Genomic DNA, 90930 nt, shown 5'->3' on the forward strand with positions numbered 1-90930 from the left:
CCTCATTTTGTGTTTGCGCTTATGATCATCTCAATTATCGGACTGATCGCTTTTCTGGGCTATTCCCAGTTTGGGAACGAGCCACAGCCACAGCAAGCTGTCCAGCCTATAGATTCGATCCCGCCGGCAGTTGATACCACAGCACAGGAAAGACGAAGATGGGCGAACCAACGCAAGCTAGCTGAAGCAGCAGCAGCAAAGCGGATGGTGGATAGTGCAATCAACGCGGAGATCAAAAAAGCTAGAGATAAAGCTGCCGATAGCACAGAAGACCTTAACCCTGATACTTCAGTTAGTCCTGTACAGTTTTAATTTTAAAAAACAATTGCCCTTAACCGCCGCATAGGCACCCTAACTTATGGAAACAAAATCAAATTTCTGGAAGCGTATCGGTATTCAGGATTGGTTTCTGACCGATGAAAACAAGAGCAGTGACCAAAAAGCATTGCAACTCACTCCGGAAACCATTTACAGCTTTATCGTAGATAAATTTAAGGAGTCTATCAGGGAATTATCTTTTGCCGATCGTATTGTTTTTTATCATGAATTTATCATCACCTTCAACGCAGAAGATTACCGTGAATTTATAGATAATAAGCAGGGAATTTTGGGCTTAATTGTACAGGAAACAGTCAAAAAATTCTATGCGATTTTAAGAGAACACCGGCAAGCCGGGAAAAATGTTGAGCCATCTGGCTCAAAATGGGTATTCCGGTTGGTATCACATCCGGATTACGCAAGGGGCGATAAGGGTTTTATCGGAAAATTGCTGCCAGACAACAATCAGAAATCGGAAAATCTACGGGTAACCTTCATTCCCCGCCAAACTGGTATTGCGCAGACATTCGATATCAACAATGATATTTTAAAGGGTTTTACTTATTACAGCGAAGGCTATATGGAAATCCCATACGATGCGCAATTGGAATATGTTGAGGGCAATACTACACAGTACAAGGACCAGGCCCTTATCGGCCGGCTGGAAGCCATCGTACCCGACAAGCAGTTTTCGGGCAAAAAAATCGAGTTCCTGATTAAAACAGAAGATACTATCGTTTCGGGGAATGATGACGGACGCGAAGATTCCAATATTTTCAAGATCGCATCAGAATGGGTCAATTCACCACACCTACACATTCGCTACAACAAAACAGACGGTAATTTCTATTTGGCTTCTTTCGGCGAACTTACTACTTTGAACGAGGTTTTGATACCACGCAGCGAGATCAATTCACCACAATGGGTTTCTTTGCCGCTAAACTCCCGGATGTTACTCAATGGTATAATCGGTATAAACTTATTTAAATCCTAACCAATGTCGCAACTGCTATCCATTTTATTGTTATCGCTGGTCGTTGCGCTGATGATCGTTCATTTTAAAGACATTAAAAACTCCCGTAATAAAAATGGATAAACACTTTTTTGGCCTTACAGACACCGGCAAATCCAGAGACAACAACGAGGATAGCTTTATTGTTAAGCCCCTTACCAACGATCAGTTGATTTTGGCGGCTGTAATAGATGGTGTTGGTGGCTATCAGGGCGGCGAGGTAGCAGCAGGTATTGCAACCGAGCAGATTTCGATGCAATTCACAGATCGTCCAGCCGATCCAATCTCGCAGATGATCATGGCATTCAGGAATACAAATGAAATGATCATTGCCAAAAAGCAAACAGAAACAGACCTTTCTGAAATGGCCTGCGTAGCCACTATGGTAATTGCGGATATTGAGCATAATCAATTTTATTATGCTCATGTTGGCGATACCAGATTATACCTGCTACGGGACGGATCGCTGATCAAAATCTCTAAAGACCATTCATTTGTGGGTTTTCTGGAAGATTCGGGGAGGCTGGACGAGACCGCGGCCATGCAGCATCCCAAACGCAATGAAATTAATAAGGCGATTGGCTTCAGTGATCAGATTGCTACAGATGAGAGCTATATTGAAACCGGTCAATCTCCTTTCCTGCCGGGCGACCTGCTCTTATTATGCAGTGATGGGTTAACCGATATGGTAAACAGGCAGGATATTACCACCCTGCTTCTCCAGGGGGATACACTTGCTAAAAAAGCAGGCAATCTCATCGCGCTTGCCAATGAAAACGGCGGCCGTGACAACATCACCGTTGTGCTGCTGCAGAACAACAAAAAGCCTCAACAAGTATCGCCTGCCAGACCAGACTATACACAACAGGTCCATGCTGCGGTAGGGACAGAAATTAATGAGGGCATACGGTTGCCTGATAATCCAGCACCGTCAACTCATGCAGGGCCCAAAAGAAATTATTGGTTCACCGCACTGGTTATTTTATGCCTCCTCCTCCTTGGTACTACCGTATTTTTGTACATGCAGAACCAGCACACGATAGATAAGGTATCTACCCTTAGTCCATTACCGAAACAAAAGGTGAGAAACAGCCAGGAACAGTTATTACAAGATGCATTTGACCATGCCCTTGGGGACACGCTTGTGCTATCCGACTCGATTTTTAAAAGTCCAGTACTGATCAGCGATACTTTACGCCTGCGGAAAGACACGCTGTATGTTATTGCAAAGGGTATTGTGCTTCAAGCGGATAGCGGATATAAAGGTGCAGCCATAACGCTGCTCCCTCCATCCAGGCTATTGAAGGTGGACAGCCTGCAGTTTAAAGGCTTCGCTACTGCTATCGCCATTTCAGACCAGGCACTGTTACTCAAAAATGTCACTTTCACCAATTGTTTAATCCCTGTACAGAATAACATGCATTTCCCTGAACGTAAACCGATAAATGCAGAACTGATGAAGGCTGGTCCACTAAAAAAAGGTAACACCCCTAAAACCGCAGATTCGAAAAATGGAGCAAAATAAAGGAGTAGTCAAAGTGAGCCGGACTCAGGAACGGATCTTCATATTAGCAACCGCAACGGTTCTCGTACTCTTCTTCTACCAGTTATACGCGATCATTCAACCCAGATTTGCAGAAGTTGCACCACGCTTAAAAGCCGGTACGATGGTTAACCTGAATGCTGAAAAACCTGCCGAACATATCCGTAACCTACTTAAAAAAGGTTACTATTTTGAAGATCAGCGGGACATTGACCTGATAGAAAAAACCATTGCATCTGCAACGCCTAATGTCCAGGAACTCGATAATATCGGCGAAGTGAACAAACGCAGGTACTTTTTGCCTGCAGACGAGGCCTATGCAAGAGGGGGTAAATCATTTAAAGCAAGGGTGCTGGCATCCCGTGCACTGCTCGGTTATACGGGTGATGATTCGCTTAAATTCGATCAGGAGCAACGTAAACCCCGCACGTACCCCTCCAAGGTAAACCTCGCCATAGGTGAGCATGATATCAGTGGGAAAATTATAGAAAATAAAAAAGCTGTGCCAGGTGTTTTGGTCCGTTTGGAAATGATCTTGCCACAGGACAGTATTTACAACGATGAGCCGACAGAAACCATCAAAAATATAACTGAAAAAGCAAATGGCATCACAAAGGTTTATACTTTGGGTACTGCCAATAAACGAAAATTAATACAGCTTACCGCCTATGCCCGTACTGGTGCTACCGGGGAATTTACTTTTGCCAACTTGCCCGGCAACCAGGCATTTAAGATCTTGCCTTTAAAACCAGGTTTTCAGTTTGGCGCCTCAAAGGGCGTACAAAATCTTGATGAAAATACCACCTTTACATTTGAACAGCGTCCACATACGATAAAGCTTTTCTCTACCAGGGACTTTAATATCCTCAAAAAGGAAAAATCACTGATCATCAGAACACCCGAAGAATTCAACAAGTGGTTTATAATCATCTGCGGAAGCCTGATTGGTGGCTTCTTACTTCTCCACCTTATCCTGTCATGGAAATTCAGCACTGCCGATCAGGTCATATTGCCCGTAGTGATGATGCTCACAGGCATATCATTCCTGATGCTGCTGAGTTTGCAGGATCCGCTGCGCGACCGTTTTTTAGCTAAAGATTCCCTTCTATACCTGTTAATGGGTTTCGGAGGCATCTTATTGATGCTGTGCATTAAATTGCGCCGTTTTAATACTGATACCTGGGTTTATCGCCTGCTTTTATTTAAGAACATCCGATCAGCTGCAAACGGATGGCCCTGGGCATTGGCCGCCATTGGATTGCTGGCACTCACTATCTTATTCGGAACCGGACCAGAAGGAAGTGGTGTAAAGGTAAACCTGTTCGGGTTTCAGCCCAGTGAAGTGGTAAAGTACCTGATCATTTTTTTTCTTGCCGGATTTTTTGCCGTAAACGAGAAACTGATCAGTGAATATATGAGCTGGAAAAAACGATGGTCATTTTTCTCCTTCGCCTTATTGGCGATACTGTTAACCCTCATGTTATTTCTGATATTGGGAGACCTTGGTCCGGCAATGGTGGTTTGTTTCACCTTTATTATACTATTTTCATTCTCCAGGGGCGATTTTATGTTCATGGCAGGCGCTATCGTGTTATACGTATTGGCCTCATGGATTTTTGAAAACATATGGATATCCACCGCGATCACTTTGCTTTTGGTCGGTACGCTGATGTTTTTCGGGCGCAGGCAGCTCAGTGAGTCCGCCATCATGGTGCTGGTGATCATGTCGGCTTTTTTAACGATTGATCAGATTCCCTACCTGGACCGTGTTTTTCCTGGGCCGGTACAGCGCCTGGGAGATCGTAAAGCAATCTGGCAGGATGCCTGGAACAATGAGGTTTATGGCGGCGACCAGGTGGCCAACGGTTTGTGGGCCATGTCTACAGGCGGCACAACCGGCCAGGGCGTGGGGCAGGGCTTTGCCAAAACCATTCCTGAAGCACATACCGATATGATCTTACCTTCGATAGGTGAAGAGTTTGGATTAACGGGCATATTGTGCATCTTCCTGTTGTTCCTGTTGTACTTGCATCGCTCCATTATTATTGGCCGGCGAACGGGATCACCATTTCTCTTTTATCTAAGTGCAGGGGTCGGCGTATCCACCTTTGTACAGTTCCTGCTCATAGCGGGTGGTTCTACCGGAGCGCTACCGCTATCAGGGGTATCCCTGCCCTTTCAAAGTTACGGGGGATCATCACTTGTACTCAATTTTTTAGCCGCCGGATTTTTGATGTCGGTATCTGCTGTCAGGGGCAGCGAAGTACAGATGCAGTACATCGCCAGGGCGCAGGACGAAAACCTTGTGCCGGCCTTGATTGCAGCTTGTTTGGGCATCCTGCTCTTGGGCGCTAATGTAGCAGGCTATGTGCTGAACAACCGGAAATGGGTAGTACAGCCGGCCCTTGTGGCAGACCGTAGCGGCGCTAGAATGTTCAGTTACAATCCCCGTATCGCAATATTGATGAGCCGTTTAAAAGCCGGAACCATACACGACCGCAAGGGCATTTTAATGGCAACCAGTAACGTTGACAGTGTGAGGGCGCAACACTTCAAACTTATTGGTGCAGGTATTCCGAATTACAATCTCGATTCTGCAGTGCATCAGCGTTTAGACCGGTATTATCCTTTCGAAGAACAATTGTTTTTTTGGACAGGCGATGCAAATTCAGGTATATTTAACGGAAGTATTAATGGCTATTTTGCCGATTATGAACACGCGGCTGAACTCCGCGGCTTTAAACTGCCTGTAAAGAGCTTTACCGTCCTTGCAAATAGGTACAGTGAAAACCGTTTCCTGGTGCGGGGAGTTAAGGAAATGACGGTTGTGAAAAAAGATTACGCCGCACTTTCTCCGTTACTCCTTGCCGGAATCAGTAGCAAAGAAGTTGAAGATTTTAAAAATAAAAACCGCGATGTACAGTTAACAATGGATGCCGGCCTGCAGACCAAGATACAAAAGTCAATTGCCCGCGACACTTCATTATCGGATAACCGGGTTTCTGTAGTGATCATGGAAGCAAGTTCTGGTGATGTCCTTACTTCAGCCGTATATCCGCTGCCACCCATACATGATTGGGAACGGTTAACCATGACCAATGCAGAACAGAACCAGCTTTCGGGGTGGACAACGACCGCTGACCTTGGCTTTACCAATTTCACACAGCCAGGCTCAACCGCTAAGCTGATTACCGCCATGGCATCCTTTAATAAACTGGGCGTGGCCGCTGCCGAAAAAAAATACCAGGTGGCCTCCTGGGAGCGTATCCGTACAAAAGGTATTGAGCCGGATGAAACGGGATGGATTGATCTGGAACGGGCGGTGGTGAAATCCAACAACGTCTATTTCATCAAACTTGCAAACCAGGAGCAGCTGCAGGAAAACATGGGCGAGCTGTACTTAAAAACAGGCATGTTCCTGCATGGGGCCGGAGGATATTATTACAATAAGCCCAGCGAAAACGCAGCACAGGAAGAAAAATGGAAACAGCTTTGGCGCAGGACCGAATTCAACACTAAACCAAAGTATGATCCCAACAATATCCGAAAGACCAGGGCAAAGGGAATTTCCGGGATGTCTTGGGGGCAGGGCGCACTTATTGCAACCCCAGCGGCAGTAGCTAGAATGGCTGCGGGTATTGCAAATAATGGAAACATGGTTGCAAACAGGTTTGTACTTAAAGTAAGCGATCAGCCACAGGCGATAAAAACTGGTACGAAATTGGTAAACAATCCGGCATACGCCAGGCTGATGCAGGAGTATATGATCAAACAGAGCAGTCCAAAAGTGCAAACGCTAGGACTGGCCGTTGCTGGTAAAACCGGTACGCCGGAGCGGATCTGGAAGAAACAGCAGATTAATGATGGCTGGTACGTATTTTTTGCACCTACTGCAACTGGCAAGGGCCATATTGTAGTCTGCATACGCATTGAGGCCACCAAAGGATCATCGGACGCTGTACGATTGGCTGGCAGGCATGTAATCCCGTTTTTGAAAGAAGGTGGCTATATTAAAAGCATTGTGCCTTCGGCCAAAACTGATGACAATGAAACTGTACCGGAATTTAATTGAAGACATGAAACATTTTAACTCAAACCATCAATCAATCAACCAATCGATAGCTTGTGTAGGTTCATCATAATTGGGAGCGGAGCAGATGTTTAATTCGATATTTTAAATAACACAGTAGCAAGCACTAACAAACATACAGATGAAAATGATATTCGACCTCTTCAAAAGCGCAAGTGGGGAACATCCCGACGATGTGAAGGGAATCAGGCACGCATTACTACAGTTTGTAAAACAGGAGTTACAAAAAGCGGAGGGCGGAGAAGGCGCAAATATCAAAGGTTTGGGCATTTTTATCCATTGCAGCCCTGCAGCGCGCCATGTGTATGAAGCTGCTGTATTCACTGAGGATCCCGACCAATTAAAAAACGAGATACAACGCATCAGTGATGACTATTCGCTGGATCTGCCCTCCGGCTGGTCACTCACAGTTGCTTTCGATGAAGCCTTTCCGGACGACGCGGTAGAAATGAAGCAGCTGCCAGTAGCACTGTTGGTTAAAACCAAAACCCATTTTGTTAAGCAGGAGTCTAAAGCCTACCTGAAAGCGCTTAGCGGCACGACTTTACAGCCAAGCTATGAAATAACTTCCACGGGAGGGAAATACAATATCGGCAGAGATGAAAAGGCACAATCTGACGAAGGTTATTTCCGTACCAACCACATTGCATTTCCATCGGAAAGTGATGATGAACGAAATAAGTACATCAGCAGGCAGCACGCGCATATTGAATGGGACACCAACACAGCCAAATTTTTAATCTTCGCAGATGAAGGTGGGATACCGCCCCGCAATAAGGTTAAATTGCGTTCAGCGCTAACCGAAAAAACAGTAAAACTCCATGCTACGCAGATCGGCCAGGAATTAGCCGAGGGAGATCAGATTATCTTAGGAGAATCGGTCGTATTGGAATTTAGTTTTAAGCCGCAGCATCATGAGTAAAATTTTTACAATTGCAGAAGGGCTACAAAACCTTGGGGCTTTAAAAACCGGTGGGCAGGGATCTGTTTACAAGGGGATGCGCATGGGACCGGTTTATTCTGCTATTAAGCTTATCCCCACACCAATTTATGTGGAAGATGAAAGCGATAAAAACTACCGGAATTTCCTCAATGAAGTGAATAAGCTACAGCAGGTAAATATTCATCCCAGCCCGAATGTGGTGAAGATACTTAGTTCGGGGATCACCGATAGCGGTTCCTTTCCTTATATAGAAATGGAATACATCGAAGGCCCCGAACTTAGCGAACTGCTATTGCCTCCGCATCAAAAAGTTTTCACCGTTAAAGAACTATTGAAAGTAGCTGAACAATTGGCTGCGGCACTTGCACATTGTCATCAGTTTGGAGTCAAACATGGTGATGTTAAAAGCAATAATGTGAAGTACAATACGCAGACTGCCAATTATGTGCTATTGGATTTTGGCCTGGCCATTATGAGTGAAGAGCAGCGCAGGACAAGCATTCGCCATGCCGGGGCAGTAGAGTTTATGGCTCCGGAACAGCATGAGGGAAAAATGCTGTTACAGACAGATGTTTATAGTTACGGTATTATTCTGTATGAACTCCTGGCCGGGCAGGTTCCTTTTCCACTCGAAGGAGGGGGCGATACCGCCCGCAACACGGTCGTGATCGCACATCTTGAAAAGGAAATCCCCGATGCCATGTTACTGCGTAAAAGCAATCTGGAAAATATGTTTCAGGATGATATTCTGCATGCAGAAATGCAGGTACCCCACTGGTTAATCGAGCTGATCGGGCGATGCCTGCAAAAAAATCCAGATGACCGGTATGCCAATGGAATGGAACTGCAGAAGGCAGTTACTGCCGGGCTATTATCGGCACCACAAGATACCAGGGACGCGAAAACCACCATACCCAACGAAGTCTTGCATTATGCCGCCTTATATGGTGAGGCACAGCAAAAGAACGAAAAGCTTGAAAAAGAGCTCGCAACACTAAAACCGCTCGCCCTGAAGGCTGGAATAAAATACAATGGCTCGACCGGTGAATATCACCAGGAAAATTACATCCATGCGCCAAGAAAGGCTTTTTTAGGCTACGCTGCCGCCTGCACCTTAGTTGTTGTCTTTGTAGTTTATAGCTTAACTAAGACAGAAAACAATGATATTACAGCCTTACCGGCAACCTCATACCGGTCACCATTTGAAATTGCAAATGAACAGTACAGACAATCGCTGCAAACAGCGAAGGAAGACAGCATTCGGAAAGCAAAAATGCAATGGGCCCAGCAAGTAAAAGCAACCGAAAAAGCAAGGAAACAGAACGGTAAAAAGAAGAAGAAATTTCTGGGTATATTCTGAGAAAAACAGTTACATCAATCCTCCAAAAGTTAAATACTTAGTAGGCCTTTTTGTTTTAAGGAAGGATTAACATAAAGTTATATTTTATGAATCTAAGCCCTGGCATCCTCCTAAATTGCTGATATAGCATAGTAATAGATTCTAACTATTCCATTATAGAATTAAATGATTGTGATTAGTTCTTTCAATTCTCTAAATTTATAGTAATCTGGTTAAGTTTTAATAGCGGATCAGTTTTCACTAACAAAAGACAATATATATGGAAAAAGAATCGAACGATATTAGCAAGTGCCCGTTTCATAATGGCAGCATGAAAAGTAATGTAGGTGGTGGCGGTACCCGAAATGGCGACTGGTGGCCAAAGCAGTTAAAACTGAGTATTTTGCGTCAACATTCTAATTTATCCAACCCAATGGATGGAGAATTTAGTTATGCCGAAGCTTTTAAAAGTTTAGATCTAGCCGCATTAAAGGCAGACCTTCATGCACTGATGACCGATTCGCAAGATTGGTGGCCGGCAGATTTTGGTCACTATGGAGGTTTATTTATCCGCATGGCATGGCACAGTGCAGGGACCTACAGAGTAGGCGATGGCCGTGGTGGTGCAGGTGCCGGATTACAACGTTTTGCACCGCTGAACAGTTGGCCGGATAATGTGAGCCTTGATAAAGCCCGCAGATTACTTTGGCCCATTAAACAAAAATACGGGCGCAAAATTTCTTGGGCAGATTTAATGATCTTAACAGGAAATATCGCACTAGAATCGATGGGCTTCAAAACTTTTGGTTTTGCCGGCGGGCGTGAGGATGTTTGGGAAGCAGATGAATCGGTATATTGGGGTTCAGAAACAACCTGGCTGGGTGGCGATCTCCGTTATGCACACGGTTCTGATGGTGCACATAAGGCGCATGGCGTAGTGGTTACGGATGACGATGCCGATGGAGATGTTCACTCACGTAACTTAGAAAAACCACTTGCTGCAGTGCAAATGGGATTAATATATGTAAACCCTGAAGGCCCGGATGGAAACCCAGACCCAATCCTTGCTGCGAAAGATATCCGCGATACTTTTGGCCGCATGGCAATGGATGATGAAGAAACAGTAGCATTAATTGCTGGTGGGCACACCTTTGGTAAAACGCATGGTGCTGCTTCAGCAGATCACGTGGGCAAAGAACCTGAAGCCGCCGGTATCGAAAGCCAGGGTTTAGGATGGAACAATAGTTATGCTTCTGGAAAGGGTGCTGATACCATTACGAGTGGGTTGGAAGTAACCTGGACCACAACACCAACGCAGTGGAGCAATAATTTTTTCGAAAACCTGTTTGGATTTGAATGGGAATTATCAAAAAGCCCTGCCGGTGCACATCAATGGAAAGCTATAAATGCGGAGGCTATTATTCCTGACGCATTTGACGGATCGAAAAAACATCTGCCAACCATGCTTACCACCGATCTTTCTTTAAGATTCGATCCGGCTTATGAAAAAATATCGAGACGTTTCTTAGAAAATCCAGATCAGTTTGCTGATGCATTTGCCAGGGCATGGTTTAAATTAACCCATCGTGATATGGGACCTTTGGCACGTTACCTGGGGCCAGATGTACCGCAGGAAGAATTGCTTTGGCAAGATCCAATACCTGCGCTTAACCATGCATTGATCAACGAGAGCGATATCGCAACATTAAAAGCAAAAGTATTGGCTTCAGGACTGAGTGTGGCCGAATTGGTCTCTACTGCATGGGCTTCGGCTTCTACTTTCCGCGGTTCTGATAAACGTGGTGGTGCCAATGGCGCGCGGATCCGTTTGGCTCCTCAAAAAGATTGGGCAGTTAACAATCCTCCACAATTACAAAAAGTATTGGGCGTATTATCGGATATTCAAAGTGAATTTAATGCAGCACAAATTGATGGTAAAAAAGTTTCCTTAGCCGATTTAATTGTATTGGCAGGTAATGCTGCAGTTGAAAAAGCTGGCGCTGCTGCCGGACATTCTGTTACAGTTCCTTTTGCACCTGGACGGATGGATGCTTCGCAAGAACAAACCGACATAGAATCTTTTGGTTATTTAGAGCCCGCTGCTGATGGTTTCCGTAATTACCGTAATTCAAAATCTCCTGTTCCTACGGAAGAATTCCTGATCGATAAAGCCCAGTTGCTTACTTTAACTGCACCTGAACTGACGGTGTTGGTGGGTGGCTTACGTGCCCTGGATACAAATTTTGATGGTTCGAAAAATGGTGTCTTAACCGGAAAACCCGGTCAGTTAACTAACGACTTTTTTGTAAACCTATTGGATATGGAAACTGCATGGAAAGCTGTGGGAGAAGATAAAGAACTCTATATCGGAAGCAGCCGTTCAACTGGTCAGCCAAAATGGACCGCAACCCGTGCTGATCTTGTATTTGGTTCTAATGCCGAACTTAGGGCAATTGCAGAAGTATACGCAAGCACAGATGCACAAGATAAATTTGTGAAAGACTTTGTGGCCACCTGGAATAAAGTAATGAATTTAGATCGTTTTGATTTAAATTAATTAGAAATACAGCGTAACATTTAAAGGCACCGAAATTTTCGGTGCCTTTTTTGTATTATCGTTTTTTCTCATGTTCTGATGCGGATCTCACTTTGCAGTTTGTAAAGGGTAATTCAGCATAAGACACGTCCATCTTTCAGCAAATGGTTTGTTTTTAGTATTGGAAACCTTTGAAACGTAGTTTGAGCAGCGTCTATTTTCTCCTATAACCTAATAAATAAAAAATATTTTAATATTTTTTATTTATTAAAAACAATTCTCAAACTTATTTGTCTTTTAGTTTCATTAGTTTGTTTGGTTTAGTTTTATTGGTGGATGCTAATAAGACAAAATAATTGGCCTCATAGAAATATGGGGCTTTCTCATTTTAACAGATTTACCCAGCAATTAAAATAGGCGAGCTGATTAATGCGCGCTGTGATAACACTGGGTACCCTTCGTTTGAAAAAAAACTCATTTTTTTTATTCAATTCTTAAAAATACACTTAAGTAGGTGAGGCATAATGAATTTAGACTGAGCCATTTTTTGATTTACCTGGAATATTTACTCAAAAAAATCAATGCCTGTAAAAGTAATCATACTGTAATCGAATTTATACGATAGCGTATTTCTAATGATCGAAATAATATTCTTGATTTTGTGATAAAATATTTAATATTGAATTGATAAATCGATTTATCAATAACCGAATATGATGATGAGCTTAGGAATATTTGCTGCATGTGGTGCAGTATATGTCTGTGTAGTTTATTTGTGTGTAGTTTTTAAAAAGTTTGAAAATACGATCTCCCATCACACAATTGCTTTTAACTCAAAGCCTTCTGATTAAAAATGATATTTGCCATCAGTTATTTTTATTGAATAATTGATAAAACGTTTTAGCTGCTAGCAGTTGAATTATATATTATTAACTAACCATTTACTAAACCTAAACCAATGAAAATCAATCTACTAAAGATTTCAGGGCTTTCTGTGCTTTTTTTGCTCAATAGTCCTGTTTTTTCGATGAATCCGGTTGCTGAAAAATCCGATGGATTTTCTGAGCTAAGAATGCCTTTAGTGCATATCCAAAACCGAAAAGTAATTACAGGAACTGTATTAGACGAAAAAAACATACCTATTCCTGGAGTGGGCATCAAAAATATTTCTTCAGGTAAAACTGCTGTAACCGATGAAGCTGGTAAATTCAGCATTGAGGCCAACCCGAACGATGTGATCCGTTTTTCTTATGTAGGCTATCAAAATAAAGATGTTACAGTGGGCAATGAAGCCAACATAAGCGTTAAAATGATGCCTGCCGAAGCCAATAAGTTAGATGAAGTAGTGGTAATTGGTTATGGATCGGTAAAAAAAACAGACCTCACGGGTTCTGTTGGTGTGGTCAAAGCAAGCGAACTTCAGGAACGTCCGTCTTCATCCCTAAACCAGGCACTAGCTGGCCGTATTTCTGGTGTACAGGTAAATACCAACTCGGGTAGGCCCGGCGGACAGACTAATATCAAAATCCGCGGATTTAGTTCAATCAACACGAGTAACAATCCACTTTATGTGGTAGATGGCGTGGCTTTGCCAGTGGGCTCGCAAACACAGAACAGTAATGCTATCGATTATATTAACCCAAGCGATATCGCTTCTGTAGAGGTGTTAAAGGATGCGTCTTCAACGGCTATATATGGTGCGAGGGGTGCAAATGGGGTAATTTTAATCACGACCAAAAAAGGAACAGCAGATGCCCAGCGCATTACCTATGATGCAGATTTTGGTGTAAATACATTGGCGGCACATCATGTTAAAATGCTCGATGCTTTCGAGTACGTTAAAGTGCAGGATCTGGCTTACGAGAATATTAAAGTTTACGATCCGGTAGGTTGGGCAGCAGGAAGTTACGCATCCACACCCGTTCCTAAAGCCGCCAGAATTGCTTTACCTCAATTTTTCGATAGCAGTGGAAATCCATTATATAATACCGATTGGTTAAAAGAATCTACACAGAACAAACTTTCGCAAAATCATCAGCTGGGTTTTACAGGTGGGAATGAAAATAGTACCTACGGTGTTTTTGCAGGCTATCGCGATGACCAGGGACTTTTACTAAACTCTTATTTAAAACGTTATTCGGGCAGGTTTAATTTCGATAGTAAAATTAAACCATGGTTAAAGGTAGGCGGTAATTTGAGCTACAATAACCAGAATGAAAACATTGTTGATCAGGGAACAGGCGGCTTAAATTCAGTCCGTATGATTACAGAAGCATTCCCTTTTCTACCAATTAAACTGGCAGATGGCAAGTGGGGCGATAATAAACTGATTCCATGGGCAGAAGGAGGTTCCAATCCGGTGCACATCTTAACCGATCAAAAATATGGAATGGTTACCCAAACTGCTTTGGGGAGTATTTACTCTACCATTAGCTTTAGCAAAGATTTAGAGTTCCGTACCCAGTTAGGGGCCAATATTGTGAGCCGTAACATTAACGAGTACAATGCCAAACAATTATACGGTATCTCTGACGGACAGAATGGAACGGCGAATGTTACCGACGATCGGGAAACCTTCTGGTCATTGGAAAACTATTTAACCTATAACAAACGTTTTGCCGAATCGCATGCCATTAATGCGTTATTGGGTATCTCGTGGCAGGCCACCAACTTCTTTAGCAACACCAGCCATGCCGAGAATTTTGTAACCGATTTCTACGGAAACAACAATATGGGCTCTGGAAGTAAGTCGATAACGGTGGGCTCTAGTAGGAACAGATCGGCTTTTAACTCTTATTTTGGAAGGTTAAACTATGCCTTTAAAGATAAATACCTGGTTACTTTTACAGGTAGGGTAGATGGGTCATCCAAATTCGGAGAGAACCATAAATTCGCCTTTTTCCCTTCGGCAGCATTGGCCTGGAAAGCCTCAGATGAAGATTTCCTTAAAGGAAACAAAACCATCTCTAACTTAAAACTAAGAACCAGTTATGGTTTAAGTGGTAACTCAGAGCTTCCTGCGTACCAATCGCTCGCCACATTAGTGAATAACTCAGCCATTATTAACGATAGTAGGGTAACAGGCATTGGTATCGGTAGGTTGGCAAATCCAGATCTGGTTTGGGAAAAAACAGCTCAGGTTGATGCGGGTTTAGAATTAGGCTTGTTTAATAACCGCATTAATTTAGAAGCCGATCTTTATTACAGAAAAACAACCGATATGTTATTGGATGCACCGGTTCCGCGTACCACAGGGTACTCGGTGATCAGAAAAAATATCGGCTCTATGCAGAACAAAGGTTTAGATTTGGGTATCAATACGGTAAACGTACAAACTGACGATTTTACCTGGAAAACCAGTTTTAACATTTCCCTTAACCGTAATAAAGTACTTTCTTTGGCCACTCCTGATGATATTTTTGGTGTGGGTAACCCAAATTTCACCAATCAAACTGGTATTATCAGGGTAGGTGAGCCCGTGGGTTCATTTTGGGGGCTTGTTCGTTTAGGGACCTGGAGCGAGGCCGAAAGGGCAGAAGCCGCTAAATATGTAAGTTACCGTGGTGGTAAAACTTTGCTTCCGGGCGACATTAAATATTTAGATGTAAACGGCGATCATGCCATTACAGATGCCGACCGTCAGATTATTGGTAACGGAACACCAAAAGGCTGGGGATCGTTCGGTAACTCATTCCGCTATAAAAACCTAGAGCTGATTGTAGAGCTTCAATATTCTTATGGTAATGATGTGTTGAATATGACCCACCACTCGGGTGAGGACAGACAGGTACAGGCCAACAGTTTTTCCAGTGTATTAAATGCCTGGACTCCTCAGAACCAGAATACACCGATTGCCGCCATCAGGGATCAGTCTGCCGGATATGTAACCAACGTAGATACCCACTGGTTAGAAGACGGTTCTTTCATCCGCGGGAAAAATCTTTTACTCGGTTATACATTTGATAAAACACTAGTCGAAAAATTACGCTTAAGTAAACTCCGCGTTTATGCATCTGTTCAGAATTTCTTCCTGGCCACCAAGTATACCGGTAACGACCCTGAGGTAACCACTTATGGAAATGCATTTGCACAAGGTCAAACATTTTTCGATTATCCAAAGCCAACTACTTTCATGGTAGGCTTAAACATTGGATTATAAACATTAACTAAAGAAAGGATATCAAAATGAAAATAAATATAAAAAATATCGCTGCTTTGTTGTTGCTAAGCGGTGCTATAATCGGGAACTCTGGATGTAAGAAGTTTTTAGATGAAACAGATCCCACCAATCTTTCGCCCAATAGTTTTTATACTTTACCCGAGCATGCAGAGGCGGGTATTGCTGCTGTTTATGCAGAGATCCGGTTTATTGGAAACGGTGCTGGTATTTATTCCAACAACTGGCAGATGCTGGATGCACCAACGGGAATACAATCTACCGAAACCGCGCAAAACTCCGACCTGAATAATTTGTATTCATTAATTTATGATGGAACAAACTTGCATGTTAACCAAACCTGGAACGGCTTTTACAAAGTGATTGCACAAACCAACCTGGTATTGGATAAAGTTCCGGGCATTAATCCGATGGATAATGCGCAGAAAAAAAGAATTTTAGGAGAGGCATCTTTCATCAGGGCCTGGGCCTATTTTTACCTGGTACGTTTATGGGGTGATGTACCTTTGATTACAAAACCGATTACCAGTCCTAACGATCCTAATTTTTCTCCTTCCCGTACACCACAAGAACAGGTATACAAGCAGATTGTTGATGATCTGGTTGCTGCAGAAGCAGCAGGTTTGCCTTTTATGGATGCAAGCGGGCGTATTTCTACAGCGGCAATTAAAACGGAACTGGCAAAAGTATATTTAACCATGGCCGGGCAACCCCTTAACAAGGGAGCAGCTTATTATAAATTAGCTGCAGATAAAGCCAAAGAGGTAATCGATTATTCAACCGGGAATCCTGCATCACTTGGATTATTTCCAAGTTATGGAGCCCTGCACGATGCGAAGAATGACAATAAAGTGGAGCATTTATTCGGAATCCAGTACAATGATGCTGCCGGATCTGGTAATCCTTTACAGTCTTCATATCTACCTTTACACCAGCCTTTGGTTTCTAAAATTGATGGGATTGGAACTGCTATCCCAACAGCAAGTTTTTATGGTTCGTATGAAGCAGGAGATTTAAGGGCTAAAAACAGAGAAGGTTATTTCTTTACCGATTATTATACCGATGGCTTTAAAATGCCGCTGATTAACCGTGGTAAACCTTATGTTTTTAAACACTTCGATCTGATTGCAAATGGAACACTAGGTGTAGAAGGTACCAGCAGGAGTGATCTGAATATTCCACAGATCCGTTATGCCGAAACGCTATTAATTTATGCAGAAGCACAGAACAGGGCAGATGGTAGCCCGAATGTTGCTGCATATACTGCGGTAAATGCTGTAAGGAAAAGGGCTCAACTGGCTGATCTTGCAGGCTTGAGCCAAACGCAGTTTGAAGAAGCGGTTTGGAGAGAGCGCTGGCATGAACTGTGTTACGAAGGTATTACCTGGTTTGATATGGTTCGCTTGCGTAAAGTGTACAATGAAACCACTAATGGTTTTGATAATTTTGTTGGTCACATTAACAAAAGTGTAAACCAACCTTTGCAAACCAAACATTTATTGTTTCCGATTCCGACTTCGGAAATCAAAAATAACCCCAATCTGACTCCAAATCCAGGTTATTAAACTGAAAATTTCAATAAGAAAATGGTGCCGAAAATTTTTCAGGCACCATTTTTTGTTTAGTGGGGTTTAATGACGATTCTACGCAATATATTGATTCGTTAAATCTCATGTCATTCGTGTTGATTTTTATACAATAAATAATCTCTCAGGATAATAAACGCATATGTATTTCGCGTTTGCTGCGCCTCCGTGGCTAACTACTAAAATGCAAGCAAATAAGTGCATGTTTAGCTGTTCCATCTCTGGTAATAGAAAACATAAAGTATAAAACCCCGAAATTAATTACATCGTTGTAAATCCAATCTGAGGCACATTTTTAGCTTATTTGAATTATAGCCCTTTACATCTGGCGCTACAGATTTTTATATTAGATAAATAAGTCTAACCAAATTATCCATGTTTAAGAATCAACCAAGGCCAACATTCGCTGGGACTATTCATTTTTTTTCAGGCTAATATTCCATTCTATTTCAGCAGCCGTTTTGCCATCTAACTAAGTTCTGAACTTTTTACAGCTAAGCATTTGGCGGTTCTGACTTCGACAAAGATCATTTAACAGATAATCATTAACTAAACTATAATTATGAGTAAAATTTACAACCAAAAAGTAGTATTGCTATACCTCAGGCGCATCTGTGCAGGTAAGGCAAAAAAAGTTGCGTTTTTGCTTCTGGTGCTGCTGGGCAGTATCAGTGCTTTTGCCCAAACTGTTATTGTGGGTACTATTAAAGATAACAAAGGCATAACGCTTCCAGGGGTAAGTGTAAGGCTAAAAAATACATCAGTTGGCACCTTAACCGATGCTTCGGGTAAGTATAGCATAAAGGTTCCTGATGGCAATCAAACCCTGGTATTCACATTTATTGGCTTTACTACACAAGAAGTTACCATAAACGGTAGAAGCACTATTAATATTACGATGGACGATGGTGTGCAAGGCCTTAACGATGTAGTGGTGATCGGATATGGTACTGCACAGAAAAAAGATGTTACCGGTGCCGTTTCGAGTATTAAAGCCACGCAGCTGGAAAATGAAAATCCAAATAGTGTTACCGATATTCTTCGTGGTAATATCCCGGGCTTAAGTGTTGGTTTTAATAACAGCGCTAAAGGTGGAGGAGATCTGCTTGTGCGTGGTAAGACAACGCTTACGGGTACTACAACGCCCCTGATTGTGTTAGATGGTGTTATTTTTATCGGCCAGCTGTCTGATATTAACCCCAACGATATCGAATCGGTTGATGTACTTAAGGATGCAAGTTCGCTTGCGGTTTATGGTGCTAAAGCAGCAACGGGGGTTGTAGCCATTACCACTAAAAAAGGAAAAAGCGGCGCGCCAACCATTACCGTAAATACAAACTTCGGGATGGCTACCCTGGCCGAGGATCAACCTGTGTATGATGGTCCGGGTTTTTTAAACTGGCGTGCTGATGTACAGCGTAGTGGCGGGGTAAACCCACCGTATATCTACAATGACCCCAATAACCTGCCAGAGGGCGTAACACTTACCCAATGGTTAAATGGACAAACCACCACCAATCCAACTGATCTTTGGTTAAGCCGTCTTGGTCTTTTGGCCAACGAGAAGGCCAACTACCTTGCCGGAAAAACAACCGATTGGTACGATATGCTTTTTGTAACGGGCCAACGCCAGGATCATACCTTAAGCCTCAGTGGGAAAAAAGAAGAAGTTTCTTATTACATGTCGCTTGGTTATCTTAAAAACGAAAGTATTATTGCTGGTGGTGGCTTCAGCACTTTCCGTACCCGGTTAAACCTGGAAGGTAAAGCGGCTAAGTTTTTAACCCTGGGTATGAACCTACAATTTGCCGACCGTGATGAGGGCGCTATTGAAGCACAGTTTTCGCAACTGCCGGATTTATCTCCTTACGGCGATTTTTACAATGCAGATGGCTCTTTGAGGAGAATCCCTACCGATGATAACGGCCTTAATGCCCGTAATCCTTTTCTTGACCGAACTTATAATTCGAGGTTGCAAAAACAGAGTACTTTGTTTGGTAGCCTTTATGCCAAGGTACAATTGCCTTTTGGTATTACTTATCAAGCTAATTTTAGTCCGGGTTTAGATCAATACCGCACCTTTAACCACCAATCTTCTAAAAATCCAAATGTAACCATACCTGGCGGTTCAGCATCAAGGGCGCAGGAAACCAGATACAACTGGCAGCTGGATAATCTCTTAAAATGGAACAGGACCATTGCAACAGATCATAACATTGATGTAACGCTTTTGGTTAATGCCGAAAAATATTCTACATGGTATACCATTGCCAGTAATGAGGGGTTTGCGCCTACAGATGTTTTGGGTTATCATAACATTCAAAGTGGTAACAAACCAACCGTAAGCAGCGATGATAAGGTGTACACGGGCGATGCTTTGATGGCCAGGGTAAATTATTCGTACAAAGGCAGGTATGCTTTAACAGGCTCTGTGCGTAGAGATGGGTACTCTGCTTTTGGAGCTTCTAAAAAACGTGCTAATTTCCCTGCTGCTGCAGTGGCCTGGACAGTAAGTGAAGAAAGCTTTTTGAAACCGGTTAAATGGATCGACTTTTTAAAACTGCGTTTATCTTACGGTATCAATGGAAACAGAGAAATCAGGGATGCCAACAACGTGATTGATCCTTATGTAGCTATCCAGACTTTAACCGGGGGCAAGTATCAATCGGTTAACGGCAGTGGTACACCAGGAGAGGTGAATACGGTTGTAAACAGCTCGCGTTTGGGTAATCCAAACCTGGAGTGGGAGAAAACAAAGTCGTTAAATCTTGGTTTGGATTTTGGATTTTTGAACAATAGAATCAACGGATCTATTGAACTTTATGACAAGAAAACATCAGATCTCTTAATTGGTCAGACTTTACCGAATGTTTCGGGTTATGTAAATGTTATTGCCAATTTGGGCCGGGTAAATAACAGAGGATTTGAGTTTAGCATCACCAGTAAAAACTTTACAGGCGGAAATATCACCTGGAGCACTTCTGCAAACCTTTCACTTAACCGCAATAAAATTGTTGGCTTGGCCACACCTAATGATGATCCGGGTAACGGATGGTTTATCGGTAAAGATATCGATGTAATCTGGGAGTATAAAATTTTAGGGGTATGGCAGGAAAATGAAGTGGCAGAAGCTAATAAGTTTAACAAGGGTATTAAGCCGGGCGACTTTAAATTACTGGATGTAGACGGAAATTATGTGTACAACGACCTGGATAAACAGTTTATAGGCTACAGAAGCCCAAGGTTCAATTGGTCGTTCCGCAACGATTTTAACATCTATAAAAATTTCGATTTTTCTTTTCAACTTATATCTAGCTGGGGGCAGCTTAGGGCGGATAACCAGACTAAAAATCAGCCTGGCAGTGTAGGTTTTGGCCGATCGAGCTCATATGCTGTACCTTATTGGACTCCCGGTAACCCCATTAATGATTATGCCCGCCTAAATTCGGGTTTAAGTGGTGTAAGTTTTAATTCGTATCGTAAAAGCTCGTTTATCCGGTTAAATACCATTGCGCTTGCCTATAGCCTGCCCAAAGATTTTCTGGGTAAACTGAGGGTGCAGGGTGCAAAAATATATGCCAATGTAAGTAATGCTGGTGTATATGCGCCAAACTGGAACCAATGGGACCCGCAAACTGCAGATAATAATGGAAATCCGGTTCCAACACCAAGAGTTTACACTTTCGGACTGAATGTTACCCTTTAAAAAATGACAAAGATGAATATCACATATAAAAAAATAATTCCGTTTGTGGCCCTGGCCGTTCTACTATCAGCAAATGGATGTAAAAAATCAAATCTCGATTCAGAGTTATTATCACAATTGGAGCCTCAAACCGCTTTAACCAGTGTAGCCGCGATGAAAGCAGCTATTGCAGCGATTGGAGCCAACGTGAGAAGAGAATTTACCGGCGATATGGCGCCCATTGTTACCGAATCCATATTCTCTGAAGTAGCTGTAGACGGAACAACCGATAAAACCACGCAGGCCCAGGATATGGATACCCGGGTAACGCCCGATGCCAATCTGGACAATCCTGATTTCAACAGGATCGGGTTTTACTGGACAGAAGGTTTTAGAGGAGTACGTATGGCCAATACCGTGATTACCTACATCGATAATGTAACTTTTAAAGATGAGGCCGAAAGAAATGCTATTCTTAGCGCGGCCTATTTTTACCGTGCTTATTATTATTACCGTTTGGTACATCAATTTGGCGATGTACCGTTGAATTTAAAAGATATCACATCTCCCAAACTAGATTACTTTTCGACCAGGCGCGACGTGATATTGAAAAAAATGCAGGAAGATCTTTTATTTGCCGAAAAATGGTTAAAGGATAATGTAGATCGTGGGGACGTAACCAAGGGCGCCTGTAGCCACCTGCTTACCAAAGTTAATCTGGCTTTGGGCGATTTTGATGCAGCCATTACCTCAGCTAATAATGTAATCAACAGTGGAACATATAGCTTAATGCGGACCCGCTTCGGAAGTACTGCCGGTGATGCAAGCAAAAATGTGGTTTGGGATTTGCACCGGATGGATAATAAAGCTATTGCGGCTAACCGGGAGGCACTTTTTTTAACCATTGACAGAGAAACACTTGCCGGGGCTACCGATTTGGGCTCACAAGTAATGCGTAACTGTGTACCTGCCTGGCATTTCGCCAATTTGAAAACACCATCTGGTGCCACCCAGGCCATTGTAGATGGGGTAAATGTAGAAATACCTTTAACATTAATGTATGGCCGGGGAATTGGGCGTTACCGTGGTACCGCATATAGCACCAAAAATATCTGGACAGACAATACCGATTACCGCCATGCACCGGGTATGTGGATGAACATGACTGACCTGGTATATAATAACCCTGCCATTAAAACGGGAAGTAACGTTGCCGAAAGAGCGCTGTATGGTAAACCGCTGGTAGATGTGACCCCTGCGAATGTAAACAACATGTTTTTGAATAAAGGTTTAGATACCATCCGCCATTTTTTTGGTTGGCCACATTATAAAACTTTTATCAATTCTACCAATGCACTTGCGGCTGATAAATATTGGACACCGCCAAGAGGAACCAATACCGACTGGTATATCTTCCGTTTGGCCGAAACCTATCTATTACGGGCGGAAGCCTATTATTGGAAAGGGAATTTAGCCCTGGCGATGGCCGATTTAAACCAGGTGCGTTCTAGGGCCAATGCAGCACTGTTAACTGATGCCTCAGCAGTTACTATTGGAACGATATTAGACGAAAGAGCGAGAGAACTCTTTTACGAAGAACCGCGTAAAACAGAGCTTACCCGTATTGCCTATATCTTTGCAACAACAGGTAAGCCTGCCTATAATGGAAAAAGCTATAATCTTGCCACCTTTTCTGATAATAATTTCTTTTACGACAGGATTATAGAAAAGAACGATTTTTACCGGAACAAGGTACCAACAGTATTAGGGGTCAACTTCAGGATTTCCCCATACCATGTGCTTTGGCCTGTTCCGGCAGCAGCGCAGCGCTTTAATACAGAGGGCCGTATCAATCAAAATAAAGGCTATACGGGTTACGAAAACAATGTTCCGGCATTGGATAAAATCCCTTAGTACATTAATGTTTAGTGGGTTAGGGGCAGTTTATGTATTAAACACTAACCCCTAACCTTTACTAAAACGCTCACCACATTGTAACGCTTAACCTCCTTTACCTATGGAAAATAAACCTGTTACATTAAAATTAATTGCAAAAGAGTTAAAGCTTTCTATTTCTACCGTTTCCAAATCGTTAAAAGATTATCCACGGATTAAAGAAAGTACAAAGTTGCGGGTAAAGGAGCTCGCCGCCAGGTTAAATTTTACACCCGATATTTCTGCGTTAAGGCTTAGAGACCGTAAATCAAGGATTATCGGTATTATACTGCCCAATCTTTCCGACCATTTTTTTACACGCAGTATTTATGGCATGGAACAGTTGGCTACCATGAACGGTTATAATATTATTATCAGTCAATCGCATGATAATTTTGAAATGGAGGTAACTGCTGCGGCTACGCTTTTAGGCTCGAGAGTAGATGGATTAATTGTAGCCATCTCCAAACATACTTCCGATTTCGCCCATCTCGATCAATTCGAAAAAATAGGAATACCGGTAGTTTATTATACCCGTAATCCAAGCTTTAACCTTAACTGCCATAAAGTATTGGGTAACACGCATCAGGGCTGCTATATGGCCACTGAATACCTGATTAACCGCGGACATAAAAGAGTAGCTTATCTTGGCGGGCCAAAAATGGTCAATTTTAGTCACGATCGCTTCTCCGGATACATTAATGCACTTAAGGATAACAATATTTCTTTTAATGCTAATCATGTAGCTTATACCGATTTTGATGATGAAAATACCCGTGTAGCCATTAAAAACCTATTTAGCGATCCTGAAAACGGACCTACTGCTTTAGTGGCATTTAAAGAGAAGTTATTATTTGATACGATTAAATTTTTGCGTTCAGTTGAACATCCTTATGCTAAAAAACTCGAATGTATAGGCTTCGGTAACGATCCTATTATTACCTATCTCAGTACCCCACCAATTGCCTCTATCGAAGAAAACCCCGAGGCCTTAGGCGAACAGGCTGTTATGTTGCTTGTTAAACTTATTAATGGTGATATTGAAGCCAGGGATTATAAAAAAGTAATTGTAAACTGCAGTTTAAAGGTTCATGAATCTTATGCATTATTATAAAATCGGCTCTGGCAATATTTCAGTGTAAATATTTCAATCGTTGTAACATCAATTAAATCCAATTTAGCTGCTTTTAAGGTAGTTGTCGTCTGTTTTGAATTACATTTTTGATTAGGTTAGAATATCAGATCAAGCTAACCAAAAGAATAAAAAACAGCTACCAAATTAAATCAGTAATAAACTATCAAGGATAGGAGATTACACCTCACTTAAAAATAATACTAACCAAATTTTAAATCTAACTAAAACTAACATGAGTCAGAAAATGAATTCAACGCATTTTATTGCATCACTGGTGCTTGTATTTTCCCTAAGCCTTTACGGTTGTCAGAAAGACAATGTAGTAGAATCAATTCCAGAAAACATTGATGTTGTAGCACAATCAAATACCAAAGCTACTACAGAGGCTATTCCAAGTAATATCAACACCGGTTTTACCCATGCCGATGGCACCTATACCTATGGCGAAGCCAGTGCCGATTTTGGTGGCGCAAACTTAACGGGCTGGAACGAAAGTAGGGCCTATATTTCGGGCAATTGGGCCAGGGCTACCCTCGCACCCAATTCTGTTTCGAATGGTTTAATTGCCGGTGCTGATATATCAGATGGTTCAGCATACGAAGCTACCTTTAAAGTACGTTTTCACAGTCAGTTCGACTGGAGCAGAGGCGGTAAAGTTGGCTTCGGATTCTTAATCGGTGAAGGCAATACCGGATGCGACATTGCCAGCGATGGTAACGGAGGAAGTTTACGTTTAATGTGGTACAATACCGGTAGCCGTGTGTTTTTTCAGCCTTATGTTTACCACAGGGATATGGCAGGCCCTTGCGGCGATACTTTCGGTAAATCTTATCCTTCATCAGGTAGCCTGGTAAAAGGCAATACTTATACCGTTCATTTATATGTAAAAAGCAACACCGGATCAAACACCAACGGTTGGGTACAGGTTATCATCAACGGAACTACCGTATTGGATCAATCTATCCGTTGGACGACCAATGATGCACAACGTTTGATTAACAGGTTATCATTCCACAATTTTAGAGGTGGAAAAGATGTTGCGGTATGGGGCTCAAGCCAAACCAGTTACATTTATTTTGATGATCTTGTAGTGAATAAGGTTCAATAGGACATTATAACTGACTTAAAAAAGAGATTGTACTAAAGTAGTTTGACTAATTTAATTGTGGAATAGTATTTCGATGGATCGTCATTCCCAACTTGATTGGAAATCTTAACGCATTAGTTTTCATAAGCTTTAGGATTAGCTTTGCTGAGCACTGCGTGGTTCCCGCATGCGCGAGAATGACGACAACACCTAAATAATTCTGATTTAATTCTTGGACATCACTTTTGATACAATCTCTTTTATGTTAAATATTATTTCTTCAATACTTCGGTTTTTACATTTTTGAATTTGTTCTCTGCAATCGTATTGTTAAAAGGGGCAACACTTTGCATCACCGGCGAGGGATATCTTTTAGTATCGAATTTTCCGGTCCAGTCTGCATCCTTGCTGTCGCCAAGCAATATACCCGTTGTAGCATTTGATATGGTGTTGTTTTTTATCATACAATCGCTGGCCGCAATATAAAAACCGATTTCATCTTTTCCTTTTGCCATGCCGTACATTAAACGAATAGCCGTTTGGATGCCATCAATTTTATTGTTGATCACCATGTGCCCCGTTCCATTAATTCTGATGCCACCTGTACCTCCTTTAAATGTATTATCGGCAATTATACAATCATGTCCGCCACGCATTACCAATTCCCCATCATTATCTTCGAAATAATTGTTCAGGTATTTATTACCACTGCTTTTATTGCTAATCACTTCACTTTCACCATTGCAACGGATAAATCTGTTTTTGCGTACAGTACTTTCCGGACGCTGATTGCCCAATAATACCGGATCTTGACCTACTTGTACACACTCACCACCATTACCGTTTTGCCAGCTCACTTTCACTTTATCACTAAAAACATTGTTTTCGATCAGCGTAAATTTCGGATAAGATTCTTTGGTGATTTTAACCTGCACATCCTGATTATCTACATTTGCTACGAAACTACAGCTTTCAACAACATTATGACTGCCATTACCTGATACAACAACTAAAGGGGTAAACTGCGATTTAACCTGATTTGCGAAAAAATTACAGTCTGATATCTTACAATTATTAGTTGTGTTTAACTCAATCAATATTCCCGTTTTACTCAGTACCGCATTTTTGAAATTGATCCCCTTGACAAAAATATAATCTCCTGAAATTTTAAAAACAGGTTGAGTAATATTCCCTGAAAAAGTGACCGAGCCCCGTTTTTCTGCATGGATAATAATCGGTTTAGCTGAAGTGCCTTTTGCGCTGATGGCTATTGCCCAATTGGCATAATTTCCATTTTTGATTGCTATTTCATCGCCGGGAACCAAAATAGATTCAATTGCCTTAAATTCTTGTTCACTGCTGATATAGTAAACTTTGGCTGAGGTTTTCTGGGCGAGAACAAAAAAGAGGAAGATACAGGTGACGAATTTTTGGATCATTTTTAACAGGTATTAATATTTATCAAACATACTAAAGCAACACTTGCTAAAATGTTATTATCAATAATTTTACCGCCTTAACCACTGTATAGGCGTATTTTAAGGCGATTCGTAAATTGAGTTTAAAAAAATAAAAAGCCTGAAGCGGCTTTTTTAATTTATTAGGCTTATTTTTGCGGCAAATTATAGAACCACACAGGAGATAAATTAAGGCCTGTGAACCTCAACAATCATTAGAAAACTAATATTTTATCAATGACAAACGACAAAAAAGAAATATTTGAAAGCGTAGCACAACGTTTAAAAATTGAAGGTTTTAATGTAGTAAACCGCGATGAAACACGTCCATGGGGTGGTTTCTTTGTAATAGACGAAGCGCAGGCGCAACAATTTGCCGATACTTATTTTGATGGACTAAATGTTGAAGACCTTAAAATTGGCGGTAAATTAAGCCCGAAAATTTTAATCGTTGCACCGAATACACGCCTTTCGTGGCAATATCACCACCGCAGAGCCGAAATTTGGCAAGTGGTAACAGGTACCGTTGGCATTAAGACCAGCCAGACTGATGAAGAAGGTGAAGTGAAAAAATACGCTCCAAAAGATCAGATCAAATTACAACAAGGTGAACGTCACCGTTTAATCGGTTTAGACGATTGGGGTGTTGTAGCAGAAATATGGCAACATACCGATGCTGCAAACCCATCAGATGAAAGCGATATCGTACGTGTTCAAGACGATTTCGGTAGATAATAAATAATTTAAAAGAAGAGGTTGTACTATAAAGGCAGTTTCAACTCAAATGCTGTCATGTTGAGCCTGTCGAAACACCTTAAAGTGTATTTAAACAGGTCCTTCGACAAGCTCAGGATGACAATCTATATTTATGGTACAACTTATTCTTTTTATCTAAACGCTTAATTTAAAGCGGTTTTTCTACGCTATTAAAACTAAACGCCCTCAAACTACGTTTATAAAGCATACACCCTATACATGATTATCTTCATTTTTTTTCTTTGCCATTGGTTTTTATCCCTGTTTAGTCAAACCTTTTTTCTTCACCGTTACTCGTCGCACAAGATGTTTAAAATGGAGCTTTTTTGGGAACGGTTTTTCTATCTGATATTGCTGATTTCGCAAGGCTCATCATTTCTAAACCCCAGGGCTTATGCCATCTTGCACCGGATGCACCATGCTTACAGCGACACTGAAAAAGATCCGCACTCTCCACATTTTTTTAAGGATGTTTTCGGGATGATGATTGCAACAAAAAATATGTATATGAATTATCTTCAATTTAAAATACAGCCAGAGCCAGCTTTCCAGGGAAATTATCCCGAATGGCCGATTGTTGATAAAATTGGAAATTCATGGGCCTGGAGAATTGCATGTGGGCTGTTTTATATCGGCTTTTATGTTGCGTTTGCCAACCACTGGTGGCTGTATTTATTGTTGCCGATCCATTTTTTGATGGGTCCTCTACATGGGGCAATTGTAAACTGGTGTGGTCATAAATATGGCTATTCTAACCATGATAATGACGATCATAGCAAAAACTCATTACCTTGGGATTTCTTATTAATGGGCGAACTTTTTCAGAACAACCACCATAAGAAACCAAACAGTCCTAACTTTGCTACCAAATGGTGGGAATTTGATCCAACCTATCCGGTAATGAAGGTATTGCACTGGATGCGTATTATAAAAATTAGAAAGGTTTAAGAAGAGGTTGAAAACATATTTCACTAATTAATTTGCCACCCTGAGCATAGGCGAAGGGTTGTTACGTAACTATAAGGTCTGTGTCTTCACAGACCATTTTTTTGCCCTATTTGGTTCACTAATAAGCCTTAGCTTTTTTCGCCACAGAAGCACTGAATTAACCATACAACTATTCATTCTGACGCTGCTGAAGGAAATAGCATAAGTTTCATTTGATGATTCCCTCCTTCAATGCTGTTTCTTGCACAGTTTTACCCCTGCTATGCTGAGGCATGAAGCAGTTGTTTCATAAGAGGCAAATACCTGGTGCCAGCACGTAAATACCTCAAAAAGATTGTAGTGAATGGCAGGACTGTCGTAGCCGAAACGAGCAGCAACCTGCTTTTCAAAAACCACACATTTACTTTTAGCCACGGATGCACGGAAATCACGGAGAATATCCCGGGGTTTTTACAATAAAATCCTTTTTGCTTATCTTACCGTATATAGGGCAATCTGTTTTAAATAAATTTCCATTCTGATGATCAACTTCCTCAAAATTGTTTTTTCGGCCTTGCTGGTTTTTATGTGTTATAAGGTAATCGCTACCTCGCTGGAAAGTAACCTGTTTGATCAATGGGACTTTCTAGGCAGCATCCCCTGGATGCGCGCCACATTGTGGGATTTTTATGCTAACATCTTCATTATCACCCTTTGGATGTTTTATAAAGAAAAAAGCATTATTCTTAAAATCTCTATGGCCATTTTGTTCGTATGTTTAGGTAGCATAGCAACCTTAGCCTATGTTTTAGTGCATTTATTCAAACTAAAAGATAGCGAAGGTGTTAAAGAATTACTGCTTAAGGCATAGTATGTAGAATTGAGGGTGTGGGGCTTTTGCTTTGAAGTTTAATAAGCTTGCTAGTTGGGCTTTTTGGCCTTAAACCTTTTACCTTAAACCTTATGCCACAAACCAAACATCTACTTTTTATTGTCCTCATCTCTCTTGTTGCCTGTTGTTTAATTATGGCCCTGGTTTGGCTCTGGGCAAAAAAAATCAAAAATGCCGGAGTAGTTGATGTTTTTTGGGCATTGAATTTTCCGGTAATTACGCTGATTACTTTTTTTCTGTCGGACGGATTTGATCCCCGCAAAATTTTAATCTGTGGTATGTTTTTAATCGCCGAGCTCAGGTTGGGCATCCACCTTTGGCAGCGCGTTATAGGTCATTTAGATGAAGAAGAAGGCCGGTATGCGCAACTTCGCAAAGAATGGGGAGACAAAGCGGACCGGAATTTTTTTTTATTTTTTCAATTTCAGGCAATATCCAATGTTATACTGGCCATTCCGTTTTTTATTATTACGGCCAATCCTTCACAGGCCATTTCTAGTTTAGAATATATTGGCGCTGCGGTTTGGGTAATTGCATTCTTTGGTGAGATGATTGCCGATAGGCAGCTTGCTGCATTTAAAAAAGATCCCAGTAACAAAGGTAAAGTTTGCGATACCGGATTATGGTACTACAGCCGGCATCCAAACTATTTTTTCGAATGGTTAACCTGGATGGCTTATGTCATTTTTGCGCTGGCCTCGCCCTGGGGTATCCTGGCCATCATCAGCCCTGCTATTATTTTATATTTACTAACCAGGGTTACCGGCATTCCGAATAATGAAGAGCAAAATTTACGGAGCAAACCTGTAGCTTATCAAAAATATCAACAAACAACGAGCGCTTTTTTTCCGTGGTTTAAGAAGAAATAGTTGGAAGTCTTCAAAAAACCTTAAACCTTTTACCTTATAACCCTCTACCTTAAAATGTGGTACGATAAACTTTTAGAAAACGACAAACTTCCGGATACAGCATTGCGTATCGGCATCAGAAAATTATGCAAACAACGCCTGGATGATGAAACGCTGGGCAACGAAGAATTACAGCAGGAAAAATTTATGGATCTGGTTGCCGAGCTGAAACAATCGCCTATAGCGGTAAATACGGCGGATGCCAATGAACAGCATTATGAATTACCCACTGCATTTTTTCAGTATTGCCTTGGCAAAAACTTAAAATACAGTAGTGGTTACTGGAAACCAGGTGTTAAAGATATAGATACCTCGGAGGATGATATGCTGGCCTTAACCTGCAAAAGGGCCGACTTACAGAATGGCCAAAATGTTTTGGAACTGGGCTGTGGTTGGGGTTCGCTTTCGCTTTATATGTCGGCAAAGTTCCCGAAGAGTACTTTTACCGTGGTATCTAATTCTGCTACACAGAAAATTTTTATTGATGAAACGGCAAAACAGCGTGGAATACAGAACCTAACGGTTTTAACTGCCGATATGAATACGTTTACGATTGCCGATACATTCGATCGGGTAGTTTCGGTAGAAATGTTTGAGCACATGCGTAATTATAAATTCCTGTTAAACAAAGTGGCTTCCTTTATGAAGCCAGACGGTAAGTTATTCGTACACATATTTACCCACAAAACCCTGGCTTACAAGTTTGAGGTGATAGACGAAACCGACTGGATGAGTAAATACTTTTTTACCGGAGGCATTATGCCTTCCAATCACCTGTTTTTTTACTTTAACGACGACCTCAAGATCGATAAACATTGGGTAGTAAATGGAAGCAATTACGGTAAAACCTCCGAAGCCTGGTTAAGCAATATGGACAAACATAAAAAGGAAATCATGCCTATTTTAGAAACGACCTACGGTAAAGGTCAGGCGGTGAAATGGTGGGTGTACTGGCGGTTATTCTACATGTCGTGCGCCGAACTGTTCAATTACAATAAAGGGAATGAATGGATGGTGTGCCATTATCTGTTTACAAAGGTATAAGGTATACGGTTTAAGGCGTATGGTTTATCTGTCTCAAATCTCAGGTCTCACATCTCAATTCAATAAAAATGAAAACTCTCGCCATCATTGGCTCAGGAATAGCAGGCATGGGTTGCGCCCATAAACTGCAACACAAATATGATATTACGCTTTTCGAAGAAGCCGGTTATATTGGTGGGCATACCAATACCATAACGCTCGAAGAGGATGGTAAACCTGTTTATTTAGATAGTGGTTTTATGGTTTTTAATTATCAGACCTATCCAAACCTAACTGAAATGTTTGCCGAAATTGATGCGCCAGTAATGAAAACGGATATGTCTTTCAGTGTTCAGTTTTTGCCTAAGAAACTAGAATATAGCGGCTCGAGCTTAAACCATCTTTTTGCGCAGCGAAAAAATCTGTTCAACATTTCATACCTGAAAATGCTCATGCAGATTAACCGTTTCAATAAACAAAGTATAGAGATTTTGGATAAGCCAGAATATCAGGACTACTCTATAGAAAAGTTTTTTAAGGAGTTTGGTTACAGTGATGATATGCTTTGGCAATACCTGATTCCCATGAGTGCTGCTGTGTGGAGTGCACCGATGGAACAGATTTTGGACTTTCCAGCTGTAACTTTGATCCGCTTCTTTCAAAATCATGGCTTTTTAGGTTTAGATACGCAACACCAGTGGTATACTTTGCAAAATGGCAGTCAGTCTTATCGTGAAAAACTGATTGCACCTTTCCGTGACAGGATCAAAATCAACAATAAAATCATTTCGGTAAAACGATTAGCAAACGGTAAAGTTGAAGTCGAAAACGAGAAAGGAGAAGTATTTGAGTTCGATAAGGTGATTATGGCCACTCATGCCGACCAGACTTTCGAAATTGTAAAAGATAAAACCACACTCGAAACCGAACTGCTTTCGAAATTTAAATACCAGCTGAATAAAGCTGTAGTGCATACCGACGAAGAACAGATGCCTGAAACCAGGTTAGCCTGGAGCAGCTGGAATTACCGTGTAGAAAAACAGGGCGATAAGTTATTGCCGAGTACCATTTATTGGATGAATAACCTGCAGGGTGTTTCTGAAAAACAAAATTACTTTGTTTCCATTAATCCGACCGGAACCTTAAACCCTGAAAAGATTATTAAAGAAATCGATTACCATCATCCTTTGTTTGATGTTTCGGCCATGCAGGCACAAGCGCAATTGCACAGGTTAAATGAAAAGGGACCGATATATTATTGTGGCAGCTATTTTAAGTATGGTTTCCACGAAGATGCGTATAAAAGTGCTGTTGATTTGTGCATGGAGTTATAAGCAGTTACGTCATTCCCAACCCGATAGCTATCGGGTTGATTGGGAACCACGATTGCTCATCGAAGATAATCGTAATGCTTTAGTCTGGCTTGTAAATTGTATTAAGATTCCCGCCTGCGCGGGAATGAGGTAAGTTAGTGAGCGCGCTAATTGATATAGATTTCTCGACTGCGTTGCACTTCGCTCGAAATGACGAACTCAAAATGGAGGCATGAACTATAAATTTCGTAAATTGTAATAACAATGGAATTCACATCAAGCATATATATAGCAAAAGTGATGCACCATCGCTTAGCGCCGAAAAAACATTCTTTTTGGTACAGGGTGTATATGTTCTATATCGATCTGGATGAATTGAACCTGCTGAGTAAAAAGCTTCGCTGGTTTAGCCTTAATAAATTTAACCTCTTTTCTTTTAGAGATGCAGAGCATCTTCAATTGCCAAAAGATAATCCCGATCAGACTAAAAATACCCGCCAGCATATAGAAAATTACCTGAAAGAAAATGGGGTGGATGGTAAGGAGCTGAAAATAAAACTGCTTACCAACCTTAATGTTTTAGGCTATAATTTTAATCCGGTTTCTTTTTACTATTGTTTCGATCAGCAGGGCAAACCGGTTTGTTGCGTGGCCGAAATCAGTAATACCTACCGGGAAATGAAACTTTTTTTCTTTGGAAAAGACGAATTACAGGGCGATACTTTCAAAAAAATAACCAAAAAATATTTTTATGTTTCCCCATTTATAGATCATGATGATACCTTCGATTTTAGATTAAATGTACCTGGGGATGCACTCGATATTAAAATTGATGACCTGGATAAAAATGGTAACCTGTTTTTTATCAGTACCTTAAAGGGAGCGAAAAAAGCCTTAACCAACAGCAATATGCTGAAGTATTTTTTCTCCATTCCGCTAATTCCTTTGCAGATAATGGGCATGATCCATTGGCAGGCTTTTAAACTTTGGATAAAAAAAATACCTTTTCACCCAAAAGCCGAAAACCCTGAGTTGCAACGCAACGTATATAAGCCGTATAAACCACAAATAAAATAGATAAAAGAATATGAATACGCTTGCTGCTACCAAAACATCCACAGGTTTTTTCGAAAAAGTAGTGCTTACCGCACTTTCTAAAATGACACTGGGTAAATTAGAACTTTCGCTGCCAGGTGGAGAGATTTGGGTTTTTGGCAATGGCGTACATAAAATTGAAGCAAATATCCAGGTAAATCATCCTGATTTTTTTAAATCAATAGTACTTTATGGTGATATCGGCTTTGGAGAAGGTTATACCTCCGGTTTGTGGGATACCACTAATATTACGAATGTAATTAAGTGGGTAATACTGAATATTGAAAATGCACCTTCTGTTACTGGTAGTAAGGTAAAATCTGTTGCGTTAAACCTTTTTAAGTGGGTGAACAAGATGTACCATGTGCGTAGGGCTAATACCCTGGCCGGATCGCAGAAAAATATTTCGGAGCATTACGATCTCAATAATGATTTCTTCGCTACTTTTCTGGATAAAACCATGACTTATTCCAGCGGTTATTTTTCTACTGAGCATTTGAGCTTAGAAGCGTCTCAATATGCCAAGTACGATCGATTAGCTAAACAATTAAAAATTAAAGCGACTGATCACGTTTTGGAAATAGGAAGTGGCTGGGGCGGTAATGCAATTTTTTTAGCCAAAAATTATGGCTGTCGTGTTACTTCGGTTACCATTTCGAAAGAACAACAAAAATTAGCTGTAGAAAGGGTTAAGGCTGAGGGTTTATCTGACAGGGTATCAATCATTATTCAGGATTACCGTAAAATTGAAGGGACCTTTGATAAAATTGTCTCTATCGAAATGCTTGAAGCTGTCGGTCACCAGTACCTGGAAACCTATTTTGAAAAATGTCAGGAGCTCTTGAAGCCTGATGGAATTTTTGCTTTCCAGGTTATTACCTCGCCCGATAGCCGGTATGATAAATTGAGAAGCGGTGTAGACTGGATTCAGAAACACATCTTCCCCGGATCGCTTTTGCCTTCGGTAGCAGCTATAAATAAAGCGATAAATGAAACTGGCGATTTAACGCTTGTCGACTTAAAAGATCTGGGCTTAGATTATGCCAGAACATTACATTTATGGTTTACAGAATTTAATAAGAACCTCGATAAAGTTAAAGCCTTAGGTTTTGACGCAACTTTTATCCGCAAGTGGAATTATTACTTAAACTATTGTGAGGCTGCCTTTGCCATGCGGAATATTAATGTAATGCAAATGGTTTATTCAAGGCCGAATAATATTTCGAGGTAAAGTGTAATATAAGATGGATGTGGCTGTAAGGTAACCTTCGCATCTTCCGTTTTACATTTTTCCATTCACAATGATTCCTTTTACCGATAAAAGCATAGTGTTTGCCGACAAATTAGAAGTGTTAGGATAAAAAGTATAGGTTGTAATTGTAACAAAATGCAATTTGCGTAGACTAATTACAAAAGACTAACTCTTAACATGAAAAAACTTCTACTACTTACCTTCATTCTTGGATTATTTTTTACCGCACATGCTCAGTTTACTGGCGGCGGCTTGGGTGGAGGACCAAAAAAATCTACCGTTACCGGACGTATTACCGCAACCATACTCGATTCTTTAACAAAAAAACCGATTGATTATGCTACCGTATCATTGATTACTGCAAAAGACAACAAATCTATAAACGGTGGTGTAACTGACGAAAAAGGAAAATTAACCTTACAAAATGTATCGCCTGATTCATATAAGTTAATGATCGGTTTTATGGGCTACAAAACAAAATCTGTTTTGGTTACTACCACACCATCAAAACCCGATAATAATATAGGTACAATCTACATTTCATCGAGCGAAAATACTTTGGCCGATGTTCAGGTTCAGGGAACTAAAGCAGTTATCGAAAATAAAATCGATAGGATGGTATATAACGCAGAGGCTGATGGCACAAATGCCGGCGGCGATGCAACAGATGTAATGCGTAAGGTGCCGATGTTATCTGTTGATGTTGATGGAAATGTTCAGTTACGTGGTGGTGCCGTTCGTGTGTTGATTAATGGTAAACCATCTGGAACGATGGCCAGCAGCGTTTCTGACGCCTTAAAAATGATTCCTGCTGAACAGATTAAAAGTGTAGAGGTAATTACCAGTCCATCAGCAAAATATGATGCTGAAGGTTCAGGGGGTATCATCAATATTATTACTAAAAAATCTAATGCGCAGGGCGTAAGCGGTACGGTAAATGCATCTGCAGGTACACGTCAGAACAATGGTGCATTTAACCTAACTGCGAAAACGGGTCGTTTAAGTGTAAATGCAAGTCTGGGTACAAATTTGGCCTATGCTCAGGATTCGAGAGTATTATTTGAAAATAGTACGCGTACGGATACCATTGGCAAAACAACGATAACTAACATTATGCAAGACGGGGTTTCTAAATGGAGCCGTAAAGGTTATAACGGTAGTTTTGGTGTTGATTATGATTTTAATGCCTATAACAACGTAAGCTCTAATATAAAATACAATAACTTTTCAAATGGTGGTCCGGGAAGTGCGGATTATGTTTTAAATGGTGTGCCGTTTAAAAATATCAGTGATATGGACATGGGTTTTAATAACTTCGACTGGAATGTAGACTATAAGCATACCACTAAAAAAGAAGGAGAAGAATTCACAATTTCTGGTCAATTATCATCGGGAAGAAATACAACAGATTTCCAAAACGAAATTATTGGAAGTTCATTTCCTGCTGTAAATAATAACAATACCGGTAAAAATCAGGAATACACTATACAAACAGACTACACTTATCCGTTTAGCAAATCGACTATTTTGGAGGTAGGTGCAAAGGGCATTTTCAGAAACATCAATAGTGAATTTTCTAATAATGCAAACCAGGATTTTGAGTACAAGCAAGATGTAGCCTCTGCATATGGGGTAATTAGCTTTAAATTGAGTAAAAAATTAAACTTTAAAGGTGGCTTAAGGTCAGAATATACCAGTATCGATTTCAATACTATTAATCCGGGCATTCAGAAAAATAACTACTTTAACTTATTTCCAAGCGCGATCATTTCGCAAACACTTAAAGGCAATGCAACTTTGAAATTAAGTTACAACCGTAGGGTACAAAGACCGAGCTTAGCCTATTTGAACCCTTTCCGTAATGAGAGCGATCAGTTTAATATCAGACAAGGAGAGCCAACATTAAGTCCTGAACTAAGTGATAACCTTGAGCTTGGTTATTCGACCTTTATTAAAGGATCTGTGATCAATGCATCAGTATTTTACCGTCGCACAGGTGGGGTAATCGAAAGTTCTATCACTCCATTAAAAGAGAACGGATTTGAGAAAACATTATCCACATATATAAATGTGGGAGTGGCACAAACTTATGGAGCGAATGTTTTTGCCTCCTACAATCCAAAACCAAAATGGACTTTAATGACTAATCTTGGTGTTAATACCTATGAGGTGAGCAATACGCAAACAGGAATAAGTACAGGTACCTTTTTAAACTATAATATCTTTGGCCGGTCTGCATACGGATTTGGTAAAGGTTATAATTTCGAATTGTTTGGTGTGGTAAACTCGCCAAGAAGAACGTATCAAGGTAAAACAGATGCAATGATTTTCTACGGGGCATCATTCAAAAAAGATATCCTGAACAAAAAAGGCTCAATTGGCATCAATACTTTAAATCCATTTACCCGCGATCTGCATATTAAAACCGTAAATAATTCTGTTACAACACTTGGAAATAAAGTAAGTACACTTTATCAGAGCACTAACATTTATTACCCATTACGTTCTTTCGGTGTGAACTTTAGTTATTCATTCGGTAAGCTTAAATTTACGGAGAAGAAAAAAATCAAAAACGACGATGTGAAACAAGATCAGCAACAAGGTGGTATGGGCGGCGTTCAACAATAAAACCCAATCTAAATATATAGTTCAGGCCTCCCGGTAAAAATCGGGAGGCTTTTTAGTTTTTCTTTATCCTTTTTAAAATCATCAAACTTAATGGATTAAAGGAATAACCTGAGATGTTATTCTGCAGCATCACTACAGATTGGTCGTAGAAAAGGGGAACAACCGGAGCATAATCCATTACCATCTGATCCATTTTGCGGTACAGCTCAAAACGTTTTTCGTTATCGGTTTCGTAATAGCTTTTCTCGAACAATTGATCGAATGCTTTATTGTAAAAAGCAGTATAATTTGGTCCATAAGGGACTTTGTTTTTTGAGTAAAACATCGAAAGGAAATTTTCGCCATCGCCATAGTCGGCAAGCCAGGAACCACGAAAAAAGTTTACGCTGTTTTTCGACATTAAATCTCTTAAGCTAGCACTTGGGCTTACATCAATTTTAACTTTAATACCTACGGCAGTAAGCTCGCCCTGAATAAATTCGATCAGATCTTTATAAGTTGTGGTTGTATTTAAGGTTACTTCTCCCATACCTTTTCCTTCCGGGAAACCAGCTTCCTCTAAAAGTTTGGCAGCCAATTTTGGGTTATAGGCATATCCCCTAACAGCCAGGCTATCGAAACCAGGCATGCCTTTAGGAATGAAACCAGATGTTGCGGCTACGCCAATGCCATTCCTTAAGTATTTAATTAACCGATCACGGTCTATAGCATAATTAATGGCCTGCCTAATTTTTTTTAAGCGTAATGGCGATTTCTTCACAATCGAAAGGCTGCTATCAACCAATATACCTACATACTCGGTACACAGGTACGGGCTTTTGGTTAATGTAAATTTTCCTTTATACTTTGAGGTCATCTTCCCGCTTTTGGTCAGGATATCGTCGCGGTAACTGCCGTCTACATTATAGTAGAAATCCAGATCCTTTTTCAGGAAACTCATGAAACCACTCTGTTTATCGGTGATGAAGCTGGCTTTAACGGCATCAAGATAGGGTAGTGCTATCCCTTTGGCATCTTTTTCAAAATAATGCTCATTTTTTAAAAGCACTAATATTTCACCTTCTTTCCAGTATTTAAATTTAAAAGGGCCAGTGCCAACAGGATGACTTCTAAAATCTTTACCATAATGTTCTACAACTTCTTTAGGTACAACAGAGCAGTATTGTGTAGTGAGTAAACTCATAAACGGTGGGAAAGGACGCACCAGCTTAATCTGGAAAGTAGAATCATTTAATGCGATAAAATTATGCTTATCCTGCACTTTATCACTAAAAATCCATCCGCCTGATGAGGCTACTTTTGGATCGATTAAACGATAAAAACTATATACAAAATCACTTGCAGTTACTTTGCGCCCTTTGCCATTTTTAAAAATAGGATCATCATGAAAGTAAACATCGTTACGCAGGCTAAAAGTGTAAGTTAACGCATCTTCCGAAACCTGCCAGCTTTTGGCTATACAGGGCTGTGTTTGCAAGGATGAGTCGATCTGTACCAAACCATTGAAAATCTGGTTGGTCATCCAGATCGCGTTCTGGTTGCGCGCAAAGGCCGGATCAATAGAGGTTAAACCCTGATCGAGATTAATATTAAAGACTTTTTTGTCCTGATGATCAGCATTTTCCTTACATGAAAAGAATAAGCTTACACAAAAAAACCAAAATATATAATTAAATGAGCCTCGCATGCGGTTAGGAATGTTATTTTTGCACAAATTAATAAATTTAATGCAGATGTCTTTTTTAAACGATTTATTTATCGGCCTCGATGCTGCTCAGCAGGAAGAATTACAGGAACGTTTAGATTTAGTGGAGCACAAGATTAAGTTTATGGATAAAATGCCTGTAGCCTGTTTAGATACGAGCAACAATCCGGAATATTTTTTATCAGAAGAAATTTCGCTGGCAGGTGGAATGATAGAGACTGACATACTAAGCGCTGTTTTTATTATTTATTATCAGCCGGGTAAAACTTTAACCGATTTAATGAGAGAAGTACCTGCAGCATTAAATACCGATTGGCAAGCGGTGCAAAACAACAGAATCATTTTATTGAATGACGATGTTAACCGCGAAAGAACTGCTGAAAATGCCGTTTCGCTAATAGAAGATATTGCCGAAATGTTACACCCGGGTTCTTTTATCTTTGGCCATGAAGGTGATAAATGGATCAGGTTTGGCGCATAGGGAATGTGAGATTTGAGACGTTAGATATGAGAGGTAAGACGGATGAGAAAAACTAAAATTCAATGCTCGCGCTAATTTTCAAACGAGTGCATAAGTAGTAATACGATTTTATCTTTAGAAACGGTGTTAACTGAATTTTCAATCCGCTGAAAGAATTTGCAACTTTACAACTTCTCAGCTAAAGCATTGCATTTTCTGTCAGATAGAAATATCTGACAGCACGAGAAAACCTTTCAACCCTCTACCTTCCAGCCTTCAGACCTCTCTAATCTGGTACTCTTCTATTTTACGGTAAAGTGTGGTCAAACCGATACCCAGTAATCGCGAGGTTTCTGTTTTATTGCCTTTGGTATGGATGAGTACTTTTTGAATGTGCTGCTTTTCTATCTGCTGGAGGTTGTAATCGTTTTCTATCGGCGTAAATTCAAAAAATTCAGGAGGTAAGGCCGTAGCGCTTAAAGTATCTCCGTCAGATAGGATTACCAAACGTTCGATCACATTTTTAAGTTCCCGGATATTTCCTTTCCAACTATGATCACTCAATATTGATAAGATCTTATCATCCATTTTTGGTGTTGATCGGTTTACCTTATCTGCAAATTCTTTCAGGTAAAACTTAGCTAGTGCAGGGATGTCTGCCTTGCGCTCGCGTAGCGGAGGTAAGGTGATGGTAAAAACCGAAAGCCGATAATAAAGATCTGAGCGGAATTTTCCAGAGGCTGCATCGGCCTTTAAATCTTTATTTGTGGCGGCTAAAATCCGAACGTTTACCTGTTGTGTTTGGGTATCGCCTACTTTGATAAAAGTCTGGCTTTCGAGTACACGCAATAACTTTGCCTGTAAATCGAGGTTCATCTCGCCGATTTCATCCAGTAATAGGGTGCCGCCGTTAGCCTCTTCCAATAGCCCTTTTTTGTCTTTATTGGCACCCGTAAAAGCCCCTGCTTTGTATCCGAATAGTTCGCTTTCCAGTAAATCAGGGCTAAAGCCACTGCAATTTAAGGCCACAAATGGTTTTGCAGCCCTAGGGCTTTCATAATGGATCGATTGAGCAAAAACTTCTTTCCCAGTTCCTGTTTCTCCCAATAATAAAACAGTAGTATCGGTTGCACTTACTTTTTTAGCCAGATCAATTGCTTCCTTTAAAGTTTTTGATTGACCGATTATGGTTTCGAAGCTATGTTTTTTAGCGATTTTGTTTTCCAGATCAGAAACCCTGCGCTGTAGATTTGATTTATCCATTGCCTTATACAACAGCGGAATAATTTTGTCGTTATCATCGCCTTTTACCAGATAATCGAATGCACCGTTTTTAATCGCCAAAACGCCATCGGCAATGGTGCCGTAAGCGGTAAGGTTTATAATTTCGACATAAGATTTTATGGCTTTAATATCCTTAACCAGTGCAACCCCATTAACATCGGGTAATTTTACGTCACTGATTACGATGCTTACATCGTTATTTTTAAGCAATTTAAGGCCTTCTTTCCCGGTATTGGCCTGTAGGGTTTTAAACCCCTCTAATTCTATAATTCTGGAAAGTAAACTGCAGATTTTCTTTTCATCATCGATGATGAGCACCATGCCATTCATAGGTAAAATTTATGCTGCAATATTAAGGATAAAAATATCGAAAGATGATGAGGTGGATAAAATAAAGGGCTTTAGCCTTTAAGCTTTGGACTCTCGACCCTGGACTCTTCTTCCTCGGTCTGTGTCCTCACAGAACGAAAAGATAAATATTGCAAAAGAAAGGAGTGGTCTGTGGGGGCACAGACCACGGGTTGAGATTAAATCATTTTTCGTAAAAACGGCCTAAGGTCTTCGACTACGCTCAGACTGACAAATGCATGGTTATCTTTGGTCTTTAAGCTTTGGTCTCCCGACCCTGGACTTATTTTGTACCTTTTTCGTTTCCGAAGCATTAAAGTAAAAGCTTTTTGAGCATATTTGATTTTTGCAAAACAAATTTTATGTTTAAGAGACTAACCGCAATATTCATATTTTGCTTTCCGGCTGTTTTTTGTGCTGCCCAACAAGTACGCCCAGCCAAATCTTCAGAAATTTATAGGGAGATAAAAACGTTAAAACATCTTCCGAAAGTTTTATACCTGGCTGCTCACCCCGATGATGAGAATACTGGCTTATTATCTTGGTTAATCAACGATCAAAATGTAGAAACGGCTTATTTGTCGCTTACCAGGGGAGACGGCGGGCAAAACCTTTTGGGCACCGAACAAGGGGCGGCCTTAGGCCTGATCAGAACACACGAACTTTTAGAAGCCCGCAGATTAGACGGTGCGCAACAATTTTTCACCAGGGCAATCGATTTCGGCTTCTCTAAAAACACCAACGATACTTTTAAACAGTGGGATGCCGATAGCATTACCGCCGATGTGGTTTGGGTGATCAGAAAATTTAGACCTGACGTGATTATCTGCCGTTTCCCGCCTACTGCTGCTGCTGGGCACGGACAACATGCAGCTTCGGCTGTTGTGGCGGAGAAAGCGTTTAAGGCTGCTGCTGATAAAAATATGTTTCCAAACCAGCTTAAATATGTTTCTGTTTGGCAGCCAAAAAGGTTGTTATGGAATACCTTTAGGTTCGGTTCTGTTAATACCACAGCCGAAAATCAGTTAAAGGCAACTGTTGGGCAATACGACGCACAATTGGGAATGGGTTATGGTGAATTGGCAGGATTAAGCCGAAGTTTACACAAAAGCCAGGGAGCAGGAACACAGTCGGTGGCTGGGGTACGTTCTGATTATTTTACCCATGTTTTAGGCGATCCTGCTAAAAAAACTTTGTTCGATGGTTTAAGCCTTAACTGGTCAGACAAAGGCATAGGCGATATTGATGAACTGATTGATATTACACTATTATCTTTCAATTATAACCAACCTGATAAGAGCCTGCATGGACTGTTGATGCTGAGAAAGAGAATTGCTGAATTGCAAGATGCAGCCCTGAGAAAAGATAAACTTGCGGCTATCGATAACATCATTTTAAGCAGCGTAGGTTTTATGGGAGAGGTGGTAACCAATCAACCTGAAGCAATTGCCGGTAATAGTTATAATTTCCGTTTAAACTTAATTTCAAGATCGGCTACCCCTGTTACCATTGAAAGTGTGAATTGGTTAAACCAGACAGATAATTTAAATAGAGCACTCGCTAACGACTCGCTGATTACCATTGAACGTAAAATCCAGATTCCGGCAGACGCGGCACTTACTGAACCTTATTGGTTAGCTAAGCCTGCAAAAGATGCGGCAACATTCAGCGTAGCTAATGATACTTTAATCGGACTTCCGGAAATGCAATCGCCAGTGAATGTGCTGTTGTCACTGAAAATAGAATCGGAAAAATTTAAAATCAGATTGCCCTTATCTTATAAAAAATTAGATCCTGTTAAAGGTGATGTTGTAGAAGCCCTCCGGATCATCCCTGCACTCGATTTAAGTTTTAGCGAGCCTGTTTATTTCGCTAAAGAAAAAGAAGCTTTAAATGTTGGCCTTCGCTTAAAGGCCAATAAGAACATCAATTATGGTAAGGTGAGTTTCAAGATCGGCAACCAGGTAGTAAAAACCTTCCAAGGGATTAATCTGGCAGAGAATACCATCAATACGATGAATTTCCTTCTCCCGGTTGAAGATTTAGCGAAAATTAAAACCAGCCAGAATAAATTAGAAGCGGTTTTTTCATCAGAAGCGAATGAATATTCAAAAGGACAAGTATTAATTCAGTACCCTCATTTGCCAACCCTACAATATTTTGTTCCGGCCACAACATGGTTGATTAAAGGCGATGTAAAAGTGCTGGCGAAAAAGGTTGGATATATTGAAGGAGCTGGGGATCTGATCCCCGAGTTTTTAAGACAGGCAGGTTTGCAGGTTGATGTACTAACAGAAGCGGATATCCTAAACTCAGCAAAACTGGCAAGTTACGATGCAATAGTAACAGGAGTAAGGGTAATCAATACCGAAAAAAGAATTAAAAACTGGCAAACTGCCTTGCGCGGTTACGTAGAAAACGGTGGAACCATTGTGATGCAGTACAATACTACACAAGACATGGCGCTACAGGATTTTGGTGTTTATCCGTTTAGCATCAGTGGCAAGAGGGTAACTGAAGAAAATGCAGAAGTTAAATTTTTAAAACCTGAACATAAACTGTTAAACTATCCGAATAAAATTACCGCTGAAGATTTTAAGGGCTGGGTGCAGGAGCGCGGTGCTTATTTTCCTGATAAATGGGATACCAAATACGAACCGCTTTTTGAGATGCACGATACCGATGAAGAGCCGCTTCAGGGGTCGACACTTTATGCCAAATACGGTAAAGGGAATTTTATTTATACACCTTTAGCCTTTTTCAGGCAATTGCCTGCCGGAAATGTTGGTGCAGCCAGGTTGTTCTTTAACTTTTTATCAGCTGGGAAGTGATGAAAAACCAATTCAAAAACTGGAATACCTGGTATATTTTACTCGCTTTGGCGCTGGTATTTCAGCTTATATTTTATTACCTGTTTACTAAATTCTGGGCATGAGTAATATCGATTGGGCAGTTCTGATATTTACTTTGCTTGCTGTGGTAACCTATGGTGTTTTTATTGGTCGTGGGCAAAAAAGCAATGCTTCTTATTTAAAGGCCGATAATAAAATGCCCTGGTATATTGTGCTACTGGGTATTATGGCTACGCAGGCCAGCGCCATTACTTTTTTATCAGCACCTGGGCAGGCTTATACCGATGGCATGCGTTTCGTACAATATTATTTTGGTCTGCCGTTAGCCATGATTGTTATTTGCATTACTTTCATCCCGATTTTTCAACGGTTGAATGTATATACAGCCTACGAATATTTGGAAAACCGTTTCGATAAAAAAACAAGGGTTTTAACTTCGTTGCTGTTTCTGTTTTCGCGGGGATTATCGACAGGGATCAGCATTTACGCACCAAGTATTATCCTCTCGAGCGTTTTAAACTGGAATATTTATTTAACCAATATCCTTACCGGCGGGATGCTATTGATTTATACTTATGTTGGTGGCGCAAAAGCAATTGCACACACACAGAAACTACAGTTTTTGATCATCTTAGGGACAATGGCCTTTGCCGGATATCTTTTGGTGCAAAATATGCCTAATGGAATCGGATTTAAGGATGCACTTTACCTGGCCGGGAAATCGGGTAAATTAAATGTAATTACCACCGAATTCGATTGGAAGGATAAATACAATATCTGGAGTGGTTTAATCGGAGGCTTTTTCCTTGCACTTTCTTACTTTGGCACAGATCAGAGCCAGGTTGGAAGATACATTACTGCGAAAGACAATACCAATGCTAAAATGGGATTACTGTTGAATGGACTGGTTAAAATCCCGATGCAGTTCGCTATCCTGTTAATCGGTGCATTATTGTTTGCTTTCTTCTCGTTAAAGCCAGCACCGATTTATTTCAATGAACGCTCCTATCAGTATCTAAAAGAAACACAGCCTAAACAAGCGGCAGCTTTCGAAAAAGAACACGATGCTTTAGCGCAGCAGTTTAACCAGCAATCAAAAAATATCCTGGTAGAAAAGGAAAAGCAATTACCATCTTTAAATTCTTCGATAGAGAATTTTAAATCGACCCAAAAGCAGGTAAAAGAACTGCACGGCAGGGTAGAAGAAGCAATCAACAAATCGAATTATAACGCAGAGAAAACCGATACCAATTATATCTTTTTGTACTTCGTAAAGAATACCCTTCCCGTTGGAATGATCGGCTTGCTTTTCGCGGTTATCTTTTTGGCCAGTTGGGGGTCTATTTCTGCAGCGCTGAATTCGCTGGCTGCATGTTCGTTAAAAGATGTACACCTCATTTTTGGTAAAAAAGAAGTAGACGACGAAACTGAATTAAAATATAGCCGTTTGCACACTTTGGCCTGGGGTATTTTTTCAATAGCTGTTGCCATGTTTGCTACACAGATGGGCTCGCTAATAGAAGCCGTTAATGTGTTGGGCTCGCTTTTCTATGGGCCAATTCTAGGCATTTTCTTAGTGGCATTTTATTTTAAAAAGATAAACGGACCCATCGTATTTATTGCAGCCATCTTATCCGAAATTACCGTTGTGGCTGTATATGAGTTCGATATTGTTTCATTCCTTTGGCTCAATGTAATCGGTGCAGCAGCAGTAATTATGTTTTCGGTAATTGGCCTCTTGTTTTCTAATCCAAAAATAGTAGTCGACAAATAAACTTAATTTTTACGTGCAACAGATATTCGCTTCCCAAGTGCAAACCTAAAATTTAATACCTTTATTCCGACAAATAGATAACGCTAAATATGAACGAAGCTTGGGTTGATAGGTGGAATGACCGATACAGTACCGATGAGTTTGCTTATGGCGAACAACCAAACAACTATTTAAAAGAGCAGTTGATGCAGCTCGAGACCGGAACCATACTTTTTCCGGCAGAAGGAGAAGGCCGGAATGCTGTTTTTGCAGCTAAACTCGGTTGGAAGGTTTCGGCCTTTGATATTAGTATTGAAGGAAAGAACAAAGCACTCCAACTCGCAGAAAACAATAATGTTAATATTGATTATCAAGTCGGCGAGCTTCAGGAACTGGACTATAAAGCTGAGCAGTTTGATGCCATTGCCTTGATTTATGCACACTTTCCATCGGCAATTAAATCTACTTACCACAAAACACTAAGCAATTATTTACGCAAAGGCGGTTTGCTTATTTTCGAAGCTTTTAGCAAGAAACACCTTCATTATCTTGCCAAAAACGAAAAAGTTGGTGGACCAAAAGAAATCGACATGCTATTTTCGATCGAGGAAATAAGCGCTGATTTCGAAAATTATGAGATTTTGGTGCTTGAAGAAAAAGAAATTGAACTGAATGAAGGTTTGTTTCATAACGGGCAGGGCTCGGTAATCAGATTTGTTGGAAGAAGGAAATAAAGCAATTTAGTCTATAACTGAGAAAATGAATTTAAAAGACAGTAAAGTTTTTGCACATTTTTTTTAGACACAGGGATTATAGTTTTTATCAACCTAAAGCCATAAATTCGTAAAATCAAAAACAACAAAAACAGATAAATATAATACTATGAAAACGATGATTAAATCAATCGCGTTGCTATTTACGGCAATTACCATTTCTGTAAGCGCAATGGCACAAGATGCTCAGCCTAAACCAAGTCCTGCGGCTACAGCAACGGGAAAAGTTAAAGGTGCAACCATTACCATCAACTACAGCAGCCCTGCAGTTAAAGGACGTAAAATCTGGGGCGGTTTAGAAGCCTTCGATAAAGTATGGCGTGCAGGTGCAAACGAGGCTACTACTTTCGAAACCGATAAAGATATCCTGGTTGAAGGTAAACCTTTGGCAGCTGGAAAATACAGTTTCTTTTTAATCCCTAAAGAAAGTGGAACCTGGACAGCTATTTTTAACAAAGAACCAAAACAGTGGGGTGCTTACAAATACGAAGAAGCTAAAGATGCTTTGCGTGTTGATGTTAAAACCAAAGCCTTAAAAGCTACACAAGAACGTTTGGTTTATAAAATTACCAAAAGCGGATTCGCTTTAGAATGGGATAAAATTTCTGTTCCGGTTAACATTAAATAATTGAAATAAAATTATTTTAAAGCCGTCCATGTTTTACATTAGGACGGCTTTTTTTTGCTTCTGTTTTTAGAACCGAATTTTAGTCACTTATTGGTTTTTTGGGGAAAATGGCTGTGCAGTAATTCTTAGAGGCTTTCAGTCCCTCCATTTTATTCCTTGGTCTGTGTCCGCACAGACCAATAGACAGCTTTAGGTATACAAGCAAAAAATACTTAATGGTTATTAGAATTAGGAAATGAGTGGTCTGTAGTGCTTAGGGGCTATCAGTCCCGCCATTCGCTGTAGCTCCGATAGAAGCCCTGTGAAACAAGCATGCACACCAAAATATAACATAAACCGGTGCTTAATCGGAGGCTGCCGCTGCTGTCGGGTTTAGGTACAACGGTTTTTGCACCCTGCAACCCAACAAATGAAATGCTATTGTAGCCACCTAGCCCCGGTTGGAGCGTTACCCTGCAGCAACGAGGTATGAGGCAGCGAAGCGTAAAAGCGAAAAACGGGAAGGCACTTCTTATTCTGCACAGGGCTTGCGCTTCAAAATTAAAAAAAACATATTTTGTTAAAGCGTTTTCTCCCCTTTTGTAAAGAACCTAAAACATAATCTCTACTTCATGTTAAAATGTTATTTTAGGCCAAATTACAAACAAGCACCCTATAATGAAGTTTTCCATTAAATTATTGGCCTTATTGCCGCTTCTTTCATTAAACGTTTTAGCACAGCAGAAAAAGCAACATTTTTCCATTAAAACTGCAAAGCCTGTAGATCAGGTGAACGTTTTTTTAGGATCTTCTGCAGATCATGGGCAGATGTCGCCAGCAGCATCGGCTCCTTTTAGCATGTTGAGCATTGGCCCCCAAACTTATCCTAAAACACATACTGGCTACGAATACCTCGCCAAGAAATTTGAAGGCTTTACCCACAACCGTTTCGAAGGAGTAGGCTGTCAGGGTTCAGGTGGTAATATTTTCATCAAACCATTTTTAGGCAGTGATCCGGCAAAGTCAGAACTGATCAAGATTGCTGAAAAAGCAAGTCCGGGTTACTATGAAGTGGGTTTTGAAAATAAAATTAAGGCCAGTTTTACCGTATTGGGCAAAGCCGGGAAACATGCCTACCAATTTCCGAAAGGGGCCAAGGGTTTTTACCTCGATTTGGGTTATGCTTTTAATGGTGCTTTTGTAGCCGAATCTCACGAGGTAAACGGCAATACCATAAATGGATGGATTACCTCGAAAACAACTTGTGGCGTGGGTAAATACAAGCTGTTTTATTACATGAAAATCGGCGATAATGTATCGTGGAAAGTAATAGACGATCATAAACTGATTGCCATGCTCAAAGGAGAATTAACTTCAGTGGGAATCAACATTGCACTTTCTTCGGTAAGTGTTGAAGCTGCAAAAGCCTCTATCAATAAAAATCCGTTCAATACCGTAAAAGAACAAAGCAAAGCCGATTGGAATACAAATCTTTCTAAAATTGCCGTAAATGGCGATTTGGAAAGTGCAAAGCTATTCTACTCACTTTTATACCGTACGATGCAATCGCCTTACGTAATTTCAGAAACTGATGGAACATATCGCAATACAAAAGGCGAAATTCAGAAAGATAAAGAAATCCGTTACAACGGCTGGGCCATTTGGGACAATTACCGTACGCAGTTGCCTTTGCTTTCGCTAATTCAACAAGACCGTTATGCTGGCATGGTCAGTTCTGTTGCCGATCTGTATAACTCCGGCAAAAAAGATTATGCCGGGCAAAATGAGCCATCAAATACCGTGCGTTCTGAACATGCCATAGTGGTTTTGCTTGATGCCTATCGCAAGGGTTATCCGGTAGATTTTAACAAGATTGCCGATTCGCTAGTGAAAGAGGTAGATGGGCTGGATTATAAATCTCCAGATAAAGCTTTAGAATCGAGTTACGACAACTGGGCATTGGCAGAAATCTTCAAAATTTTAAAGAATAAAGAAAAATCTGATTTTTATCTCAATAAAGCACTTGAATACAAGAAATATTGGAACAAGGACTTTAAAGATATGACCAAAAATGATGTCGACCGCATGCAGGCCCGTGGTTTATACCAGGGTACCATCTGGCAATATCGATGGTTTGTGCCTTATGATTTTAAAGGATTAATTGAACTGGACGGGGGAGAGGAATCTTATCTGGCAAAACTCGACGAATTTTTTGCACGTGATTTATACAACCATGCCAATGAGCCAGATCTGCAGGTACCATTGATGTATAATGTTACCAAATCTGGTTATAAATCGCAGTATTGGATGCATCAATTAGCGGCTGATACGGTAATCCAGAATTATTTTAACGATAACAGCCGCGGAATCGGTAGTTATATCGGTAAAATTTACAGAAACCAGCCACATGCCTATTTACGTACGATGGACGATGATGCCGGTGCGATGAGTGCCTGGTATGTGTTTGCGGCAAGTGGTTTTTCCCCTGCCTGTGTAGGGTGGCCGATTTATTATTTAAATGTACCTCTATTTCCATCGCTAAGTTATAACCTGCCGAGAGGAAAAACTTTTACCATCGAAACTGAAAATTTTAGTCTGAAAAACAAATACATCAAAGCCGTTTTTCTTAATGGAAAGCCTTTCAAAAAGAACTTTATCACGCAAGAGGATATCAATGCAGGAGGGGTGCTGAAAATCGTTGCTTCGGCCGTGCCAGTTAAAATTTCGGATACCGAAAACTGGATTTCGAGTCTTAGAAAATAATTTTAAAAAATTACAAAAAACTGCAAACTAATTTCAGATAATCCTGTTGTTCTAGTATAAATTTCAAGATCATGGCACCTTTAAAATTAAGCGAAGAACAGCATGCTACATTAAGCAATAGAAGCACATTAGAACAAGTTAACGAACAACCTTTAGAACTTCATCCAGAAGCGTACAAAGTAAAAGGCCCGTCTCCCGATAAGATGAAGACAGTATCATCCTCTTTAAGGAATTACGCTCACGGGTTGTACGGGTTGTTGTAAAAACGCCTCCAATAAAATCTTATCATACCGGATTTATATAAAGCAGCCAGGATTTAAAAACCTTGGCTGCTTTTGTTTTGATAAGAAGAGGCTGGATCAAAAAGTTAGATTCTATTGGCATTGTCACGTTGAGCTTGTCGAAACGCTCTGCCAAAGCTATTTAATCTAGTCCTTCAACAGGTTCAGGATGACAACCATATTTACGAGATAGCGTTTTCTTCGAATACAATGCATACCTTACTCCCTTATGAAACAAAGTGCCGGAATATTGCTCTTCAGAAGAAAAGATCAGCAGGTGGAATTTTTTCTGGTTCACCCGGGCGGACCGTTCTTTGCCAAAAAAGATCTCGGTTTTTGGACAGTACCCAAAGGGGAATTGAATGAAGGTGAAGAGCCGTTAAAGGCTGCCATCCGCGAATTTAAAGAAGAAACTGGCCAAAGCTTAACCGGAAATTTTATTGAATTGACTCCTGTTGTACAAAAGGGAGGTAAAAAAGTGCTATGCTGGGCATTAGAAGGAGATCTTGATCCTTCAACAATTGTTAGCAATACCTTCGAAATAGAATGGCCACCACGATCGGGTAAAAAGCAAAGTTTTGCCGAAATAGATAAAGCAGCATGGTTCGTTTACGCCGATGCAGCTAAATACATCAACGAAAAGCAGTTCGCTTTGCTTGATGAGTTAAAATTAAAATTAAGCCGTTAATTCAAAGTGTGAAATTTCCTTCTCGGCACCGTTAATGATCATCGAAATCTGGTGATCGCCCAAATGAAATTTACGTGTAGTGATCAGCACGAACTTTTGCTTTCGGATATGTTTACTGCTGCACCTGCAGGATAAATCCGCTCGGAAATCTTATATACCTTTTTAGTGTTCTGTCCATTTTGCTTTTTATAGTAAATGGCATATTCCAATCTCACTTTCTTTTCGGAAGGATTTTCGTTCAGAATAGAAAACGAAAACTCCAGGTTTTCGCCAATTTTGATCTGAGGTGTTAAGATTTTGAAATCTTTTAATAAAATTCCTGCATCATCTAAGCCATAATGATTAAGGATATCGGTATGACCTTGTTTAAGTAATGTACGGCTGCCGTGTTTAATAATGGCATCTGTTTCGGCGCCCAAACCCGACCAGTTCTTAGCAATATTTAAAACAACCTGAGGATGATCTTTTGCAATATCGTTTAAGCTATTGGCAACGCTCCGCCTTACAGATTCAGACGGATCTGTTTTAAGATTTTCCAGTATAGGTAAAATAGATGTCGGATCTTTTTTCAGAAAGGGGATACCCATGGCCCAGGGTAAGCGTGGACGGCTGCCTTCGCTGGCGAGCCTTCTCACTTTATGGCTTTTGTGCAGCGACCATTGCTGCATCTTTAAAATCATCTCATTTTCGTATTTTAAAATAAAAGGACGAACCGCAAATTCGCAGCTTACAAACTGCGTAACAAATTCGAGCGCTTCAACGGAGCTTTCGAAATCATCTATGCCATAAGTTTCAATGTAGTCAGGCAAGAACATATAGGCCAGGCCATCTTCTCCAATACCCTGAATTCTTAACTGTGTAATTGTTTTTTTAATTAGCGCTATCGTTTGAGGATAATCTTCTGGTAAAAAATCGTGTAATACCTTCGAGGTATGTTTCATCCGCTCTTTTAATTCTTTTGATTCAAATTCGTGCGTAAAAATCTTTTTAATAAATTTTTCTTTATCGAAACCAGGAACGGTAACCGTTAATGCATGGGCTAATCTATCATAAAAGGCTGGAGAATATAGATCTTTAAGCGGGCTGGCCATATTGTTGGTAATTACAGAGTGGTTTTTATTTTAACGCAGCTAATTTACTAAAAATATTAGTATTTTTTGTGCTACTAACTTAAATAATTATTTAATCGTATCATTTTTACCTGCGTTTAAGAATTTCAGCTTTTTCTTTAGCACATTTGCTTGTCATAAAAATAAGAAAATGAATACAACAAAAATAGGTTGGATCGGGCTAGGGAATATGGGTGTCCCGATGGCAGAGCAATTGATAAAAGCAGATTATACAGTTACGGTTTACAACAGGAGCAAGGACAAAGAAGCTTTGCTGAAAGAAATGGGTGCATCTATCGCTGAAACACCTAAAGCGCTAATTGTAGCTACTGATGTGGTAATTGTTATGGTTTCTGATGATGCTGCAATAGAACAGGTTTTTAAGGGGGAAGAAGGTCTTTTTAGTGGAGAAACTTCCGGTAAGATCATTATCAATATGAGCACGGTTTCTCCTTCAATTTCAAAAGAAATGGCAACGCTGTGTAAAGCAAAAGGCAACCTTTATTTAGATGCACCAGTTTCAGGAAGTGTAAAGCAGGCAGAAACCGGTCAGTTGGTTATTATGGTTGGTGGTGAAGAAGCTGCTTTTAATCAGGTAAAACCGATTCTAGAAAAAATGGGCAAACTTGCCAAACTTGTTGGTGGTAATGGCGCAGGCAACAGCGCAAAACTGGCCATCAATTCGCTTTTGGCCTTATATGCTCAGGGCTTGGCCGAAACCGTTTTGTTTGCTAATGAACAAGGGATTAAAACAGAGGATTTGTTAGAATTGATCAATAATGCAGCCATTGGCAATATTTTTACCAAAATTAAAGGTGATGCTATTATTGCGGATCATTATAAAGCTGCTTTTGCACTTAAACATATTGTAAAGGATTTGAACCTGGCAAAAGAAGAGGGTATTTCGTCGCCATTGGCTAAAATAGCACTGAATACTTTCGAAGCGGCTGCTTCAAAATATGGAGAAGAGGATATTATTGCAGTAGTTAAACAGCTTAAAGGATAAAGCGATCCTTTTTAATACTAAAGTTGATAACCATAGGAGATTTTGGCTTTTCCTATGGTTATTGTATTTGAATAATTTAATCTAAATATTTATTGGTTAACGCTTTGTTCAGATAAGAATTCTAACAGGTTTTTTTGCATTATACCACATTTGTTTGCCCGAATATGACATCATGTGAAAAATCATCTACCTCCATATTGACATATACAATATTAGCATTGCTATCTGTGGCTTCGATATTTTCCATCAACTGAAGCATTACTTAGCTTTTGCCCACGCGCCTTTGACCAGTAAGTACTTTAATTACTTGTTTATTGATAAAGGGAATAACCCGGTTTATATATATGGTCTTTTTATAAGTTTCATGTATAGCGTATACTTTTATCAAGAATACAAAAGTTTCATGTATATCGTATAAATTAGAAGAATCGCTATATTTTTAATCCGCCAAAAGTGCTGCCTAGAATAATTGCCAGTACAATTAAGGTAATTACGACATAAAGTTTATCCTTTTCTAGTATAAAAGCAAACAGCGAGAATACAATGCGCATAATTGGGGTGATGATTAAAAGCAATACTCCAAACTGGATAATAGCCATTGGTTTAAAAGTAAAAAGCCCCATAAAAATGCCGTCGAAAGTGATGAAGTCGTTTTCTTCGCCTTTAAAGATGTGGTAATCAGGTCGGCCTTGCGCTTCACTTTGTACCAAGAAAAGTATGCCGCCCAATAAAACAACCAGGCTAGCCGTGATTACACCAAACCTCAATAGTTTGCCCACGATTTTTTCGACATCGCGGTCTTGTATAAGATGTGTTGAGATGATATTTTTCATTTGTTTTTAACTTAAAATTTGTGATGGTAACCATTGTAGATCATTTCGAGTGCAACGAAGGTGATGGCAATACAGAAAATAATCCTTAAGGTTGAAGTATTAATCTTGGTCAATAATTTTGCACCTGTAAATGCTCCTCCCAATACACCAAGTACTACTGGGAATGCAATTCCTGGATCCATATATCCACGCTGCAGATAAACTACAGCACTAGCTGCTGCAGTAACCCCAATCATAAAATTACTGGTTGTTGTACTTACTTTAAATGGAATTTTCATTGCGGTATCCATGGCCAGTACTTTTAAAGCACCAGAGCCGATACCCAGCAAACCCGACATCACACCTGCTACCGTCATAATAGAAAAGCCTGCCCCAACATTTTTGAGTTTATACTCAACCGTTCCTGTTTGGGTGGGGTAACTGCTATTAAGTTTCAGTATTGCAGATAACCTGCTGCCTTCGGTTAAGGCTTCCTGGTTCTTTTTTCTTAAGGTCATTGCAGCAGAAAATAGAAGTACAGTACCAAAAAGAATGGCAATGGTATTGGTTGGTGTATATATCGCAATTAACGCGCCTATTACTGCGCCAACGGTAGTGGCAATTTCCAAAAACATACCCAAGCGTATATTGGTAATCCCTTCTTTAATGTAAGCACTTGCTGCACCAGATGAATTGGCGATGGAAGCCAGCAGTGCCGCACCTATGGCATAACGGATATCGACATGGAAAACGAGTGTAAGCAAAGGAATTACGACTACCCCGCCACCGAGTCCGGTTAACGAGCCTACAAGGCCTGCAAGGTATGCCCCGAGTATTAAGATCAGGGTAAAAGTTAAAATTGACATGATTTTATATTTAATGATTGTTGTTCAATATAGTTGCGATGATTTCGCTGGCAGCATCAGCATTCCTGTTATTTATGGCATCAAATAATGACTGGTGCAAATGATGGCTCATCGCAAAATGGGCAATACCAGAAGGTGCACGTTTGGCAAAAAAATCGCGGATAATTACGGTGAAGCTTTCATAAAGGTCACTTAATACACGGTTTCCGGATGCCAGTGCAATGGCCAGGTGAAATTCGATATCGGCATTGGCACATGCTGTTCTCGACTCGTTTTTGATGGCCAGTTTTCGTCTTTCAAGTGCTTCGCCAATGGCTTTTAAATCAGAATCGCTTCTGTTTTGCGTAGCTAAACGTACAATTTCCTGTTCCAGCAATGCCCTAACCTGATTAATTTCTTCAAAATCGGAACTGCGTAAACGCTGCTCGATGGGCTCGGCAGGGGCGGCATTAACTTTTGTTCCAGAACCTTGCTGAACGGTGAGGATTCCTGATAAGGTTAGCGATTTTATTGCTTCCCTAATGGTAGAGCGGCCAACGCCATATAATTCCATTAGTGCGGGCTCTGATGGAATTTTTTCGCCCACTTTAAATTTTTCTTCTTTAATATCCTGACGGATTTTAACTGCTATCTGCTCGAAAAGCTTGTTCTCCTGTTTCATAGTTTTGAATCTACAGCACAAACATACGATGTTTTATTTAAACATCGTATGTTTTGTGTATGATCAGCATCATTTTATTTTGAAATAGGGTTAATCTGGTACTTACTTTCTGGCCAAGTTTCAGATCGATAAGGTTAAGAAATAGGTTGTATTTAATGAAAATGCCATCAGGAGATATTATTCCCTATGATTAATGAATGATGGTATTTTAATTAGACCCGCTGTTGAATAGATGCGGTTTATATCCTGCATTATTCAACAGCATTTTTGCGATTGTCTAACAGTGAAATTGCTCTTTTTAATACGCGATCTTAGAAATTAGTAAGTATATCTTTGCTATATATACTATTCATTTGCAAGTTTTGCTTAGGTGTTAAGCTTAAATCAATATCAAGATAGGAGAGCAGCAGGTCAGTGGGGATTTGGTCAAATAGTCCGGGGTAAATACGTTTAAATAACGATATTCTGTTTTCGGTATTCTGCAGTCTAAATAAGATGTTTCTATTGTTTACATCAGCTATGGCAGTTTGGAGAAAATAAACATTAAATAATGAATCAAGAACAGGGTACCATGTGCAGCCTTCCTCCAGCTCAGTTTGGTCTATCAAAAAAACGATAGTATCCTTTATGGCAAAAAGATTGAAATTCCCGTCTGTTTGTTTAAAATCATTCCGGATATACACACTACCTTTTGTGCCCAACCATATATTGGCCTGCTCTGTCTCTTCATTTACCAAATAGCCATTAACCAGGCCATCTGCTACAAGTATAATCTTACCGTTGGCAGCTGAGCTGTTTGGCTTAAAAAGTGTTTCTCCTTTGCGAATACTGAGAAAGGACGTATGTCTGTACATAAAACGGATAGCTGCTCTATCTTTCTTCCGATCTAACAATGGAAGAAATACCTTTAAAAAATATTTGATGTAGTTTACTTCCATGTTGATTAATTAAGTTTTGAGGTTGACATATTGATTTGTTTTTTTATTAAGTAAATTGCATTTACAAACTGATCATACCCAAAGCTCAGATTCATGCCCAAATTAATAGGGTAGGTTTCTTATCAGGTTTCAATGGCACTGCAACGTGTTGTTGGGAGGAAAATTAGTCAGAAACTATCTGTCCACCCGAAGCATTAGCTTTTTAATTGCCTTCACACCATCTAAATCGATTTAGTATTTTCTTGTGCGGCGATCGCTTTTTGGTATTGTGCTAACCCCACTTAAGATCGGCTACAACTAAATTCTGTATTAAAAATTAATTTTCCTCTGATTTTGATCAAGATTTATCTTGATCTTACTTATCGCTAAAACTAGGTAGCACTGTGAGTAGAATGATAAGTTTTCAGCTGGATATTCCAGATAAGCTTATGCTAATTTTTCATCGTTTTCAGCGCATTCATATTCAGTACGATAATATTATTCCCGTCTTTTTCAATTAAACCCTCTTTGGTGAAATCTCCGAGCACCCTGCTCAGGGTTTCGGTTGCAATGCCTATCAAGGATGCCAGATCATATCTGGGAAGCATAAATCTATTATTCTCTGCAGACTCGTGGTTTAGTTTAGTCAGTTCAATAATTGCTTTTGCTATCCTCTTCCTTACAGAGTAATAGGCGATATTCAGTAACTTTTCATCACGGTTGTTCAAGCCATTGGCAAGCGCTTTAGCAAAAAAGCTGAACATGTCTGGGTAGTCTGTAATTAAATTCTGGAGATCGGTATAAGGGATGGTCAGTATTTCAACACTATCGATGGCTTCTGCAATTTCCTTATTTTCAGTACCTAATAGTGCGCCCTGAAGTCCGAAATATTCATGCGGGCCATAAATGCCAGTGATAAATATGTTGCCGGCAGAATCGGCTACATAGGTTTTTATCTTTCCGGATAAAATGTAATGCAATCCGAGCGATCGTCTCTCTCCCCTATAATAAAGAACCTGGTTTTTTTTAAAAGATCTGGGCAAATAATCTTCAAATCTTGATCTTAACCAGGATAATTCATCGCCGCTTTTATGAATATTCTTTAATTGAGTATGCCGTTTTAAAAATAATTCATGTTGAAGCCTTTTTTTTCTGAGCCTTACCTCTACATGATTAAGCAGCTCGCCATCATCAAAAGGAGTCATGAGGTAGCCATCTGCGCCCAATTCCATCACTCTGCGGGCAAGGTCATAATCCTGATTGTTCAATACCATAATAAAACTGATGCCCGCAGTTTCCATAAATTTATTAACAACACGCAATACCCCAATTCCGTCCATTTCAGCTACATTTACCTCCGAAATAATTACATCTACCGGACTTTTTCTGATAATGTCGATTGCTTGCTTACCGCTATTTGTTGATTTTACATTGTATTTCCCGATTGTTAGTATTTCGGTGATTTTTATCCTTAGATCGAAATCCTCAAGTATAATCAAGATTTTAGATCCCTCCATTTAAATTTTATGTTTAATCCTGAAGGCAATAGTTTCCTTTAGATTGGCAAAACAGGCGTTAAACCTGATTTCCGGACCTTGTTGTTACGTTATTTAAAGCTTTTCGATAGACTAAATTATGGTCTGCGAGAAAAGAAGATAGACAATTGGAAATAATAAGGGGTAGCAAAAAACTTCAGCCGCCGGGTGGAAAAACTATCTTGACGGAAGTGAAGATAATACTGAAGGCTTTGTTAAAAAAATGATACAGTTTTTTAACAAGCATTTTTAGAAAAGGCATTTATTAAAGGTTTTTATAGGGATTAACGGACAAATATCAAATAAAAATCGTTAATATGACGGATAAAAGGCTTGATAATTGTCAAATACATGTTTGATTGTGATCAATATGGCAAGAACAACTAATTAAAAAGTCTGGTGAATGCTGAAAATTAGTTCAAATGACCGTTTTTTAGTTTTTAGGGAGGATAATACTTCTTTGTTGAGTAGGCAAGTAATAAAACTCAAAAGATGTTGTATTCCCAATAAAAATAATACTGTTATCTACCGATTGTGAGTTTAAGTTTTTAAGGATATTTGTGTTTTTTTTATTGCTTAAACAATTCTGTGCTTCCAGATCGATCCTTCCAAGTACAACAAAGGTTGTGATCAGGCAGCTGGTGATGAACAAATGAAATGACAGGTAGCTGAACTGAAACATCCTAACATGAAAAAGAATAACCCATAACAACAGTAAAAGAAAAAGGGTGATACCGAGCAACACCATTAAGAGCTTAATATCCTGAAAGCTGATGAGGAACGGTAAAAATGTAAATGGCAATACGCCGATCAGAAAGGCGAAATTTCTGGTAAATAGCTGGTTGCTTATATCGTAGATCCAGTAGTGAATGATAAAACCTGCGGTAATGATAAAAGGTAAAAAGATTAAAAAAGCACATTTTTCCCAATACGAAAGCCCTCTTTGTGATAATAAGATGTCGGTAAGGCCATCAAGGTTTAAGATCTCGATATTAAACCTGATAAAAAAATAATATTCACCAAAGATGGCCAACAACACGAGGTAAATCACTGTTAATATCAAATATTTAATAAACAGAATATAAATGGAATTTATTTTATCTGTCATCTTAATTTTTTATAAGCGATAAAATTTAACCATAAAACAAAAAAATGCGACATAGGATAGATTTTGATTCCCAAATTTGCTTAAGCATTAACTTATTTCCATTGATAAGAATTAATGTGATTAGTGATTGTTGTCAAAGCACCTTCTATTTCTGAGTTACTTATACTTTATTGATCAGGTTGGATTAATAAAAATGGCCTGATGCTAAAGATTCAATGCCTACCTGGCTAGACTTTAAATAATAGATAATTTTTAATTTATTGAAAATCAATGTTTTAATTATTTTTTTTGAAAAAAATAAACATAATATTTGTATCGTACGAAAAGTATCGTACCTTTAGGTTATGAAAAGTAATCAAACTGAAAATAATCTGCCCGAACCTACTAAAGCTGAATTAGAAATTCTTCAGGTATTATGGGAATTCGGGCCATCTACAGTTCGGTTTGTAAACGATAAATTGAACGAACAACGGGAGGTGAATTATACCTCAACTTTAAAGCAGATGCAGATCTTAACCGAAAAAGGAATATTAAAACGTGATGAAAGCCAAATGAAACACATTTATATTCCTGTTGAGGCTGAAGAGAAAACCAAAGTGCAGTTGTTAGACCGTTTTGTAAATACCTTATATAAAGGATCTGCTTCGCAGTTAATGATGCAGCTTCTGGGTAACGAAAAAACCTCTAAACAGGAAATAGAAGAGATTAAGCGGCTATTGGATAGCATGGAATAATTAATAATATCAGATTCTAAAGAACCACAATGATGGAATTTAAGTTAATTAACCTTTTGCCCGAAAACTGGCTTCATGCCCTTGGTGCTACGCTGTTCCACTCGCTGTGGCTTGGGGTACTATTGGCCTTGCTTGCTGGTTTGGTTATGTTTAGTGCCCGAAAAGCGAGCGCTGCACTGCGCTATAATATGCTTACCATATGTTTAGCGTTGTTTGTTGTGGCCATATTCTTCACCTTTTACAAAGAACTGCAAAAGCCTGTTGGTACTACGGTCGTTATTAATCTTCCCAGCGGGACTACCGATCAGCCTGTAATAGCAAACGTTCAGCATGATATGTATTCGGGACTGAACAAAATTCTTTCGCTATGGAATGCATACGCTTATCAGATTGTATTGATCTGGTTTTTAATTATATGCGGAAAAAGTATTCAGTTAATGGTAGGTTTAAATGGTGTATACCATTTGCGTAAACATAAAACCTATGCTGCAGGTAAACAGTGGGATGAAAAGTTAGCTATGCTGGCCAAAAAATTAGGTTTAAGTCAATCGGTTAAAATTATGCAATCGGGTATTGCGCAGGTGCCAATGGTTGTGGGGCATTTTAAACCCTTAATTCTGATTCCGTTAGGTTTGCTTACCGGCCTGTCAAATGCAGAAGTTGAGGCTATTCTTTCTCACGAACTGGCGCACATTAAACGCAAAGATTACCTGGTAAACCTATTGCAAAGTTTTATCGAAATCGTTTTCTTCTTTAACCCAGCGGTACTTTGGGTATCACAATTAATAAAAACAGAACGCGAACATTGCTGTGATGATTTGGCCATTACCTGTGTAAGCGATCGCAAAAACTACGTTCAGGCCCTCATATTCTGTCAGGAGTTTAAGCAGCGTGCACCTGCTTATGCCATGGCGATAACGGGTAAGAATGGTAGCCTGCTGCATAGAGCAAGCAGGATGTTATTCAACACCAATTCAACTTTAAACAAAATGGAAAAGACAATATTAACCATCGCCCTGGTATCGGTTGTGGTTTGCAGTGCCACCTTTAAAAGCGTGGGCAATGCAAAAACGGTTGCCAGAAAAAAAATATCTACTTCAATACAAGTTTTACAGGATACAGCAAAAAAAGCTAAACCTGTTGAAGGGAAATCTGCCGATCAATTGGAAAAGGAAATCAATTCGAAAATGGATCGTCAATTGAAACAGTTAAACGAAAAACGCAAAAGCAGCGAAACAGCAGAAGATGTAAAGGCAAGAATTGCTGATCAGCAGGCCAGAAAAGACGATGCTGGAAAGGCAATAGCGGATGAGCGAATGCGGAGAGAAGATGCTAAAGCCAGAATTGCCGACGAAAAACTGAGAATAGCGGATGAGAAACTTGCTAAAGAAGATGCTAAATTAGCAAAGGAACACGCCAAATGGGCCAAGGAAGATCTCAAATGGACAAAGGAAGTTGATAAATGGGCAAAGGAAGACGCTAAATGGGTTCAAGAGAATAAAAGTGGCGATGGTTCACGTGTACCAAGAGCACCACGTCCGCCGCGCCCACCTAGAGCACCAAGGGCACCCCGCGCTGCGTATGCTGTACCATCGGTACCTCCAGTTCCGCCAACTCCAAGTATTCCATCAGCTCCACCTACACCCCCAACGCCACCTGTATATAACCCAAAAACAAGCACCCGAACAGGTGTGCAGCGTACGGTTACCTCGAAAACCGTAACCAACGGAGATGGTCACGATTATACCAACGAAATCAATCAGGAATTGATAAAAGACGGCATTATTAACAGCACCAATAAATTATCGTACAAGCTCAATAAAGACGATTTAATTGTAAATGGCGTAAAGCAAAATGCCGATGTGCAGAAGAAATACAAGCAAAGGTTTTTGAAGAACGAAAATCATTCGCTGATGTATAATTTCCTGATAGAAAACAACAAAAACTAAGTTCTAAAGCGCTAATCCAATTCACATCATGAAATTTAAGCTCATGGCTTTTTTAGCCATATGGATGAATATTGCCCTTACCTTTGCTCAAGCCCAAACTTCTCCATCCAGAATTTATGGTCGTGTATTGGATGCCGATGGAAAAAATATAGAATTTGCCACTGCTGCACTGCTTAAAGATTCGGCGTTGGTTAAAACAACTTTCACCGAAAAGGATGGACTGTTTAGTTTCGATAAGCTCAGCTTTGGAAAATACCTGATTAAAATATCGGTAGTCGGATCGCCAATATATCAAACCGATACGTTGGTGCTATCAGCCAGCCATGCCGTTATTGAACTATCAGATATTAAGATCACTGCTGGAGCGACCAATTTGAAAGAGGTAAATATTTCGGGGCAAAAGGCTTTCGTAGAGCGGAAAATAGACCGTACTGTTGTCAATGTTGATGCTCTGATCTCGAATGCAGGCACAACTGCCTTGGATGTGCTGAGCAAATCGCCAGGGGTAAATGTAGATCAGAATGGGGTAATCTCGCTCAAAGGTAAAAGTGGAGTGGCTATTTTCATTGATGATAAACCAACCTATTTATCGGGCGCCGACCTGGATAATTACCTGCGTTCGTTGCCTTCCTCTTCGCTTGATCAGATTGAACTGATGACCAATCCACCTGCCAAATACGATGCTGCAGGAAATGGAGGCGTAATTAATATCAAAACCAAGAAAACCAAAACCGCTGGGTTTAATGGAGGGATTAATCTGAGTTTAAATCAAGGCAAATTAAGTCGCTCGAACAACAGTTTCAACTTTAATTACCGCAAGGATAAGATTAATGTTTTTGGTAACCTGAGCTACAACCTTAACAATAGTTTTACCGATCTTGATCTCAACCGGAAATATAAAAATGCTGATGGTAGTGCCAAATCCTACTTTAATCAGAATTCTTATTTCCGCAGGCACGGCAATACTTTTAATTTAAAAACCGGACTTGATTATTATGCTTCTGAGAAAACTACCTGGGGAGTGGTACTTACCGGAATGAACCGGATTTCGAAACAGGTAAACAACAATACCAGTAATCTGTCTAATGCTTCAATGCAGTTAGATTCGGTCATCAGGGCTGAAAATATCGATCAGATCAAATATCAGAATGCAGGTGTAAATTTAAATTACAGGCACAAATTTAAGCAGGCAGGTCGGGAATTAACCTTCGATGCGGATTATCTGCTTTATCGAAATCAAACCGACCAGACTTATTACAACTTCAGTTATCTGCCTGGCGGATCCTTAAAATACCAGGATATTTTAACAGGTAACCTGCCTTCAAATATTGATATTTATACTGCTAAAATGGATTATTCGCATCCATTGGAAAATAAGTGGAAGCTGGATGCAGGAGTTAAAACCGCTTATACCAAAACGGATAATATTGCCGATTACTTTAATACCGCAAACGGGAAAACCAGTGCCGATTATGAAAAGAGCAATCACTTTTTATATGAGGAGAATATCAATGCCGTTTACCTGAATATGAGCAGGGAAGGGAAGCGGTTTTCGCTCCAGGCTGGCTTAAGGTACGAAAACACGGTTTCTAACGGGCATCAGTTGGGCAATCTGATCAAACCCGATTCGAGTTTTAAAAGAACCTATAACAGTTTATTTCCAACGCTTTATTTCTCCTACAAACTCGATACTGCAGGGAACAATCAACTGGGACTGAATTATGGAAGAAGGATTGATCGTCCTTATTATCAAGACCTTAATCCATTCTTTTCTCCTTTGGATAAGTTTACTTATTATGTTGGCAATCCTTTTTTAAAGCCTTCTTTTACACAAAGTATCGAACTTTCTCATACTTATAAAAATAAGATTACCACAACATTTGGCTACAGCTGGGTGCGGGATGAGGTGAACGAAACCATCGAAATTTTAAATGGCACCTATTATAGCAGACCAGCAAATGTGGGTAAAACAAGAGTGGCCAATGTTTCGGTAAATGCAGATATCGACCTCACCAAATGGGTTAAACTGAATGCTTATGTTGAGTATGCAAAAATAGTTTCAAAAACAGATTTCTATACAGGTTTTTTGGTTACTAATGGAAGTTATTTAAGGGCGAATCCGAATTTGCAGTTCAAAATCAGTCCGACCTGGAATGCAGAGGTAAATATGCGTTACCAGAGTAAACTATCTAATGTACAGTTTTTATTGGGTGAAGTACATGAGTTCGGTGCAGCGGTGCAGAAAAAACTTTCAGCAAAAAGTACGTTGAAGTTAACCGCTAACGATATTTTCAGAACCCGTATTTATAATGGTATAATCAATAATCTGGCAAATACAGAAGCAAACTGGGTTAACCGTCAGGATTCGAGATCGGTTGTAGTGAGTTATAGTTACCGTTTTGGTAAAGCTTTTTCTTCGCCGGCTAAACACGAGTCTTCTGGTGCCGATGCAGAAAAGAACAGGGTGAAGAACTAATGGAACAATTCGTCATCCCGAATGAAAGCGCAGCGAAATGGAGGGATCTGTAGCGTTGACTATTTTTTTTGGAAAGCAGTGCCTGTGGTGCTTCGGTTCCGCTAGTCCCGCCCTTTGCTTAATCCTGATAGCAGGAATCAGGATAACGCTGTCGGTCGGGTTTATTTTACCCAGGATAGCAGTACTGTTTAGGCCCGCTAAACCCGATCGAAGTGGTTTCGATTCTTCATCTAAAAGAACGGAGAGCGGGGCTATTTCAATCTAAAGCTGCTGTAATTGCTTTTCAAAAAAATCTTACCAATTGGTCTTTACCTAATTGGGCACAATACATTTTTTCTATTTCTATTGGTCGGTGTCTCACCGACCAATAAGTGAAAGTCTTTTGACGACCTAAGTCACCTGAACGCAACTAAGTTTTCAATTTTCCTATACAAACTGATTCAACACCAGCACCCCAATAAGCCCTAAAACAGAAACCAGGCTTTCCATCATGGTCCAGGTGCTAAAAGTTTCTTTAAGGCTAAGGTTAAAGTATTCTTTAAACATCCAGAAACCTGTATCGTTTACATGAGAAAACATTAAACTCCCCGCGCCGACCGATAAAACCATTAACTCTGGCGGAGTTCCCGGGCCAATTAACGGCAATACCATACCCGAAGCGGTTAGTGCGGCCACTGTTGCTGATCCCAGGGTTACCCTAAGCGATGCGGTGATTAACCATGCGAGTAATAATGGCGATAAATTTAGGCCACCAGTAAGCTGTTTTACGGTTTCGCCCACACCACTATCAATCAAAATCTGTTTAAAGGCACCGCCTGCTGCAATAATGAGGATAATCATCGCAATACTTTTAACACCTTCGGCACACGATTCCATTGCTTTTGTAATGGAAGTTTTCTGAACCGCTAAAGCAATAATAACCGAAATTAATAGGGCCGCGGTAGGATCGGCTAAAAATATAAACAGCGGCTTGCCGATATAATCGAATTTAAAACTACTTCCAATGGTTCCCGCGATAATTAAAAATACCGGCAGCAATGCAGTAATGAAACTCCTTGAAGCAGAAGGAAGGTTTTCTTCTTCGTTGATACTGAAGTGCTGAACAGTTACCGATTGATCGCGTTTGAGAATCAATCGTGGAAAATAGATTCCGGCAATAACCGCAATTGGTACACTTAAAGTTAAACCATAAATTAATGTTTTACCAATATCGGCATGGAAAATGCCAGCCAAAGCAACCGGACCAGGATGGGGCGGTAAAAAACCATGTGTTACCGAAAGGGCTGTAGCCATTGGGATGCCAATATATAATTTTGATAATCCTGTTGTGGCAGAAATGGCAAAAACCAAGGGGATTAACACCACGAAACCTGCATTGTAAAATAAGGGAATCCCCACCAATAAACCGGTTAACAGCACGGCCCATTGGATGTTCTTTTTGCCAAAAGCGCCGATCAATATGAAAACAATCTTTTTTGCCGATCCGCTATCTTCAATTAATTTGCCCATCATCGCACCGAGTGCCAAAACCATTACCATGCTGCCCAGCGTGCTACCTATACCATTGCTGATAGAGGTCATTACTTTTGTGGCAGGCATGCCCAATAAAAGACCTGTAATAATCGCCACAGCAATTAGGGCAATCATTGGGTTGATCTTTTTCAAGATCAGTACGAAAAGCAACAGGATGCCGAAGAGTAGAATAAATAATGACATTTGGTTAGGGTTTAGGTAATGTGATTAAATGTAGCTTTTACCACAGATGCACACAGATAAACACTGATTTTAATAATTATCTGTGCCTATCCTTTTTATCTCCCGAAAATCAGGACAGGTCGTGGTTAATTTTCACTTTTAGCGCTTTTTACTTTTTAACGGTAATGGTTCTGCCGGTAACGAGATGAAACTCATAAACCCGGTACAGGCCATCATCACTAATTTCTATATTTTCAACGAGGCCGGTTTTGCTAAAGGTATCGGTTACCATATCGCCGATTTTCACATCCTGAAGAATATCGCTTGGTGTATCACTGTTTAATCTGATCATGATGTAAAAGTATTATAATTTGCCAAAAGCTGCATAAAAGAAAAACTTAAACAGGAACTGCCTAATTAAAATTAAATTCAGAAGCTATAATCATTTAGACCAGTGTATTAAATTTTGATTCGATATGGTTTCTTGCCTCTTTTTGAAATTCTTCGGGCGTTTGGCCCGTCTGTTTTTTAAAGAAACGGCTAAAATAAGGTCGGTCTGAAAATCCCAGTTCGTATGCAATTTCTTTGATGGTATGCGCACTATGGATGATTTTCCTTTTTGCCTCCAGGATAATGCGGTCGTGGATGATCTGCATTCCTGTTTTATTTAGTTTTTCTTTTAAAATCTGATTTAACCTTTTGGAACTGATGCCTATTTTACCGGCATAGAAATCGGTATTCCTAACCTGCTGGTAATTGCTTTCGAGTAACATCAAAAATTCGTAGACTCTTTTTTGCTGTACATCATGGCTGGTAAATTCATGTTCTTTTACCTGGATCAGTTTTAATAAAAATACCTTCAGCAGTGCTTTGGTAATGATAAAAGTATTGCCTGCCTTCTGGTATTCATCCTCAATTAATTTGTAAATATTGCTGAGCTCAGCAGCGGTTTCCTGATTTAGCCTTAAACAGGAAAATTCGCCCTGAACATTAAAGATCTTAAACAGATCGAGTAGGAATTCTTTTTCTTCCCCTTCGAGAACAGACCTTTTAAAAGAGATTAATACACCGTTTTTACCAGCTTTGTTAAGCTGGTGCACACGGTAGGGAGGGATGAGGTAAATCCAGTCTCCTTTACTGTCGAATTCTGATGCTTGCAGTGCGTGTAAGGGTTCTTCGTTTTTTAACCAAACGATTTCGAAGAACTCTTTTCTGCCCGGATCATTAAGATAGCTAGGCGGGCAATTGCTCAGATCGCGGATATAGATAATGGATTTTTCCAGATGTGTTGCTTCGGGTAATAAACTCATGATGGTTAAAGTTAAACACTTAATTTTTTATCGGTTGGATTAACAGATAATTCTGGTGGACTATTCGGAAACAGTGCTTTTAATATGGCTAATGGATGACTTTTGCCGTGATATGTTTCCTGATTGTCCCATATAAGTGGCTAAATGTATAACCATGCTTGTAAAGAGCTGTCATACCTTTGGGCAAATAAACAGCGCGTGTAAAATGGATTTAAAAGCACCAGTAAAAAATACAGATAGCCAGTTAGCGATAGATAGCCTTGATAACCAGCAGCTGGCCTGGGATCTGCAAATGAACCTGGATAAGATTATTGAGGAGAATACCCGATTGGCCAGACAGATGGAATTAGACCAGTTGATCCCTTTTGTATATCACATTCAGCAGGCAAAACGGATTTTTATTACTGCTGCAGGCCGCTCTGGTTTTGCCATGCAATCGGCAGCAATGCGTTTAATGCATCTTGGACTTACTGTTTATTATGTTGGTGATACCACAAGTCCGGCAATTGAAGCCGGCGATTTATTAATTGCTGCCTCGGGTTCAGGATCAACCGGATCAATTGTAAGGGCAGCAGAAAAATCAAAAGCGGTAGGTGCGGAAGTTGTGGCCATTACTACGAATGCCGGATCGTTACTGGCAAAACTGGCCAGCCATGTGGTACTGGTACCGGCAGCAGAAAAAGAAGACCACAGTGCAAAAATATCTACCCAGTATGCAGGAAGCCTGTTCGAGCAGTTTTTGCTTTTACTTAACGATGCCGTTTTTCAATCGCTTTGGAAACTGAGCGGGCAAGCTGCAGAAACATTATGGAAGAGACACGCCAATCTTGAATAACAATTAATTATAATATAAATAAAATAGAATCATGGCAAAATTACAAGTAGCAATAGATTTATTAACAACTGAAGAGGCCTTAGCATTGGCAGCAAAAGTAGCTCCATACGTAGATATTATTGAATTGGGCACTCCGCTGATCAAGAATATGGGTTCTACAGTAATTACGGCAATGAAAGCTGCACATCCTGATAAACTGGTTTTTGCAGATTTAAAAACTGCAGACGCGGGCGAATTAGAAGCTGATATCGCATTTAAAGCAGGAGCTGATTTGGTTACCGTAATGGGCGCTGCAGGAAATGCAACGATTATTGGTGCTGTTAAAGCGGCAAAAGCACATGGAAAAGGAGTAGTGGTAGATACCATTGGTTATCCTGACCGTGTTAAAAGAGCACAAGAGGTTACTGCATTAGGTGTTGAATTTGTAGAACTACACGCAGGTTTAGATGAACAGTGGACGGCTGGTTACTCTATTCAAGTGCTTATTGATGAGGCTGCAAGAGCTGGAGTTCCGGTTTCTATTGCTGGTGGGGTAAATATTGATAACGTTACCGCAGTTATACAGGCAGGTGCTATAGTTGCCGTTGCAGGTGCTGCAATTTATGGTGCTGAAGATCCTGCTGCTGCGGCAAAAGCGCTTCGCGAAGCAATTGATGCTGCATAGTTATTAGTGGATAATCTGTTAGCATAGGCCCTTGGTTTATGCTAACAGATTATATTTTACTTTTGGTGATATTGGTTAGTCAATAGCATGAATAAAATGGCTATTAATCCTGTTTGGTCCAAACCAAAGCAGCAGTATCATAACCTAAGCTTTGTGCCTTTTTTAAATATTGCTGTTTAATGTTTTCCGGGATGCTTTTGTTTCTGGATAAAATCCAGAGATATTTTAGGCTGTTGCCAGCTATCAAAGCATATTGATAATCTGTGTCGATCTCGATTACGTTATAGCCTGCATAAAAGGGACCAAAAAAAGAAACTTTTAATCTCGCTTCGTCGCTTTCTTTCACAAACTTTGCTTTACCGATACTCTGTTTCCATTCTTTTTTAGCATAATTGTAGCCGCGGTTATCTACCTTGATACTACCATCGTCTTTAAGCGAGTAGGTAGCAGTTACATTATTAAGATCTTTTTCGAACTTAAAATCCATTCGGGCAATCTCATACCACTTTCCCAGGTATTTGTCTTTTTTAAATGGCCTAACAGCAGTGGCTCCCTTCGGAATAGACACACAAGAAATTAGATTGATCGCTATAACACCAACGCCTAAAGCCAGAAACAATATGGGGTATCTTTTATTCATATTTTAAATTCTTTTAAAAAGGAACAAAGTTGTTATCATATAGTTTGCTTAACTCTCCGTTCTTAAAATCTTTAACGGTGGTTGGTTAAGAATGCTTCTTGTGCTTAGTACACCCGTAATTACCACAAGCAATACAATTGAGCCAAACAGTAATAATGTTGGTATAAATGGAGGCATAAAGGTTGCATCGAAAGTAAATTTAGCCAATGCCCAGCTTCCACTGATGGCTAAAATTAATCCGGCGCCTGCTGCAAATGCTCCTAAAAAGAAATATTCAATGGCGTTTATGGCTACAATCTGCTTTCTGCTTGCACCCATGGTCCGTAATAAAATACTTTCTTTTATCCGCTGGTTTTTACTAGTTAATACTGAAGATATTAAAACAATCCAACCCGTTACCATACTAAAACCGGCCATAAACTGAATCACAAAACCGATTTTGCTTAACAGCTCATCTAAGAGTTTTAATACCAGATCTAAATCGATGACCGAAACATTTGGAAATTTTTGCACCACTTCTCCTTGGAAACGGGCTGAAACTTCGCCCGATGGTACCCTGGTCATCAACACATGAAACTGTGGTGCTTCTTCTAATACCCCTGTTGGAAAAACAACCCTGAAATTGGTCTGCATCCTGCTCCAGTTTACTTCCCTCAAACTTCCAACAACCGTTGGGATCATCATACCCTGCACATTAAAAAGGATTTTATCATTCAGCTCAACATGAATCTGCTGGGCATAACGCTGATCTAACGAAATATAAACGGTTTCATTGGGTTTTATTTTTCCGGTCCATTTGCCTGCCGTGATTTTCTCTGCTGCGGTTAAAGTATCCTGATAGGTAGCCCTGATTTCGTTGCGATAAGCCCTTCTGTTATTGGTATCTGCACTGGCTTTCTTCCCGTTAATTTCTTCAATGCGCATGGTAATTACTGGTACCTGGTTCATTAGCGGCAATTTGAACGCTTTGGTTAAACTGTCCAATCCTTCTTTTTGCGTATTTTGGATATCAAACATCACCATATTGGGCTGGTTAGCGCCTGATGAAAGCGTAACGCGACTCATTAATATCCCCTGAACAAAAAATAGGGTACAGATAAATGCAGTTGATAAACCTATAGAAACGGTAAGCATCAAGGTTTGGTTATTTGGCCGGTAAAGGTTAGCAAAACCCTGTCGCCATAAATAACTGGATGAATTGGGCAAGAGTTTTCTCACCAGGAACATCAACAGTTTAGACAGTATGATCAACAGCACAAAAGCGATGGCAATACTTGCGGTAAAAGCCAGCGTTTGTATCCACGTTTTCATCTGCAAGTGCGTAAAAGCCGTAATAAAGACCGCCATAAGCAGGTATACCAGCCAGGTTAGCGGATCTCTTTTTCCAGTTGCTTTTTCGAAAGATATCCGGATGGCATTTAATGGCGAAATTCTTCTAACGGATAGGAGCGAAGGAAGGGCGAAGAGGATCGAGATGATCAGACCAAGTAACAGCCCCTGACCAACAGCAGGCCACGAAACCTGCATGGTGATCTCCACAGGTAAAAAATCTTTTAATACCAGTGGAAGCAAAAATTGTATACCCGTGCCTAAGGCTGCGCCTAAAACAGCGGCAATTAAGCCAATAAAAAAGACCTGGATAAGGTAAATTAAAAAGGCATGACGCGATTTTAACCCTAAACACCTCAGGGTAGCAATCGCGCTTAACTTTTCCTGGATATACACATGGATAGCGCTACCTACGCCAACACAACCCAGCAGCAAAGCGATAAAACCAGATAAAGCCAGAAAACGGTTTACATCTTTAAACGATCTTCCGGTCTGTTCTTTTCTCGATTCAACCGTATCGGCATCGAAACCTTCTTTTTCTAATTTACTGTCCTGCTTTTTTACCCATTCATCTATCTTGGATGGATCATTGTACCTGAAATAAAATTTATTGTTGATCCGGCTTCCGGTTTTAATCAGATTTGTTTTATCGAGGGTTTTTAGTGGAATATAAACCGTAGGGGCAATACTTGCACCAATACCTGTTTGGCCCGGGGCTTTGGTTAAAGTGCCCAGTATGTTGAAATTGAGATCGCCGATTTTTACCGAATCGCCAACTTTTGCATTAAACTGCAGCATCAGGGTTTGATCTACCAAGGCATTTCTTCCCGATTGAAAGTGTTTTGCTGCGGTTAGCGGAATGGTTTCTATCGTACCATAATATGGATAATTTCCCTCTAGTGCTTTCATTTGTACCAAACGGCTACCTCCGCCTTTCTGGAAATAGATCATCGAAGCAAAGGTTTTCTCCTGCGATCGTTCATCGCCAAGTGTATCGAGCATTTTTTGCATCGCTTTGCTTACACCTTTCCGGCTATCTAAAACCAGATCGGCTCCTGTAAGTTCTTTTGCCTGTGCATCGATATCCTTTTGCAGGTTATCTTTAAACGAATAAACCGCAACGAGGGCTGCAATGCCCAAAACGATGGATGAGATAAAGAGCAATAAACGTGCACGGTTTTTCCTGCTATCGCGCCAGGCCATTTTAAACAGCCACGAAAACTTAATAGATTGTTTTGGGAGGCTATTAGGCATAAGTAGGATTTTCGTCTGAAATGATTACGCCGCCTTTAATTTTAATGCTCCTTGCTGTTCTGGCAGCCAATTCAAGATCATGTGTTACGATAATCAGTGTGGTTCCTGCATCTTTGTTTAAATCAAAAAGCAATTTGATCACTTTTTCACTGGTTTCTGCATCAAGGTTTCCGGTAGGTTCATCTGCAAAAAGAATAGCCGGTTGGTTTGAAAATGCCCGTGCCAGCGAAACGCGCTGTTGCTCACCACCTGATAATTGTACAGGATAGTGATGGGAGCGGTCGGCAAGGCCAACTTTATCCAGCAGTTCCAGTGCATGCGCACGGATGTTTTTTGCTCCTCTCAATTCTAAAGGTACCATTACATTTTCGAGTGCCGTTAAAGTGGGCAACAGTTGGAAGTTCTGAAAAATGAAACCCACATATTGATTTCTGATCGCTGCCCTTTCATCTTCATTTAGTTTCTCTAAGGCAATACCATTCAGTTCAACCGTTCCGCTACTGGCCCTGTCCAATCCGGCACATAAACCAAGTAAGGTTGTTTTTCCGCTTCCCGAAGGGCCCGTTATGGCTACCGTTGAGCCTGCTGTTATCGAAAAATTAATGTTATCCAAAACGGTGAGTTCCCGTCCGGCACTTTGATAAATTTTGCTTACATTTCGGATGTTCAATATGCTTTCCAATAGCTGAATTTTTAGGGTTTGCGTATAGATTGTGGCCAAACATAACCGGGCGCTGCCTGTTAAGGTAATGGTTTAAACGATAATTAGATATAGATTACTTAGATATGTTACGAAAACGATTAATGGGGCTATTTGTTTTGAGCCTTGTACTACTAAGCTGCGGAAACCGCGAAAATAAAAGCAATACCGATAAAACTTTAGATTCGACTGACCAAAAAACGGCTACCGTGCCTTCTGAGCAAAAGAATATCCTCTTTTTTGGCACCAGTTTAACCGCAGGTTATGGGCTCGACCCTACGGAAGCTTACCCGGCATTGATCCAAAATCGGATCGATTCTTTACAAATGCCTTACAAAGTAATTAATGGTGGTTTAAGTGGCGAAACTTCTGCTGGCGGAAAAGGGCGCATTGATTGGTTGCTTAAACAGCGTGTGGATATTTTTGTGCTCGAACTTGGCGCTAATGATGGACTGCGTGGGTTGCCTGTATCGCAAACGATTAAAAACCTTCAGGCAATTATTGATCGGGTAAAAGCTAAATACCCAGATGCTAAAATGGTATTGGCTGGTATGCAGGTTCCACCAAATATGGGTGCAAAATATGCCGCCGACTTTAAAAACATGTTTCCTGATCTGGCAAAGAAAAACCAAATGGCCCTGATCCCGTTTTTATTGGATAAGGTAGGTGGTGTTCCGAAATTAAACCAGGCCGATGGCATACACCCAACTGCCGAAGGCGATAAGATCCTTGCCGAAAACGTTTGGGTAGTGCTGAAGGATTTGTTGTAGTTTAAACAGACAGATTCCGATAGAAAAAATCTTCATCTCGACCGAAGCAACGCGGAGTGGAGAGATCTTTGAACTATGTTCCCGAAAGGTTAAGATTTCTCTGCTGCGGTCGAAATGACGATCTCCCAAACCAGGTATTTTTATACTGTCCCGAATATTCGGAATCAGGATCTGTCAGTCTATAAGATCCTGAGATGAACTCAGGATGACGCGGAAATATACGATTTATTGAATATCTTCCAATGTGCCTAAAAATGCAATAATCTGTCTGATTTCCAGTTTGCTTAAGTTTAACTTATCGGCAGATAAAGTCTGGTTTTCAATATTGATCCCCATGCCTGCGCCTCCACCTTGATTATAAAAATCCATCACCTGCGCTAAGGTTTTATAAACACCATTGTGCATATATGGGCCTGTTTTGGTGATGTTTCTTAGGGTTGATGTTTTAAATGCATGTTTATATTGCGGGTAGGCATAAAGGGCATATCGGCCCAGGTCAGGATCTATTTTAGGCTTTAAGGTATCCGTAGTAGCGGGTACGCCTAAAACTTCTGCTTCACTTTTAATAAAGAGTGGTGATTGTGTACCATTAAATAAGGGTGCAAAATGACAGCTTCCACACTTTGCTTTTCCCATAAAAAGATTAAAACCTTCTTTTTCTTCTTGATTTAACTGTTTTTTATCTCCTTGCATGTAGCGGTCAAATCGGGAGTTAAACGGAGATAACGAACGGATATAAGATGCCAATGCATGCTGGATTTTCCATGGATCGGCTTTCGTAGTTTTATTTTGATAAGCTTTTTGAAATAAGGTTAGATAATTTTTTGATGAATTGATTCTCGTTGCAGCCTGTATTAGTGAACCATTCATTTCCTGTTTATGATGAACCACATCAAGCGCCTGATCTTCCAGGGTTCCTGCTTTTAAATCATAAAAGAATCCGCGCTGTAAACCAGCATAAGTTAAAGTTGGTGTATTTCTCAGTAGCGATTGTCCTTTTGATATTCCTGCTGCTTTGGTCAAACCATCGGTAAAGGCGAGTGATTGTTGATGGCAGCTGGCGCAGCTCCGGTTATTTCCATTAGAAAGCACTGCATCATTGAATAGAATTTTTCCAAGGGCAATTTTATCATCGTTGATAAATAAGGTACTGTTGCCTACAAATTTGTTTATGTTAAAAGCGTTTGCTTGGAACATACTTGTTGCATCGTCGCGAAGCGCACTGCCGCTGGCGGCAGTTGGTATTTTTTTTTCTAAACGAAGTAAATTGATGTGTTTGCTGATCGGATCAAGATATTCAGTTATAAAAGTTAAACGATCGAAATGATCAAAATCGGTATTTTTATCCAGGTGGCTTATCGCTGAAGGGATCAATTTATCTGGTGCGTCGTTTTCATACTTTGCCAGTACGTTTGCTATTCCTTGTAGTGCCGAAGCCGTTTCGGGTATCGATTGTAAGGCATTTGGCGTATCAAAACCAGTAATGCCTAAACTGGTAATCCTGAAAATTTCTAAACGGATAGCATCAAATAATTGTGCATCGGTAATCTGGTACTGTTCATTAAAGCGGCTAACACGTTGCAGGTTGAGTTGCATTTTTTTTACCTCATTCTCTAATTCCTTTCTGTTTTCTGTTGTTGGGGCTTCATAGATAATTTCTTCCATTACTTGGAAGCCTGTTGGATTTTCAATGAGATTTTCGCCCAGTTCAATTTCATCAATCGGCGCACCATTAAGCAGCACAGAAGTTGAAGGGAAAAAATACTCGATATAATACTCCAGCTGTTTGTATTTTATTCTCGCCTGTAGAAAAGATTGTTTAATTGCTTTTTCATCCCTGTTTTGAACAGCCATTGATAATTTTTGGTCAACAATACTTTGAAATTCAACAAGCTGTCTATCAAAATCTGCTTTTACCAACTCTGCATTTGATCTGTTTTCCGTTTTGCAGAAAATGGATAATAGGGTAGTAAGGGTAATCAGTACAATGAAAAAAACAATTTTTTTAAGGCTAGACATGCTGAGGTTGGAGTTGAAATAAAATAGAAATCCCTTCCGGCGTTTGCCGAAAGGGATAAAGAAATAAAATAGGTTATTTAGAAACGCCGCGAACGATTACAACTTGTCCGCCTTCGTTATTATTTACCAATCTTGTTGTACCACCATCAGCATTTTTGTATTTATCGCTTGTCCAGGTGTGCGGGTGTAAATTAACGATGAATGTATCAGGAATACCAGTCAGCGCAGAGATATCGTACATCGCGCCATATTCCCAGCTACTTAATTGTACACTGTTTGATGGGTTGTATTTAGCATTAAAGGTAGCATCTGTTCTGCGGTGGTTCATTTGTAACATCGGTTTTAACGATTTTGAAGCCATTGCAAATTGCCAGATGGTTCCATCATGGTCGTTATTTTTGTAGAACGAGTCTCCATCTTCCTGGATGTATACATAGTTTTCGGTTACACAAAGGTTATCTGGATTTACAATACTTTTTCCAGGGTTGTCATTTCCGTCAACGGCAACTTCTAACTTACCTTTTAGTGGATTGCTTGCATCTAATACCAGTTTATATACACGGCCCCACATGGTTTTTCCACTTACCGGTGTAAGTTTATCGCCCTGGCTAACACCAGTTGCAGTAAAATATACTTCCCGTCCGTTTGCTGCGCTGCCTTTTCTGTAATCGATATCTTCTACGCGGGCTAACATTAAAGCTTTTTTATCGATTGTTTGTTGCTGTAACTGTGCACCTGTACTGCTTTTTACGTTATCAAGCTCTACAAATTCCACATCATAGCTTTGTCCTTTGTCCATATTGGTTTCTATCGGATCGTTATTGCTGCGTTTCATCACATATAACTTTCCGTTTTCCAGGTCGCCCTGAGTGTTAGATACGTACATGGCCAATTGTCCATCGGTTTCATCTTCACCGATCAGTATAACGGTTTTGCCAGCATATGATGCTTTAGGGAGCGGCACTGCATTTTCAGCGCTCCATCTGCCCAATGCACTAACAGTTCTCTGTTTGTTCTTTTTATCTGCTGCAGCAAGTGGGTCGATGGCATGGATCATCGATTCTGCGCCGCTTTCTCCGGCAGTTAAGAAAACTGGTTTAGCAAAGCCATGTTCTTCTGGTGTTACCAACGTAGCAGAACATAAACGGGTCATACCGCCATCAGAATCTACAATATATTCTCCTTTTACAGGTTTGAAATTTTTATCTAAGTATACTCTCGATACAGATTGAAGAATTTCATGGTTATTAATCATGATGAAACCTTCACCGGCTGGATTTTTGATAATTCCTGCTCCATCAGGTTGTGCGCCAAATATAAAATTTGGTGATTCTGGCAGTACATCGTCTGAGCTGATCAGTGTGGTAATATTCAAGCTTTCGAAACCGGGCATGGTTTTAACCAATGAAGGGTTTACCGAATAATCTTTAAGCGCAACTGGAGTGGTTTCAGGAGTTTCTGGCTCATTATTCTTTTTACAGGCACTGATCACAACTGCCGAAGTAACGAATGCGGCAACAGCAAGGGCTAATGCCTTTTGCTTTAATAATGTTTTGTTCATAATTTTTGTTTTCCGTTTGAGGCAAAATTACATGGGCTATGTTTCCGGAAATTAAATTATATGTTAAGCTAAACTGCCTTATGCTATTTAGAATTGTTCTTTTGATCAACAAATTAACAAGGGATCTAATAAATAAAAGGGCGGGGAATTATACCCGATTTTAAGTAAGTTAAAGTCCGAAAGAGTACTACGCAACAATGATCGGGATTAAGAAAACAATGAATTTGATTAAGTAGATTCGAGATTTCGTCCTGCTGAACTTGTTTCAGCATCTTTATTGTAATGAGGACCCTGAAATAAATTCAGGGTGACGACCTTGATATATATCATTCCCGCCTGAAGCTTTTAAGCGTTCCATCATTGTTAAACTGAAGGTCGTAACGCTCGCGGCTGCCGTTAATGGTTGATGGGAACCAACGCATGCCATCATCCCAAATAGAAATATAGGCCATCGAGGTGGGTTTTGCACCTTCAACCTGAGCGGCTTTATCGTTATAAATCTGCATGACTTTTTGTGCAGCTGCAAAATTTATTTTACTTAAAGGAAAGGTCCTGCGCTCAATATTCCTGGCCTGTACAGGTTTTGGTTTAGACCAATAACCATCTTTGTATTGGTATGCATCTACATATTTAGGATTTTCGGGATGCTGTAAGGCCAGTTTAATGGAACCATCTTCATAAAAGTGCACAGATTCATATAGCACAATCTCTCTATCACGGTATTGTGGCAACTGCCTTAGTTTCTCTTCTGCCTGTGCTAATTGTGAAGCACTTAACATCTCTTTCCTGGCTTTTGCTACTGGTTTTTCTGTATTATTGTTTTTTGCCCCTGGCTGAGGCAGGTTCATATCCTTTAAAAATTCATTTACCCTTTTTTGGATTTCCTTGCTACCTGCTGGTGTTTGCTTTTGTTTTAATCGTTCCAGATCATGAAAAAGCTCTTTTGCCTTGTCCTGAAGTTCTGGCGTTTTAACCGTATCGCCGTTTATCACTATAAATTTCTCCTGATGATGTGTAGAAGTTGTTGTTTCAGTGGTTCCGGTATATTCGCCTTTTGATCCGATACGGTTTTCTTTATTGTATTTTTTAACTAATGAATCGTTTGGATGAAAGGTTTCATCCACACTTTTTGTGACCTGTTTGCAGCTCAAACACAAGAGGCAAGACAATATGATAAGCCAGGAAATATTATTTAAGCTCATCATCAGAATTCTCCTTTAATTTCGTTCAGGTCTTTTTCGAAAGCAATTTTCTCCGGATTTTCCTTAAGGTAAAAAATCGATACATATTCCAGCTTAGTGATATCCAGATCGAGCAGGTTAACAACCTTTTTAATATTCGCCCAGTGTTTATGATGGTATTGATCTGTAAATTCCAGTTCAAAATTAATCATTGGCTGTTCGTTAATAAAGGTTCCCGTCTGGCTGACCTTAATCAACCTGGCGGTTGTCTGCATACCTTTAAATTTGATCAGGAACAATTCATTTGGCTTACCCAAAAATTTGCTGTGGATAATGGCGCCTAAAATCCGATAAAAAAGAAGTGCTGCAGGGCAAACCAATAACGGATGGCCTATGCTCATAAAACGCCAGCCCATGCCTTCGCTTTCTGAGGAATAGGAATAAACAAAATAGCCGGCAACGATACAGGTAAAAGCGAGCCAACCCAAGTTAACCAACGCTACTATGGTTTTGTTTATGCTCACTTCTGTACTGGCGAAAATGAGATAAGGGACTTTGTTTGCCTCCTTATCCAACAGTATGCCCACGGTTTTACCAACCTCATAGCGGCGTTCATAAGGTTTTGAATCATTTATTGTGGTTTTTTGCCTGATTTCACTACCTGACAAGTTTTTAAACTGAAGTGTGAGTTCATAGGCATCATAAGCCGCGTTAGGTTTTGATACTTTTGCAGCCGCTATAATTTTAGCCTCGCGCGGCTCGCCAGTATTTTTGAGTTTTTCTATATTGCGCTTTATCGAAAAAATGCGGATTACCCATTTGCGGTAATAGCCTATTAAGAGAATAATCCACAATAGTAAAGAAACTGCTACCAAACTTAATGATAACCATGGATCTCTTTCCATCAGGTTCGGCATATTTTCGCTCTTAATGTTGTAATATAACAACATCGGGAAGGGAATGGCAAAAAACAACATATAAAGTATCCAGAATATCGAAAGTCCTTGTCTCATAGTTATCTGGTTGAGGTATTAATTGACTGAATTATTGAGTAACTAGATAAGTAACTACTAAAAAGGCATCTTTTCTACTGCAATGTTATTGTCCTTAGCGTATTTGTCTGCAAGTTTCCACAACTTATTATATTTCTCGATAAATGCGTCATAGGGTTTGGTATCGAGTTCAGTTAAGGCCCTGTTAATATTTTCCTCGGGCTCATGTTTGTCTATCATTTTGGCTATTTTGAGATGTTTCTCCTTGTAACTCGTTAAAACGTAGTTATGCAGTATAATTGAAGCATCCAGCATGGGTTTTGTTTCTGGAGTTGGCCGCAGTTTCTTTACTTTCTCTAAATTCTTTTCGGCCCTGGCAATCGAATTTTTCAGGTATTCTTCGCAACCGGTAACTTTGCCGGGACCAGATACGTTTTTAAGGTATTCTTGATAGCCTTCAAAATAGTAAGTGCCAAAACGCGATATATCATTCGCATTTAAGGCTGCCTGGTCAAAATATTCTTCAGGGGTATTTACCGTAAGGTTGCATGCGGTGATGGTCGAGACCATCACCATTAGCATGACATTTTTGATGTTGAGGCGCATAAACTTCTTTTAGTATTTACCAACAAATGAAGATTTGTCTTCGAACCATTTACCGATAAGCGGAACAGGTTTTAATGCACCATTGGCCGCATTGATAATACCCATAATCCACAAAACGATAAATACATATCCAATTAAGCCTAAAAATGATAAACTGGGTACCATACTGGCAATGATGGTAAGAACCACGCTAAAAATAATATTCACAATAGCCAATCCAAGCGACTGCCTTAAGTGGTATTTAAGCAAAGCATCAGCTTTGTCTTTTCCACTGAAATAAGCTACAAGCCATCCGATAATGGTGATGTAGGAAATGATTGAAAGGGTTTTGTTGTTCATGATGTCTGATTTTTAGATTGAAAAATTATTTAGGTCAAAGTTGAGATTAAACCTGGCCGTTTGAAAGATTTCTCCGCCTACAAAACATCTACTGTATTTTTTAAAAACGTCTACAATACATCTACAAGTATTTTTAAGTTGTTGTTAATTAGCGTTTTATGTTTTTTTGTTTTTTTTGGCTTTTGTCTACAATTTTACCCAAGCTCCAATCTTTATGCTAATTTTACGATATGAAGTATCTGGGTTTTAAAAACATATTACTCTTGATTTGGATCGTTATAGGTGGTTACACGGCCCAGGCGCAAAGCTTATTGGATAGTACAGCGCTCGATAATTTAAGTGAGCGGGATAAACCAGCCCTGCTTACGCAATTGGCAGAAAGATATAGGATTAATGCAAACTATGCAGCCGCAATTGCAAAGGCGCAACAAAGTGTAAGTTTGGCCATAAAACTCAAGAACTTTACCGAAGCCACAAAAGCATATGCCATGCTGGTTAATGTTTATGCAAATACGAAGCAGTTTGCTTTGTTGAAAAAAACGGGCTATACCACTTTATCTATTGGGCAAAAGGCACAACAGCCCATTGCCCTGGCTTATGCGTATTACGCGCAAGCTTTATTTTACAATGCTATAGACAATAATGAATTGGTAACTAAGTATTGCCAGATGGGGCTTAAAATGTTGGAGAAAAAATACGATCCTTATCTTACTGCTAAAATATATTACCAGTTATATGCACTGAATACGAGGTGGGACAATGTAAAAAATGTAAATAAATATGCCCAAAAGGCCACTGAAAATGCACTAAAAACAACTGATTACAACCTGTTAAGCAACTGTTATATTGCCCTGTCGGTAGCTGCTGATTACAATTTTGTAGCAACCAAGAGCGAATTACAGCGGGATAGCATTATTTACTACTTAAATAAAGTACAAGATCTTTATAAACAGTACCCCCAATACGTTGCCAGAAAAACATACGCTATGGCTTGCATCAATAGTGCAGATTATTATTTGAAATACTTTCCTGATACGGACCAGGCTGCGAAAGCAAATGCCATTCGGTATGCAAGCATGGCCAACGAGGTAATGAGAGGAGTGCTGAATGGGGAAGAGGTTAGGGCGAGCAGCTTGGGTATTTTGAGCGAATATGCCAAAAGAGATAAAAATACGGCCATGACTGAAGGGTATTTACAGGAGGCTTATAGTATCATGAAAGACCAGCAAGCGCCATATTACTACACGTTGATTAATATTGTAACGGCATTGTCCAGCTTTTATGAGCAAAATGGCAATTACGGAAAGGCACTTGAGTTTCAGAAAAAAGCAACAGCATACAATAGTAAACTTTTTGATCAGAGGCAGGCTTTAAATGCTCAAAAACTAGAAGTACAGTATGAAGCTGAAAAAAAAAACAATGAGGTGAGGCTGTTAAAACAGAGCGAAAAATATGCGCAGCAGCAAAAGTACCTCTACATTGGTATTGTCATTGCTTCGCTGTTGGGACTAATATTTATGTTCCGGTCTTACCATTTTAGGTTAAGATATTCATTACAGCGCGAAAAACAGTTGCATTTGGAAAAACAGGATGCTGAATTGCAGATGAAACTCGAAAAAGAAGAGCAGGCAAGGTTAAAAGCGGAGCAGCAATTATTGGAAAGTCAACAACAGCAGTTACAGAAAGAAGTAATGGCCAGCCAATTACAATTGGAGCATAAAAAAGAGATGCTTTTTCAGATCAAAGAAAAATTTAATGACAACCATCAACTGAATATTAACAAAATCTGGAATGAAGAGCTGCTTTTGGATAACGATTTTGAGGAAGCAAAATTTCAGATCCAACAGGTACATCCAGAATTTTTCTCTCTGCTAAATCAAAGGGCACAACAAAAACTCACCTCGCTTGACTTAAAACTCTGTGCTTACCTCCATTTAAAAATGGATACCAAAAAAATTGCCCAGCTGATGCATATCGAAGCCAAAAGTGTGCGCATGAGCCGCTACCGTGTTAAACAAAAACTGGGGCTTGACAAAGAAGAGGATTTGAATTTATTTTTGCAGAAAATGACTTAAAGCTTGTGGTTTTCTAAGTGTTTATTAGGGCGAAAAACAGGTTAGTGCAAATGGTTAAGCAAATTGAACTGTTTTTGTACTTCTGCCAATACCTGCTCTTTTTTACTGATTATTTTGCTCATTTCCAGCTTCTCCCTTGATAATTGCCCTTGTTGGTGTATTGCAGCATCCCGTATTTTTTCAGTATTAGTTTTGTTTTGACTGATCTGTTGCTGGGCAATAACTAAGCGGTCAAAAATTTCGGATTCTTTAACAGCCTTATAATAGTTGCTTGTTGCCGCTTTTAGTTCGTTGCCATATTTAATATCTCCTGTTTCCAGTGCATTTATTTCACTGATGATTTTATCCAATGCCTGTTCCTCGTCGGTTATTGCCTGCTGGGCACATTTAAAATCGCCAACAATCAGGCACTTCAGTTTCCGCTCATTAGGACCGTTTTTGCCCAGCATGATATTGAAAACGCCCCTTTCCTTTTGCTCCAGAACTGTTTTTAAATGAACTGCTTTTTTAGACTGGCAAGAAGACATGACCAAAATAAGCACTAAAAGGATGTTTCTTTGTAACATAACGGTTTACGCAGGATTTTTAAATTATTTTCGATTTAGATCTGTAATTAAAAGTGGATTGTCCTTCTTCAGTTTTTCGATCAGTTCTTGTACAGCACCTATTGTAGGGCTTTTTTTCAAATCTTCTACTTCTGCATTGGTAATGCCCACCAACTGTAAAAAGCTTACTTCGCCGTGAGGGGTGTCTATTTTCCCCAGTTCGGGATCTAAGGCAAAAACAAATCCCGTTATTTCAGTGTCAGTATTTAGTTTTATGGGACCGTTGGCTGGGATAAAGTGATTTTCTTCAAACCATTTTCCGCTCGAGAATACATACCTGGCCAGGTTATTCATTACGTTTATGGCCCAAATGGGATCATGCTCATCATCTTTGAATGGGACCAGTCTAAACGTAAATTCAAAACCCCATTTGCTAAATTCTCCGCCAGCTTTTTCTTCGTTATAATACAGTTCACTCATACCATAACTGATCATGTGCCGATGAAAGGTTTGGTGGCTGCTATCATAAATGCTGGCGCCATCTATCGGGTCAGTACCACCGGCTGCATAATGGATTCCGCACAATGGTGGGTAATGGCGTGCTTCCATACTGCCATATATCTTCTCCAATTGATCATCTATCGCCTGCCATCCAGGTGTATCTTCTGTGGTAAACTGTTGTTTATAAATTTCGGGGTTCATCATAATTTTTTACATTTTAAATGATGTATTTGCTTTTCAAAGATTTTGCCATTTATTCTCATAACACGTTTTTCTGCTGTTGGCTGCTGCTTTATTGGGAAAATATCGTAGTGCCGTCAATAGCCAGCGTTTTTACGTAAAAGCTCATCTGTGGAGCGGTGTTACCGCTGGTAATATAAAAGCTTTCAGACGAAGCCGCAGGCTGCGCATCTGTAAATGTCATTTTACGTGGGTTTTTTATGTCGCTAACGGTTACCATCGTAATCACGCCCGATGTATTTTTAAGCTGCCCTGCCACCCATTTAAGTAAAAATTCGTCAGGGTTCTGACCGAGTTCTATACTAATGCTGCAATTGCCATTATTAATCAATTTGCTTTCATCCTGGCTATAAAAAGGATTGTTTAATGAATAATTAGCGCCATAAAGCTTGTAGCTATAGCTGGTATTGGTGGCCTTATCCGTTAATTTTAATTCAATTTCCGCCTGCGCCTCATTTTGTGCAATTGCATTAAAACTGCATAACAATAATAAGAGGATTAGGGTTTTGTTATACCATTTAGTTTTCATAAGGGACGTTATTAAGTTGATGTTAAGAAGCAAAATTGAATTTTCCTTCGAATATTTTTCCAATGAGTGGAACAGGTTTTTCCAGTTCGTTGTTGGCTGCTATAATGCCAAGCAATAACAGTACAAATGGAATTAATAAAATAAGATAAAAAATAGCGCCTAAAGATGGAATAATCGCTAAAATAACACTGCTCAAAATACTTAAAAGAATAGACGTGATGATCAGTCCGAGCGATTGCCCAAGGTGATAATTAACCAGTTTACTTTTTTCTGCTGATTTTTTAAACTCCAGGTAAGAAATAATCCAACCGATTAGTGTAATGTAGGCCACAATAGCCATTGTTTTCTGTTTCATGTGATTAAATTTTTGGTGAATTGAATAACTCAAAGTTATGGGCGTTTAAACCATCAGCCAAGAAAAGGCGGGCTACACAGCGACTACCTGTTTTTAAAATAGCGTCTACAAGGAGACTACAAAAGCCGTTTAAACCGCTATACCCCACTTATTTGTTGTACTTCTGCTTTTATAAAAGTGTTTCTTTTCTATTTTTGAATATGCAGCTACCACTGAAAACTTTATTAAGCCTCTTTATCTGTCTTTTCCTTTTTTTTAAAAGTGCAGAGGGCCAAAAAATCTATCTCGATTCGTTAAACCATTTACTTGCACAAAAGGGTACAACCAAAGAGCTGCGTGTAAATATATTGTGCAAGCTCGCTAAGGCTAATTTTGAAAAAAATCTTCCACTATCTTTCCAATTGGCCGATCAGGCCCTTCGGATTAGTGCGGGGCTAAAGGATGGAAAAAGTAAAGCGATGACCTATGCCACCCTGGTACATTTATATGTTTGGAAAAAAGACATGAAAAACGCCTATCAAAGCCTTGATAGTGCCATGTACTATGCAAAGAAAACTAAAGATAGGGTTACCTTAGGTTTTGTATGGTTTAGAAATGGCTGGCTAGATCTTATTAATGATGAGAATGATAAATCTATCACCAAACTCTTTAAAGCACTCGATTTTTTTAAAGGAGAAAATGCTTACGAATATGAGAGTACCATATATCATTATCTGGCCAGCTTTTATGGATATGGGAACAATCCATCTAAACAACAAAAATATGCCGATCTATGCTATCTAACGGCAGTAAAAAGCCAGCAGGTAGATCTGTTGAATAATGCTTATTTTACCATAGGACAAACTTTTTTTGACCACTTTAAGCTGGATACCACAAAACGTAATCTGCTGGATTCGGCTTTAAAGGTTTACAAAAAATCACTTTGGCTCTCTAAAAAACAAGAAGGACGTTTGCTTGTATATAGCAATACTGCCGCAGTAGCGCTAAATACTGCCAATACCTATTTTCAGTACTTTCCGGCAACCTATCGCGATAGCGCAGAAAAATATGTGGATGAGGCGATTGAAATTGCCACAAAAACGAATTTACAGGAGATTTTATTAAATTGTTACGGGTTAAAAAGTGAATATTACCTGCGGGATGGTAATTATGATCAGGCTGAGAAAATATTATTAACCGGTTTGGGCAAAACAGAAGATGGAGTGGTTAAAATGCCGCTCACAAAGTCCAGAATATTTCAGGGCCTCTCCAATATTGCTGAGAAAAAAGGAGATAAGGCAGCAGCGCTAAATTATCTAAAAGCATACGTTGCGAATTATAAAAAAGCTTTCGACGAAGAGAAAATAAATAACACCGTCAGGATCGAGGCACAATATCAGTCTGAAAAAAAAGAACAGGAAATCGCATATCTCCATCAACAAAGTGCCTACACGAAAAAATTAAATGTTTTCTACATCATTTCGGGGCTTACCGGGATAGTAGCCTTACTTTTCCTGTTAATCTCCTACAACTATAAACTCAAAGCCTCGGTCAGGAAACAGGAGTTGATTGACCAGCAAAAGGGTGCTGCAGAACTAAAAGCACAATTAAAAGAAGCCGAAGCGTTGCAGTTAAAGGCTGAGCAGGCTTTACTTAAAGAACGGCAGGAACGGTTGGAAAAAGAGGTATTAGCGGGTAATTTGCAGATTGAAGAAAAAAATGAACTGCTGGAACTCATATCAGGCAAGGTAAACAGTGAGAGCCATCTTTCGCTCGATGAACAGATTAAACGCATTGTGAATCAACAGAAAAAGATGGATAAAGAGTTTGAAGAATATAAAATAGATTTTTTTGACGCTAATCCTGCTTTTTTTGAACGCCTGCAAGATAAAGCAAACCATACACTTACCCGGCTAGACTTAAAATACTGCTCATATATGTTGATGGGTTTTACCAATAAAGAGGTTTCCATCCGTCTGGGTATCGAACCCAAGAGTGTGCGCATGAGCCGCTACCGCATTAAACAAAAACTGGGCTTGGGAAAAGACGACGATCTTAACCTGTTTCTTCAGCAAATAGGTCATTAAATTGTGCTTTAGATAATATAGTTGTTTCGCGCTGCAGAGAATCGGAAATATATGGTATGTAAATAATCCTTACAGCAATATGTGCAATGTTATATTTAAGTACCTGGTACAGGTAAATATAATTTAACCACAGATGTTCCGATTTTCAGGAGATAAAAAGAATGCACACAGACTTTTTATATCTGTGTGCATCTGTGGTTAAAAACCCAACCTTTAAAATTAGTTCTTTACCAATGTAGGTTTAGGCTGGTAATAAAATTCTTCTTCTTCAAAAGTATCTTCATCTCTCTTTTCTGTATGATTAGCAGGTATAAGTTCATCTATTCTCACCATAGGGCCGTTTTTAGCCAGCTCACTACCGGCAACTTTCGACTTGAAAATAGGCCATAACAATTGTGCATACCATTGGTCGCCTTCGTAATGCGAAATGCCATAAGCCTTAGGGTATTTGCGGGTAATTAAAGCGGTGCCAAAAATAATATCCCATAAGAAAAACATATTGCCGAAGTTGCCCTTGTAGTAACCCACGCCATCATCTGTTGTAGCCGCATGGTGTGCATGGTGGGTAGCAGGTGTAGAAATCGTTCTTTCCAATACCCAGGCCAGTGGGTGCAGTATTTTGTATTTGTAAAAAGGTTTATCCCACGGAATACTCGAGTGGGCCAGGGTGGTAATAGTACCTTTAATTCCTCTTACCACAATAGCAGGTATGCCAAGTCCTAAATATACCAGGGCTGTGGTTAAGTACGTTTGCGAAAAAAACAGGGTATAAATGGCATTCTGCCTGCTGGCCATGGCCATGCCCATGTACGATGCAGAATGGTGAGTACGGTGAAAACGCCATAACCACGGAATTTCATGGTGCAGCCTGTGGTACCAATACTGGGTAAGATCATCGGCAATGGCAATAATGATACAGCCCCAAAAGAAAGGAACCCACTCAAAGGTATTCTTTAAGCCAGGCAGTACGGCTGGTAAAAATTTTAAACCATAGTAGGCCACAATTGGCCTGATTACCAACCTGGGCAGGGTAAAGCAGGCAATATCAACAAAACGTTCGTTTTTTGGCCACTTACCTTTATATAGGCCAAAAGAAAATTCAAGTACGCCAATAAAGAATACTAAAAAGGGAAAACCGAAACCATTCAGGTTTTCGATTATGTTTTTGATAAAATTAATCACTGGTTCCATTGCTTGATGAATTTTTAGGGTTTACAGACTTAGTTTTTTCAGCTTTATGCTGTTGTTTTAACCAGGGCCTATCGCCGGTGATGTAAAATGTAACGAACATTAACACAATGGGCAATACATAGATAAAGAGGCTTAATACCGCATTTCTAATAATTTTCTGTCGGGTTTTTTCTTCGATTTTCATGATTCATAGGGTTTTAGTTTTTGTTAATGGTTTGTGGTGCTGGCTTGTTGCCAAGTAAACGCTGGGTAAGGTAAAGGCCACCAAAAATGATGATAAAGGGGATCAGGGTTACAATAATGCCCACCAATATCTTTTTCCCTAGGATGCTAAAGTCTGATACTGTCATTTTTTTCTTTTTAAATTAATAATTAATTATATCCGGGATTTTGTGTGAGTAGTGTGTTGAGTTCTCTTTCGGTTTGAGGGATCGGAAACAGGATATTTTTTGAGGAAACAGCCGATTTTTCGGGGATTTTTTTGAGGGCATCTACATAAATATTACCGTCCTGTCTTACCAGATCGAACCAGCGATAGCCTTCCTGGATAAATTCTTTTAAGGGGATTTTTGTCCGGTGCGGAACGCAAAGCTTCCATCGGCTGCGCGGGTTACGGCATGTGTAGTTCCTTTTATGGCCAAAACCACATTGCCGATAGGCTGTTTCGTTATCGAATCTTTTACTGATCCTATTACCGTTGAGCTAATGATTGGGATACTTTGCTGTGCGCTTGCATTTTTGGTAAAGGTGGCAATTGCAGGAAATACCATCAGCCTGGCGGCTATTTTTTTTCTATGGATAGGTTTTTCCATATATTTATGCAGTTTTATTTAATGATTTGAATTGTTAGTAAAACTTGATAACCAGAAGTGATTGGCGTTACACTGGTTATCGAATAATATCCGGCAGGGCTTCCCTGTCGGTTTTGTTTTTTATAATAGACACTATCTCATTTTGTACGCTGTTTAAAAAGCTACACTTCTGCAGTTAGCCTTAGGCCAGTAATTATTTAATAAAGAAAAATGGGGGTGATGAGCGCTGCTGTATTAGCAACAACAGGAAAGGCACATTCGCATGGAAACAAATTGTAAATGTTGCATTGTACTTTTTAATTTGTCGTTAATATAATTAACATCATTTTGACAAATATATATAAAATTTTTATAAAAACTACAAAAACTATAGAATTTATAGTTTTTGTAAAAAAAGACATTCATTCCTAAAATAAAATTTAAGGCTTCACCAAATAAAGATCAGTAAGGAGAGCTTATTCTAAGTTTTTTAATCGTGGTGTTGAGGAGGATATTCTAATTTCTTTATGCTCTTTAGGAGAGGAGAGCCTGTAAAACAGCAGCCAATAAGTGATGGCCATAATCAACATACCTAAGAGCGCACTGATTATATCATTCCTTTTCATACTTGTCTTGCTGCAAAAAAAATGCCGATACGCCGATATCGATCCCAATAATTGTTTTTCTTCTTCTTTTTTATTGATTCTTAATTTTTACGAACAAGTTACAGATCTGCTTTTGGGAAGCGAGGAGGGCTCTGGGCACACTATAAACAAAAAAAGCCCAGATAATTAGGGCTTTTTTATTGCGATAATATATTTCGCTATACCTGGAGGAACTTAAAGTTTTATTTCTCCGGTAGTGGGGTGAGGTTATTTTGATTGATATTTCTGTCCTAAATACTGGTGCCTGATAATAGTCTGCTGTAATGGGTGGTGGCATTTCCATCTCTGAGCGCTTTATAATGTGGCAACATAATTTCTACTCCGGCCTGGTTAAACTGATCCTGGATGTTTACATACAAAGCAGATAGATTACGGCCTGCCGGTTTGGCGATTGAGTAAAGGCATTTAATTTATGACTTACAAAATTTATCTTACGTCCAATAACTGTTTAATGATTCAATTTACATAACTGAATGAACTTTGGGCACGGAATCGCACGATCAAGCCTCCTGGAATATTCTTCATTAACATTAAATCCTAAAGAATATGCTAAAATCATGTTATAGGAACACAAAAACTTTTCAATCAAAAAAAGTTCAAACAGTGCAAGGCCATCAACATATTTACTACGATTTGCATTGGTTGGGGAGTAAATCCTTTCGAAATGTTAGCAAACTAATAATGGGAACTTATTCCACCCTCAGAGGAGTGACAGTTTTCATAAAAGAAAAAAGCCTGAAATCAGAAGATTTCAGGCTTTAATTTTTGGCGGAGAGCGAGGGATTCGAACCCCCGGACCTGTTACAGTCAACAGTTTTCAAGACTGCCGCATTCGACCACTCTGCCAGCTCTCCGCTGCAAAAGTACGAACTTGGCGCAAATCTGCAAATGATTTTCATTCAAATATTTGCATAAATATTTTAAGCGTTGCTAATCATTTAGTTAGCTCGCATAAAAACTTCTAAAAAAACAAATAAAGGGCCAATAATGGCCATTTTAGTAGCAATTTTGGACTTTAGGTTTAAACTAAAGCGCCTGTTTAGGGTAAATTTTTTCCCGGTCTACCGATAAAATACCATTTCCCTCAATTGCAAAACAAACCAGTCCGATTAATACGGAGACCGAAAACCAAAATTCTGAATAGGGTTTAAAAATACCACCAGAAATATTCACAAAGAATACCGCCCCGATCAGTATTGGTAAATTAACCAGGCAGAATACACGGGTATGTGTGCCCAGGGTAATGGCTAAGCCTCCAATTAGGTGTAACATAATAATCAGGTGCGCCAGTAAGCTAATGCTCACAGCTGTGCCTAAGAAAGCGCCCCTCATTAAATTACTAAAGGCTTGCATATTGATGTAGAAATCAATACCCTTCCAAATTAAAATAAGGCCTAATAAGATTCTAAAATAGTCTAACCATTTTGGGTGATGGTGATCGCCCCAGCTTTGGATTTTCTTAAGCATGTTCATAACTTCTATATTTTGGTTATGACAATTTACGGAAAAATTAAGAAAATAACAATGGCTAGCTAATTGTTTGATTTTGAGATGGAAAATAACACGCTTCAATTCTTGATGTGCTTAATTTACTAATTATCTACACCCAATTGAATGGCCGGAAATGTACGGTAATATCTTTCGACTCCGATACCATTAGACTTCAATAAAAAGAGTCGTCATCTCCTTTGGTTTATCAAACTGATTTTTCTTCTTTCAAATAGTATTACAAGAAGAAAGCTTGGTAAGCGTT

The 90930-nt window shown here is 39.8% G+C and carries 71 protein-coding genes, 1 tRNA gene and 1 pseudogene (1 of these 73 running past the window's edge); 39 read left to right on the top strand and 34 right to left on the bottom strand.

Going from position 1 to position 90930, the window contains the following annotated elements:
• From AC1RJ8_RS14420 to AC1RJ8_RS14480, 13 genes are all read left to right on the top strand, one after another.
• Nucleotides 1-312, top strand: the end of a protein-coding gene (locus tag AC1RJ8_RS14420; RefSeq protein ID WP_492954426.1) for a serine/threonine protein kinase. Its footprint begins 1032 nt before the window's first position; 312 of the gene's 1344 nt are visible here — the last part of the coding sequence; its start codon lies beyond the left edge, outside the window; it ends in the stop codon at nucleotides 310-312.
• Nucleotides 313-358: 46 nt separating this feature from the next.
• Nucleotides 359-1312, top strand: coding sequence for a hypothetical protein (locus AC1RJ8_RS14425; RefSeq protein WP_492954427.1), 954 nt, complete (start codon nucleotides 359-361; stop codon nucleotides 1310-1312).
• A 94-nt stretch (nucleotides 1313-1406) separates the two neighbouring features.
• Nucleotides 1407-2855, top strand: a complete 1449-nt coding sequence (locus AC1RJ8_RS14430; protein WP_492954428.1) for a PP2C family protein-serine/threonine phosphatase — start codon at nucleotides 1407-1409, stop codon at nucleotides 2853-2855.
• Nucleotides 2842-6945 (top strand): FtsW/RodA/SpoVE family cell cycle protein, encoded by a 4104-nt coding sequence (locus AC1RJ8_RS14435; protein WP_492954429.1) that lies wholly within the window; start codon nucleotides 2842-2844, stop codon nucleotides 6943-6945. Before AC1RJ8_RS14430 ends, AC1RJ8_RS14435 begins: the two co-directional genes overlap by 14 nt.
• Nucleotides 6946-7090: 145 nt before the next feature.
• Nucleotides 7091-7885 carry an FHA domain-containing protein gene (locus AC1RJ8_RS14440; RefSeq protein WP_492954430.1) on the top strand — a complete coding sequence of 265 codons (795 nt, stop codon included), beginning with the start codon at nucleotides 7091-7093 and terminating at the stop codon, nucleotides 7883-7885.
• The gene (locus tag AC1RJ8_RS14445; protein ID WP_492954431.1) at nucleotides 7878-9266 is read left to right on the top strand and encodes a serine/threonine protein kinase; all 1389 of its coding nucleotides are present in this window, start codon (nucleotides 7878-7880) and stop codon (nucleotides 9264-9266) included. Before AC1RJ8_RS14440 ends, AC1RJ8_RS14445 begins: the two co-directional genes overlap by 8 nt.
• Before the next feature lie 259 nt (nucleotides 9267-9525).
• Nucleotides 9526-11802: a catalase/peroxidase HPI gene (gene katG / locus AC1RJ8_RS14450; RefSeq protein ID WP_492954432.1), complete on the top strand. Its 2277-nt coding sequence runs from the start codon at nucleotides 9526-9528 to the stop codon at nucleotides 11800-11802.
• Nucleotides 11803-12739: 937 nt separating this feature from the next.
• Nucleotides 12740-15940, top strand: coding sequence for a SusC/RagA family TonB-linked outer membrane protein (locus AC1RJ8_RS14455; RefSeq protein WP_492954433.1), 3201 nt, complete (start codon nucleotides 12740-12742; stop codon nucleotides 15938-15940).
• Between the two features lie 26 nt (nucleotides 15941-15966).
• On the top strand, nucleotides 15967-17523 hold the full coding sequence (locus tag AC1RJ8_RS14460; protein ID WP_492954434.1) for a RagB/SusD family nutrient uptake outer membrane protein: 1557 nt from the start codon (nucleotides 15967-15969) through the stop codon (nucleotides 17521-17523).
• A gap of 583 nt (nucleotides 17524-18106) precedes the next feature.
• A complete protein-coding gene (locus AC1RJ8_RS14465) occupies nucleotides 18107-21250 on the top strand; it encodes a SusC/RagA family TonB-linked outer membrane protein (protein ID WP_492954435.1) in 3144 nt (1047 codons plus the stop codon).
• Between the two features lie 12 nt (nucleotides 21251-21262).
• The gene (locus AC1RJ8_RS14470; RefSeq protein WP_492954436.1) at nucleotides 21263-23143 is read left to right on the top strand and encodes a RagB/SusD family nutrient uptake outer membrane protein; all 1881 of its coding nucleotides are present in this window, start codon (nucleotides 21263-21265) and stop codon (nucleotides 23141-23143) included.
• 103 nt (nucleotides 23144-23246) lie between these two features.
• Nucleotides 23247-24278, top strand: coding sequence for a LacI family DNA-binding transcriptional regulator (locus AC1RJ8_RS14475; protein WP_492954437.1), 1032 nt, complete (start codon nucleotides 23247-23249; stop codon nucleotides 24276-24278).
• 253 nt (nucleotides 24279-24531) lie between these two features.
• A complete protein-coding gene (locus tag AC1RJ8_RS14480; RefSeq protein WP_493008052.1) occupies nucleotides 24532-25407 on the top strand; it encodes a polysaccharide lyase in 876 nt (291 codons plus the stop codon).
• Between the two features lie 251 nt (nucleotides 25408-25658).
• Here AC1RJ8_RS14480 and AC1RJ8_RS14485 read toward each other — a convergent pair whose 3' ends face one another.
• Entirely contained in the window at nucleotides 25659-26825 is a 1167-nt protein-coding gene (locus tag AC1RJ8_RS14485; protein WP_492954439.1) for a chondroitinase-B domain-containing protein, read from the bottom strand.
• Between the two features lie 255 nt (nucleotides 26826-27080).
• On the opposite strand from AC1RJ8_RS14485, the gene AC1RJ8_RS14490 reads away from it, so the two are divergent.
• The 9 genes from AC1RJ8_RS14490 (at nucleotide 27081) to AC1RJ8_RS14530 (ending at nucleotide 37637) form a co-directional block, all read left to right on the top strand.
• Nucleotides 27081-27578, top strand: a complete 498-nt coding sequence (locus AC1RJ8_RS14490; RefSeq protein WP_492954440.1) for a cupin domain-containing protein — start codon at nucleotides 27081-27083, stop codon at nucleotides 27576-27578.
• Nucleotides 27579-27818: 240 nt separating this feature from the next.
• Nucleotides 27819-28547 carry an acyl-CoA desaturase gene (locus AC1RJ8_RS14495; RefSeq protein WP_492954441.1) on the top strand — a complete coding sequence of 243 codons (729 nt, stop codon included), beginning with the start codon at nucleotides 27819-27821 and terminating at the stop codon, nucleotides 28545-28547.
• Nucleotides 28548-29067: 520 nt separating this feature from the next.
• Complete coding sequence (locus AC1RJ8_RS14500; protein WP_492954442.1) at nucleotides 29068-29397, top strand: DUF1475 family protein; 330 nt, start codon at nucleotides 29068-29070, stop codon at nucleotides 29395-29397.
• A 92-nt stretch (nucleotides 29398-29489) separates the two neighbouring features.
• Nucleotides 29490-30287 carry a DUF1295 domain-containing protein gene (locus AC1RJ8_RS14505; RefSeq protein WP_492954443.1) on the top strand — a complete coding sequence of 266 codons (798 nt, stop codon included), beginning with the start codon at nucleotides 29490-29492 and terminating at the stop codon, nucleotides 30285-30287.
• A gap of 54 nt (nucleotides 30288-30341) precedes the next feature.
• Nucleotides 30342-31370, top strand: coding sequence for an SAM-dependent methyltransferase (locus AC1RJ8_RS14510; RefSeq protein ID WP_492954444.1), 1029 nt, complete (start codon nucleotides 30342-30344; stop codon nucleotides 31368-31370).
• Nucleotides 31371-31438: 68 nt separating this feature from the next.
• The gene (locus AC1RJ8_RS14515; protein WP_492954445.1) at nucleotides 31439-32683 is read left to right on the top strand and encodes an NAD(P)/FAD-dependent oxidoreductase; all 1245 of its coding nucleotides are present in this window, start codon (nucleotides 31439-31441) and stop codon (nucleotides 32681-32683) included.
• Nucleotides 32684-32926: 243 nt separating this feature from the next.
• On the top strand, nucleotides 32927-33739 hold the full coding sequence (locus AC1RJ8_RS14520; protein ID WP_492954446.1) for a DUF1365 domain-containing protein: 813 nt from the start codon (nucleotides 32927-32929) through the stop codon (nucleotides 33737-33739).
• A gap of 10 nt (nucleotides 33740-33749) precedes the next feature.
• Entirely contained in the window at nucleotides 33750-34988 is a 1239-nt protein-coding gene (locus AC1RJ8_RS14525; protein WP_492954447.1) for a class I SAM-dependent methyltransferase, read from the top strand.
• Nucleotides 34989-35186: 198 nt separating this feature from the next.
• On the top strand, nucleotides 35187-37637 hold the full coding sequence (locus AC1RJ8_RS14530) for a TonB-dependent receptor (protein ID WP_492954448.1): 2451 nt from the start codon (nucleotides 35187-35189) through the stop codon (nucleotides 37635-37637).
• A 52-nt stretch (nucleotides 37638-37689) separates the two neighbouring features.
• Here AC1RJ8_RS14530 and AC1RJ8_RS14535 read toward each other — a convergent pair whose 3' ends face one another.
• The gene (locus AC1RJ8_RS14535) at nucleotides 37690-39324 is read right to left on the bottom strand and encodes an ABC transporter substrate-binding protein (RefSeq protein WP_492954449.1); all 1635 of its coding nucleotides are present in this window, start codon (nucleotides 39322-39324) and stop codon (nucleotides 37690-37692) included.
• A 46-nt stretch (nucleotides 39325-39370) separates the two neighbouring features.
• Here AC1RJ8_RS14535 and AC1RJ8_RS14540 point away from each other — a divergent pair, with 46 nt between their 5' ends.
• The gene (locus AC1RJ8_RS14540) at nucleotides 39371-39823 is read left to right on the top strand and encodes a substrate-binding domain-containing protein (protein ID WP_492954450.1); all 453 of its coding nucleotides are present in this window, start codon (nucleotides 39371-39373) and stop codon (nucleotides 39821-39823) included.
• A gap of 255 nt (nucleotides 39824-40078) precedes the next feature.
• On the opposite strand, the gene AC1RJ8_RS14545 is transcribed toward AC1RJ8_RS14540, so the two are convergent.
• Nucleotides 40079-41416, bottom strand: coding sequence for a sigma-54-dependent transcriptional regulator (locus AC1RJ8_RS14545; protein ID WP_492954451.1), 1338 nt, complete (start codon nucleotides 41414-41416; stop codon nucleotides 40079-40081).
• Nucleotides 41417-41796: 380 nt separating this feature from the next.
• Between AC1RJ8_RS14545 and AC1RJ8_RS14550 the strand changes: the two genes are divergently transcribed.
• The 7 genes from AC1RJ8_RS14550 to AC1RJ8_RS14580 all read left to right on the top strand — a co-directional run bounded on the left by AC1RJ8_RS14550 (nucleotide 41797) and on the right by AC1RJ8_RS14580 (nucleotide 51151).
• Entirely contained in the window at nucleotides 41797-44265 is a 2469-nt protein-coding gene (locus tag AC1RJ8_RS14550; RefSeq protein WP_492954452.1) for a PIG-L family deacetylase, read from the top strand.
• Nucleotides 44266-44365: 100 nt separating this feature from the next.
• Nucleotides 44366-46060 carry a sodium:solute symporter family protein gene (locus AC1RJ8_RS14555; RefSeq protein WP_492954453.1) on the top strand — a complete coding sequence of 565 codons (1695 nt, stop codon included), beginning with the start codon at nucleotides 44366-44368 and terminating at the stop codon, nucleotides 46058-46060.
• Between the two features lie 89 nt (nucleotides 46061-46149).
• Entirely contained in the window at nucleotides 46150-46773 is a 624-nt protein-coding gene (locus AC1RJ8_RS14560) for a class I SAM-dependent methyltransferase (RefSeq protein ID WP_492954454.1), read from the top strand.
• A 148-nt stretch (nucleotides 46774-46921) separates the two neighbouring features.
• Nucleotides 46922-47440, top strand: a complete 519-nt coding sequence (locus AC1RJ8_RS14565; protein WP_492954455.1) for a DUF2911 domain-containing protein — start codon at nucleotides 46922-46924, stop codon at nucleotides 47438-47440.
• Between the two features lie 657 nt (nucleotides 47441-48097).
• Nucleotides 48098-50182: a glycoside hydrolase domain-containing protein gene (locus tag AC1RJ8_RS14570; protein WP_492954456.1), complete on the top strand. Its 2085-nt coding sequence runs from the start codon at nucleotides 48098-48100 to the stop codon at nucleotides 50180-50182.
• Nucleotides 50183-50253: 71 nt separating this feature from the next.
• Entirely contained in the window at nucleotides 50254-50445 is a 192-nt protein-coding gene (locus tag AC1RJ8_RS14575; protein WP_205056786.1) for a hypothetical protein, read from the top strand.
• Between the two features lie 247 nt (nucleotides 50446-50692).
• A complete protein-coding gene (locus AC1RJ8_RS14580; RefSeq protein ID WP_492954457.1) occupies nucleotides 50693-51151 on the top strand; it encodes an NUDIX hydrolase in 459 nt (152 codons plus the stop codon).
• Here the strand turns inward: AC1RJ8_RS14580 and AC1RJ8_RS14585 are convergent.
• A pseudogene (locus tag AC1RJ8_RS14585) lies at nucleotides 51140-52242 on the bottom strand (DNA alkylation repair protein). The gene AC1RJ8_RS14580 and the pseudogene AC1RJ8_RS14585 overlap by 12 nt on opposite strands.
• 94 nt (nucleotides 52243-52336) lie before the next feature.
• On the opposite strand from AC1RJ8_RS14585, the gene AC1RJ8_RS14590 reads away from it, so the two are divergent.
• The gene (locus AC1RJ8_RS14590) at nucleotides 52337-53266 is read left to right on the top strand and encodes an NAD(P)-dependent oxidoreductase (RefSeq protein ID WP_492954491.1); all 930 of its coding nucleotides are present in this window, start codon (nucleotides 52337-52339) and stop codon (nucleotides 53264-53266) included.
• Between the two features lie 431 nt (nucleotides 53267-53697).
• Here the strand turns inward: AC1RJ8_RS14590 and AC1RJ8_RS14595 are convergent, their stop codons facing one another.
• The 6 genes from AC1RJ8_RS14595 to AC1RJ8_RS14620 form a co-directional block, all read right to left on the bottom strand.
• Nucleotides 53698-54099, bottom strand: a complete 402-nt coding sequence (locus AC1RJ8_RS14595; RefSeq protein WP_492954458.1) for a DUF1634 domain-containing protein — start codon at nucleotides 54097-54099, stop codon at nucleotides 53698-53700.
• Nucleotides 54100-54110: 11 nt separating this feature from the next.
• Nucleotides 54111-54944, bottom strand: a complete 834-nt coding sequence (locus tag AC1RJ8_RS14600) for a sulfite exporter TauE/SafE family protein (protein WP_492954459.1) — start codon at nucleotides 54942-54944, stop codon at nucleotides 54111-54113.
• A gap of 10 nt (nucleotides 54945-54954) precedes the next feature.
• Nucleotides 54955-55605 (bottom strand): FadR/GntR family transcriptional regulator, encoded by a 651-nt coding sequence (locus AC1RJ8_RS14605; RefSeq protein WP_492954460.1) that lies wholly within the window; start codon nucleotides 55603-55605, stop codon nucleotides 54955-54957.
• 311 nt (nucleotides 55606-55916) lie between these two features.
• Nucleotides 55917-56543, bottom strand: a complete 627-nt coding sequence (locus AC1RJ8_RS14610) for a cyclic nucleotide-binding domain-containing protein (RefSeq protein ID WP_492954461.1) — start codon at nucleotides 56541-56543, stop codon at nucleotides 55917-55919.
• A gap of 431 nt (nucleotides 56544-56974) precedes the next feature.
• Nucleotides 56975-58039 (bottom strand): response regulator, encoded by a 1065-nt coding sequence (locus AC1RJ8_RS14615; protein WP_492954462.1) that lies wholly within the window; start codon nucleotides 58037-58039, stop codon nucleotides 56975-56977.
• 451 nt (nucleotides 58040-58490) lie between these two features.
• On the bottom strand, nucleotides 58491-59165 hold the full coding sequence (locus AC1RJ8_RS14620) for a hypothetical protein (protein WP_492954463.1): 675 nt from the start codon (nucleotides 59163-59165) through the stop codon (nucleotides 58491-58493).
• 344 nt (nucleotides 59166-59509) lie between these two features.
• On the opposite strand from AC1RJ8_RS14620, the gene AC1RJ8_RS14625 reads away from it, so the two are divergent.
• Genes AC1RJ8_RS14625 through AC1RJ8_RS14635 form a run of 3 tightly spaced genes read left to right on the top strand, consistent with a single transcriptional unit; the run spans nucleotide 59510 to nucleotide 64324 of the window.
• On the top strand, nucleotides 59510-59899 hold the full coding sequence (locus AC1RJ8_RS14625; RefSeq protein ID WP_029275844.1) for a BlaI/MecI/CopY family transcriptional regulator: 390 nt from the start codon (nucleotides 59510-59512) through the stop codon (nucleotides 59897-59899).
• Nucleotides 59900-59928: 29 nt separating this feature from the next.
• Nucleotides 59929-61848, top strand: coding sequence for a M56 family metallopeptidase (locus AC1RJ8_RS14630; RefSeq protein ID WP_492954464.1), 1920 nt, complete (start codon nucleotides 59929-59931; stop codon nucleotides 61846-61848).
• Between the two features lie 28 nt (nucleotides 61849-61876).
• Nucleotides 61877-64324, top strand: a complete 2448-nt coding sequence (locus tag AC1RJ8_RS14635; RefSeq protein ID WP_492954465.1) for a TonB-dependent receptor domain-containing protein — start codon at nucleotides 61877-61879, stop codon at nucleotides 64322-64324.
• A gap of 426 nt (nucleotides 64325-64750) precedes the next feature.
• Here the strand turns inward: AC1RJ8_RS14635 and AC1RJ8_RS14640 are convergent, their stop codons facing one another.
• The 3 genes from AC1RJ8_RS14640 to AC1RJ8_RS14650 all read right to left on the bottom strand — a co-directional run bounded on the left by AC1RJ8_RS14640 (nucleotide 64751) and on the right by AC1RJ8_RS14650 (nucleotide 67329).
• Nucleotides 64751-66040: a gluconate:H+ symporter gene (locus AC1RJ8_RS14640; protein WP_492954466.1), complete on the bottom strand. Its 1290-nt coding sequence runs from the start codon at nucleotides 66038-66040 to the stop codon at nucleotides 64751-64753.
• Nucleotides 66041-66188: 148 nt separating this feature from the next.
• Nucleotides 66189-66371 carry a hypothetical protein gene (locus AC1RJ8_RS14645; RefSeq protein ID WP_057934142.1) on the bottom strand — a complete coding sequence of 61 codons (183 nt, stop codon included), beginning with the start codon at nucleotides 66369-66371 and terminating at the stop codon, nucleotides 66189-66191.
• A gap of 94 nt (nucleotides 66372-66465) precedes the next feature.
• Nucleotides 66466-67329, bottom strand: coding sequence for a helix-turn-helix domain-containing protein (locus tag AC1RJ8_RS14650; protein ID WP_057934143.1), 864 nt, complete (start codon nucleotides 67327-67329; stop codon nucleotides 66466-66468).
• 205 nt (nucleotides 67330-67534) lie between these two features.
• On the opposite strand from AC1RJ8_RS14650, the gene hxlB reads away from it, so the two are divergent.
• Together hxlB and hxlA are read left to right on the top strand one after the other, a co-directional pair.
• Nucleotides 67535-68164: a 6-phospho-3-hexuloisomerase gene (hxlB, locus tag AC1RJ8_RS14655; protein WP_492954467.1), complete on the top strand. Its 630-nt coding sequence runs from the start codon at nucleotides 67535-67537 to the stop codon at nucleotides 68162-68164.
• 31 nt (nucleotides 68165-68195) lie between these two features.
• Nucleotides 68196-68828, top strand: coding sequence for a 3-hexulose-6-phosphate synthase (gene hxlA, locus AC1RJ8_RS14660; protein WP_492954468.1), 633 nt, complete (start codon nucleotides 68196-68198; stop codon nucleotides 68826-68828).
• Nucleotides 68829-68931: 103 nt separating this feature from the next.
• Here the strand turns inward: hxlA and AC1RJ8_RS14665 are convergent, their stop codons facing one another.
• The 3 genes from AC1RJ8_RS14665 to AC1RJ8_RS14675 are packed head-to-tail and all read right to left on the bottom strand — an operon-like array spanning nucleotide 68932 to nucleotide 72733.
• Nucleotides 68932-69468 carry a lipocalin family protein gene (locus AC1RJ8_RS14665; RefSeq protein WP_492954469.1) on the bottom strand — a complete coding sequence of 179 codons (537 nt, stop codon included), beginning with the start codon at nucleotides 69466-69468 and terminating at the stop codon, nucleotides 68932-68934.
• Between the two features lie 48 nt (nucleotides 69469-69516).
• Complete coding sequence (locus tag AC1RJ8_RS14670) at nucleotides 69517-72051, bottom strand: ABC transporter permease (protein WP_492954470.1); 2535 nt, start codon at nucleotides 72049-72051, stop codon at nucleotides 69517-69519.
• On the bottom strand, nucleotides 72044-72733 hold the full coding sequence (locus tag AC1RJ8_RS14675; protein WP_057934160.1) for an ABC transporter ATP-binding protein: 690 nt from the start codon (nucleotides 72731-72733) through the stop codon (nucleotides 72044-72046). Before AC1RJ8_RS14675 ends, AC1RJ8_RS14670 begins: the two co-directional genes overlap by 8 nt.
• A gap of 104 nt (nucleotides 72734-72837) precedes the next feature.
• Here AC1RJ8_RS14675 and AC1RJ8_RS14680 point away from each other — a divergent pair, with 104 nt between their 5' ends.
• The gene (locus AC1RJ8_RS14680) at nucleotides 72838-73521 is read left to right on the top strand and encodes an arylesterase (RefSeq protein ID WP_492954471.1); all 684 of its coding nucleotides are present in this window, start codon (nucleotides 72838-72840) and stop codon (nucleotides 73519-73521) included.
• 225 nt (nucleotides 73522-73746) lie between these two features.
• On the opposite strand, the gene AC1RJ8_RS14685 is transcribed toward AC1RJ8_RS14680, so the two are convergent.
• From AC1RJ8_RS14685 to AC1RJ8_RS14710, 6 genes are all read right to left on the bottom strand, one after another.
• The gene (locus AC1RJ8_RS14685) at nucleotides 73747-75540 is read right to left on the bottom strand and encodes a cytochrome-c peroxidase (protein ID WP_492954472.1); all 1794 of its coding nucleotides are present in this window, start codon (nucleotides 75538-75540) and stop codon (nucleotides 73747-73749) included.
• A gap of 73 nt (nucleotides 75541-75613) precedes the next feature.
• Nucleotides 75614-77101: a PhoX family protein gene (locus AC1RJ8_RS14690; protein ID WP_492954473.1), complete on the bottom strand. Its 1488-nt coding sequence runs from the start codon at nucleotides 77099-77101 to the stop codon at nucleotides 75614-75616.
• Nucleotides 77102-77427: 326 nt separating this feature from the next.
• Nucleotides 77428-78225, bottom strand: coding sequence for a hypothetical protein (locus AC1RJ8_RS14695; RefSeq protein WP_492954474.1), 798 nt, complete (start codon nucleotides 78223-78225; stop codon nucleotides 77428-77430).
• A gap of 80 nt (nucleotides 78226-78305) precedes the next feature.
• Nucleotides 78306-79295 (bottom strand): hypothetical protein, encoded by a 990-nt coding sequence (locus tag AC1RJ8_RS14700; protein ID WP_492954475.1) that lies wholly within the window; start codon nucleotides 79293-79295, stop codon nucleotides 78306-78308.
• A gap of 57 nt (nucleotides 79296-79352) precedes the next feature.
• Nucleotides 79353-79880, bottom strand: a complete 528-nt coding sequence (locus tag AC1RJ8_RS14705) for a hypothetical protein (protein ID WP_492954476.1) — start codon at nucleotides 79878-79880, stop codon at nucleotides 79353-79355.
• A 9-nt stretch (nucleotides 79881-79889) separates the two neighbouring features.
• A complete protein-coding gene (locus tag AC1RJ8_RS14710) occupies nucleotides 79890-80219 on the bottom strand; it encodes a magnetosome magnetite crystal formation protein family (RefSeq protein ID WP_492954477.1) in 330 nt (109 codons plus the stop codon).
• Between the two features lie 230 nt (nucleotides 80220-80449).
• Between AC1RJ8_RS14710 and AC1RJ8_RS14715 the strand changes: the two genes are divergently transcribed.
• A complete protein-coding gene (locus AC1RJ8_RS14715) occupies nucleotides 80450-82294 on the top strand; it encodes a helix-turn-helix transcriptional regulator (RefSeq protein ID WP_492954478.1) in 1845 nt (614 codons plus the stop codon).
• Between the two features lie 41 nt (nucleotides 82295-82335).
• Here the strand turns inward: AC1RJ8_RS14715 and AC1RJ8_RS14720 are convergent, their stop codons facing one another.
• From AC1RJ8_RS14720 to AC1RJ8_RS14735, 4 genes are all read right to left on the bottom strand, one after another.
• The gene (locus tag AC1RJ8_RS14720; RefSeq protein ID WP_492954479.1) at nucleotides 82336-82860 is read right to left on the bottom strand and encodes a hypothetical protein; all 525 of its coding nucleotides are present in this window, start codon (nucleotides 82858-82860) and stop codon (nucleotides 82336-82338) included.
• 24 nt (nucleotides 82861-82884) lie between these two features.
• Complete coding sequence (locus AC1RJ8_RS14725; RefSeq protein WP_492954480.1) at nucleotides 82885-83544, bottom strand: suppressor of fused domain protein; 660 nt, start codon at nucleotides 83542-83544, stop codon at nucleotides 82885-82887.
• Nucleotides 83545-83632: 88 nt separating this feature from the next.
• Nucleotides 83633-84109 carry a hypothetical protein gene (locus AC1RJ8_RS14730; RefSeq protein ID WP_492954481.1) on the bottom strand — a complete coding sequence of 159 codons (477 nt, stop codon included), beginning with the start codon at nucleotides 84107-84109 and terminating at the stop codon, nucleotides 83633-83635.
• Between the two features lie 22 nt (nucleotides 84110-84131).
• On the bottom strand, nucleotides 84132-84464 hold the full coding sequence (locus AC1RJ8_RS14735; protein ID WP_426327951.1) for a magnetosome magnetite crystal formation protein family: 333 nt from the start codon (nucleotides 84462-84464) through the stop codon (nucleotides 84132-84134).
• 200 nt (nucleotides 84465-84664) lie between these two features.
• On the opposite strand from AC1RJ8_RS14735, the gene AC1RJ8_RS14740 reads away from it, so the two are divergent.
• A complete protein-coding gene (locus AC1RJ8_RS14740; RefSeq protein WP_492954482.1) occupies nucleotides 84665-86530 on the top strand; it encodes a LuxR C-terminal-related transcriptional regulator in 1866 nt (621 codons plus the stop codon).
• Between the two features lie 219 nt (nucleotides 86531-86749).
• On the opposite strand, the gene AC1RJ8_RS14745 is transcribed toward AC1RJ8_RS14740, so the two are convergent.
• From AC1RJ8_RS14745 to AC1RJ8_RS14780, 8 genes are all read right to left on the bottom strand, one after another.
• Nucleotides 86750-87721, bottom strand: coding sequence for a sterol desaturase family protein (locus AC1RJ8_RS14745; RefSeq protein WP_492954483.1), 972 nt, complete (start codon nucleotides 87719-87721; stop codon nucleotides 86750-86752).
• Nucleotides 87705-87905, bottom strand: coding sequence for a hypothetical protein (locus AC1RJ8_RS14750; protein WP_477581620.1), 201 nt, complete (start codon nucleotides 87903-87905; stop codon nucleotides 87705-87707). Before AC1RJ8_RS14750 ends, AC1RJ8_RS14745 begins: the two co-directional genes overlap by 17 nt.
• A gap of 13 nt (nucleotides 87906-87918) precedes the next feature.
• Complete coding sequence (locus AC1RJ8_RS14755) at nucleotides 87919-88071, bottom strand: hypothetical protein (RefSeq protein ID WP_492954484.1); 153 nt, start codon at nucleotides 88069-88071, stop codon at nucleotides 87919-87921.
• 22 nt (nucleotides 88072-88093) lie between these two features.
• On the bottom strand, nucleotides 88094-88288 hold the full coding sequence (locus AC1RJ8_RS14760; protein WP_492954492.1) for a RagB/SusD family nutrient uptake outer membrane protein: 195 nt from the start codon (nucleotides 88286-88288) through the stop codon (nucleotides 88094-88096).
• Nucleotides 88279-88533 carry a hypothetical protein gene (locus AC1RJ8_RS14765; protein ID WP_492954485.1) on the bottom strand — a complete coding sequence of 85 codons (255 nt, stop codon included), beginning with the start codon at nucleotides 88531-88533 and terminating at the stop codon, nucleotides 88279-88281. The genes AC1RJ8_RS14760 and AC1RJ8_RS14765 overlap by 10 nt, the downstream gene beginning before the upstream one ends.
• A gap of 874 nt (nucleotides 88534-89407) precedes the next feature.
• Nucleotides 89408-89536, bottom strand: a complete 129-nt coding sequence (locus AC1RJ8_RS14770; RefSeq protein WP_492954486.1) for a hypothetical protein — start codon at nucleotides 89534-89536, stop codon at nucleotides 89408-89410.
• 407 nt (nucleotides 89537-89943) lie between these two features.
• Nucleotides 89944-90031 (bottom strand) — tRNA-Ser (locus AC1RJ8_RS14775).
• 172 nt (nucleotides 90032-90203) lie between these two features.
• Nucleotides 90204-90644, bottom strand: a complete 441-nt coding sequence (locus AC1RJ8_RS14780) for a DoxX family protein (RefSeq protein WP_492954487.1) — start codon at nucleotides 90642-90644, stop codon at nucleotides 90204-90206.
• Nucleotides 90645-90930: the final 286 nt, after the last annotated feature.

Source organism: Pedobacter sp. GW822-FHT03F06, from assembly GCF_058801365.1.

Excerpts from the sequence above, each read along its gene's own strand:
- AC1RJ8_RS14425 (WP_492954427.1), top strand. The coding sequence starts at position 359 with ATGGAAACAAAATCAAATTTCTGGAAGCGTATCGGTATTCAGGATTGG.
- AC1RJ8_RS14430 (WP_492954428.1), top strand. The coding sequence starts at position 1,407 with ATGGATAAACACTTTTTTGGCCTTACAGACACCGGCAAATCCAGAGAC.
- AC1RJ8_RS14435 (WP_492954429.1), top strand. The coding sequence starts at position 2,842 with ATGGAGCAAAATAAAGGAGTAGTCAAAGTGAGCCGGACTCAGGAACGG.
- AC1RJ8_RS14440 (WP_492954430.1), top strand. The coding sequence starts at position 7,091 with ATGATATTCGACCTCTTCAAAAGCGCAAGTGGGGAACATCCCGACGAT.
- AC1RJ8_RS14445 (WP_492954431.1), top strand. The coding sequence starts at position 7,878 with ATGAGTAAAATTTTTACAATTGCAGAAGGGCTACAAAACCTTGGGGCT.
- katG (WP_492954432.1), top strand. The coding sequence starts at position 9,526 with ATGGAAAAAGAATCGAACGATATTAGCAAGTGCCCGTTTCATAATGGC.
- AC1RJ8_RS14455 (WP_492954433.1), top strand. The coding sequence starts at position 12,740 with ATGAAAATCAATCTACTAAAGATTTCAGGGCTTTCTGTGCTTTTTTTG.
- AC1RJ8_RS14460 (WP_492954434.1), top strand. The coding sequence starts at position 15,967 with ATGAAAATAAATATAAAAAATATCGCTGCTTTGTTGTTGCTAAGCGGT.
- AC1RJ8_RS14465 (WP_492954435.1), top strand. The coding sequence starts at position 18,107 with ATGAGTAAAATTTACAACCAAAAAGTAGTATTGCTATACCTCAGGCGC.
- AC1RJ8_RS14470 (WP_492954436.1), top strand. The coding sequence starts at position 21,263 with ATGAATATCACATATAAAAAAATAATTCCGTTTGTGGCCCTGGCCGTT.
- AC1RJ8_RS14475 (WP_492954437.1), top strand. The coding sequence starts at position 23,247 with ATGGAAAATAAACCTGTTACATTAAAATTAATTGCAAAAGAGTTAAAG.
- AC1RJ8_RS14480 (WP_493008052.1), top strand. The coding sequence starts at position 24,532 with ATGAGTCAGAAAATGAATTCAACGCATTTTATTGCATCACTGGTGCTT.
- AC1RJ8_RS14485 (WP_492954439.1), bottom strand. The coding sequence starts at position 26,825 with ATGATCCAAAAATTCGTCACCTGTATCTTCCTCTTTTTTGTTCTCGCC.
- AC1RJ8_RS14490 (WP_492954440.1), top strand. The coding sequence starts at position 27,081 with ATGACAAACGACAAAAAAGAAATATTTGAAAGCGTAGCACAACGTTTA.
- AC1RJ8_RS14495 (WP_492954441.1), top strand. The coding sequence starts at position 27,819 with ATGATTATCTTCATTTTTTTTCTTTGCCATTGGTTTTTATCCCTGTTT.
- AC1RJ8_RS14500 (WP_492954442.1), top strand. The coding sequence starts at position 29,068 with ATGATCAACTTCCTCAAAATTGTTTTTTCGGCCTTGCTGGTTTTTATG.
- AC1RJ8_RS14505 (WP_492954443.1), top strand. The coding sequence starts at position 29,490 with ATGCCACAAACCAAACATCTACTTTTTATTGTCCTCATCTCTCTTGTT.
- AC1RJ8_RS14510 (WP_492954444.1), top strand. The coding sequence starts at position 30,342 with ATGTGGTACGATAAACTTTTAGAAAACGACAAACTTCCGGATACAGCA.
- AC1RJ8_RS14515 (WP_492954445.1), top strand. The coding sequence starts at position 31,439 with ATGAAAACTCTCGCCATCATTGGCTCAGGAATAGCAGGCATGGGTTGC.
- AC1RJ8_RS14520 (WP_492954446.1), top strand. The coding sequence starts at position 32,927 with ATGGAATTCACATCAAGCATATATATAGCAAAAGTGATGCACCATCGC.
- AC1RJ8_RS14525 (WP_492954447.1), top strand. The coding sequence starts at position 33,750 with ATGAATACGCTTGCTGCTACCAAAACATCCACAGGTTTTTTCGAAAAA.
- AC1RJ8_RS14530 (WP_492954448.1), top strand. The coding sequence starts at position 35,187 with ATGAAAAAACTTCTACTACTTACCTTCATTCTTGGATTATTTTTTACC.
- AC1RJ8_RS14535 (WP_492954449.1), bottom strand. The coding sequence starts at position 39,324 with ATGCGAGGCTCATTTAATTATATATTTTGGTTTTTTTGTGTAAGCTTA.
- AC1RJ8_RS14540 (WP_492954450.1), top strand. The coding sequence starts at position 39,371 with ATGTCTTTTTTAAACGATTTATTTATCGGCCTCGATGCTGCTCAGCAG.
- AC1RJ8_RS14545 (WP_492954451.1), bottom strand. The coding sequence starts at position 41,416 with ATGAATGGCATGGTGCTCATCATCGATGATGAAAAGAAAATCTGCAGT.
- AC1RJ8_RS14550 (WP_492954452.1), top strand. The coding sequence starts at position 41,797 with ATGTTTAAGAGACTAACCGCAATATTCATATTTTGCTTTCCGGCTGTT.
- AC1RJ8_RS14555 (WP_492954453.1), top strand. The coding sequence starts at position 44,366 with ATGAGTAATATCGATTGGGCAGTTCTGATATTTACTTTGCTTGCTGTG.
- AC1RJ8_RS14560 (WP_492954454.1), top strand. The coding sequence starts at position 46,150 with ATGAACGAAGCTTGGGTTGATAGGTGGAATGACCGATACAGTACCGAT.
- AC1RJ8_RS14565 (WP_492954455.1), top strand. The coding sequence starts at position 46,922 with ATGAAAACGATGATTAAATCAATCGCGTTGCTATTTACGGCAATTACC.
- AC1RJ8_RS14570 (WP_492954456.1), top strand. The coding sequence starts at position 48,098 with ATGAAGTTTTCCATTAAATTATTGGCCTTATTGCCGCTTCTTTCATTA.
- AC1RJ8_RS14575 (WP_205056786.1), top strand. The coding sequence starts at position 50,254 with ATGGCACCTTTAAAATTAAGCGAAGAACAGCATGCTACATTAAGCAAT.
- AC1RJ8_RS14580 (WP_492954457.1), top strand. The coding sequence starts at position 50,693 with ATGAAACAAAGTGCCGGAATATTGCTCTTCAGAAGAAAAGATCAGCAG.
- AC1RJ8_RS14595 (WP_492954458.1), bottom strand. The coding sequence starts at position 54,099 with ATGAAAAATATCATCTCAACACATCTTATACAAGACCGCGATGTCGAA.
- AC1RJ8_RS14600 (WP_492954459.1), bottom strand. The coding sequence starts at position 54,944 with ATGTCAATTTTAACTTTTACCCTGATCTTAATACTCGGGGCATACCTT.
- AC1RJ8_RS14605 (WP_492954460.1), bottom strand. The coding sequence starts at position 55,605 with ATGAAACAGGAGAACAAGCTTTTCGAGCAGATAGCAGTTAAAATCCGT.
- AC1RJ8_RS14610 (WP_492954461.1), bottom strand. The coding sequence starts at position 56,543 with ATGGAAGTAAACTACATCAAATATTTTTTAAAGGTATTTCTTCCATTG.
- AC1RJ8_RS14615 (WP_492954462.1), bottom strand. The coding sequence starts at position 58,039 with ATGGAGGGATCTAAAATCTTGATTATACTTGAGGATTTCGATCTAAGG.
- AC1RJ8_RS14620 (WP_492954463.1), bottom strand. The coding sequence starts at position 59,165 with ATGACAGATAAAATAAATTCCATTTATATTCTGTTTATTAAATATTTG.
- AC1RJ8_RS14625 (WP_029275844.1), top strand. The coding sequence starts at position 59,510 with ATGAAAAGTAATCAAACTGAAAATAATCTGCCCGAACCTACTAAAGCT.
- AC1RJ8_RS14630 (WP_492954464.1), top strand. The coding sequence starts at position 59,929 with ATGATGGAATTTAAGTTAATTAACCTTTTGCCCGAAAACTGGCTTCAT.
- AC1RJ8_RS14635 (WP_492954465.1), top strand. The coding sequence starts at position 61,877 with ATGAAATTTAAGCTCATGGCTTTTTTAGCCATATGGATGAATATTGCC.
- AC1RJ8_RS14640 (WP_492954466.1), bottom strand. The coding sequence starts at position 66,040 with ATGTCATTATTTATTCTACTCTTCGGCATCCTGTTGCTTTTCGTACTG.
- AC1RJ8_RS14645 (WP_057934142.1), bottom strand. The coding sequence starts at position 66,371 with ATGATCAGATTAAACAGTGATACACCAAGCGATATTCTTCAGGATGTG.
- AC1RJ8_RS14650 (WP_057934143.1), bottom strand. The coding sequence starts at position 67,329 with ATGAGTTTATTACCCGAAGCAACACATCTGGAAAAATCCATTATCTAT.
- hxlB (WP_492954467.1), top strand. The coding sequence starts at position 67,535 with ATGGATTTAAAAGCACCAGTAAAAAATACAGATAGCCAGTTAGCGATA.
- hxlA (WP_492954468.1), top strand. The coding sequence starts at position 68,196 with ATGGCAAAATTACAAGTAGCAATAGATTTATTAACAACTGAAGAGGCC.
- AC1RJ8_RS14665 (WP_492954469.1), bottom strand. The coding sequence starts at position 69,468 with ATGAATAAAAGATACCCCATATTGTTTCTGGCTTTAGGCGTTGGTGTT.
- AC1RJ8_RS14670 (WP_492954470.1), bottom strand. The coding sequence starts at position 72,051 with ATGCCTAATAGCCTCCCAAAACAATCTATTAAGTTTTCGTGGCTGTTT.
- AC1RJ8_RS14680 (WP_492954471.1), top strand. The coding sequence starts at position 72,838 with ATGTTACGAAAACGATTAATGGGGCTATTTGTTTTGAGCCTTGTACTA.
- AC1RJ8_RS14685 (WP_492954472.1), bottom strand. The coding sequence starts at position 75,540 with ATGTCTAGCCTTAAAAAAATTGTTTTTTTCATTGTACTGATTACCCTT.
- AC1RJ8_RS14690 (WP_492954473.1), bottom strand. The coding sequence starts at position 77,101 with ATGAACAAAACATTATTAAAGCAAAAGGCATTAGCCCTTGCTGTTGCC.
- AC1RJ8_RS14700 (WP_492954475.1), bottom strand. The coding sequence starts at position 79,295 with ATGAGACAAGGACTTTCGATATTCTGGATACTTTATATGTTGTTTTTT.
- AC1RJ8_RS14705 (WP_492954476.1), bottom strand. The coding sequence starts at position 79,880 with ATGCGCCTCAACATCAAAAATGTCATGCTAATGGTGATGGTCTCGACC.
- AC1RJ8_RS14710 (WP_492954477.1), bottom strand. The coding sequence starts at position 80,219 with ATGAACAACAAAACCCTTTCAATCATTTCCTACATCACCATTATCGGA.
- AC1RJ8_RS14715 (WP_492954478.1), top strand. The coding sequence starts at position 80,450 with ATGAAGTATCTGGGTTTTAAAAACATATTACTCTTGATTTGGATCGTT.
- AC1RJ8_RS14720 (WP_492954479.1), bottom strand. The coding sequence starts at position 82,860 with ATGTTACAAAGAAACATCCTTTTAGTGCTTATTTTGGTCATGTCTTCT.
- AC1RJ8_RS14725 (WP_492954480.1), bottom strand. The coding sequence starts at position 83,544 with ATGATGAACCCCGAAATTTATAAACAACAGTTTACCACAGAAGATACA.
- AC1RJ8_RS14730 (WP_492954481.1), bottom strand. The coding sequence starts at position 84,109 with ATGAAAACTAAATGGTATAACAAAACCCTAATCCTCTTATTATTGTTA.
- AC1RJ8_RS14735 (WP_426327951.1), bottom strand. The coding sequence starts at position 84,464 with ATGAAACAGAAAACAATGGCTATTGTGGCCTACATTACACTAATCGGT.
- AC1RJ8_RS14740 (WP_492954482.1), top strand. The coding sequence starts at position 84,665 with ATGCAGCTACCACTGAAAACTTTATTAAGCCTCTTTATCTGTCTTTTC.
- AC1RJ8_RS14745 (WP_492954483.1), bottom strand. The coding sequence starts at position 87,721 with ATGGAACCAGTGATTAATTTTATCAAAAACATAATCGAAAACCTGAAT.
- AC1RJ8_RS14750 (WP_477581620.1), bottom strand. The coding sequence starts at position 87,905 with ATGAAAATCGAAGAAAAAACCCGACAGAAAATTATTAGAAATGCGGTA.
- AC1RJ8_RS14755 (WP_492954484.1), bottom strand. The coding sequence starts at position 88,071 with ATGACAGTATCAGACTTTAGCATCCTAGGGAAAAAGATATTGGTGGGC.
- AC1RJ8_RS14765 (WP_492954485.1), bottom strand. The coding sequence starts at position 88,533 with ATGGAAAAACCTATCCATAGAAAAAAAATAGCCGCCAGGCTGATGGTA.
- AC1RJ8_RS14780 (WP_492954487.1), bottom strand. The coding sequence starts at position 90,644 with ATGCTTAAGAAAATCCAAAGCTGGGGCGATCACCATCACCCAAAATGG.